The 115343-nt window shown below is 45.3% G+C and carries 93 protein-coding genes and 2 tRNA genes (2 of these 95 cut by a window edge); 61 read left to right on the top strand and 34 right to left on the bottom strand.

What is annotated here, in order from left to right:
- From R2S67_RS10720 to R2S67_RS10705, 4 genes are all read left to right on the top strand, one after another.
- Nucleotides 1-1328, top strand: partial view of a SulP family inorganic anion transporter gene (locus tag R2S67_RS10720; RefSeq protein WP_317343801.1) — the 3' portion only. Its footprint begins 343 nt before the window's first position; only the last 1328 of its 1671 coding nucleotides appear in the window; its start codon lies off the left edge, out of view; it ends in the stop codon at nucleotides 1326-1328.
- Nucleotides 1329-1580: 252 nt separating this feature from the next.
- The gene (locus R2S67_RS10715) at nucleotides 1581-2498 is read left to right on the top strand and encodes an ABC transporter ATP-binding protein (RefSeq protein WP_005396713.1); all 918 of its coding nucleotides are present in this window, start codon (nucleotides 1581-1583) and stop codon (nucleotides 2496-2498) included.
- The gene (locus R2S67_RS10710; RefSeq protein ID WP_005396714.1) at nucleotides 2499-3269 is read left to right on the top strand and encodes an ABC transporter permease; all 771 of its coding nucleotides are present in this window, start codon (nucleotides 2499-2501) and stop codon (nucleotides 3267-3269) included. It abuts the gene before it with no gap.
- Nucleotides 3270-3396: 127 nt separating this feature from the next.
- Nucleotides 3397-4326 (top strand): Kdo(2)-lipid IV(A) acyltransferase, encoded by a 930-nt coding sequence (locus R2S67_RS10705; protein ID WP_139060508.1) that lies wholly within the window; start codon nucleotides 3397-3399, stop codon nucleotides 4324-4326.
- A 55-nt stretch (nucleotides 4327-4381) separates the two neighbouring features.
- Here the strand turns inward: R2S67_RS10705 and panC are convergent, their stop codons facing one another.
- The 7 genes from panC to sfsA form a co-directional block, all read right to left on the bottom strand.
- Entirely contained in the window at nucleotides 4382-5287 is a 906-nt protein-coding gene (gene panC, locus R2S67_RS10700; protein ID WP_317343795.1) for a pantoate--beta-alanine ligase, read from the bottom strand.
- An 11-nt stretch (nucleotides 5288-5298) separates the two neighbouring features.
- A complete protein-coding gene (panB, locus tag R2S67_RS10695; RefSeq protein ID WP_005396718.1) occupies nucleotides 5299-6093 on the bottom strand; it encodes a 3-methyl-2-oxobutanoate hydroxymethyltransferase in 795 nt (264 codons plus the stop codon).
- 24 nt (nucleotides 6094-6117) lie between these two features.
- Complete coding sequence (gene folK / locus R2S67_RS10690) at nucleotides 6118-6603, bottom strand: 2-amino-4-hydroxy-6-hydroxymethyldihydropteridine diphosphokinase (RefSeq protein WP_317343792.1); 486 nt, start codon at nucleotides 6601-6603, stop codon at nucleotides 6118-6120.
- Nucleotides 6600-7967, bottom strand: coding sequence for a polynucleotide adenylyltransferase PcnB (pcnB, locus tag R2S67_RS10685; RefSeq protein ID WP_046875073.1), 1368 nt, complete (start codon nucleotides 7965-7967; stop codon nucleotides 6600-6602). The genes folK and pcnB overlap by 4 nt, the downstream gene beginning before the upstream one ends.
- Nucleotides 7968-8068: 101 nt before the next feature.
- Nucleotides 8069-8932, bottom strand: a complete 864-nt coding sequence (gluQRS, locus tag R2S67_RS10680; protein ID WP_053809212.1) for a tRNA glutamyl-Q(34) synthetase GluQRS — start codon at nucleotides 8930-8932, stop codon at nucleotides 8069-8071.
- A gap of 96 nt (nucleotides 8933-9028) precedes the next feature.
- On the bottom strand, nucleotides 9029-9475 hold the full coding sequence (gene dksA / locus R2S67_RS10675; protein WP_005386584.1) for an RNA polymerase-binding protein DksA: 447 nt from the start codon (nucleotides 9473-9475) through the stop codon (nucleotides 9029-9031).
- Between the two features lie 136 nt (nucleotides 9476-9611).
- Nucleotides 9612-10328, bottom strand: coding sequence for a DNA/RNA nuclease SfsA (sfsA, locus tag R2S67_RS10670; RefSeq protein ID WP_005396723.1), 717 nt, complete (start codon nucleotides 10326-10328; stop codon nucleotides 9612-9614).
- Between the two features lie 66 nt (nucleotides 10329-10394).
- On the opposite strand from sfsA, the gene hrpB reads away from it, so the two are divergent.
- The 10 genes from hrpB to R2S67_RS10620 all read left to right on the top strand — a co-directional run bounded on the left by hrpB (nucleotide 10395) and on the right by R2S67_RS10620 (nucleotide 26721).
- Nucleotides 10395-12863, top strand: a complete 2469-nt coding sequence (hrpB, locus tag R2S67_RS10665; RefSeq protein ID WP_317343782.1) for an ATP-dependent helicase HrpB — start codon at nucleotides 10395-10397, stop codon at nucleotides 12861-12863.
- Nucleotides 12856-15228 (top strand): penicillin-binding protein 1B, encoded by a 2373-nt coding sequence (mrcB, locus tag R2S67_RS10660; protein WP_046875069.1) that lies wholly within the window; start codon nucleotides 12856-12858, stop codon nucleotides 15226-15228. The genes hrpB and mrcB overlap by 8 nt, the downstream gene beginning before the upstream one ends.
- 122 nt (nucleotides 15229-15350) lie before the next feature.
- The gene (locus R2S67_RS10655) at nucleotides 15351-17681 is read left to right on the top strand and encodes a patatin-like phospholipase family protein (RefSeq protein WP_104970931.1); all 2331 of its coding nucleotides are present in this window, start codon (nucleotides 15351-15353) and stop codon (nucleotides 17679-17681) included.
- A 268-nt stretch (nucleotides 17682-17949) separates the two neighbouring features.
- Complete coding sequence (acnB, locus tag R2S67_RS10650; protein WP_012841427.1) at nucleotides 17950-20547, top strand: bifunctional aconitate hydratase 2/2-methylisocitrate dehydratase; 2598 nt, start codon at nucleotides 17950-17952, stop codon at nucleotides 20545-20547.
- Nucleotides 20548-20646: 99 nt separating this feature from the next.
- A complete protein-coding gene (locus R2S67_RS10645; protein ID WP_282149722.1) occupies nucleotides 20647-21015 on the top strand; it encodes a YacL family protein in 369 nt (122 codons plus the stop codon).
- Nucleotides 21016-21203: 188 nt separating this feature from the next.
- Nucleotides 21204-21542: a P-II family nitrogen regulator gene (locus tag R2S67_RS10640; RefSeq protein WP_005396729.1), complete on the top strand. Its 339-nt coding sequence runs from the start codon at nucleotides 21204-21206 to the stop codon at nucleotides 21540-21542.
- A 27-nt stretch (nucleotides 21543-21569) separates the two neighbouring features.
- The gene (locus R2S67_RS10635; RefSeq protein WP_046875065.1) at nucleotides 21570-22799 is read left to right on the top strand and encodes an ammonium transporter; all 1230 of its coding nucleotides are present in this window, start codon (nucleotides 21570-21572) and stop codon (nucleotides 22797-22799) included.
- 152 nt (nucleotides 22800-22951) lie between these two features.
- The gene (locus tag R2S67_RS10630) at nucleotides 22952-23965 is read left to right on the top strand and encodes a Fe(3+) ABC transporter substrate-binding protein (RefSeq protein ID WP_005386566.1); all 1014 of its coding nucleotides are present in this window, start codon (nucleotides 22952-22954) and stop codon (nucleotides 23963-23965) included.
- A gap of 99 nt (nucleotides 23966-24064) precedes the next feature.
- Nucleotides 24065-25690 (top strand): ABC transporter permease, encoded by a 1626-nt coding sequence (locus R2S67_RS10625; protein WP_005396731.1) that lies wholly within the window; start codon nucleotides 24065-24067, stop codon nucleotides 25688-25690.
- Nucleotides 25690-26721: an ABC transporter ATP-binding protein gene (locus tag R2S67_RS10620; RefSeq protein WP_005396732.1), complete on the top strand. Its 1032-nt coding sequence runs from the start codon at nucleotides 25690-25692 to the stop codon at nucleotides 26719-26721. Before R2S67_RS10625 ends, R2S67_RS10620 begins: the two co-directional genes overlap by 1 nt.
- A gap of 150 nt (nucleotides 26722-26871) precedes the next feature.
- Here the strand turns inward: R2S67_RS10620 and R2S67_RS10615 are convergent, their stop codons facing one another.
- The 14 genes from R2S67_RS10615 to hemL all read right to left on the bottom strand — a co-directional run bounded on the left by R2S67_RS10615 (nucleotide 26872) and on the right by hemL (nucleotide 49643).
- A complete protein-coding gene (locus R2S67_RS10615; protein WP_005396733.1) occupies nucleotides 26872-28284 on the bottom strand; it encodes a phosphoglucomutase/phosphomannomutase family protein in 1413 nt (470 codons plus the stop codon).
- Nucleotides 28285-28408: 124 nt separating this feature from the next.
- Nucleotides 28409-30817: a GH36-type glycosyl hydrolase domain-containing protein gene (locus R2S67_RS10610; protein WP_317343774.1), complete on the bottom strand. Its 2409-nt coding sequence runs from the start codon at nucleotides 30815-30817 to the stop codon at nucleotides 28409-28411.
- 84 nt (nucleotides 30818-30901) lie between these two features.
- Nucleotides 30902-32821 (bottom strand): beta-N-acetylhexosaminidase, encoded by a 1920-nt coding sequence (locus R2S67_RS10605; RefSeq protein ID WP_317343773.1) that lies wholly within the window; start codon nucleotides 32819-32821, stop codon nucleotides 30902-30904.
- Between the two features lie 8 nt (nucleotides 32822-32829).
- Nucleotides 32830-33720 carry an N-acetylglucosamine kinase gene (locus R2S67_RS10600; RefSeq protein WP_203346940.1) on the bottom strand — a complete coding sequence of 297 codons (891 nt, stop codon included), beginning with the start codon at nucleotides 33718-33720 and terminating at the stop codon, nucleotides 32830-32832.
- 2 nt (nucleotides 33721-33722) lie between these two features.
- Nucleotides 33723-35462 carry a glycoside hydrolase family 9 protein gene (locus R2S67_RS10595; RefSeq protein ID WP_317343770.1) on the bottom strand — a complete coding sequence of 580 codons (1740 nt, stop codon included), beginning with the start codon at nucleotides 35460-35462 and terminating at the stop codon, nucleotides 33723-33725.
- Nucleotides 35463-35524: 62 nt separating this feature from the next.
- Entirely contained in the window at nucleotides 35525-36520 is a 996-nt protein-coding gene (locus tag R2S67_RS10590; RefSeq protein WP_005394711.1) for an ABC transporter ATP-binding protein, read from the bottom strand.
- 48 nt (nucleotides 36521-36568) lie between these two features.
- A complete protein-coding gene (locus tag R2S67_RS10585) occupies nucleotides 36569-37552 on the bottom strand; it encodes an ABC transporter ATP-binding protein (protein ID WP_005394709.1) in 984 nt (327 codons plus the stop codon).
- Nucleotides 37553-37554: 2 nt separating this feature from the next.
- Nucleotides 37555-38580, bottom strand: a complete 1026-nt coding sequence (locus R2S67_RS10580; RefSeq protein WP_005394707.1) for an ABC transporter permease — start codon at nucleotides 38578-38580, stop codon at nucleotides 37555-37557.
- 2 nt (nucleotides 38581-38582) lie between these two features.
- Nucleotides 38583-39569 carry an ABC transporter permease gene (locus tag R2S67_RS10575; protein WP_005394705.1) on the bottom strand — a complete coding sequence of 329 codons (987 nt, stop codon included), beginning with the start codon at nucleotides 39567-39569 and terminating at the stop codon, nucleotides 38583-38585.
- Nucleotides 39570-39739: 170 nt separating this feature from the next.
- The gene (locus tag R2S67_RS10570) at nucleotides 39740-41422 is read right to left on the bottom strand and encodes an ABC transporter substrate-binding protein (RefSeq protein ID WP_005394703.1); all 1683 of its coding nucleotides are present in this window, start codon (nucleotides 41420-41422) and stop codon (nucleotides 39740-39742) included.
- 778 nt (nucleotides 41423-42200) lie between these two features.
- Nucleotides 42201-45587, bottom strand: coding sequence for a response regulator (locus R2S67_RS10565; protein WP_048625952.1), 3387 nt, complete (start codon nucleotides 45585-45587; stop codon nucleotides 42201-42203).
- Between the two features lie 226 nt (nucleotides 45588-45813).
- Nucleotides 45814-46839 carry a 16S rRNA (guanine(1207)-N(2))-methyltransferase RsmC gene (gene rsmC, locus R2S67_RS10560; protein ID WP_317343766.1) on the bottom strand — a complete coding sequence of 342 codons (1026 nt, stop codon included), beginning with the start codon at nucleotides 46837-46839 and terminating at the stop codon, nucleotides 45814-45816.
- 75 nt (nucleotides 46840-46914) lie between these two features.
- A complete protein-coding gene (locus R2S67_RS10555; protein WP_256950996.1) occupies nucleotides 46915-48000 on the bottom strand; it encodes an AI-2E family transporter in 1086 nt (361 codons plus the stop codon).
- A gap of 347 nt (nucleotides 48001-48347) precedes the next feature.
- Entirely contained in the window at nucleotides 48348-49643 is a 1296-nt protein-coding gene (hemL, locus tag R2S67_RS10550; protein ID WP_012841437.1) for a glutamate-1-semialdehyde 2,1-aminomutase, read from the bottom strand.
- A 246-nt stretch (nucleotides 49644-49889) separates the two neighbouring features.
- On the opposite strand from hemL, the gene erpA reads away from it, so the two are divergent.
- From erpA to vmeK, 3 genes are all read left to right on the top strand, one after another.
- Nucleotides 49890-50231 carry an iron-sulfur cluster insertion protein ErpA gene (gene erpA, locus R2S67_RS10545; protein WP_005380031.1) on the top strand — a complete coding sequence of 114 codons (342 nt, stop codon included), beginning with the start codon at nucleotides 49890-49892 and terminating at the stop codon, nucleotides 50229-50231.
- A 105-nt stretch (nucleotides 50232-50336) separates the two neighbouring features.
- A complete protein-coding gene (locus R2S67_RS10540) occupies nucleotides 50337-51455 on the top strand; it encodes an efflux RND transporter periplasmic adaptor subunit (RefSeq protein ID WP_145473514.1) in 1119 nt (372 codons plus the stop codon).
- Nucleotides 51456-51464: 9 nt separating this feature from the next.
- Nucleotides 51465-54569 carry a multidrug efflux RND transporter permease subunit VmeK gene (gene vmeK / locus R2S67_RS10535; protein WP_317343761.1) on the top strand — a complete coding sequence of 1035 codons (3105 nt, stop codon included), beginning with the start codon at nucleotides 51465-51467 and terminating at the stop codon, nucleotides 54567-54569.
- Between the two features lie 63 nt (nucleotides 54570-54632).
- On the opposite strand, the gene R2S67_RS10530 is transcribed toward vmeK, so the two are convergent.
- Nucleotides 54633-55925, bottom strand: a complete 1293-nt coding sequence (locus tag R2S67_RS10530; RefSeq protein ID WP_150919375.1) for a peptidoglycan DD-metalloendopeptidase family protein — start codon at nucleotides 55923-55925, stop codon at nucleotides 54633-54635.
- A gap of 130 nt (nucleotides 55926-56055) precedes the next feature.
- Here R2S67_RS10530 and tyrS point away from each other — a divergent pair, with 130 nt between their 5' ends.
- A complete protein-coding gene (gene tyrS / locus R2S67_RS10525; protein WP_012841441.1) occupies nucleotides 56056-57243 on the top strand; it encodes a tyrosine--tRNA ligase in 1188 nt (395 codons plus the stop codon).
- A gap of 418 nt (nucleotides 57244-57661) precedes the next feature.
- Nucleotides 57662-58507, top strand: coding sequence for a magnesium transporter (locus R2S67_RS10520; protein WP_164666320.1), 846 nt, complete (start codon nucleotides 57662-57664; stop codon nucleotides 58505-58507).
- On the opposite strand, the gene dacB is transcribed toward R2S67_RS10520, so the two are convergent.
- Complete coding sequence (dacB, locus tag R2S67_RS10515) at nucleotides 58486-59907, bottom strand: serine-type D-Ala-D-Ala carboxypeptidase (RefSeq protein ID WP_164666319.1); 1422 nt, start codon at nucleotides 59905-59907, stop codon at nucleotides 58486-58488. The genes R2S67_RS10520 and dacB overlap by 22 nt on opposite strands.
- A 186-nt stretch (nucleotides 59908-60093) precedes the next feature.
- On the bottom strand, nucleotides 60094-61116 hold the full coding sequence (locus R2S67_RS10510; RefSeq protein WP_046875051.1) for a porin: 1023 nt from the start codon (nucleotides 61114-61116) through the stop codon (nucleotides 60094-60096).
- A 545-nt stretch (nucleotides 61117-61661) separates the two neighbouring features.
- Between R2S67_RS10510 and greA the strand changes: the two genes are divergently transcribed.
- Nucleotides 61662-62135, top strand: a complete 474-nt coding sequence (gene greA / locus R2S67_RS10505; protein WP_005380065.1) for a transcription elongation factor GreA — start codon at nucleotides 61662-61664, stop codon at nucleotides 62133-62135.
- 85 nt (nucleotides 62136-62220) lie between these two features.
- On the opposite strand, the gene yhbY is transcribed toward greA, so the two are convergent.
- Nucleotides 62221-62517, bottom strand: coding sequence for a ribosome assembly RNA-binding protein YhbY (gene yhbY, locus R2S67_RS10500; protein WP_005380066.1), 297 nt, complete (start codon nucleotides 62515-62517; stop codon nucleotides 62221-62223).
- A 138-nt stretch (nucleotides 62518-62655) separates the two neighbouring features.
- Between yhbY and rlmE the strand changes: the two genes are divergently transcribed.
- The 17 genes from rlmE to R2S67_RS10415 all read left to right on the top strand — a co-directional run bounded on the left by rlmE (nucleotide 62656) and on the right by R2S67_RS10415 (nucleotide 80734).
- Nucleotides 62656-63285, top strand: a complete 630-nt coding sequence (rlmE, locus tag R2S67_RS10495) for a 23S rRNA (uridine(2552)-2'-O)-methyltransferase RlmE (protein WP_005388985.1) — start codon at nucleotides 62656-62658, stop codon at nucleotides 63283-63285.
- Nucleotides 63286-63393: 108 nt separating this feature from the next.
- Nucleotides 63394-65367 carry an ATP-dependent zinc metalloprotease FtsH gene (ftsH, locus tag R2S67_RS10490; protein ID WP_053809231.1) on the top strand — a complete coding sequence of 658 codons (1974 nt, stop codon included), beginning with the start codon at nucleotides 63394-63396 and terminating at the stop codon, nucleotides 65365-65367.
- 52 nt (nucleotides 65368-65419) lie between these two features.
- Nucleotides 65420-66250 (top strand): dihydropteroate synthase, encoded by an 831-nt coding sequence (gene folP, locus R2S67_RS10485; protein ID WP_317344171.1) that lies wholly within the window; start codon nucleotides 65420-65422, stop codon nucleotides 66248-66250.
- 19 nt (nucleotides 66251-66269) lie between these two features.
- A complete protein-coding gene (glmM, locus tag R2S67_RS10480; RefSeq protein WP_005394663.1) occupies nucleotides 66270-67610 on the top strand; it encodes a phosphoglucosamine mutase in 1341 nt (446 codons plus the stop codon).
- Between the two features lie 221 nt (nucleotides 67611-67831).
- Nucleotides 67832-68170 (top strand): preprotein translocase subunit SecG, encoded by a 339-nt coding sequence (secG, locus tag R2S67_RS10475; RefSeq protein WP_005380080.1) that lies wholly within the window; start codon nucleotides 67832-67834, stop codon nucleotides 68168-68170.
- 16 nt (nucleotides 68171-68186) lie between these two features.
- Nucleotides 68187-68270, top strand: a tRNA-Leu gene (locus R2S67_RS10470).
- 56 nt (nucleotides 68271-68326) lie between these two features.
- A tRNA-Met gene (locus tag R2S67_RS10465) sits at nucleotides 68327-68403 on the top strand.
- A gap of 225 nt (nucleotides 68404-68628) precedes the next feature.
- A complete protein-coding gene (gene rimP / locus R2S67_RS10460) occupies nucleotides 68629-69084 on the top strand; it encodes a ribosome maturation factor RimP (protein WP_005394659.1) in 456 nt (151 codons plus the stop codon).
- A gap of 36 nt (nucleotides 69085-69120) precedes the next feature.
- Nucleotides 69121-70608 (top strand): transcription termination factor NusA, encoded by a 1488-nt coding sequence (gene nusA / locus R2S67_RS10455; RefSeq protein ID WP_005380084.1) that lies wholly within the window; start codon nucleotides 69121-69123, stop codon nucleotides 70606-70608.
- A gap of 22 nt (nucleotides 70609-70630) precedes the next feature.
- Nucleotides 70631-73339, top strand: a complete 2709-nt coding sequence (gene infB, locus R2S67_RS10450) for a translation initiation factor IF-2 (protein WP_012841448.1) — start codon at nucleotides 70631-70633, stop codon at nucleotides 73337-73339.
- A 114-nt stretch (nucleotides 73340-73453) separates the two neighbouring features.
- Nucleotides 73454-73849, top strand: a complete 396-nt coding sequence (gene rbfA, locus R2S67_RS10445) for a 30S ribosome-binding factor RbfA (protein ID WP_005394657.1) — start codon at nucleotides 73454-73456, stop codon at nucleotides 73847-73849.
- The gene (truB, locus tag R2S67_RS10440; protein WP_317343716.1) at nucleotides 73849-74802 is read left to right on the top strand and encodes a tRNA pseudouridine(55) synthase TruB; all 954 of its coding nucleotides are present in this window, start codon (nucleotides 73849-73851) and stop codon (nucleotides 74800-74802) included. Before rbfA ends, truB begins: the two co-directional genes overlap by 1 nt.
- 141 nt (nucleotides 74803-74943) lie before the next feature.
- Nucleotides 74944-75213 (top strand): 30S ribosomal protein S15, encoded by a 270-nt coding sequence (gene rpsO / locus R2S67_RS10435; protein WP_005380094.1) that lies wholly within the window; start codon nucleotides 74944-74946, stop codon nucleotides 75211-75213.
- Between the two features lie 292 nt (nucleotides 75214-75505).
- Complete coding sequence (gene pnp, locus R2S67_RS10430; RefSeq protein ID WP_005394655.1) at nucleotides 75506-77641, top strand: polyribonucleotide nucleotidyltransferase; 2136 nt, start codon at nucleotides 75506-75508, stop codon at nucleotides 77639-77641.
- A 179-nt stretch (nucleotides 77642-77820) separates the two neighbouring features.
- Complete coding sequence (gene nlpI / locus R2S67_RS10425) at nucleotides 77821-78741, top strand: lipoprotein NlpI (RefSeq protein WP_012841449.1); 921 nt, start codon at nucleotides 77821-77823, stop codon at nucleotides 78739-78741.
- Between the two features lie 99 nt (nucleotides 78742-78840).
- Complete coding sequence (locus R2S67_RS10420) at nucleotides 78841-79263, top strand: MarR family winged helix-turn-helix transcriptional regulator (RefSeq protein ID WP_005394653.1); 423 nt, start codon at nucleotides 78841-78843, stop codon at nucleotides 79261-79263.
- Nucleotides 79264-79387: 124 nt separating this feature from the next.
- Entirely contained in the window at nucleotides 79388-80734 is a 1347-nt protein-coding gene (locus R2S67_RS10415; protein WP_161443023.1) for an MATE family efflux transporter, read from the top strand.
- A gap of 53 nt (nucleotides 80735-80787) precedes the next feature.
- Here the strand turns inward: R2S67_RS10415 and R2S67_RS10410 are convergent, their stop codons facing one another.
- The 3 genes from R2S67_RS10410 to R2S67_RS10400 all read right to left on the bottom strand — a co-directional run bounded on the left by R2S67_RS10410 (nucleotide 80788) and on the right by R2S67_RS10400 (nucleotide 84873).
- Entirely contained in the window at nucleotides 80788-81666 is an 879-nt protein-coding gene (locus tag R2S67_RS10410) for a U32 family peptidase (RefSeq protein WP_053809267.1), read from the bottom strand.
- 20 nt (nucleotides 81667-81686) lie between these two features.
- Nucleotides 81687-82700: a peptidase U32 family protein gene (locus R2S67_RS10405; RefSeq protein ID WP_048625944.1), complete on the bottom strand. Its 1014-nt coding sequence runs from the start codon at nucleotides 82698-82700 to the stop codon at nucleotides 81687-81689.
- 133 nt (nucleotides 82701-82833) lie between these two features.
- Entirely contained in the window at nucleotides 82834-84873 is a 2040-nt protein-coding gene (locus R2S67_RS10400) for an EAL domain-containing protein (RefSeq protein ID WP_317343701.1), read from the bottom strand.
- A 362-nt stretch (nucleotides 84874-85235) separates the two neighbouring features.
- Between R2S67_RS10400 and R2S67_RS10395 the strand changes: the two genes are divergently transcribed.
- Together R2S67_RS10395 and R2S67_RS10390 are read left to right on the top strand one after the other, a co-directional pair.
- Nucleotides 85236-85763, top strand: a complete 528-nt coding sequence (locus R2S67_RS10395; RefSeq protein ID WP_317344169.1) for an SCP2 domain-containing protein — start codon at nucleotides 85236-85238, stop codon at nucleotides 85761-85763.
- Complete coding sequence (locus R2S67_RS10390) at nucleotides 85747-86250, top strand: GNAT family N-acetyltransferase (protein WP_012841450.1); 504 nt, start codon at nucleotides 85747-85749, stop codon at nucleotides 86248-86250. Before R2S67_RS10395 ends, R2S67_RS10390 begins: the two co-directional genes overlap by 17 nt.
- A 64-nt stretch (nucleotides 86251-86314) precedes the next feature.
- Here the strand turns inward: R2S67_RS10390 and R2S67_RS10385 are convergent, their stop codons facing one another.
- On the bottom strand, nucleotides 86315-86761 hold the full coding sequence (locus R2S67_RS10385; RefSeq protein WP_012841451.1) for a hypothetical protein: 447 nt from the start codon (nucleotides 86759-86761) through the stop codon (nucleotides 86315-86317).
- Nucleotides 86762-86911: 150 nt separating this feature from the next.
- On the opposite strand from R2S67_RS10385, the gene R2S67_RS10380 reads away from it, so the two are divergent.
- From R2S67_RS10380 to deoD, 10 genes are all read left to right on the top strand, one after another.
- Complete coding sequence (locus R2S67_RS10380) at nucleotides 86912-87322, top strand: DNA polymerase III subunit psi (protein ID WP_046875043.1); 411 nt, start codon at nucleotides 86912-86914, stop codon at nucleotides 87320-87322.
- A 55-nt stretch (nucleotides 87323-87377) separates the two neighbouring features.
- Nucleotides 87378-87833, top strand: coding sequence for a ribosomal protein S18-alanine N-acetyltransferase (rimI, locus tag R2S67_RS10375; protein ID WP_005394641.1), 456 nt, complete (start codon nucleotides 87378-87380; stop codon nucleotides 87831-87833).
- 146 nt (nucleotides 87834-87979) lie between these two features.
- On the top strand, nucleotides 87980-89569 hold the full coding sequence (gene prfC / locus R2S67_RS10370; RefSeq protein ID WP_012841453.1) for a peptide chain release factor 3: 1590 nt from the start codon (nucleotides 87980-87982) through the stop codon (nucleotides 89567-89569).
- A 95-nt stretch (nucleotides 89570-89664) separates the two neighbouring features.
- A complete protein-coding gene (locus R2S67_RS10365) occupies nucleotides 89665-89862 on the top strand; it encodes a DUF5363 family protein (protein ID WP_104974844.1) in 198 nt (65 codons plus the stop codon).
- Nucleotides 89849-90622, top strand: coding sequence for a TatD family hydrolase (locus R2S67_RS10360; protein WP_256951002.1), 774 nt, complete (start codon nucleotides 89849-89851; stop codon nucleotides 90620-90622). The genes R2S67_RS10365 and R2S67_RS10360 overlap by 14 nt, the downstream gene beginning before the upstream one ends.
- A gap of 204 nt (nucleotides 90623-90826) precedes the next feature.
- Nucleotides 90827-92110 carry a NupC/NupG family nucleoside CNT transporter gene (locus R2S67_RS10355; protein WP_006742377.1) on the top strand — a complete coding sequence of 428 codons (1284 nt, stop codon included), beginning with the start codon at nucleotides 90827-90829 and terminating at the stop codon, nucleotides 92108-92110.
- A gap of 581 nt (nucleotides 92111-92691) precedes the next feature.
- Nucleotides 92692-93468: a deoxyribose-phosphate aldolase gene (gene deoC, locus R2S67_RS10350; protein ID WP_317343691.1), complete on the top strand. Its 777-nt coding sequence runs from the start codon at nucleotides 92692-92694 to the stop codon at nucleotides 93466-93468.
- A 97-nt stretch (nucleotides 93469-93565) separates the two neighbouring features.
- Complete coding sequence (gene deoA / locus R2S67_RS10345) at nucleotides 93566-94894, top strand: thymidine phosphorylase (RefSeq protein WP_317343690.1); 1329 nt, start codon at nucleotides 93566-93568, stop codon at nucleotides 94892-94894.
- Nucleotides 94895-94962: 68 nt separating this feature from the next.
- Nucleotides 94963-96183: a phosphopentomutase gene (locus tag R2S67_RS10340; RefSeq protein WP_025501113.1), complete on the top strand. Its 1221-nt coding sequence runs from the start codon at nucleotides 94963-94965 to the stop codon at nucleotides 96181-96183.
- A gap of 139 nt (nucleotides 96184-96322) precedes the next feature.
- Nucleotides 96323-97042 carry a purine-nucleoside phosphorylase gene (gene deoD, locus R2S67_RS10335; protein ID WP_006742381.1) on the top strand — a complete coding sequence of 240 codons (720 nt, stop codon included), beginning with the start codon at nucleotides 96323-96325 and terminating at the stop codon, nucleotides 97040-97042.
- Between the two features lie 97 nt (nucleotides 97043-97139).
- Here the strand turns inward: deoD and R2S67_RS10330 are convergent, their stop codons facing one another.
- Entirely contained in the window at nucleotides 97140-97745 is a 606-nt protein-coding gene (locus R2S67_RS10330; protein WP_041852892.1) for a YtjB family periplasmic protein, read from the bottom strand.
- 91 nt (nucleotides 97746-97836) lie between these two features.
- Between R2S67_RS10330 and serB the strand changes: the two genes are divergently transcribed.
- Entirely contained in the window at nucleotides 97837-98817 is a 981-nt protein-coding gene (serB, locus tag R2S67_RS10325; RefSeq protein WP_006742382.1) for a phosphoserine phosphatase, read from the top strand.
- Nucleotides 98818-98881: 64 nt separating this feature from the next.
- Here the strand turns inward: serB and R2S67_RS10320 are convergent, their stop codons facing one another.
- Nucleotides 98882-101230 (bottom strand): PilZ domain-containing protein, encoded by a 2349-nt coding sequence (locus R2S67_RS10320; protein WP_317343685.1) that lies wholly within the window; start codon nucleotides 101228-101230, stop codon nucleotides 98882-98884.
- A gap of 136 nt (nucleotides 101231-101366) precedes the next feature.
- Here R2S67_RS10320 and radA point away from each other — a divergent pair, with 136 nt between their 5' ends.
- Nucleotides 101367-102746, top strand: coding sequence for a DNA repair protein RadA (radA, locus tag R2S67_RS10315; protein WP_046875036.1), 1380 nt, complete (start codon nucleotides 101367-101369; stop codon nucleotides 102744-102746).
- Between the two features lie 215 nt (nucleotides 102747-102961).
- On the top strand, nucleotides 102962-105052 hold the full coding sequence (gene fusA, locus R2S67_RS10310; protein ID WP_012841459.1) for an elongation factor G: 2091 nt from the start codon (nucleotides 102962-102964) through the stop codon (nucleotides 105050-105052).
- Between the two features lie 118 nt (nucleotides 105053-105170).
- On the opposite strand, the gene R2S67_RS10305 is transcribed toward fusA, so the two are convergent.
- Nucleotides 105171-106121, bottom strand: coding sequence for a LysR substrate-binding domain-containing protein (locus R2S67_RS10305; protein WP_065645470.1), 951 nt, complete (start codon nucleotides 106119-106121; stop codon nucleotides 105171-105173).
- A gap of 98 nt (nucleotides 106122-106219) precedes the next feature.
- On the opposite strand from R2S67_RS10305, the gene R2S67_RS10300 reads away from it, so the two are divergent.
- On the top strand, nucleotides 106220-106429 hold the full coding sequence (locus R2S67_RS10300) for a DUF1127 domain-containing protein (RefSeq protein WP_041852893.1): 210 nt from the start codon (nucleotides 106220-106222) through the stop codon (nucleotides 106427-106429).
- A 68-nt stretch (nucleotides 106430-106497) separates the two neighbouring features.
- Here the strand turns inward: R2S67_RS10300 and R2S67_RS10295 are convergent, their stop codons facing one another.
- Nucleotides 106498-108189 carry an AMP-binding protein gene (locus R2S67_RS10295; protein ID WP_048625935.1) on the bottom strand — a complete coding sequence of 564 codons (1692 nt, stop codon included), beginning with the start codon at nucleotides 108187-108189 and terminating at the stop codon, nucleotides 106498-106500.
- A gap of 148 nt (nucleotides 108190-108337) precedes the next feature.
- Entirely contained in the window at nucleotides 108338-109063 is a 726-nt protein-coding gene (locus R2S67_RS10290) for a helix-turn-helix domain-containing protein (protein ID WP_182036650.1), read from the bottom strand.
- Nucleotides 109064-109393: 330 nt separating this feature from the next.
- On the opposite strand from R2S67_RS10290, the gene R2S67_RS10285 reads away from it, so the two are divergent.
- The 8 genes from R2S67_RS10285 to R2S67_RS10250 form a co-directional block, all read left to right on the top strand.
- Nucleotides 109394-109567, top strand: a complete 174-nt coding sequence (locus R2S67_RS10285; protein WP_031781043.1) for a Flp family type IVb pilin — start codon at nucleotides 109394-109396, stop codon at nucleotides 109565-109567.
- Complete coding sequence (locus tag R2S67_RS10280; protein ID WP_041852894.1) at nucleotides 109567-110055, top strand: prepilin peptidase; 489 nt, start codon at nucleotides 109567-109569, stop codon at nucleotides 110053-110055. Before R2S67_RS10285 ends, R2S67_RS10280 begins: the two co-directional genes overlap by 1 nt.
- A 61-nt stretch (nucleotides 110056-110116) precedes the next feature.
- Nucleotides 110117-111430, top strand: a complete 1314-nt coding sequence (locus R2S67_RS10275; protein ID WP_006742388.1) for a hypothetical protein — start codon at nucleotides 110117-110119, stop codon at nucleotides 111428-111430.
- Between the two features lie 13 nt (nucleotides 111431-111443).
- Nucleotides 111444-112199 (top strand): Flp pilus assembly protein CpaB, encoded by a 756-nt coding sequence (cpaB, locus tag R2S67_RS10270; protein WP_006742389.1) that lies wholly within the window; start codon nucleotides 111444-111446, stop codon nucleotides 112197-112199.
- 7 nt (nucleotides 112200-112206) lie between these two features.
- On the top strand, nucleotides 112207-113670 hold the full coding sequence (locus R2S67_RS10265) for a type II and III secretion system protein family protein (RefSeq protein ID WP_006742390.1): 1464 nt from the start codon (nucleotides 112207-112209) through the stop codon (nucleotides 113668-113670).
- Between the two features lie 13 nt (nucleotides 113671-113683).
- On the top strand, nucleotides 113684-113908 hold the full coding sequence (locus tag R2S67_RS10260) for a hypothetical protein (protein WP_012841463.1): 225 nt from the start codon (nucleotides 113684-113686) through the stop codon (nucleotides 113906-113908).
- 25 nt (nucleotides 113909-113933) lie between these two features.
- Nucleotides 113934-115202 (top strand): pilus assembly protein TadG-related protein, encoded by a 1269-nt coding sequence (locus R2S67_RS10255; RefSeq protein ID WP_256951007.1) that lies wholly within the window; start codon nucleotides 113934-113936, stop codon nucleotides 115200-115202.
- 1 nt (nucleotide 115203) lies between these two features.
- A protein-coding gene (locus R2S67_RS10250; RefSeq protein ID WP_012841464.1) for a TadE/TadG family type IV pilus assembly protein crosses the window boundary here: on the top strand, nucleotides 115204-115343 show its 5' end (the start). Its footprint extends 325 nt past the window's final position; the window shows 140 of its 465 coding nt (coding positions 1-140); the start codon lies at nucleotides 115204-115206; its stop codon lies off the right edge, out of view.

Genomic DNA, 115343 nt, shown 5'->3' with positions numbered 1-115343 from the left:
AATACGTTACCTTGATGCCTTATAGCGTGATTTCGGGCTTTATGTCAGGGATTGGCGTGATTCTTATCATTTTGCAGCTATCACCTTTGATGGGGCATGCTGCTCCTTCTGGAGGAGTGCTCGGAACATTATCTGCTTTGCCGGAGACCATTTCTAACCTTAAGTTCAGTGAACTGTTTTTAGGTCTACTAACTTTGGGTATTCTCTTTTTCTTCCCTAAGCAGTATCGAAAATATGTACCAGCGCAACTCGTGGCGTTGGTTGCGGTGACTTTGTTGTCTGTGATGCTCTTCGATACGGAAGATATTCGTCGTATCGGTGAAATCCCGGCAGGATTGCCTTCTCTCGTTGCGCCTCATATTGATCCAGATATGTTTGTTGAGATGGTTATTGATGCGTTGGTGCTCGGCACCTTAGGTTGTATCGATACTTTGTTGACGGCGGTTATCGGTGACTCCTTGACTCGTAAAGAGCACGACTCAGACAAAGAACTGCGAGGCCAAGGTCTTGCCAACATGATCTCAGGCTTGTTCGGTGCACTACCTGGCGCGGGCGCAACGATGGGCACGGTGACTAACATTCAAGTTGGGGCTCGTTCGCCATTGTCCGGTGTGATTCGTGCACTTATGCTTGCATTGGTCGTATTGGTTGCTGGTGGATTAACGGAGCCGATCCCAATGGCTGTGTTGGCTGGCATTGCAGTATATGTCGGCTTTAACATTTTGGATTGGAGTTTTATTCAACGAGCACACAAGGTTAGCTTTTCCGGAATGGCGGTAATGTATGGCGTTATGTTGCTCACAGTGTTTGTTGATCTTATCGTTGCCGTGGGCTTGGGCGTCTTTATTTCCAACATTATTATCATTGAGCGTCTGAGCCGAGAACAGGCGAGGCAAGTGAAAGCGATCAGTGACGCGGATGAAGACGATGTGCCGCTAACTGACAGCGAGCGTGGCTTGCTTGATCGCGCCAATGGCAAAGTACTGTTCTTTTATCTTTCGGGTCCAATGATCTTCAGTGTTTCTAAGGCAATTTCACGCCAGCACTCCAGTATTTCGGATTATGATGTGATGATTCTCGATCTTACCGATGTACCTATGATTGATGTTACTGTCGGTTTAGCGTTAGAAAACGCGATTAAAGATGCGCTCGATGCTAATTGTGCCGTGTATTTGTTGTGTCCAAATGAGCGCACGCGAGAACAGCTAGAAAAGTTCCACGTTATTGATCTTGTCCCGAATGACAATATGTACCAATTCCGTTATGAAGCATTAAATGCGGCGGTAGCTCATGTCGAGGCGGACCTGTATCAGCGTATAACGGCGTAATCACTCTGATCGTTAAAAACGCAACAGCGCKCTGTTGCGTTTTTTATTCCCTAACTTTTCCTTACTTGTAGATAACCTTTACGTTGATAGGGACTATATTTCCAATATTATCGAAAGGTTTAATTGTAATCATCGTTATTCAACGATAAACTGATGGACCTCCAGTACAATACCCAAGGCGATTTCGTAGTAAACCGCTGATAAACATCGAGTCGGTATTAGTAATCACAAACAAACGGCAATCACGACCTTATGTACGCATTAGAAATTGAACAGTTGCGCAAGACGTATGCAGGTGGCTTTGAGGCGTTAAAAGGTATTAGTCTCCAAGTGAAAAAGGGTGACTTCTACGCGCTTCTAGGTCCCAATGGTGCAGGAAAATCGACCACGATCGGCATCATCTCTTCCTTAGTGAACAAAACTTCTGGGACGACGAAAGTTTTCGGTTATGACATTGATACCGACCTTGAGTTGGCCAAACAGAATTTAGGCTTGGTGCCACAAGAGTTCAACTTCAATCAGTTTGAAACTGTTGAACAAATCGTGATGCAGCAAGCGGGCTATTACGGTGTGTCTAAAGTATTAGCCAAAGAACGAGCTGAAAAGTACCTGAAAAAACTCGATTTATGGGAAAAACGTAAAGAGCGTGCCCGTAATTTATCTGGCGGGATGAAGCGCCGTTTGATGATCGCCCGAGCTTTGATGCACGAGCCGCAGTTGCTCATTTTGGATGAGCCAACGGCTGGGGTGGACATTGAACTACGCCGCTCAATGTGGGAATTTCTGAAAGAGATCAACCAAGAGCAAGGGATTACGATTATTTTGACGACGCACTATCTAGAAGAAGCGGAGATGCTGTGTCGAAATATCGGCATTATTAACCGAGGTGAGTTGATCGAAAACACCACCATGAAGGCGTTGCTAGGTAAGTTAAGCGTCGAGACATTTATCCTAGACATTGAATCTGAAGGCGAGGTGCCTGAGCTTGAAGGCGTCAATCGACAAAGTATTGTTGATGGCTCTTTAGAGATAGAGCTAGATAAAAGCCAAGGATTGAATTCAGTGTTCAGTCAGTTAACAGAGCATGGTATTAAAGTTCTTTCAATGCGTAACAAAGCCAACCGACTGGAAGAGTTGTTTGTCAGCATTGTAAGAGAAGGGAGTAAGTAAATGTACGGTTTATATTGGACGGCATTTCGTAGCTTGCTGAGCAAAGAGATCACCCGTTTTACGCGTATTTGGGTGCAAACTTTAGTTCCGCCTGCAATCACAATGACACTGTATTTCATCATTTTCGGTAATCTTATTGGCTCTCGAATCGGTGAGATGAGCGGCTTTAGCTACATGGAGTACATAGTTCCAGGTTTGATCATGATGTCGGTGATCACCAATTCATACTCGAATGTGGCGTCTTCGTTCTTTAGTGCAAAACTACAGAAGAACATTGAAGAGCTGCTGGTGGCACCAGTGCCAAATTACGTGATCATTGCTGGATACGTAATGGGCGGTGTGACTCGAGGTTTGTTAGTAGGCGCTATTGTTACCTGTGTGTCTCTATTGTTTGTGGATCTGCAGGTTGAACACTGGGGCATTATTGTTGCGACCGTCTTCATGACATCCGTTGTATTTGCTCTAGGCGGGTTGATCAATGCGGTCTATGCAAAAACGTTTGATGATATTTCGATCATTCCTACATTTGTGTTGACCCCGTTAACCTACTTGGGTGGTGTTTTTTATTCCATCAGCTTACTGCCTGAATTTTGGCAAGGTGTCTCTAAGATTAACCCAATCGTCTACATGGTGAATGCGTTCCGTTATGGTTTTTTAGGCGTATCGGATGTGGGTATTGTCACCTCATTCAGTGTGCTTGCGGTGTTTGTGATAGCGCTGTATGCCGTTGCTCATTACTTAGTAACGAAAGGTATTGGGCTAAGAAGCTAAGACTCTCCCACACAACAAAGAGCAGCGAATCATGCTGCTCTTTGGCATGCATAACAATACATACCCATACAATTTTTCAGTTTTTATCATGATAGGTTTCAATCATTTGTAATAAATGAGTAATCCTATGAATATTGTCCCGCCGCCGCCTTTCTCCTATCAGTTACTTAAGCCCAAATATTGGTCTGTATGGCTGGCATTTGGATCTTTAGCGATTCTTGTTAATGTACTGCCATACATAGTATTGCGAATCTTAGGTAGAAGCATCGGCTGTGTTGCGATGCATGTAATGAAGCGTCGACACAAGATCGCTCTGCGTAATCTCCAGCTGTGTTTCCCTGATTTTACGGATTGGCAATGTAAGGACGTAGTACGAAAAAACTTTCAATATACGGGAATGGCGATCATCGAAACGGGGATCGCCTGGTTTTGGCCAGATTGGCGGATACGTCGGATAACCTCTATTGTTGGGAAAGATCGTTTACTCGCTGAGGAAAAGAATGGGCGTGGTGTGTTGGTGGTGTGCAGTCACCATTTAAACTTGGAGATAACCGCTCGTATTTTTAGCCAGTTTGCCAAAGGTTATGGCGTTTATCGCCCAAATTCGAATCCTGCTTATGAGTTTATTCAACATCGAGGTCGAACTCGTTTTGGGCATCAAATGATTGATCGAAAAGACGTGAAATCAATGCTCAAAGTACTGAAAAATGGTCATCGACTGTGGTATTTGCCCGACCATGATTATGGCGTCAGCCATTCTGTTTTTGCGCCGTTCTTTGCTGTTGAACAAGCCGCGAGTATCGTGGGCTCTAGTGTGCTTATAGACGCAACAAAGTGTGCGGTCATATCTGGCGTCACAGTGAGCAAGAATCACCATTACACGTTGTATATTGGAAAAGATATCAGTGAGCGTTTCGAGAGGCGTAATGCGATTAAAGCGGCAAGTATCTTGAATCAAGAACTCGAGAAAATGATAAAACGTGATATTCCAGCGTGGATGTGGCTGCACAAGCGGTTTAAAACACGTCCTGAAGGATTAGATTGCGTCTATACGTAGAAAATAAAAAAGGTCGACTAAGAGTCGACCTTTTTACGTCTTGATGGCTCAGAGCTTACTCTGCGCTCTCTGAGTTTATATTACTAGACTCTGCTTCTTCCTTCGCTTCGACAACCATATCTACCGTTTGGTTATCGATAAGACGCGCTTTGCCTAAGAACGCAGACATCAGAATGACGGCTTGTGTCGTTTCTGGCGTGATCACTTGTAAAGTACGAGCATCACGAATGAAGATCTCATCAGGGTGCAAACCTGCAGCTCGAAGTTGGTCGCTCGCATCTTCGATGATCGATGCGTAGTCATCACGGCCACCGCGAATGGCACTGCTGATCCAACGCATTGTACGAGCAAGCACTGGCGCACGTTGACGTTCGTCCAGCGTAAGCAAGCCATTGCGTGAGCTCATTGCTAAACCGTCCATTTCACGTACGGTCGGCACACCAATGATTTCAATGTCCATCGCAAGATCGACAACCATCTTGCGGATAACAGCAAGTTGTTGAAAATCTTTCTCACCAAAACAGGCCACATCTGGCTGAACGATGTTAAATAGCTTGTTTACGATGGTTGTGACGCCACGGAAATGACCAGGGCGTGAAGCCCCTTCTAAAATAGTCGATAGACCCGGAACATCAACAAACGTTTGTTTATCAAGCCCTTCAGGATAGATAACTTCTGGTGTCGGCGTAAATACCACATCGACCCCTTCAGAGGTTAACTTGCTTAAGTCTTCCTCTAGCGTACGCGGGTAATTATTTAAATCGTCTGCACGATCAAACTGCATCGGATTAACAAAGATGCTTACGACAACGATATCAGCGTATTCGCGTGCTTTACGCACTAAAGTTAAGTGACCTTCGTGAAGGTTGCCCATGGTTGGGACAAACGCAATTTTACGACCTTCACGTTTAAAGGTTTTAAGGTGTTCACGAACTGCTGAGATTTCCGCAAAAGTTTGCATGCATTTATCCTCTAGGCAATGGTATGAGCGTCGTCTGGGAATACACCGTTGGCTACATCTTCAATGTATTTAGCAACGGCTTTGCGCATATCACCTGTTTCAGCAAGAAAGTTTTTGGAGAATTTCGGCATGTAGTTGGCAGAGATACCGAACATATCATGCATCACGAGAATTTGACCATCTGTCACGTTACCAGCTCCAATACCGATAACAGGCACGTCGAGCACTTGCGTAATACGCTCAGCAAGCTCAGCAGGCACGCACTCTAGTAAGACGATTTGAGCGCCTGCTTCTTGCAGTGCTAACGCATCTTTCACCATGCGGTCCGCTTTTTCTTGATCGCGACCTTGAACTTTGTAACCACCAAAAATATTCACGGCTTGAGGAGTTAAACCAAGGTGAGCACATACTGGAACCGAGCGTTCAGTGAGCATTTTTACAGTGTCGACTAGCCAGTCACCACCTTCAATTTTCACCATATTGGCACCCGCACGCATCAGTGTAGCCGCATTTTCGCAAGCTTGCTCTGGCGTGGTGTAGCTCATGAATGGCATGTCAGCCATCAACAAACAATTTGGGCTACCTGCGCGTACGCAACGAGTATGGTAAGCGATATCATCGACCGTTACTGGCAGAGTATCGTTGTGACCTTGCAAAACCATACCTAGAGAATCACCAACAAGAAGTACTGGCATTTCTTGGCTTTCAAACAGTTGGGCAAAGCTCGCATCATAAGCGGTTGAAGTAGCAAATTTACGACCTTCTTGCTTCCACTTGATTAGGTCGTTGATGGTCATTTTTTTCATGGTTTTATCCTTACTAGGAGTTGGCTATGACTGCCAGATACTGAGGCCGTTTCTATCTACTTGTTCCAGTAGTTTAGAGACCTCGGTCCCATCGGGGAGTTGTAAATTTGGTGCAATTTCCGCAAGAGGGTAGAGTACGAATTCACGCTCTTTCATTCCATAATGAGGAACGATCAGCCTCTCGGAATTAATCACCTCATTGCCATAAAGAACAATGTCGAGGTCCAAGGTTCTTGGTCCCCAACGTTCGTCTTTACGGACACGCCCTTGTTCTTGCTCAATGGCTTGTGTGCAATCGAGCAATTCAAGAGGCGTCAAACTGGTGTTAATCGACACAACCGCATTAATGTAATCCGGTTGGTTTTGTGGTCCCATTGGCGTGCTGCTGTATAGCGAAGAAGCCTGAACAAATTCTGATTTAGGCAGCGTTTTTAACGCTTCAATCGCTTGCTTCGCTTGGCTGACAGGATCAGCCAAGTTACTGCCTACCGCAATGTACGCTGTGATCATGACTTAGGCTTACTCTTTTTCTTGCGATAGGTTTTACGGCGGCGCTGACCACTCTTCGGTGATTGACCGTCTAGGTCGGCAGCCATTGCTTGACGCATTTCTCGGCCTGCATTTTGAAAAGTTTCCCACCACTTGGCAAGCTTCTGAGTGTCACCACCTTCAATTTCACCGCGCATTTCAAGAAAATCAAAGCCAGCTCTAAATTTATTGAGCTCCATAAGACGGAATGCACGTTTACCGTTGCGTCGTGGAAGACGAAGCTGTAACTGCCAAATCTCGCGAATGGTTGCGGTGTGGCGTCTTGGAATGGCAATTGTACGAACTTGTTCATCAAGAATGATGTTACTCGCTTCCATAATGGCGTCGTAATGGCCTAAGTTGCGCTCTTCCATCAGTTCATCGGCTTTCGCACACAGTGGGTACCACAGCATTGCAGCAAACATAAATGCTGGATTGATGCGTTTCCCATCTTCGATGCGCATGTCGGTAGAATCTAGGACAAGATCCAACATCTGCTCAGTGTGAGAGGAGTAATCTTCTGTAAAGTGCGCTGCAATCGTCGGGAAGAGTTGCTGGAATAGGTTGTACTCACGCAGTAGGTGGTAGGTTTCTAAGCCATGACCGGATTGCAATAATTTGAGTGACTCTTCAAAAAGACGCGCTGACGGAATGTCACCGAGTAACGGTGCCATGTGTTCGATTGGTGCCGCGGTGTCTTCTTCAATATCAAAGTCCAGTTTTACTGCGAAGCGAACTGCACGCAACATACGTACTGGATCTTCACGGTAGCGTGTTTCTGGATCGCCAATCAGCCGAATGAGGCGATCTTCTAAATCCTCAATACCACGTGCGTAGTCGTGAATCGAGTAATCCGCGATGTTGTAGTACATCGAGTTAATCGTGAAATCACGGCGCTCAGCATCTTCATCGATGGTGCCGTAGACATTGTCACGCAGCAGCATTCCTTCTTTCGATTGCTGAGAGATGCTCTTATTCTTTTGCTCTTGGTGGTGACCGCGGAATGTCGCTACTTCAATGATATCTCGGCCAAACATAATATGAGCCAAGCGGAAGCGGCGACCAATCAAACGGCAGTTACGAAATAGCTGTTTGATCTGTTCCGGCGTTGCGTTGGTCGCAATGTCAAAATCTTTTGGTTTCTGTCCAAGCAGTAAGTCTCGAACCCCGCCACCCACAAGAAAAGCATCGAAACCAGCACCATTTAGGCGGTACAGTACCTTCAGTGCATTATCACTGATCTGCTTACGCGAAATGTTGTGCTCTTCACGAGTTATTACATTGAGAGCGAGCTCTGGAATAGTGGCAGGTTCGCTTGGTGTATAGTCGTTTGTATTCATGTGCATCTGGCAATAACTGGGTTTAGTCCAATCTTGCTTTGGTTAGTTTTTGCGCCTCTAGGGCCTAATTTGCGGCTAATGATAGCCTACACAATGCCATTTGAGAATCACGGTGTGATCTCGATCTCTGTTGGAAGCTGTTCCAAACGCCAGTTTTCGCAGCCCCAACGAAGAATCTCTTCTATGTTGGCCGCTTTTATGGCTTCAGGTATCTCGAAGCCCAAAAATGTCATGGCGCGTAATAGAGTAGGCTTTGGTGTCTCTATATCAATAGCCGTCGCGTGATTTTGTTTCGACAGTTTATTGCCGTTGTTGTCCATCGCCAATGGTAAATGCAAGTAGCTGACTTCAGGCTGCCTAAGTATCTGGTACAGACTGATTTGACGCCCTGTTGGCTCGATTAAGTCTGCACCACGCACGACTTCTGTGACGCCTTGGTCGATGTCGTCCAATACTACCGCAAGATTATAAGCAAATAATCCATCTCGACGTTTAATAATGAAATCTTCATTAACGAGTTGCTCTGGAATCTTAATTGTTCCACGCTTCTGATCGAAGAAATGAGCGACAGGCTTGGTCATTTTTAGGCGAATCGCGCCGTCTTTCAAGTTTTTATCGCGGCAAGTGCCAGGATAAAACCCGCCATGCTCTTTAATTTGCTTTCGAGTACATTGGCAATAATAGGCCTCACCATTTTCGAGCCATGTGTTTATTTGGGCTTGGTAAAGGTCATGACGTTCACTCTGGTATACCACCTCTCCATCCCAATGCAGCTGGTAGGCTTTGAGCGCATCTAGGATAAGTTGCGCCGCACCTGGCATTTCTCTTGGTGGGTCCAAGTCCTCAATACGTACTAACCAGGTTCCGTTGTGTGCTTTCGCTTGAAAATAGCTGCCAAGAGCGGCAATCAGTGAACCAAAATGTAAAGGACCAGAAGGAGATGGGGCGAATCGACCTACATAGCGTGTCATGCGTGTATCTCGAATTTAGTAAACAAATGGGATGCAAAGGTAGTCAAAACAAAAAGGGAGCCTGAGCTCCCTTCAATAATCATAATGCTTGGTTGATTAACCTTGCATTTGCTTCTCTTTGATTTCTGCAAGTGTTTTACAGTCAATACATAGGTCAGCGGTTGGACGTGCTTCAAGACGGCGAACGCCAATCTCTACGCCACAAGACTCACAGAAGCCAAAATCGTCTTCTTTGATTTTATCCAAAGTCTTTTCAATCTTCTTGATCAAACGGCGTTCGCGGTCGCGGTTACGCAGTTCTAGGCTGAACTCTTCCTCTTGAGAGGCGCGGTCAACTGGATCTGGGAAGTTTGCTGCTTCGTCCTGCATGTGGTGAACGGTACGATCCACTTCAGCTCTCAGCTGGTCGCGCCAAGCTGTTAAGATTTTCGTAAAGTGTTCAACCTGCTCTGGTGACATGTACTCTTCACCAGGTTTTTCCTGATATGGCTCCACGCCGGCAATGGCTAGGATGCCTATCGTTTTCTTCTTTGATTCTGGCATACAGCATCTCCTACTTACACCTAGTCAACTGCTACGCAGTCAATTTAAGGCGGGTATCTATAGCAAAAAGAGGCGGTGCAAGCAAATACTGAATCGCAAAGTTATCGTCAATGTGAAGACGACATCATTTTTTCTCTTAATTGATAAAATCAATAGCGGAAATCAGCTTCATTCCAGTATCGCTCAGTTCAGCTTTGTAGCAGAGAACTTCCACTCCAGCGTCTTGTGCTTGTTTGAGTAATAGTGAATATTTCGCGTCTATATGGTGCGCCGCGGATACTTTTTCAATACCTGAATGTAAAACAGTGAATAAAAGTATGGCTCTACTTCCATTTTGTGCCATTTCTGTGAGCTCTCTCAGGTGCTTTTGTCCCCGAGTCGTGACCGCATCTGGGAAGTATCCTTGTCCAGTAGAGTCGGTCTCATCAAGAAGAGTGACGCTTTTCACTTCTATATAGCACTTTGGCTTGTTGTCTGCGCTGAGCAAGATATCAATTCGGCTATTTTCATTACCGTATTTCACCTCAGTTTGAAGTGTGTCATAACCACAAAGCTCTGAAATGACATTATTTTCAATAGCCTCAACGGCTAATTGGTTGGCGCGCGCGGTATTGATACAAATACGGTGGCCTTGTTCTGTTTCACTCAACTCCCAACTATTGGGGTATTTTCGTTTCGGGTTGTCGGAAGTGGAAAACCAAACTTTGTTTCCCGGTGTCGCACAACCTGTCATAGCGCCAGTGTTTGCGCAGTGGATAGTACGAATTTCACCGGTATCGAGTTCGATATCGGCAAGAAAGCGTTTATAGCGTTTGAGTAGAGTGGCGGACTCTAAAGCGGGTGTGAAATGCATTTGCTTATTTAGACAAAAATTTTTTTATGTACAATGTTGCCACCATTACACCATAAGGTATTTCCTTTGTCACAATTGCCGATTGAAGCCGTGATGCCTGAGTTGCTGACGGCGGTCAAAAATCAACATCAAGTGATCTTAAAAGCGGCGCCTGGTGCCGGTAAGTCGACCTACTTCCCTTTACAGCTCCTCTTAAACCATTCGGTTGTTGGAAAAATCATCATGCTCGAACCAAGACGACTCGCGGCGCGTAACATTGCCCGTTATCTTGCTGAGCAATTAGGAGAGCAAGTAGGTCAACGCGTGGGTTATCGAGTTCGTGGCGAGGCAAAGGTAAGTTCTGCAACGCAGTTGGAGATCGTGACCGAAGGGATCATGACTCGGATGATTCAAACTGACCCTGAACTGGATGGTGTTGATCTGCTGATCTTTGATGAGTTTCATGAACGCAGCATTCATGCCGATACCGCTTTGGCATTCAGTTTAGAAGTTCAAGAGGCATTGCGAGACGATCTCAAGCTGGTGGTAATGTCGGCAACGCTTGATCAACAAGCCTTACAGTCGTTGTTGCCGGAAGCCAGTTACATTGAATCAGAAGGACGCAGTTTCGACGTAGACATGCGTTACCAACCGTTAGGTGTGAATGATCATTTACCTACGAGTATGGCAAAAACAATAGAAAGTCTTATGAACAAAGAGTCCGGCTCTTTGTTGGCTTTCCTACCGGGCGTTGGGGCCATTAAACAAGTCGAAGAACGTTTATCTCATTTGGCGGATGATATTGAAGTGTGTCCGCTTTATGGGCAACTGAGCTTTACTGAGCAACAAAAAGCCATCACGCCGGCAGAACACGGCAAGCGTAAAGTCGTACTCGCGACCAACATCGCAGAAACTTCACTGACGATTGAAGGCATTCGCCTTGTGGTTGATTCTGGGTTAGAGCGTATTGCCCGGTTTGATTTGAAAAACGGTTTAACACGCTTAGAGCAAACACGCATTGCACAGTCTTCAGCGATTCAGCGTGCAGGACGAGCGGGACGAATAGAAGAGGGCATTTGCGTTCGCCTCTATTCTGAAAGTCAGTTCAAGCAGCAACCTCTGGTTCCCCAGCCCGAAATTTTGCATTCCGATTTGGCTAGTTTAGTTATGGAGCTCGCATTTTGGGGAGCGAGTGATATCCACGATCTCAAGTGGCTTGATGTTCCCGCTAATGCGTCATTGGAACAAGCGAAGCAGCTATTGGTGTCATTGGGACTACTGACGGAAAAAGGGCAATTAACGTCCGAAGGAAAACAGGCGCATGAACTAGGCGTTGAGCCTCGTGCGGCTGCGATGCTAATTAAAGCGCAATCTTACAGTGATAAGATGTTAAATGCTGCTTTGGCGGCGGTCGCACTGATTGAAGGGCCAGAAAGAAACGTCACCAATATCGCTCATAGTTTGCATCGTTGGCTTGTTGGTACTCATCCAAAAAAGTCGATGTTGTTCAAGCGTGCTCAATCTCTGGCGTACAAATTAGATACGGTATTTGACCTGAAAGGCGTGGATGAAGAGGCATTACCGCTGGTGTTAAGTTTGGCATTTCCAGATCGCATTGCGCAGCAGCGCACAAATCAATTTGGGCGATTTACTTTGGCTAATGGTCATGGTGCAGAATGTCGTCAGGAAGACATGCTAGGTGGCTGTGAGTATTTGGTTGCCGTTGACTTAATGCGTTCTCATTCTAACTCCAGTCAAATTCATTCGGCATGTGAATTGGATGTCAATATATTGCGAGCGACCTTTGAAGCGCTATTTTCGTCTGAAGAAGTTGTAGACTGGGATGAAAAAAGAGGGCGTCTAATGGCTGAGCGACAAACAAAACTCGGTCAGCTGGTGGTTGAACGCGAGCCTTTGCCAAGCCCTGGCAAAGAAAAAATGACACAAGCTTTACTCACGTATGTCCGCCGCCAGGGCTTACAGAGTCTAAACTGGACACCGGCAGCGGAGAGCTTGTTGGCTCGGATTCGTTGTGCGGTGGAATGGTTACCCGAGCAATCATGGCCAATGTTTGATGAAGCCAGTTTGTTGGATTCATTAGAAGAGTGGTTAGAGCCGTACATGACGTCCGTCAGTTCGGTTAACGATTTGAGCAAGATAAACTTGGTCGAAGCGCTGAACGCTCGATTAGGATGGCCACTCAATCAACAACTGGATGAATGGTTACCAGAGCATTACCAACTGCCGACAGGTTCGAAGAAGCGTATCCGTTACCAGTATGGCCATGAGCCGAAATTATCGGTGCGTATGCAAGAGGTATTTGGTGAGAGTGGCTCTCCTACGGTAGCACTTGGTCGTAAGCGTTTGGTGCTTGAACTGCTTTCGCCGGCACAACGTCCGCTGCAAGTGACGTCTGACTTGGCGGCTTTCTGGAACGGAAGCTATAAAGACGTTCAAAAAGAGATGAAAGGGCGCTACCCAAAACACGTTTGGCCAGATGATCCTGCCAATCATGTAGCAACTACGAAAACAAAAAGACAATTGAATAATGACTAACAGCAAGAAGCCTAGCGCGAAAAAAGCGCCAGCGAAGAAAAGTACAACCAATAAAGGAACGACAAAACCGACTCGACGCACACCGAGTAAGAAGCCGGCTAACGAGAAACGTTCGTGGCTGAAAGTTTTGTGGTCATTTAGCTGGAAAGCCGGTGTTGCGCTTGCCGCTGTTTTGCTGTTTGTTGGGATTTACTTAGATAGTGTCGTGAAAGAGCGCTTTGAAGGTCAGCTGTTTGAACTGCCAACGGTGGTTTATGCTCGCATCTTGAACTTAAATCCGGGTGAAAATATCACCATTCAAGAACTGCGCAACGAGCTGGATGTACTGAATTACCGTAAGGTAAGTCAGCCTCGCTATCCTGGTGAGTACTCTTCTTCTTCCACTCGGATTGAATTGATTCGCCGTCCATTCGAATTTGCCGATGGTCCTGAACCGGATCGTCACGTGATGCTCCATTTTTCAGATTCTGGCTTGCAGCGTATTCAGTCTTTAGAGTCCCGAGGTGATCTTGGTTACTTACGCTTAGAACCGAAGATGTTGGGGATGCTGGAGAAAGATCAAGATGAGCAGCGTCTGTTCTTGCGTCGTGATCAGTTCCCAGAAATTTTAGTTGATGCACTGCTTGCGACCGAAGACCGGGATTTTTATCAACACGATGGGGTGTCTCCACTCGCGATTGCACGAGCAATGGTTGCAAACATTAAAGCGGGTCGTACTGTTCAAGGTGGTAGTACGCTAACTCAGCAGTTGGCGAAAAACCTGTTTTTGACCCGTGATAAGACGCTGTGGCGCAAAGTTAGAGAAGCGTATATCGCGTTAATTTTGGATTACCGTTACAGCAAAGATCGTATTTTGGAAGCCTACCTTAACGAAGTGTACTTGGGGCAAAGTGGTGGTGAAGCGATCCACGGGTTTGGCTTGGCATCGCGTTATTACTTTGGACAACCGATCCAAGAGCTGCGAATCGATCAACTGGCGATGTTAGTTGGGATGGTAAAAGGACCGTCTTACTACAACCCAATTCGTTACCCCGAGCGCACGAAAGAGCGCCGCGATCTTGTATTACGTTTGTTGATGCAGCAAAACATGCTGACTTCAGAGCAGTATGAGCAAGCCGTCAGTCGTTCGCTTGATACGCAGAGCAAACCACGTATTGCGAGCCGTCAGCCCGCTTATTTCCAACAATTGAGCATTGAATTGAAAGAAAAAGTGGGGGAGCGATTTAAAGCGGAAACCGGGCTGCGCGTGTTTACGTCTCTGGATCCGGTATCGCAAAGTAAAATGGAGCAAGCCATCGCGAAAAAGATCCCGGAGCTAGCTAAACGAGGCGGTAAAGAATTAGAAGCCGCTGCAGTTGCGGTTGATCGTCATAGTGGTGAAATCCGTGCCATGGTTGGCGGTAAACGTGTTGGTTATGAAGGTTTTAACCGCGCGCTCAATGCCAGTCGTCCAATTGGTTCTCTAGTTAAACCAGCGATTTACTTGACGGCTCTAGAACAGCCGGAAAAATATAACCTAGGCACGACGCTGCACGACACGCCGCTAAGCCTGAAAAGCAGTAAAGGTAATGTATGGACACCGCGTAACTACGACCGAAAATACCGTGGTGATGTGCCACTTTATATTGCTTTAGCGAAGTCGCTCAACGTGCCAACTGTGCGCTTAGGCATGGCGCTTGGTATCCCAGAAGTATCCAATACTTTAGAACGTTTGGGCGTCAACAAAGACGAAATCCGCCCAGTGCCTTCGATGTTTTTGGGCTCGTTTTCTTTGACGCCGTTTGAAGTCGCGCAGATGTATCAGACACTGACGAACTCAGGCAAACGTGCGAAACTGACCGCTCTGCGTTCAGTGATGGATATGGAAGGTAATGTGCTGTATCAATCCTTGCCTCGTTCATCAAGAGCCGTGGATGAGCAAGCAGCATGGCTAACGACCTACGCGATGAAACAGGGGGTTGCTCAAGGTACAGGCCGCTTCTTACAAAGCCAGTTTGGTTGGGCTGCACTGGCAGGAAAAACGGGTACCAGTAACGATAACCGCGATAGCTGGTTTGTCGGTGTTGATGGCCGTGAAGTGACGACAATTTGGCTAGGCCGCGACGATAACAAACCGGTTCATCTAACGGGATCGAGCGGTGCATTACGAGTGTACGCAGAGTATTTGAAGCAACGCATTCCTGAGCGTTTAGAGCTTCCATGGCCAAGAGAGATCACCACGTTAGGATTTAAGCCGACATCAGATGGTGGTTTAGAAATGAACTGTCGTAGTGATTACAAACTGCCAGTTTGGGATAAAACGGGTCAAATAAAGCAGCAGTGTGAGAAGAAATCAAACTGGCTTAACAGCTTATTTGATTGGTAGCATCGCCAAATCAACAACATTAGCTTGTCTCTCTGGTCAATTCTTAGTACATATTAGGGCGTGTTAGTGCAGTGCTGCTAGCACGCCCTACTTGATAAGAAATTCAATAAAGGAAGAAGTGAATGTTCAAAAAGCTGTTATCAAGCCCGTCGACTCGCCATTTCGCGCTTTGGGTTAGTGCCTTTTTGATCACCACTCCTTCTGTTTCCCTCGCAAACTCTCTAGCAAAAACGGATGACTTGGAGCCTCGCCCAAAGGTGGCGGTTGTGCTCGCCGGTGGCGGCGCAAAAGGCGCTGCGCATATCGGCGTCCTTAAAGCGTTAGAAGAGATGCAGATCCCGGTCGATATCGTAACGGGCACCAGTATGGGCGCTTATGTTGGTGGTCTCTATGCAACGGGGATGAGCGCTGATGAAATTGAAAGTTTTATCTACACCGTCGATTGGAGCAGTGGTTATCGAGATCGTGTCGACCGTAGTCAACGCCGAGTTCGTGATAAAGAGTATGAAGACCGCTATCAAATTAACACTGACCTCGGCTTAAGATTTGGTGAGGTTCGTGCCCCAACGGGTGTCGTGCAAGGCCAGAACATGTTGCGCGTATTGCGTGAGACTACAGGGAACTTAGGGCGATTCGATTCTTTTGATGATCTTGCCATTCCTTATCGCTCTGTGGCGACAGATATTCTTGCGCTAGAGGAAGTGGTTCTTGGCAATGGCTACCTTGTGGACGCCATGATGGCTAGCATGTCTGTACCAGGAGCGCTTCCTCCCTATAAGCTCAATGGCCATATGCTTGTCGATGGCGGCGTGGTCAATAACATGCCTGTCGATGTGGCTCGCGCCATGGGGGCTGATGTTGTTATTGCTGTCGATATTAGCACCGACTACAAAACCGAAGATGAGTTTACCGGGCTGTTTACTGTAGCGGATCAACTTTCTAATTACCTAGTTCGTCGCAGTACGCAACAGCAAGTGGACGAGCTTGAACCACAAGATATTTATATTCGTCCCAATGTGGGCACCATGGAAACGGTCGAGTTCGACAAAATGCCTTGGGCTTTTCAAGCGGGCTACGATATTACCAAGCAGCTTGAAGATAAGCTGCAAGGTCTAAGTTTATCGAACGCAGAATACCAAAAGTACATTGATCACAAGCAAGAGGTACGTAAGACGCTGGTTTACGGTGATAAACGCATTGTTGATGACATTGTGATAGTGAATAACACCCACTACAGTGATGTATTACTTACCAACCGTATCCAATTGAAAACAGGTCGTCGTATTCCAACGGCTGAAATAGAAAAAGCCGTTGAAAATCTCTATGCGTTGGATCGTTTTGAGTTAATCACTTACCACTTTGAAGATGTTGATGGTAAGACATTGTTGGTTTTTGATGTTAACGAAAAGTCGTGGGGGCCGAATTACGTTAACTTTCGATTTTTCCTTGAAGATGACTTCGATACGGATAGCCAATACGGCATCGGTATGTCGACCAATTTTACTAATTTAAACTCGCATGGTGCAGAGTTGGCGTTCAACGTAGAAATGGGCACGGATAAGCTGATAGAAGCTGAGTTGTATTCGCCTGTTTTATCTAGCCAAACGCTTTTTGTTGCTGGCCGTGTTGGATACAGCAGTGAAGATAGAAACTTACCTTTTAGCGAATTTGAAAATCCGGACCTCAGCTCAGTTAACGACTTCTTACCCGTTTCCTATAATGACTTTGCTTCTGAACTGGCTATTGGCATTCAACCTACGTTATGGCAAGAGTTGCGCCTTGGTGCTCGTTACTCTACAGGAGATATTGAGCTGTCTACCTTGGCCTCGGCAGGGCAGCTAGACTTCGAGCGCAAAGGTATATTTGCGAGCTATCGACTCGATACGCTTGATGATTTTGCATTTCCTACTCGCGGACTGCTGGTCGATCTTGAATATTTCGTATCTCATGACAAGAGTCCGGAAGGCATCACTCTGCTCGACACGGAAAAGATGATTGAAGATACTGTGTATGAAATCTCCGCGCGATTCAAAGGTGCGGTCAGTCATCAGCGTCATACTTTAGTCGGACATGCAGAATATAGTTTTGTAGAAAGTAAAAATTCATCGGTTCCACTTGATCCGAGAGAGTTAGGCGGCTTTTTAAACCTATCTGGCATCCCAAGAAATAGCTTGATTGGACAGAACCTGTTTTTTAGTAGCTTGGTGTACCGATACAAATGGTTCGACAATGACTTTGGACTATTTGAAGCGCCAGTCTACCTGGGCGCATCAGTGGAATACGGTGGAGTGTGGTCAGATAATGATCTGAAGCTGAATGAAGCGCCGCTTTACAATGCTGGCTCTATTTTCTTTGGTGTTGACTCACCAATCGGGCCAATTATGTTGGCTTATGGTCGTACTGAGCAGGATATGGATGCTGTGTATTTGATCGTAGGAACGTCGTTTAATTAACCGGGTATAAGAAAGCAAAAACTTGGCATATTTGGTCAAAATTAGCAGAACTTTAGTCGTAAGTTGCTATGTTGGTCAAAATGATAAGATTTTAATTTAAGGTTAAATTTGCTATTATTTTGCCCACAGTTTGGCCTCTACGGCGCTGTTTCTCAATCATAATTGAATGAAAACAAGGGCAATGGAGAGCCAAGTTTCCAAGGATGTTCACTCCTTTACTTTAACAATAGTAATAATAGAGGAGGAACCGCAATGAGAGGAAAAAGTCGTGCTTGAAGCCTACCGTAAACACGTCGAAGAGCGTGCTGCTGAAGGAGTTGTTCCTAAACCGCTAGACGCAGAACAAGTTGCTGGACTTGTAGAACTTCTGAAAAATCCCCCGCAAGGTGAAGAAGAGTTCATTCTTGACCTACTTGAAAACCGCATCCCACCAGGTGTAGATGAAGCCGCTTATGTTAAAGCGGGTTTCCTAACAGCAGTAGCAAAAGGTGAAGTTAAATCACCATTAGTGAGTCGTGAAAAAGCGGCTGAACTGCTAGGCACTATGCAAGGTGGTTACAACATCGAGCCGCTAGTTGAGCTACTTGATGACGAAGCACTGGCAGAGATTGCTGTAGAAGCATTGTCTCATACACTTCTGATGTTTGATGCTTTCTATGATGTAGAAGAGAAAGCAAAAGCAGGCAATGCGCATGCACAGAAAGTACTTCAGTCATGGGCTGATGCTGAGTGGTTCCTTTCTAAGCCTAAGCTTGAAGAAAAAGTCACTCTAACTGTATTTAAAGTAACAGGTGAAACGAACACGGATGACCTTTCACCTGCACCTGATGCTTGGTCTCGTCCTGATATCCCAGTGCACGCACTTGCGATGCTGAAGAACGAGCGTGAAGGCATCAATCCTGATCAACCGGGCAATATTGGTCCGATCAAGCAAATTGAAGAATTGAAAGAAAAAGGTCACCAATTGGTTTACGTTGGTGATGTTGTTGGTACTGGTTCTTCACGTAAATCTGCAACCAACTCAGTACTTTGGTTCATGGGAGATGATATCCCTTACGTTCCAAACAAACGTGCTGGTGGTTATGTGCTTGGTGGTAAAATTGCACCTATCTTCTTCAACACAATGGAAGATGCGGGCGCACTACCAATTGAAGTCGACGTGACTAAGCTCAACATGGGCGATGTTATCGATGTTTACCCATATGAAGGTAAAGTTTGTAATCACGAAACAGGTGAAGTTTTAGCTGAGTTCTCGCTGAAAACGGAAGTACTGATTGATGAAGTTCGTGCTGGCGGTCGTATCCCATTGATCATCGGTCGTGGTTTGACAGACAAAGCGCGTCAATCGCTAGGTCTTGAGCCTTCGGATGTATTCCGTAAACCTGGTGAAATTGCAGATTCTGGCAAGGGTTACACGCTTGCACAGAAAATGGTTGGTAAAGCGTGTGGCGTAGAAGGCATTCGCCCTGGTACCTACTGTGAGCCGAAGATGACGACAGTAGGCTCGCAAGATACTACCGGCCCTATGACTCGTGATGAACTTAAAGACTTGGCGTGTTTGGGCTTCTCTGCTGACCTTGTCATGCAGTCTTTCTGTCACACCTCTGCGTACCCAAAACCAGTAGACGTAAACACGCACCACACACTTCCGGACTTTATCATGAACCGCGGTGGCGTATCTCTTCGCCCGGGTGACGGTATTATCCACTCATGGCTAAACCGTATGCTACTGCCGGATACTGTCGGTACTGGTGGTGACTCGCATACTCGTTTCCCTCTAGGTATTTCATTCCCAGCAGGTTCGGGTTTGGTTGCCTTTGCTGCTGCGACAGGCGTTATGCCACTAGATATGCCTGAGTCAATCTTGGTTCGCTTTAAAGGTGAAATGCAACCGGGTATCACACTGCGTGACCTTGTTCATGCCATCCCTTACTACGCGATTCAGCAAGGTCTACTAACAGTAGAGAAAGCGGGCAAGATCAACGAATTCTCTGGCCGTATCCTTGAGATTGAAGGCCTAGAAACGCTAACGGTTGAGCAAGCATTTGAGCTATCTGATGCTTCTGCTGAGCGTTCGGCGGCAGGTTGTACTGTGAAACTGTCTCAAGAGTCGATCGAAGAGTACCTAAACTCTAACATCGTAATGCTGAAGTGGATGATCTCTGAAGGTTACGGTGACCGCCGTACTATCGAACGTCGTATTACAGCGATGGAAGAGTGGCTAGCAAATCCTGAGCTGATGCAAGCGGATAAAGACGCTGAATATGCACATGTGATTGAAATCGATATGGCTGAAATCAATGAGCCAGTACTATGTGCCCCGAATGATCCGGATGACGCTCGCTTGTTGTCTGAAGTACAAGGCACAGCGATTGATGAAGTGTTCATCGGTTCTTGTATGACGAACATCGGTCACTTCCGCGCTGCTGGTAAGCTGCTAGATAAGTTCAACGGACAGCTTGCAACTCGTCTATGGATCGCTCCGCCAACGAAGATGGACAAGGATCAGCTAACGGAAGAGGGTTATTACGGTATCTTTGGTCGTGCTGGGGTTCGAATCGAAACACCAGGATGTTCACTGTGTATGGGTAACCAAGCGCGTGTTGCAGACAAATCAACAGTGATGTCGACCTCAACGCGTAACTTCCCGAACCGTCTAGGTACTGGTGCGAATGTTTACCTGTCGTCTGCGGAACTAGCTGCAGTAGGTGCAATCCTTGGTAAGATTCCAACCAAAGAAGAGTACTTGGAGTATGCGAAGCAAATTGATGCAACCGCTACAGATACTTACCGCTACTTGAACTTCCATAAAATGGATCAGTACACCAAGAAAGCGGATGAAGTGATCTTCCAAGAGCCTGCATAAGTTTAACTGCACAATTAAAAAGCACCTCAAACGAGGTGCTTTTTTTATGGGCGCAATTCGCTATACTCCGCACCAAATTGATACGAAAAGGCAATCTCGATGGAATTTGAATTCATCCGTAACACGTTGATGGGCGAGTACTACGTAAAATGCAGCATGGGGCATGAGATTGTTGGGCGCTGGCTACAAGAAGAAATTGGCAAAGATCCTATGAAGATTGCTCAGGTTGAAAAGCTAATTGAGCAGTCATTTTCAGCGCCTTCTCAAGAGCATAACCTAACAGGTACAGAAATTAGCTTGATGATTCAGGGCGATGAAGTCCTAGTGCAAGAAAACGCACTGGCCCATGACCATGATGTTGAGATGGAAAGTGAATTCGATTTCTACAATGCAGAAAGTACAGCAAGCTGTGGAATAGAGGACTTCATGATTCTTATCAAGCGATGGAAAGACTTTTTGAACATTTAGTGCACAGTTTTGGGTAACTTTCCTTCTGTTGCTTTAAATTTGTGAAAAGGGCGCACCGATATGGTGCGCCCTTTTTGTTTATAGATATGTAAATTGACGTTAGTTTTTATTATTCAATGACTTAAAAACTTGGCACGTAGATTGGATTATTAGAAGTGTTTCAGGATGAAAGCTTCGGAGAGAATTGAATGAAAATAATCAATGCCATTATTAAGCCGTTTAAATTAGACGATGTGCGAGAAGCATTGGCTAACGTCGGTATCGAAGGGATGACGGTATCAGAAGTTAAAGGGTTTGGTCGTCAAAAAGGTCACACGGAACTGTATCGCGGCGCTGAGTATCAGGTCGATTTCCTACCAAAAGTGAAAATTGAAATCGCTACTCACGCGGATAATGTTGAGCGAGTGGTTGAAGCGATTACAAAAGCTGCGCAAACAGGAAAGATTGGTGACGGTAAAATTTTTGTCTACGACCTGAACCAAGCGGTGCGTATCCGAACAGGCGAAATGGACGCAGAAGCACTTTAAGAATTCAAGGGATTGGAGAAACTTATTATGGAATTAACAACAACAGTAACCGAGTTACGTTACGCACTTGACACCTTTTTCTTCCTCATTTCCGGTGCGTTGGTAATGTGGATGGCAGCTGGTTTTGCGATGCTAGAAGCTGGTCTTGTGCGATCTAAGAACACAACAGAAATTCTTACGAAGAACATCTGTTTGTACGCAATTGCATGTACGATGTTTCTGATCGTTGGTTACAACATCATGTATGTCGACAACGGGGAAGGAGGCTGGTTACCTTCATTTGGTGCGTTGATTGGTACCCAAGGAGAAGGGGCTGATCACTCTCTAGAATCTGACTTCTTCTTCCAAGTCGTCTTCGTTGCAACGGCAATGTCCGTCGTTTCTGGTGCGGTGGCTGAACGTATGAAGCTTTGGTCTTTCTTGGTTTTCTCTGCAATTTTGACCGCATTTATCTACCCAATGGAAGGTTATTGGACATGGGGCGGTGGCTTCCTAGCAGAAGCTGGATTTAGCGACTTTGCAGGTTCAGGTATCGTACATATGGCTGGTGCTTCTGCAGCTCTTGCTGGTGTATTGCTTCTTGGTGCTCGCAAAGGTAAATATGGCAAAAACGGTGAAATCTACCCGATTCCAGGTTCAAACATGCCTTTGGCAACACTAGGTACTTTCATCCTTTGGTTTGGTTGGTTTGGGTTTAACGGTGGTTCTCAGTTGATGGTTTCAGACTTTGAGAACGCAACAGCGGTAGGTCAGATCTTCCTAAACACCAACGCAGCTGCTGCTGCAGGTGCTATTGCGGCGCTATTTGTATGTAAAACAACTTGGGGCAAAGCGGACTTAACGATGATTCTCAATGGTGCGCTAGCTGGCTTGGTTGCCATCACTGCAGATCCTCTATCACCATCGCCATTATATGCGGTTGCTATCGGTGCAGTATCTGGCGCGCTAGTCGTATTCAGCATCATTGGCCTAGATAAACTGAAAATTGATGACCCAGTCGGTGCGATTTCAGTGCACGGTGTTTGTGGCTTCTTTGGTTTGATGGTCGTACCACTAAGTAACGGCGATGCTACATTCGGTGCACAGCTTTTAGGTGCTGTCGTTATCTTTGCTTGGGTATTTGGTGCTAGCCTAGTGGTGTGGGCTATCTTGAAAGCAACCGTTGGAATTCGCGTCACGGAAGATGAAGAAATGGAAGGTATGGACATGCATGATTGTGGCGTCGGTGCGTACCCAGAATTTGTCACTGTGAAGTAATCAATAGCCTGTAATAAATAGTTACACTCTCAACATTAAAAAACCTGCTCCGATGAGCAGGTTTTTTAATATTTGTCATTGTCTTCTTATTGAACATACATATAATAACGCAACTGATAAACGTTATCATTAGCATGGTAAAGGATTAAACAATGAAAAAACTGCTAACTCTTTCAGCATTAACTTGCGCAACCTTAGCTCCAACAGCAATGGCTGCTGAAGAAGTGAACGTCTACTCTTACCGTCAACCTTTCCTAGTTGAACCTATGTTCAACGAGTTCACTAAAGAAACTGGCATCAAAGTAAACGTAAAATTTGCTAAAAAAGGCTTAGCAGAAAAGCTAGCTCAAGAAGGCGAGTACAGCCCAGCTGACGTTATCCTTACGACAGACATCAGTCGTCTAGCTGAACTGACAAACAAAGGTTTAGTTCAGAAAGTAGATAGCAAAATCATTGAAGAAAACGTACCAGCTCAATACCAAGATAAAGAGAATGAGTGGTTTGCCCTAACTCTACGCTCTCGTAGTGTTTACTCTTCACGTGATCGCGTAGGTAAACTAGGCGCAGATTTCAACTATGCAGATCTAGCTAAGCCAGAGTTCAAAGGTAAAATTTGTACTCGTAGCGGTAAGCACCCGTACAACGTTTCTCTAGTTTCAGCAATGATTGCTCACAATGGCGAAGCAGAAACCAAAGAGTGGTTGGAAGGCGTGAAAGCAAACCTTGCTCGCAAACCACAAGGCAACGATCGTGCACAAGTTAAAGCGATCAAAGAAGGTCTATGTGATGTTTCTCTAGGTAACAGCTACTACCTAGGTAAAATGGTTAATGACAAAGAGCAAAAAGCTTGGGCAGATGCAGTTTACATCAACTTCCCTAACCAAGAGACTACAGGTACTCACGTAAACATCTCTGGTATGGCGATGGCGAAGTACTCTCCAAACAAAGACAATGCTGTGAAGCTAATGGAATTCCTAACGGGTGACAAAGCGCAGCAGATGTACGCAGAAGTTAACTACGAGTACCCTGTTAAAGAAGGCGTGAAGCGTTCTGAACTTGTGGAATCTTGGGGTGACTTTAAAGCAGACAAGCTTTCTCTAGACGATATTGCAGCCAACCACGAAGCAGCAATTAAGCTATTAGACGAAGTGAAATTTGACCTTTAATTCCTTGTGGGGGTATAACAGTACCCCCATTTGATTAAAGGATATGAGATGTATTTGCAACAGCATTTGTATTTCATACAGCCTTGCAGTAATTAGGCGATGAAAGATAAACACTCTTTATGGAAAACCAGTAGTGGGGTAATAACTCTGTTACTGGTTTTGCCGATCTTAGCGATCTTCTACACCGCAATTGGTGAAACGGATGATTTGTTTGCCCATTTAATGGCGACAGTCATGCCGACTTATATTTTTAACACGGTTGCGCTCACTATTGGCGTAATGGTGTTGTCCTTAATTCTTGGTATACCAAGCGCTTGGATAATGGCCATGTGTAAACTGCCGACCGAAAAATGGTTGCAGTGGGCATTGGTGCTACCTCTTGCGATGCCAGGTTATATCATTGGTTATATTTTTACTGATTGGTTTGATTTTGCAGGACCGATTCAGATCTTTTTGCGTGATGTAACCGGATGGGGACCTGGCGAATATTGGTTCCCTGATATTCGCACCTTGCCTGGCGCGACCTTTGTGTTGGCTTTAGTGCTGTACCCTTATGTGTATTTGCTGTGTCGAGCTGCATTTATGGAGCAAAATGTCTCTTTGTTGCAAAGCGCGCGTTTGCTCAAATGCTCTCCATGGGAAAGCTTTTGGCGTATCTCGATGCCATTAGTGCGACCTTCTATCGCGGTGGGTTTGTCGCTGGTCGCAATGGAGACTATCGGTGACTTTGGTACTGTAAGTTACTTCGCTGTGAATACGTTAACCACAGCGGTCTACGATACTTGGTTGGGGTACTCTAATCTTAATGCAGCAGCCAAAATTTCTGCCATGATGCTCGTCATCGTAGTATTGCTTCTCAGTGCCGAACGTTACAGTCGTCGTAAACAAAAGCTTTTTCAAAGCCAATTTAACAGTCACGAAGATTTTCGTTATGAGTTAACGGGCTGGAAAAAGTGGACCGCGCTGGTTTGGTGTTGGGGCTTGGTTTCGGTCGCGTTTATTTTGCCATTACTACAGCTTATTGATTATGCGATAACTTACTTTGCGCAGAGTTGGACCCCCGAGTTTCGTGAATACGCATGGAATAGTTTGGTCGTGTCGGTTATTGCCGCCATTATTGGTGTTGCTGTCGCACTGATCGTTAACTTTACCCATCGCGTCAATGGCAAGCGCGAAAGCTTGGCATTTATGCGTCTTTCTTCGATGGGGTATGCAGTGCCAGGAACCGTATTAGCGATTGGTGTGATGGTCGCAGTACTGTTTATGGATCACCGCGTCAACGACCTTGCTAAAGCCATGGAGTGGGGCAGACCGGGACTTATTTTTTCTGGCTCCATGTTCGCCCTGGTTTTTGCCATGGTTGTGCGCTTTTCAGCGGTGGCGATTGGTAGTATCGAAAGTAACTTAAATAAAATTTCGCCTTCGTTAGATATGGCGTCTCGCACCATGGGTTGTAAGCCTAATGCCATGCTGTGGCGTGTGCACTTTCCGCTGGTTAAACGTGGTGCACTGATTGCGGCTCTGTTAGTGTTTATCGAGTCGATGAAAGAGCTCAATGCGGCCCTATTACTTCGTCCGTTTAACTTTGAAACACTAGCCACATACGTTTATAACTTCGCCTCGGATGAGCATTTGGAATTGGCCGCTTTGCCTGCGGTTTTGTTGGTTCTTGTTGGGTTGATCCCGCTTGTTGTTGTTAACCGTTCACTGGAGCAAAATCACTGATGAGCTGCGCATTATCAATTAAAAACCTAACTTGCCAATATGATGATCAAACCGTACTCGAATCATTGTCTCTTGAGGTGGAACAAGGGCAAATTGTCTGTTTACTAGGTGCAAGTGGTTGCGGAAAAACAACACTATTAAAAGCCGTTGCAGGGCTATTGCCATTAACGTCAGGCGAAATGAGCTTAAATTGCGTCACGATTGATGATGGGGAGAACTGGTTGCCACCAGAACAGCGTAATATCGGGATGATTTTCCAAGATTATGCGCTTTTTCCTCACCTGACGGTGGAGCAAAATATTGCCTTTGGCTTAAAGCATTACTCGACAAAAGAGAAAAATGGCAAAGTTCAAGAGATGCTCGAGCTCGTGCATTTGCAAGGCTATGGCGATCGTTATCCACATCAGTTGTCTGGTGGACAGCAGCAGCGTGTTGCGATTGCTCGCTCATTAGCTTACAGCCCAGACTTATTGTTGCTAGATGAGCCGTTCTCTAATATTGATACGCAAGTTCGCCATGAGCTGATAAGTGAGATCCGTAAGATTTTTAAGGCGCAAGGCGTGACTGCCATTTTTGTTACGCATAGCCGTGAAGAGGCTTTTGCCTTCGCGGATAAAATGGCAGTGATGAACAATGGTGTTATCGAGCAGTATGGTACGGCATCTGAGCTTTACTACCAGCCTTCAAGTAAGTTTGTTGCGGATTTCTTAGGTGGTGGTAGCTATCTGGCCGCTAAACGAGTTTCGGATTCAGAATATGAAACCCACTTGGGTGTGGTTGAAGCCACAGCCCAACAAGAGATCCCAGTGCAGTCTGAATGCTCTTTGTTGCTAAGGCCGCAACATGTGCAAATTCAATCCGATGAAGAGAGCTCAGTAACGGTGCTGGAGCAGCACTTTATGGGCGACCATTGCCGCTACGTGATTGATGCGAATGGCGACCGTTTGTTGGCTACAGCATCGCAGGCATTAAATATTGGTGAGTCTGTTGCTGTGAAAATTGAAACGCAGGGCGTGCTGGCATTCGCATAACGTTACTGGGTACCTTTACTATTCTCTTATGCCTGCCTACACACAATAAAAAAGCCCGGCAGTGATGCCGGGCAAGTATTCTTCCCCTTAGCGACAGCTTGAATTACATGACAAGCGTAGCCGAAGTGCTCGAAGCGGGCACAAGGTCAGTTATAAAGATAAGAAGTCTTTAAACTGTTGAAGAACACGTTCCGCAGTGTCCTTATCTTGCATTTCTGCAAAAATACGCAGTAGTGGCTCAGTACCAGAGAAGCGGGCGATGATCCAACCGCCATTCTTGAAGTAGACTTTCGCACCATCTTCGTAGCTGACTTTTTCGATCTCAAACTCAAACTCAGGCAGTTGTTTTTCAACATATATCTTGTTGAACAGGACTTCTTTTTGCGCTGGTTTGAATTTGCAATCACCTTCTGCCATGTACGCGTAGCCGTACTTACCGTAGATTTCATCTAGCAACTCAGACAGCTTCTTGCCGGTTACTGAGATCATTTCTACCAATAGGCTTGATGCGAATACGCCGTCTTTACCTTTGATGTGGCCACGAATGGTTAGGCCGCCAGAGCTTTCCCCACCAATCAGTGAGTCATCCGCTTCCATTTGAGAACTGATGTGCTTAAAGCCTACTGGTACCTCAAAACATTTTTCACCGTGGTCTTCAGCAATTTTATCGAGAAGATGAGTCGTCGCGATGTTACGTACCACGGAACCTGTCCAACCTTTGTACTCCAATAAGTAATAATAAAGTAGAATCAGGACTTCATTCGGATGAATGAAGTTACCTTTTTCGTCAATAATACCAAGACGGTCCGCATCGCCATCGGTACCGATGCCAATATCGTAACCTTGCTCTTTTACTAGGTGCATCAAACGGTAGAGTGTTGCAGCACTTGGCGAAGGCATTAACCCACCGAAGTCTGGGTTTTTTCCATCGTTAATCACATCAACGTCACAGCGGCCGTTGATTAATACGGTTTGCAGTGCATTTTTTGCGACACCGAACATCGGGTCAATCAAAACGCGTAGGTTGGCTTTTTTGATCGACTCGATATCAATAAAGTTAATTATCGAATCTACGAATTCGTTCATCGGGTTGATAATTTGAATCAGCTTATCTTCAACCGCTTGTTCAAAATCGACACTTTTTACATCTTGTGCAGTGAGCGTATTGATTTGTGATTCGATTTTCTGGGTGATGATTTCATCTGCATCACGACCGCCTTCAATGAAGACTTTAATGCCGTTGTAATCGGCCGGGTTGTGCGATGCCGTAATACATGCCGAGTAAGCGCAGCCCATTTCCTTCGCTTTAAACATTACGATAGGCGTTGGAACAAACTTATCGATAAAGCTAACGACGATGCCGTTTGCTGCTAAAACTTCGGCAAACCAACGGCCAGCTTTGTCAGACAGAAAGCGACGGTCATAGCCAATCACAAAGCCGCGATCAGCAACCGATTCGTTATTCGTGATGTTTGCAACTGCTTGAGCGACCAAACGTACATTATCTTTAGTGAACTCCTCACCGATAAATGCACGCCAACCGCCTGTACCAAATTTGATCATGATTCGATCCTCGATAAGAGCGGCATCCCACCGCCTCTTAAATCTTTGCTAGCGAACCGATGCACTCATCAAACTCAGTGCATCGGATAAATCAAAAGGGGAGAAGAACTCCCCTAAAAGATGATTAACCTAGAGTAACGATAACTTCGTTTACTGAACCTTCCGCTTGAACTGGTACAGATGCACCACTTACAGCTTCACCGTTTACGGTAATCGACTTAACGCCTTTGCTCACTGAATCAGGGTTAACCACTTTGATGTTGTACGTTGCACCTAGCCATTGACGAGTCACTTCGAAACCAGGCCAGTTAGTTGGGATACATGGGTCGATAGTTAGACCATCGAAGCCTGTACGTACACCAAGGATAAAGTTGGTAACAGCGAAGTAAGCCCAGCCAGATGTACCTGTTAACCATGGGTGGTTTGCACGACCGTGGTCTTGGTGGTCACGACCCATGATGAACTGCACGTATGAGTATGGTTCTGCAATACGTTTTTCGATGATGTCGTTCTGGTTGTATGGGTTTAGTGCATCGTAGAATTTCATTGCACGGTCACCACGACCCAGTTTCGCTTCAGCTACCCAAGCCCATGGGTTTGGATGCGAGAAGATTGCACCGTTCTCTTTTACGCCTTGGTAAACGCGAGTTACGAAGCCGATGTCATCATTTGGTGTTGCAAAAGATGGTGAGTTTAGGTGAAGGCCGTATTCAGAGAACAGGTTCTCGTCGACCGCGTCCATCGCTTTTTCGCCGCGCTCTTGAGATACCGCACCAGAAAGTACTGCAAGCGTGTTTGACTCTAGGTGCACTCGGCCTTCTGCTTGTTGCGCTGTACCGATCTTGTCGCCATTTTTCGTCAGACCACGGATGTACCAACCGCCTTCATCATCCCAAAGGTGTGTTTCACACGCTTCACGAACGTTTGCTGCCATTTCCGTGTATTTTTCAACGTCGGCTGCTTTACCTAGGTATTTCGCTAGGTCGATGAACTCTTGCAGTGCCCAGAAGTGTAGGAACGACACCATTGAAGATTCACCACCACCTAGGTTTAGACAGTCGTTCCAGTCTGCACGCAGACCTTTACAGATACCGGTTTGACCTACGTACTCCGCAGAGAAGTCTAGCGCTGCTTTCATGTGGTCATAAACGCTTGCATTACCGCCATCTGCGTAAGGGATCACTTCATCAAAGAAACTGTGCTCACCGGTTTCCATCACGTACTTACAGATGGTTGGTACTAGCCATAGGTGATCATCAGAGCAAGTGTCTTCAATACCGTGGATCTTATCTTCATCGGACGGAGTAGGAACAACTGTTGGAGACTTAGATGGTTTAACATCTGCTTTTTCAGGATCGAACCAATCAGGATCGAATAGGTGTAGACCGTAACCCGCTTTCACTTGGCCGCGCAGTAGGTCAACGATACGTTTACGCGTCATTGCTGGGTTAGCGTGAGGAACTGAGATTGCATCTTGCGCCGTATCGCGGTAACCAAGACCAGTACGACCACCCACCTCAATGAATGAAGCAAAACGAGACCACACCACACAAGTTTCCGCTTGGTATAACGTCCAAGCGTTGATCATGGTGTCTAGACCTTCGTTTGGTGATTTCACTTGGAACTTGCCACAACGCTCATCCCAGTGTGCTTTGATGCCAGCAAATGCATTGTCGACTTCTGCAAGGTCTTGGTACTTAGCACGTAGACGCTCACCGTTGCCTTTACCGATACCTAAAATGTAAGCAAAGCGAACTTCTTCTCCTGGTTGGATAGTAAATTGCTTGTGCAGAGAGCCACAGTGGTTGTAACACGTTTGTGCGGTGTTAAAACACTTACCTTGTTCTACTGCTAGTGGGTTTGCTTCGTCGCGGTATAGACCTAGGAAGCTATCACGTTGACCGTCGTATGAATCTGGATCAAACGTTGATGCTAGGTAGTAGAAGCCTTCGAAATCGTTAGTGTTGTAGTACAGGTCGTATTCAATCACACCTTCGTTGTATGACGTACCAGCAGAGTAGAGAGACATCTGGTGGTTTTGGTTATCAGATTGAATGTGGCTGAATGAGAACTCAACAAATGAGAATGCACTGATCGTACGCGGTTTGTCAGAGGTGTTCTTGATGACCACATCCCAAATTTCTGCATCTTCGCCTTTTGGTACAAAGAGCGTTTTGGTTGCGCTAATGCCGCTGTATTTACACTTGAATTTAGAGTACGACAAACCATGACGAACTTCGTAGTTCGCTTCGTCTAGGCTTTTCGCAACTGGTTGCCAAGAGATTGACCAGTAATCTCCCGTCTCATCATCACGTAGGTAAACGTAGTGTCCTGGACGATCGAATGTCGCATTTGGACGGAACTTAGTAACACGGTTGTATTCTGGAGAGTTGTAGAACGAGTAGCCACCCGCGTTGTGCGAGATAACGGTACAGAATTTTTCTGTACCTAGGTAGTTGGTCCAAGGAGCAGGTACATCAGGGCGAGTAATGACGTATTCACGATTCTCGTTATCGAAATAGCCGTATTTCATTTGTGTCTTTCCTTTTTACGAAGCTGCGTCTGCAGCCAAAATTTAAAAACTCTTCAAGCGTGATGCTTCTACATCAGCTCTGTATTACTTCCACGGTTTACGGTAATTCACTCCCTGCAAATCAAGCAGAGGTAGATGGCCTTTCAAACGTGATAAATAGTCGGTCCAGTCTCGGTGTTGTTTGTCTGTCCAACATGCTTCTGCCATTGCGGTTAAGCGCGGGAAGACCATGTAGTCCATACGAGACTGGTTGTTGATGATTTCGCACCACAATGCGGTTTGAATGCCCCAAATGCGTTTACGTATTGGATCGTCGGCTGGCACTTCAGCGAGTGGTTCATAGTTGTAAGCTTTTTCTAGCGGCAACGGGTTAGCCCAATCCACGCCCGGTTCTTCTGGTGCGTAGTCTTGGGTCATATCTAGGTAGGTGGTTTGCGCTGGTTGTAGCACCACATCGAAACCTTGGCGCGCGCAGTTCAACGCCGCTTCTTCGCTTAACCACGAATAGATCACTGTGTCTTTGCTGACTTTGTCGCCATGCTGTGCTTCTTCCCAACCCAGCATGCGCTTGCCAAGTTTGCGCAGTTTGTCTTCGGCATGACGCAAGAAGTGCCCTTGCAACTCTTTGTAGTCGCTGTAACCCAGTTGTTCCATTAGTGCTTGGCACGCTGGGCTTTTTGACCATACGCCGTTAGGTACTTCATCCGCACCGATATGAACATAAGGGGCAGGGAACAACGCGGAGACTTCTTCCAACACTTTGTCGATAAACTCATAGCTCCCCGGCAGAGCTGGGTTAATGACATTGTCGTTGTAATGCTGAATGCTGCGGTATTCAGTGGTATCTTCTGCTTCTACCAATAGGTGTGGTAACGACTTGATGGCAGCTCGGCAGTGGCCTGGTACATCGATTTCAGGGATAACAGTGATGCCTCGTTTCGAAGCAAAGGCAACCACGTCTTTGATGTCTTCTTGAGTGTAAAAACCGCCGTAACGCTCAGCAAGGTGCGTGTACTGTGGCTCATTGGTTTCATCCAACCCACGCCATGCGCCAATATCGGTTAGTTGAGGCAATGATTTGATCTCAATTCGCCAACCTTCATCATCGGTAAGGTGCCAATGGAATGTATTGAACTTGTAGTGAGCCAACTGGTTGATCAAACGTTTGACTTGCTCAACAGAGTGAAAATGGCGAGCACAATCTAGCATCATACCGCGGTAACGAAAACGTGGTCGGTCTTTGATCGAACAGCAAACCACTTCCATGGAATTCGGTTGATCGCCAACTTTGATCAGTTGCAATAACGTTGCACAAGCATGGGTAAAACCAGACGAAGAGCCTGCTTCAATTTTGATCGACTCTTCTGCTACCTTCAGCTTGTAAGCGCMTTCATCCAAGGTTGGGTTGCCTTTGAAGATGATCTGACTGCCATTGTCTGATGCGAACTCAAATTGATGAATGCGCTTAAGCTCTTCAAGTAACCACTCTTTAGCTGAATTGGCTAGGTTTGAATAAACCGCAACGCCAGCGTGATGATTAAAGCTAAAGCAGTGATCGCTGACTTCTATATGGTTTGGTTTTGGCAATAAAGGCTGCGCATGCGTCAAGCTGGAAGGGATCTCACTACGTTCACGGTACGGTGAAGCCAATACGATCGGCGTGACATCGACTTGAGCTCGCTGAAGGTTGCCGTTGACTTCAAAGTTGACCAAGGCTTCATTGAATCCATCAGAATAGTAACGGAATGGGTTCGAACCAATACTGAACTCGCAGTAAAAATGATGGTTAGCTGCCAGCACCAACCCTTCTGGTTTGAGAGTGCAATAGCTGCCAATTTGCTTGAGCTGACCATTCGAAACACTATCGGGCAGAATGTAGCGATCAAAAGCAAAAATCAGGCTCCAATTGTGGAGATCTTGATCGCTTAAATTATGAAACGTCAGTCCAAAACGGCAGTTTTGCTTTTGCTCTGATAGGACGACGAGATCAACACGATATTCCATATCTACTCCTACGCCGCATTGAGCGAGTAAAGGTTGTGTTCAGGCTTACCTGCAAACATAATTGCGCCTTCAATCGCGTCAAACTGTGGTTCAACAACCCATTGCTGAATGGGTGGCGAAAGCCAACGTAAAATACGTTCAGCAATGCTGCCCATTAAACAAATACGCGTTGCGCCGCGCTTGTTTAATGCCACGAGAAACATTTCTATATCAGCTGCAGTTTGCTTCAGCATCTCAATTGCCAGTGCATCACCTTGTTCTGCATGTTGGAAAATTGCAGGAGAAAACTGCCCATAATCACGAGGAAGCGCTTTTTTAGACCAAGCCACCACGTTATCAACGTCATTTTCGAAATGTGCCATGACGTGTTGTGCCAGAGGCGTTTTCTCTCTGATGCCATCTTCAGCTAACAACACTTGTTGAACTAGGCGAAGCCCCATCACTGCGCCGCCACCTTGATCCGAAATAGGGAACTCACGACCACCGACAACGTGTTGCTCCAATCCTTTAAGATAGATGCCACAAGAGCCTGTTCCTGCGATCATGATTGCGCCATCTTCGCCATTGTGTGCACCAACGCACGCGCCGTAAGCATCAGTATTAAGAGTCATGCTGGCAAACGGATGAGGAAGAGACATGAAGGCTTGCCAAGATGCTTTGTGCTCAGCACCTGCAAGGGCTAAGCCGACGTGCATCGATGCAAAATCTTGTTGTGTCAGGCTGCCTTGCTCGGCAGCCGAAGTGATGGATTCAAGAATCGAAGCCATTGCAATTTCAGCGCCTAGCATGATGTTGGCGCTGCCGCTTTTGGCCTCGCCAAGAAAATTACCTTGTGAATCTTTAATCCTGGCTCGACATGACGTGCCGCCACCATCAATACCAACAAAATACATCCCCATGATTATTGTTCCTTAATATTTTTAGAGGTTGCCAACTGAGAAATATGCTGAGCTTGACTCATTATCGCGAGTAAGTACCAAGCGCCATGCGGGATCCATTGTTCGCCCCAGCGCCAGTTTTGTAACATGTCGTCTTTTTGTGCTGGTGGGTTAAATGCGATGTCTTCCTCGTCTTCAAAGCCGCCAGTGATTCCGTTACACACACCGCCTTTAGCGTTGAAGAAACCATGTTGAGGAAGGTAATCAGGGTTGTTACGACCATGGCCATCAAGCATGCACATGTCGTATGGGTTTAAGCCTACAATCCAGTTCAATGCATCTTGAGCAAATACGGAAAGTTGTTGCTGTATTTCTTGCGACGCTATATGCGGTTGAGCAAGATACGCCATGGTCGCGAGTGAGCCCAATCGAGCATTCTCGCCTTGCCACCAATAGCCGGATTCATTGTTGTGTGCGACAAAAAATGCATCGCGTTTTGACTCATTTACGCCTTTAACATACTGGCGAGGGTAACCGAATGGGTTGGTCACTTTATTGGATATTTTGATCTCAAACTCACACGCTCGGTTAACGATGCGTTTTACAGATTCTGTCTGTACGGAGTCGTCTTCAATTGATAGATATTCGCACAAGGCAATAACGGGTAGGCCAGCTTCAGCTGCGTGAAAGTATGGACGACTGCCGTCTTGGTTTGCAGACCAAAAGTGTTGAATCTGCTCGTCGCTCATTTGGCGGGCAACTAAGCGTTGTGCCCACCAACGGCTCTCTTCCAAGTAGCGAGTTTCTTTGGTGGCTTTAAACAGTTCTACACTGGCTAGTAGCGCACAGTATTCGTCGATAATGTTTTCTTCACCATCATTGAGGTACTGCGTATTGTGCTCTTTTAAGTGCCAGTAACCATTTTCAGCAGCGTTGCGGTATTTTTGTTGATCGTATTCGCCGTGAACACCTAAACGCGACGCCGCGGCCAGCGCTGCGATGGTTACACCGCCGCCTTGTCGAAAGCCTGCTTGGTAGTCGTCAAATTTGTGACCAAGTTGCGTTTCGTAGGCACAGATTTCTCGTTGCGCAGTATCTTTGCTCCACTTATCAAAGACCGTCATGTAGAAGAAGCCTTTTTCGTTTTGCATACGAACAAGGAAGTCTGCACCGAACAGGGCTTCTTCAATAAGACGTGTACGTGTGAAGGCTGCAATGTCTTCGCTTCCTTCAAACAATGAAAGCCCTTTTAGGATGTTCCAAACCACCATTGGGGTTTGTTGAGGGTTCAAATAATTAGCGTATGAAAGATGACTTAAATATTTACTAACGTCTCCAGATGCGTCGTACCAGCCACCGTGAACATCAACTGTTTGGTTGGCGTTGAGCACTGGCACTTGTCGATCTTGTTGATCGAAAACCCCACCGCAACGTTGTGATTTGAAGTAGTGGAGCACATCTGACAGGGTTTGATTCAACAGAATATGTTCGCCAACAGTGAAATAAGAAGAACGCGAATCTTCCACTTGCAGGAAATAGTCGCCTGAATCTGTGAAAGATGAAAAGTCGATGAGGTAGAAATAGCCCTGATGCCAGTTCGCCACTTTACCTTGTTCTTCAACCGCAAAAGTTGCCACGGTTTGCTCGGTAGTGGCACAAATCAATTGGGCAGTGTAAGAAGACAAGTGTGGTTGTTCGGTCTGGACAATGGCTTTCTTTGGGCCCAGATGTTCATAACCAATGTGGTTAGTCAGTAGCAGCATTCAATGTCTCCGGGAAACGATAAAACAGGAATGGGTCAGGCTGAACCTGACCCTCGTTATAATTAATCTTCAAATAAGTAACAGCGAACAAAGTGGTTCTCAGAAAGCTGAGTGACGCCCGGTAGTCGTTCGCGACATTTATCGGTTGCGTGTACGCAGCGTCCTGCAAATGGGCAGCCGACTGAATCCGGTGTCCAAAGTGGGATTTCCCCTTTGTTGCCTTTCAGCTTCTCGTGGATAGACTTCGATGGATCAGGCACAGCAGATACCAACAGTTGCGTATATGGGTGTTGAGGATCGTGAATGATTTCTTCAGTATCGCCCCATTCAACCATGTGACCTACGTACATAACCGCGAGATCTTCAGCAATGTAACGCGCCGTTGCGATGTCGTGAGTGATGTAAAGCAGAGACATTTGTTTCTCGAACTTCATCTCTTCCATCAAGTTAAGAACACCAGCACGAATTGACACGTCCAGCATTGATGTTGGCTCATCTGCCAATACCACTTCTGCACCTACAGCGATGTTACGAGCTAGGTTTACACGTTGACGCTGACCACCAGATAGCTGGTGCGGGAACTTTTGCGCCGTTTCTTTTGGTGGAATAAGACCAACTTGTTCAAGTAGGTCGTACACACGTTCTTCCAGTTCCTTTTTGTTGCCTGGTGCAATCTTTTTATGGATCAGCAACGGGCGAGCAATGTGGTGAAAGATATTGTGTGTAGGGTTTAGTGAGCCAAATGGGTCCTGCCATACCATTTGTACGCCTTCACGGTATGTCATCAAGTCATGTCGAGAGGTAATATCTTGGATATCACGACCTCTGTATTCGATCACCCCCTCTGTAGGGGCGTACATTTTAGCTATCATTTTAGCGGTAGTAGATTTACCAGAGCCTGATTCACCTACTACTGACAAACCGCGGCTCTTGTACATCTTGAATGACACGTCGTTGATCGCGCGCATTTTTGACTGCTTGATTGAGTTACTATTTAAAGGGAAGTCCTTAACGACATGTTTACCCTCAATCAGCAGTTCGCCGAGTTGTTTGCTCATAATTCTCTCCAGTGTAATTTTGTTCTTAGCTAGCGTTATTTTTTGTTGTTAAACCTTAGCTTGAGCAATCGTGTCGCCGTATAAGTGGCAATTTGAAAAACGACCAGGTTCAATTTGACGCAGCTGAGTTGGTACTCGTGTGCAAGCTTCGTGGACGCGGTCGCAGCGAGCTTGGAAGCGGCAGCCTTGAGGAATCTCTAATAGGTTCAAAGGGTTGCCTGGAATACCAGTTAATTTGGTTTTAGGACCAGTTAGTGGAGGGAAAGAGCTACCCAAACCTTTGGTGTAAGGGTGGTAAGGACTTTCCAGAATTTGCTTAGAAGGGGCGACTTCAATCAACTCACCGGAGTACATAATGCCGATTCGATCCGAGAACTCGACCATGAGTGACAAGTCGTGGGTAATGAAAAGGATCGAGAAGCCGAACTCTTCTTTCAGTGCATAGATTTTTTGTAAGATCTCACGCTGAACCACAACATCGAGTGCCGTCGTTGGCTCATCCATGATGATCATCTTTGGGTTGAGAGCCAGAGCAATCGCAATGACTAAGCGCTGGCGCATACCACCAGAAAATTGGTGTGGGTAGTCATTCAAGCGGCTTGGATGAATATCAACGATTTCCAACAATCCTTCGGCGCGCTTTTTCGCTTGTTCACGTGTCATATTGGTGTGGCGCATGATGACATCGCAAAACTGCTCTTCCATCGTAAGCACCGGATTTAATGCGTTCATTGCACTTTGGAACACCATCGACATCTCGCTCCAGCGGAATGATTGCATACGTTCATCGCTGTACTTAATGATGTCTTCACCGTTGAAGATGACCTCACCACCAGTGATGAATGCTGGCGGCTTATGAAGACGCATTAGCGAGAAAGCAACTGTGGATTTACCACAGCCAGATTCACCTGCCAGGCCAAAGACTTCACCTGGCGCAATGTCAAAGCTAACGTTATTACAGGCGCGGACATCGCCCGCATCTGTGATGTAATCTACGCATAGGTTACGGATAGAAATTAGTGGTGCAGTCATGATTATTTATCTCCGCTCCATAGTGCATTTTGTGGTGCCATTTCAGGCGCGCGCTCTTTCTTGTCTTTCTCTGCCAGTTTCTTCCAGCGTTTCATGCCTTTGTGAGAACGAAGCTGTGGGTTAGCAATTTCATCAACGGCAAAGTTAAGTAGAGCAAGACCAGTCACCAAAAGAGTTAAGGCGATACAAGGTGCTAATACTTCCCACCATGCGCCAATCAACATTGCTGATGAGGTTTGCACGTTGTAAAGCATGATGCCCCAACTGATGGTGTTGGCATCGCCTAGGCCCAAGAACGAGATTACAGCCTCAGTATTGATAGCGAGCATTACTGAGCCGATGAAGCTTGCACCGACAATCGGGATTAGGTTTGGTAAAATTTCAACGAAGATGATGCGGAATGAAGACTCGCCCAATACTTCAGCGGCTTTCACAAACTCTTTCTCGCGTAGAGCCATGGTTTGAGAACGGACAACACGTGCGCCCCACGCCCAAGAGGTACCAGCGATAATCAAGGCAATGGTGAGTGGACCTGCTTCGCCAATAAAGGCTGCCAGTACAAAGAGCAATGGGTATTGAGGGATTACCAGCATGATGTTCATCGCTGCACTCAATATGTCATCCACTTTGCCGCCGAAGTAACCTGCCGAGATACCAATGACCGTCGCTAGGAAACATACGATGATGCCAGCACCAAAGCCGACACCTAGCGATACGCGAGCACCGTAAGCCACTTGTGACCAAATATCACGACCCATACGTGAAGTTCCCAGAACGTGATCAGCCTTTTTCGACATAATCAGCGTACGACGATCATCTGCTAGATTTTTAGCTACCCAGCCATCAGGATTATTTTGCGCTTGTTTTACGACAAAGCTAGGGTATTCGTGTGGATTACCGGTTCGCTTGTCTGGCGCATGTTTCGTAAGTAAAGGAGCTGCGATCGCAACGAATACGAATACGGTAACAATACCAAGACCGATTCGAGCGAATGAGTTACCTAAAATAAGTTTGAATAGTTCTTTCATGATTATTTGCCTCCCGTACGTAGGCGAGGGTCTAGAATCATGTACAGCATGTCAGCCATTAAGTTGAAGCACAGCATGAACATCGTCATGATAATTAACTGACCTTGAAGTACTTGGTAGTCACGAGCGTGAATTGCGTTAAGTAGCACGGTGCCTAAACCTGGGTAGTTGAAAATCATCTCGATGATCAATTGACCACCAATGGCCATACCCAAAGACATAGATAGCGCGGTTACACTTGGAAGTAGCGCGTTACGTGCGGCGTAATTGAAGACGACACGGTTCTCGCTCAGCCCTTTGCCTTTCGCCATCGTGATGTAGTCTTCGGCGAGAAGGTTGATCATGTTGTTACGCATATTGACGAGGAAGCCACCGATCTGAACGATGGTTGCACAGAATAGAGGGAGCACTGCGTGGTAACCCACGTTTTTGATGAACTCCCAGCTTGACCAATCAGGGATAGTACCTGGCGTGTAAGCATAGCCAGATGGGAACCATTTTAGGCCAATCGCAAAGGTAAACAGTGCTAACATTGCGATAACCATCTGTGGGATAGCTTGAATGATCAATGTACCAGGCGTTACGAATGCATCGTACTTACTACCACGCTTCCATGCGGCAAAAATACCGAGTACAGAAGCGATTGAGAAAGAAAGTACAACCGCAGTACCAGCTAGGAAGAGAGACCAGCCAAATGCACTACCTAGTAAAGAGTTAACTGAAAGAGGGTAGAACTGGATTGATGTACCTAGCTCCCAACTTAGAATGTTTTTAATGTACGAAAAGTACTGAATGTAAATCGGCCCATCAACGAAACCGAGCAGTTCTTTCATTGCTGCGATTCGTTCTGGCGTCACCTGTACAGAAGCGTTAGCAAACATCATGGTAACTGGGTCACCAGGCATTGCTCGCGGAATAATAAAGTTTAACGTCGCTGCAACTAAGAGCGCGACAAGATAGAACGACAAACGTCTTAAAAAATAACCCATAACTCACACCTTACTCACCCAGATTTTTTCCCTGTTTCTGGTTTCAGGTCGCTCCTAGCGAAATTTAGAGCGAAAAATCCCCTGACGACGAGCGCCACATATTGGTTTCGTTAACAAGGGATTTTTATAGGCGGCACACGGGATGTATGCCGCTTGAAATGAACTTCTACTTATTTAACTGGTTTTAGGTCCAGCACGTGAAGTAGACGCTCTGGGATACCAGCCCAAATGTTTGGACGGCCCTTAGGATTTTCTTCGTTCCACCAACCAGTGAAGCGAGTTGTGTTGTATTGATACATGTACGCGCCAGATAGCACAGGAATGGTTACTTGGTCCTGAGCAATGATCTTCTGGATACCATGAGCGATTTCTAGCTGTTCTTGCTTATCAGCGGTTTTGTAGAAGCTGTTAAGAAGACCGTCTAACTTATCGTTCTTGTAGAAGTGCATTGCAAAGCGAGGCATACCGTCACCAGACTGTAGCTTCGAGTTGTAGCCGCTGTCCCAGTACAAGTGTGGATCCGCACCGTGGAAGTAGTTGGTGTAAGCAACGTCGTATGTACCTTCTAGCATTGCTTGGTTGTATACCGAGAAATCTGGAGTACGAGCACGTGCTTTAATGCCTACTTCTGCTAGTTGCTCAACAGCTAGTTGTACAGTGTTGTTAAAGTCAGTCCAACCGTTTGGCGATTGAATGAGAAGCTCGAAAGACTTGCCAGATGGTGTATCTACAAAGCCATCTTTGTTTACATCTTTGAAGCCTGCTTTAGCAAGAAGCTTTTTCGCACCTTCGGCGTTGTATGTGTTGTAACCTTTGTACTTGTTGTGCGTCTCTTCGTCAGACCAAGCTTCGAATGCGTAGCCTAGACCTGAAGCGAAGTCATTTACTGTACCGCCACCGTAGAATGCAATGTCGATAATCGTTTGACGGTCTAGCGCCATAGAGAACGCACGACGGAAGTCAACGTTAGTAAGTGCTTCGTTTTTCGCCGCGTCTGGGTTTTTAAAGTTCACTACAAACGCTTGAGTACCCGCTGGTGGGTACCAGTAGTGGTGATTCGGACTTGCTGCAGCGTAAGTGCGGTCGATGTCTGGTACGAATGAAGACGTCCAGTCCATTTCGCCGTTAACGATTTTGCCCAAGAATTGGTCGTTGTTCGCGATTTGTGGCACTCGTAGACAGTCTACATCTAGGTTATCAGCATCCCAGTAATTCGGGTTCTCACACTGAATGTATAGTTGCGGTGTAAAAGTGTCGATTTCGGTAAATGGACCACTACCTACAGGATTTTCGTTTGTGAATGTTGCTGGATCTTTCACTTTGCTCCATACGTGCTTAGGTACAACTGGTACTTTCGCAATTTCGTAAGGAACGTTTGAGTTTGCTTCGCTTAGACGGAATTTAACTTTGTAGTCGTTAACTTTCTCTACGCCAGTAACCCAAGAGTTGATACCAGATTGGTCTAGCTCTGGTTTCTCTTTAACTAGGTTGAAAGAATAAACTACGTCATCAGCGGTAAACGCTTTGCCGTCAGACCATTTTACGCCCTTACGAATATCGAAGGTCACGCTCATTAGGTCATCAGCCATGGTAAAGTTTTCTGCTAGACGAAATACTGGCGTGTTACCGTGCATTTCGTTAAAAACAACGAGCGGCTCGTAAATAAAGTCGGTTGTTGTGTGCAGGTTAGTTGCACCCAAGAAAGGGTTAAAGTTACGAACGAAAGTTGTAAACTCTTTAGGGTGGATAGTCAGTTCACTGCGTTCAGCCGCAGTAGCTACCGATGCAAAACCTGTAGTAGCCGTTGCAATAATTGCTGTTGCTAGTGCTGTTTTTTTAATATTGGCAAGCATAGCTGTTCCTTACTATTTGCTTTCATTTCACTAAATGGAATTGAATGTCATCAATTGATAAACACTCTCCAAGACCTACCTCTTGTTTATGCATTACTCATTACAACATTGAGTTTCGCCAAGAGTGGCCTGTAGGCCTTAGGCAGGAGTAAGAAAACACCTTATCCATAAAATAATCAAACTCGATTCTCGTTAAAAACGTTAAAATATCGTCACTCTCCGTTATAAACGTTATTTTGGCTGATTTTGACTAGAGATAGACCAAAAAGTAAACGTTGATATGCGTCGCAGTTTATATCCTTGTTAATAGTGAGTGTTAGTGGTTGCTAACCTATAATCTATTTAAAATAAAAGCCTTCTGGTTCTCTTCCTGGTTCGGAGATCTCGCTCACATGCAGAAAATGTGTTAATTAATTAGCTAAAAATTAATCTGCCGTTCTGTTGTGATTGAGTTCGCAATCTCTGTCAATTGTTGGTTAAAAACCGTTTGTTATCTGAAAAATAGTCTCTTTTATCGACAGTTTTCTCTCATTTATTGCTCTTTTTTTATTGTAAAAATGAAGTGTTTTATTCGCTCGACTCAACCTGGTTTGGGTCGGTTATATCGATAGAAGCGTATGTTTGGAGTGCCTACCATGGACAACTTTGTCCAGAGGCTTATTCGGCATTTTAATGTGGTAACGGTAGAGAGTCGCTGTATTGTTCGTTTTTAGAGAAAGGGAAGGCTTGGATAATAAAAAGCCCAGCGTATGCGCTGGGCTAGTTTTTTTGATAGGTATTAGCTGGTCAACAGTCGCTGTAGTTTATCTCGTTGAGCTTCGATGTACGCACGCTCAGGACTCTGTTCTTTACAGTGTTCAAGGATGAATTCTATTGAGCTCAACACAGTTCTCCAACGTGGCGTTTTCGGCAGAGTTTCTATACGCATGTATTTATCCAAAGTGCGTGTTTGCAGAGTGCTACGGTCAAGATAAACGCGCCATAAGCCACTTTGTTCGGCAAATGCGAATTTACTTTCACCAGTGACTGACTCCCAATACTCTAAGGCGTGTGTCATTGCGTCGACCAGAATTTCTCGCATTAGCTCTTGTTTGTCTTTTTTGTTACCAAGCGCTTTGTCTGCAAGCCGTGTAAACTCTCCACCGAGTTCTTTCAGCTTCTGCAGCTGGTCTTTATCGCCATCAAAAGCATAACTTGAAAGCACCTCTACTGCGGTTTCTAGGTTGTGTATGCGAGCGGCATTGGCTCCTCCGCCAACATTAAAGATATACATGACATCTAAGCCTGAGCCTTCAGGTAGTTTAAGAATGTCTGCTTCGATGTTTTGACGAATATCTTCAATATAGATATCAATCTTGCCACAGTAATGAGGTTGTTTGACGGTCAGATACTTAGGTGCAATCAACTCATCGGCAGATGAACGTTTTAATTGTTCTAAGTTACGCTTGAATAGCTTGCAAGCAGCTTCATTAGCAAACCGAATACGCTTATCTTCACGCAAACAGATAATCGCTTCAGGAGCCGATTCCAGTTGTTCCAACAATCGCCCTTGAGTTTCTAATAAGCTTGCCTCTACAGCCGCTCGTTGGCGAAGTTCAGATTCAAGTATCTTATTCTCCATGTGGCGCATTTCAGCTTGGCTTGCCGTTAAGTGCGCTTGGATGCGCGCAGCTAGCTCTTGTTTATTGAATGGCTTAGATAAATAGTCGTTGGCTCCTGCTTCAAAGCCTCGTACACGATCTTCTGTTTGACTAAGCGCGGTGAGCATAATGATAGGTAGCTCGGCATGGTCATAAGTTTCACGTAATTCACTGCAGACTTGATAGCCGCTCATGCCTGGCATCATGATATCCAATAACAGGAGTTCCGGTTTTTCCTGCTCAACGAGTGCTAATGTTTCTGGGCCATCAGAGACGGTACGTACGCGATAGCCCTCTAAACGTAAGAAGCTCTCAAGCACACGCAGGTTTACTGGCTCATCGTCAGCGACATACAGTAACGGGCCGTCTGGATTCTCTGGCAGCGATAAGTCTTCATTGTTCTCTACATCGATTTCAGGAATCTGGAAGTGTCCGTGCGCAGCAAGGGTTTGAGTTGTTTGGATCTCTTCTTCACTGGCAAGTGGTAACGTGAAACTGAAGGTGGTGCCGACCATAGGCTGGCTGCTGACGTATAACGAGCCACCCATCAACTCAATCAATTGACGGCTAATCGAAAGCCCGAGCCCCGCACCTTGACGATAGCGACTTGCGTCTTGTCCTGCTTGGATAAGTGGCTCGAAAATATGTTCAAGATGTTCTGCGGGAATACCTTGCCCAGTATCCACAACTTGCACACGAACATGATCATCAACCACATTGGCGGAGATAACGATTTTACCTTCTGAGGTGTACTTAATCGCATTACCGATCAGGTTATATAACACTTGTTCAAGGCGTTGAGGATCTGCAGACACCGCTTTCAAATCCGCTGGTACTTGGTTGATGATACGGATGGTTTTATTTCCGAGTAAATGGCTGGAAAGCTCTAGTACCAGTCGCGTTGCACTGGCTAAACTCACCGCTGACTTCTGGATATCCATGCTTCCGTAACGCATTTTATGATAATCCAATAAGTCATCAACAAGGTTTGCGAGACGTTGCCCACTTTTAATGATGATATCAAGCTGATATTTTTGGCTAGCAGGGATAGCACCGTTAGCGCCGGACGCTAAAGTCTCAGCGATTCCGACCATGCCGTGCAATGGTGTGCGAAGTTCATGAGAAGTGGTGGCTAAGAACTCATCTTTAAGTTTGTCGGCCAATTGCAATTCATCATTTTGTTTTTGAATGATCTGGATGTTGCTCTCGAGCTCTTCATTTTGCTTCTTAATGGTTTGAATTTTCTCTCGAATAGAGCGTTGCATTCGTTCAAAACTCAGCGCAAGACGGCCAATTTCATCTTTGCGAACCGTATTAAAGGTGGTGTCATCAAGATCTCCGGCAGACACTTTTTCGGCAGCCCAAGTTAACTTCAGCAACGGAGAAGTAATAAAGTTTGATAAATAATGGGAAGCGATTACCACTAGAATGATGGCGATCAGCATGGCGATAACAAACAGTTTTTCTAGTTGATGAATACGAGCGAAAGCTTCGTTTTCTGGTAATTGCACGACGAGTGCCCAAATAACACCACGCGTTTCAATCGGTGCATAAGCAGCGATGATCTCTTCACCTAAACCGTTCGTGTAAGTGCCGACGCCAAATGCACCAGAGAGTGCTTTATCGATCACTTCTAAGCTGTTCTTAATGTCATCTTGCTTGGTGTTAATTGTGCGAGGTTGGTGATCATTTCCAACCAGTAAGGTGTTAATGGATGACTCTCGGTTGGCGTCAGCGGCTAACTTCGTGATGCCATTATTTGGTAAGCGGAACATAGCATAGCTGTGTAGGTAGCCTTGCTGAACAATTGGAGCACCTAACCAAGCGACTTGTTTACCACCTTCCAGTTCGAAATCAGACACAATCACAGGGGTGTAGTCTTCATTCACCTTACGGCGTTCAGTGACGTCATCAGCTAGACGCTTGAAGGTTTTGCCAAGTGCTGAGTCTTTGTAGGGGCCTGATAATAAGTTTGTTCCGTAGTTATCGTCTTTGTTGATCGAGTAGGTGACATTACCGTTGATATCGACCAGCAAAATATCATTAAAATCAGAGCGCTTGAGGAGCTCCAAGTAGGCCCAGTGGTAACGTTTATGTAAGAGTCGGTAACGTTCACTTCCGACATAGTTGGAAGACTCGGGTAACGTTGACGTTTTGATTTGATCTCCGCTGCCTTCAATGTAGCGCTGTTGGGCATTTTTACGAGATTCTTCAATGTCATTACCTAAACGACTAAAAGCATTGACGAGACCGTAGAATCGACCACCACTGGCGTAAGCCAGTTCAGAGCGCACAAAGCCCATGACTTCGGTTTCCCGCGCCTCAAAGTAGTCGATAATTTGCTGTTGTTTTGTATCTCGAACAGACAACAAGTGTGAGGTGCTTTGTTCTTGCAGATCTTTACTGTGGGACTGTAGGAAAAAGATCGCAGTAATAGTAAGAGGTGTGATACTGAGCACCAGAAATGCGGTCATCAGTGTACTCTGAAGGCGCTTAAATTTCTGTTTTTTGTAGAATTTAAACATGGATAAGATTACAACTCATAAAGGGCAGTTCTAAAATGTACTTCGCTGCCGAGGTTCTCGTTAAAAACGGATAAGAAGTTCAACTAGATAGAATTAACAAAATTAACGAGTTTTTTTTCTTTGACAAGAAAGTTAGTTGTAAAGCGTGCAGGGTGACGCAGTTTTTCTTATGAGTGTTGAGTTTTTGAGAAAAAATCGCGCAGGTTTGTACCTGCGCGAGGGAAGATTATGACTTTTTCGCGTAGTAGATAGAAAACTTATTGGTCTTATTTAGCGTCTCGCAATTATTAAACGCTCGCTCAATAATTGGTGGATATTTTAAGAAGCTATTCGCGACAATGATCATTTCACCATGGCTATCGAGATACTTTGGAGCCAGACCCAATAGTGTTTCTGCTGCGTTGTAGTTCGTATCCAAACCACTGTGGAAAGGTGGGTTACTGATGATAAAACGATAATCGTCGGCAGTGTCTGAGTAAATATCAGAGGCGAATACATGGCCGGTTAATCCATTGGCTTTTAGTGTGGCTTGACTCGATGTGATGGCATACGCGTTAATGTCACACATCTCAATCGCAATTTCTGGATTGGCTTTTGCCATGAAAGCACCTAATACCCCAGCACCACATCCAAAGTCGAGGACTTTACCTGATAGAGTAGGTAAGGTTTCGAGTAATAGGCGGCTACCTAAGTCGAATTCGCCATGGCTGAATACTCCAGGCAAACTCTTAACAGTCAGTGATTGCTCACCAAGTGTGACCGTATAGGTTTTAAACCAGTCAGCTTGATTGAACGGCTTTGGTTCATTGAGGCAAGTGCCCCAGTAAAATGAACAGCGACGAGCGGAATCGTATTTATTGACCGGGCCATACTCTTTGAACATCTTCTCGATGCTTTTAACACCTGAGCGGTTTTCGCCAACCACTACAATTTCAGTGTTCACGCCTAGTTTCGCCATCAACATCGCCAGAAGGTATTCGGCTTCGGCTTTGGCTTTAGGCCAGTACAAAAGCACCATGTCTGCTTGTGTCTCAGTATTAAACTCAGAACCAAAATGGCTTTTAACCTTGTTATGAGTGCGAATTTGACGGTAGAAGCTGTAGTTTGAAGTGAAGATTTCCACAGATTCACAGTGTTTGGTCAGTTCAAGTGGAAAGAGATCTTCGACTTCACCTGCAACTAAAACATGTTTTCCGTTGAAGTACTCGAGCTGACGCTGAGCTATTTGGCTAGGAGCGATATAAGCAGACATAAATTGGGTTCATCAGAAATAATTGGGGCAGATTTTCGCACAATCTGCCCCAAGCTTGAAGTGATTAAGCTGTGACTAGCTGTTGTCTTGCTGGTTGAGGAAGTCTTTGAATTCTTCTTCGTAGATATTAAACAGTACCATTGTCACGGCAAAAATCAGTGGACCGTAAATCAGGCCGATCAATCCAAATAGATGCAGACCACCCAGTAACGAGAAGAAAATCATTAGGGTATTCATGCCTGCGCTGCCTTGCATTAGCAGCGGACGCAATAGGTTATCAATAGAACCAACGACGACCACACTCCACACCGTCAAGAAGATAGCCCAAGTCATATCGCCTGTTAAGAACAAGTACGCCGCTGCAGGAATCCAGATTAGTGCGGTTCCGACAACTGGAATGAATGATGCAAAGCCCATCATCGTTCCCCAAAATAACCCAGGGAAGCCGGCGAGCCACATACCGATACCGCCAGCCAGACCTTGAGCAATCGCTGTCATGAATGAGCCCATCACGGCTGATTTAGAAACTTGCTCTATCTCTGTCAATATGCGGTCTTCTTGGCTACGTGAGAGTGGCAGAATATGACGAATCGCAGAGATAATTTTGTCGTGATCACGAAGTAGAAAAAACAGCACAAACAGCATCAGGAAGAAGTTCATTAGGAAGTTGGTGGCGTCTCCTAAAATCTTGGCGCTGATAGCAACTAAGTTAGAGCCAAACGATGTAGCAAATTGACCAATTTTCTCAGCAATGGCTTTTGGCTCGATTTTATCGAAAGGTAAGTACTCATTAATTATAGCTAAACCTTTGATAACAAAAGGATGTTGGAATATATCTTGGATTCCGCCATTAGTGACCCAGTTGTACGTATTTTGTGAAAAAACAGAGCCTTGTTGAACAATGGCTGCAAACACAAATAGCAGTGGGATAACGATAATAAACGTCAAGACGACACATGACAGCAGTGCGGCCATATTGGGGTGCTTGGGAATTTTTCGCTCAAACCATTCGTGTACCGGAAACATGAGCAAAGAAATGATAAAAGCCATCACAATGGAATTGATGTATGGCTCAACCAATAAGTAGCAAGCAAAAGCAGCGGCGAGTAAAGCGACCATTAGTACTCGGTGACTCGACGTTATTTTTACATTATTTGGCATGAGATTAGTCCAACTTACAGGTGACGTTTACGGTTTGCGCCTTCAAAGATGGCGTTGAACCTTTATTACTTTGCACTCTTAACTCTTTCAAGCTTATGACAATGCCGAATTAGAGCAGAGCAATATACCTTGTTATAATGACCACAAATCAGTCGGTTATCAATCAAGAGATGAACTATGGGTTGTTGCAACGGTGATAAAAAGTGTCAAACCGAGAAAAAAGCCAAACGAATACCGTGGTTTGGCATTGTTATTGGTGTTTTAGCAGTATTGGTTATATTGAATTGGCAATAAAAAAGGACCGTGATGGTCCTTTTTTTAAATTAGTTATCGCAGCTTTTAAGCGATTACTTTGCTTCTTCTGCAAGAGTTGCAAAACAGCGGTCAGCCGCTTCTAGCGTGGCATCGATTTCTTTTGAACCGTGAGCAAGGGAAGTAAAGCTCGCTTCGAACGCTGAAGGCGCTAGGTAGACACCGTGTTTGAGCATTAAGTGGAAGAAGCGCTTGAAGCGTTCCACATCGCACTTCGTTACGTCTTCGTAGCAAGTCACTTTTTCTTGGTCAGTGAAGAAGAAGCCGAACATGCCGCCCACTTGGTTCACAACCAGAGGAATACCGTGTTTCTCTGCTAGAGACTTAAAGCCATCTGCTAGTTGTTTGGTTTTTGAAGCTAGGCGCTTTTCGTTGCCTTCTTCTTTTAGAAGGTTCAAACATGCATAGCCTGCAGCCATTGCGACAGGGTTGCCAGAAAGCGTACCCGCTTGGTAAACCGGACCCGTTGGCGCAACGTATTGCATTACTTCTTTACGACCACCGAAAGCACCGACTGGCATACCACCACCGATCACTTTACCTAGTGTCGTTAGGTCTGGCTTGATGTTGTAGTGCGCTTGTGCGCCACCAAGTGCCACACGGAAGCCTGTCATAACTTCATCAAAAATTAGTAGCGCGCCTTCTTGATCACAGATTTCACGTAGACCTTCGTGGAAGCCTTCCACTGGTGGAATACAGTTCATGTTGCCTGCAACTGGCTCAACGATGATACAAGCGATTTCGCCTTTGTTAGCAGCGAATAGCTCGCGTACAGAATCTAGGTCGTTGAATGTTGCTGTTAGTGTGTGCTTAGCAAAGTCTGCAGGAACGCCAGGAGAGCTTGGTTGACCAAGGGTCAATGCGCCAGAGCCCGCTTTGACTAGCAAGCTGTCAGCGTGGCCGTGGTAACAACCTTCAAATTTCATGATCTTGTCGCGACCAGTGAAGCCACGTGCAAGGCGAATCGCGCTCATAGTCGCTTCTGTACCAGAACTTACCATGCGGATTTGCTCCATTGATGGAACAAGTTCAGAAACTAACTCTGCCATCGCGATTTCAAGTTCTGTTGGCGCACCGAAGCTGAGGCCACGTTGCGCTGCGTCAATGACGGCTTCGCGGATAACCGCGTGGTTGTGGCCAAGAATCATTGGACCCCAAGAGCCAACGTAATCAATGTACGCTTTACCATCGGCATCAAAAATCAGTGGACCGTCTGCTCGTTCGATAAATAGCGGAGAGCCGCCAACGCCGTTGAATGCACGAACTGGTGAATTGACACCGCCAGGGATGGTTTGCTGAGCTTTTTGATACAGCTCTGATGATTTGGTCATGGGGTTATCCTCTTTTGATTGCTCGGACCAAGTGGAGCGCATTGTACCTAGCTATAATCAAGTTAGAAACGTTTTGCTTAATTTATGTGTTGTTTCGCAGTGTAATCTTATATATCCGCATCTGTTATAAAGAATCGGCGGTGAATACTTGAACGAGTTTGTCAGGTATTGGATAATCGTCTCAATTAGCACAAATTTGACGTCTTGCTTCAGGCTTGACGCATTACACGAGTGAGAGAGGTCTTCGTGAGCGAAGTAAACGTACCATTATCTTTTTCTGACGCAGCAGCATCTCGCGTTAAAGCATTGATTGCTGAAGAAGAAAACCCAGCATTGAAACTGCGCGTATACATTACTGGTGGCGGCTGTAGCGGCTTCCAATACGGCTTTACTTTTGATGAAAATGTAAACGAAGGCGATACGACAATCGTAAACAGTGGTGTAACACTGGTTGTAGACCCTATGAGTCTGCAATATCTCGTTGGCGGCATTGTTGACTACACAGAAGGGTTAGAAGGAGCGCGCTTCTTTGTAAACAACCCAAATGCAACGACAACATGTGGTTGTGGTGCATCGTTTAGTGTGTAATTAACACCAATCAGGCAGCCAGTGGCTGCCTGAGCTTTACGTAGAAGGATGTCACGTAAAGTCGCTCTCGCAGAATATGCAGAGAAATAATAAAAAGGACTTTATATGTCTGGATCGTCTTTCGGACGTCGCATTGTCGAGCGCCCGTGGCTAGTATCTCTTATCCTCATATTGCTTCTTGTTGCATGGCTGGCAATCGGTCAACTGAAAGCACAAGATGATAATCTCAATTCTTCATCCTCTTCAACTAACACCACGCCACTTGCAAAGGTGATGTTCGACACCTTTATTGCTGAACCCACAAGTAAAACCATCGAACTGTATGGGCGGACTGCACCCAATCGTCAAGCGCGCCTTGGCGCTGAAGTCGCCGGTAAAATAGTCAGCCTCAGTATAGAAAAAGGTCAAACAGTCAAGCAGGGGCAAGTGATCGCAAGCATCGACAAGCGCGATCTTGGTATTCAGCTCAAGCGGGCTCAGGCGATGCTGTTGGTTAAAGAGAAAGAGTTTAATGCAGCTAAATCGCTAAAAAGTCGCGGACTACAGGGCGAAGTTGCGTTTGCGACAGCACAAGCGGCATTGGTGGATGCTCGAGCGAATTTGAGCAACGTGCAAACGGCATTAAGAAATACCGAGGTGAAAGCACCATTCGATGGCATTGTTGATCACCACTTTGTTGAGTTAGGCGACTTTGTAGGGATTGGCGATCCTATTGCGACGGTCATTGATTTGGACACTTTGGTGATTGAAGCCGATGTCAGTGAGCGGCATATACAATACCTTAAGGAAGGCCTACAAGCCGATGTAAGAACCATTAACCAACAGCATTATCAAGGTCGGGTACGCTACATTGGGCGTGTTTCTTCTGCTTCTACTAACACCTTTCCAATTGAAATCGAAATTGATAACCAAGATGCAAGAATTCCGGCCGGTATGAGCGCTGAAGTACAGCTGCCGTTGAGTGAAGTGTTAGCGGTAAAGATTACGGCTGCAATGCTAGCACTCGATGAAGAAGGTAATTTAGGTGTTAAAACACTGCGTAATGAGCATGTTGAATTTGTTCCGATTCAGCTCGTTAAGGCCGAAGATGATGGCGTTTGGCTCTCTGGGTTAGGAGAACGAGCCGATATTATCGTGCTGGGGCAAGGGTTTGTACGCGATGGCGATCAGGTGCTGGCCAATAAAGTTGATGACGTAGTTGTTGAAGCGGCTAGTGAGCAGTAAGGAGCACTTATGTACACTCTGATTGATGCTGCGTTATCCCGCGCTCGCACCATGCTGACATTATTAGTGATGATTTTAATTGCCGGTGTCATTACTTACGTCACAATCCCCAAGGAATCGAGCCCTGATATTACCATTCCTATTATCTACGTTTCTGTTGGGCATCAAGGCATTTCTCCCGTCGATGCCGAGCGTTTATTAGTTCGCCCAATAGAGCAAGAGTTGCGCTCTATTGAAGGCGTAAAAGAGATGACCTCTGTGGCATCAGAAGGTCATGCTTCGGTGACGCTGGAATTTAGTGTTGGAGTGGATCTTGATAAAGCGATGGCAGATGTCCGAGACGCCGTTGACCTTGCGAAGCCAAAATTACCAGAGGACAGTGATGAGCCAACGGTAAATGAAGTCACGTTTGCATCTGAAGAGCCTGTTTTGACTGTTGTTCTATATGGCACCGTACCAGAGCGGACCATTGTACAGATTGCCAGAACGCTACGTGATCGTTTGGAGAGTTTCCGTCAGGTTCTTGAGGTTGAAATCGCAGGGGATCGCGAAGACATCGTGGAAATAGTTGTCGATCCGCTATTGATGGAAAGCTACGGTCTCGATCAAGCGGATATTTATAATTTAATCGCCTTGAATAACCGAGTGGTTGCAGCGGGATTTGTCGATACTGGGTATGGACGCTTTTCGGTAAAAGTCCCATCGGTGTTTGATTCACTGAAAGATGTGCTTGAACTGCCAATCAAAGTGAATGGCAAAGAGGTGATCACCTTTGGCGATGTGGCGACAGTACGACGTGCATTTCGCGATCCTGAAAGTTTTGCTCGTTTAGATGGTGAATCTGCCATCGTTTTGGACGTAAAAAAACGGGCAGGGGAAAACATCATTGAAACGGTCGAGCTGGTAAAAGAAGTACTGGCTCAGGGACAACAACGAGCCGAGTGGCCCGACAATTTGCAAGTCAAATACACTTGGGATCAATCCGACGATGTCAAATTGATGCTCAGTGATCTACAAAACAATATCTTATCCGCAATTATCCTCGTAGTGATCGTCATTATTGCCATATTGGGGGTTAGGACCGCGCTTCTCGTAGGGATTTCTATTCCGGGATCGTTCTTGACTGGGTTGTTGGTGTTATCGGTATTTGGGCTTACGGTCAATATCGTCGTACTGTTTGCTTTAATTATGGCGGTGGGCATGTTGGTGGATGGTGCCATTGTGGTGACAGAGTTTGCGGATAGGCGCATGCAAGAGGGTACACCTCGTAAAGAAGCCTATCGAGATGCAGCAAAGCGAATGGCCTGGCCTATTACCGCATCCACAGCAACCACATTGGCTGCGTTTGCTCCGTTACTTTTCTGGCCAGACATTACTGGTGAGTTCATGAAGTACTTACCACTTACTTTAATTGCTACTTTGGCCGCTTCGCTGATGATGGCTTTACTGTTCGTTCCTGTCATCGGTGGGATCATTGGCAAGCCTCAAGTAGTCAATCAGAAAGCTCAGCGAGAAATGGTTGAGCTGCATAACGGCAACTTTGAAAAAGCGACAGGCATTACCAAACTTTATTACCAGACTCTGTCGGTAGCGATTCGTCATCCATGGAAAGTATTACTCAGCGCGATACTGCTAGCGGCAGGTGTCGGCTTCACTTACAACAAGGCTGGCTTGGGTGCAGAGTTTTTCCCTGAAGTGGACCCAGCCTTTTTTACCGTTAAAGTTCGTTCTTATGGTGACCTGTCTATTCACGAAAAAGATGTGGTTATGCGCGAAATCGAGAAGGTGATGCTCGGTCATGACGAGTTTGAAAGTGTCTACACGCGTACAGGCTCAAGTGATAATGGGGATGAAATCGGCCAGATTCAGATAACACCTGTGGATTGGCAGTATCGACGCAAAGTGAAAACCATTATTGAGGAACTAAAAGAGACGACAGACCGCTTTTATGGTGTTGAACTTGAATATAAATTCCCGGACGCAGGACCGCCTGTCGAGCATGATCTCGTGATTGAAGTGTCATCACGAAATTTGAGTGTTAGTGCGTTAGATGAAGCAGCCAAAAAAGTACGACATTGGGCTGATGGTAATCCTGCACTGACCAACTTGAGTGATACCACTAATAAGGAAGGGATTGATTGGCAAATTGATATCCAGCGAGATGACGCCTCTCGCTTTGCAGCGGATGCGACCTTAGTCGGGAATACTGTTCAGTTTGTTACAAACGGTTTGAAAATAGGCGATTATTTGCCCGATGATGCGGATGAAGAAGTCGATATTTTGGTACGCTATCCACAAGATAAGCGCGATATTGGTCGATTTGACCAACTGAGAGTGAAAACGGCAGCTGGTCTGGTACCGATTACGAATTTTGCTCAAATCAAACCAGATCATAAGCAAGACACCATTCGTCGGGTCGACGGTCATCGAGTTATCAATATTAAAGCGGATATGGTGGAAGGTTACAATTTGGCTCTTGAGCTACCGAAGATTGCCGCTGGAATGGAACAGCTCGACTTACCGGAAGGCATTGAATATAAGATTCGGGGTCAAAATGAAGAGCAGGAAAACTCATCAGCATTCTTACAAAATGCTTTTATTGTCGCGCTTGGTGTGATGGCTCTGATTTTAATTACGCAGTTTAATAGCTTTTATCAAGCTTTCTTAATCCTCAGTGCTGTGTTGTTTTCTACCGTTGGGGTCTTTGCTGGATTGCTTATTTTCCAAAAGCCATTTGGCATCATCATGTCGGGAATAGGGGTGATTGCGCTTGCAGGTATTGTTGTGAATAACAACATCGTATTAATCGATACTTATAATCAAATGCGTAAACGTGGCTTAGAGAAATCTGAGGCGATCTTGCGCACAGGTGTGCAGCGTTTAAGACCCGTTTTACTCACGACGGTGACCACCATACTAGGCTTATTGCCAATGGTGCTAGAAATGAACATCGACTTAGTTAATCAGAAAGTGGAGTTTGGCGCACCAAGCACTCAATGGTGGTCTCAGCTTGCGACTGCTGTCGCGGGTGGTTTGGCGTTTGCGACTTTGCTAACGTTAGTTCTGACACCGTGTTTGCTGATGCTCGGGAGAGAGCATCACTCCGAACAGTAAGCTTTATCGTGATGATATCGACAAAACAAAAAGGCAGCTTCGCTGCCCTTTTCAATACCTGGCTTACTTCATTGCTAGCAGTTTGCTGTAGCGTTCAAGCTTGTCCATGCTAATTTTCGCGTTTGCCATGAAAGTTTGTCTCGCTTTGCCTGTCAGGGATTTAGATTGTGGCAAATTCACCGTGCGCGGGTTTTTATGGACACCATTCACAAGGAACTCATAGTGCAGGTGAGGGCCAGTTACACGGCCAGTTCCGCCAAGCGTACCAATGGTTTGGCCTTGCTTAACGCGTTGACCTGCTCGTACAGTACGTTTGGTTAAGTGCAGGTACTTGGTAATGTAAGTATTACTATGTTTAATGAAAACGTAGTTACCATTAAATTTGTTGTAAGACGATTTTTGAACGACACCATCACCAGCCGCCCAAATCGGGGTGCCCACTGGTGCTGCATAGTCCGTGCCTCTATGAGGACGAACGCGTCCCGTCACTGGATGTAAGCGGCGTGGGTTGAAATTAGACGAAACTCGACGGAAATCCAACGGCGCGCGTAAGAATGCTTTTTTCATTGCTCGTCCATTTTCGTCGTAATACTTGCCACTTTTCTGATCCAGTATTGCGGTGAAGGTATCGCCTTGGTTTTTAAAGATCGCAGCAATGATTTTTCCACGACCGATTACTTCACCTTCTACCACTTCCTCTTGGTAAAGCACTCGGAAGCTGTCGTTTTTACGAATATCTAAAGCAAAGTCGATGTCCCAACCAAATATGCCAGCCAGTTCCATGATTTGGTTACCATTTAATCCAGAAGATATTCCCGCATTCCAAAAGTTTGATTTGATGGTGGCTTCAGCGTAGTTGTACTGGAAGTCGACTTCTTTTTTATCGACTTCTGAGACGTATTTGCCGTCTTTTAACGTGATACGAAAAGTTTCGAATGCGCTTAATGTTCTTCTTAACTGTACTAAGTCGTTGTTTTCATCAAAACCGAATTGCAATCGATCGCCAGGTCGAAGTCGGGTTAATTGCTTTTCCACTTCTTTGTCTGATGAGACAAGCTCATGCAATAGACGGGCAGAAAGCCCCACGCGACTAAACAAGATGGCGGCACTCTCACCATTTTTCACTTTGTACGTTTCCCAACGCAGTACAGCGGCGGACGCTGGAGACGAACTGTTTAGTGCACTGAGTTCTAGGGAAACTGGCACAGGATAATGTTGACCAACTTTTAATCGGCTCTGCTGCGGGTCTAGGTCTTGCGGATCAGGTAAAAAGAAGAGCGCGAAGATAATCAGCGCACTAAAAAAACCGATCAATACTTTGTGCAAGAGTGGAAGTCGGACAAAAATCGAATGCATGAGGTACTTGATTGCTAAATTAAACGGAAAAATTGACAACTACCTAGTCTAACGTGTTTCAAAATGCATCGCTATTCAAGTAATATGTTCAGCTATTATATTTTTGCCAAATCTGTGGGAGTGAACAAGAATGGCGAGCATTGAAGCTGCACTAGCCGAGATTAAGCGCGGTGTTGAAGAGCTGATTCCAGAAGAAGAGCTTATCGCAAAACTAAAAGAAGACCGTCCTCTACGTATTAAATTGGGTGCGGATCCTACGGCTCCAGATATTCACCTAGGTCATACGGTTATTTTCAATAAGCTTCGCTTGTTCCAAGAGCTAGGTCATGAGGTGACGTTCCTAATTGGTGACTTCACTGCAATGGTTGGTGACCCAACAGGTAAAAACACAACACGTCCACCGCTAAGCCGCGAAGACGTATTGCGTAATGCAGAAACTTACAAAGAGCAGGTATTCAAAATTCTAGACCCTGCAAAAACTAAGATTCAGTTCAACTCTGAGTGGTTATCTGAGCTTGGTGCAGAAGGTATGATTCGTCTTGCTGCAAACCAAACTGTTGCTCGTATGCTAGAACGTGATGACTTTAAAAAGCGTTACGCGGGTGGTCAGCCAATTGCTATTCATGAATTCATGTACCCACTTCTACAAGGTTGGGACTCAGTAGCAATGGAAACTGACGTTGAGCTTGGTGGTACTGACCAGAAGTTCAACCTGCTAATGGGTCGTGAACTGCAAAAGTCTCACGGTCAAAAACCACAGGTTGTTCTGATGATGCCTCTTCTAGTGGGCCTTGATGGCGAGAAGAAGATGTCTAAGTCAGCAAACAACTACATCGGTATCAGCGAAGCGCCAAGCGAAATGTTTGGTAAAATCATGTCTATTTCTGATGACCTAATGTGGAGCTACTACGAGCTGCTATCTTTCCGTCCTCTGGAAGAGATTGCTCAATTCAAAGCTGATGTAGAAGCGGGCAAAAACCCTCGTGACATCAAAGTATTGCTAGCAAAAGAAATTATTGCTCGTTTCCACAGCGAAGCTGATGCAGATGCGGCAGAGCAAGAGTTCGTAAACCGTTTTGCGAAGAACCAAATTCCTGATGAAATGCCAGAATTTGATTTTGATGCAGGTCGCCCAGTGAGCAATCTGTTGAAAGAAGCGGGCTTATGCCCATCATCGTCAGATGCGATGCGTATGGTTAAGCAGGGCGCTGTGAAGATGGATGGTGAAAAAATTGCGGACAGCAAATTTGCTCCAGAAGCGGGTACTTACGTGTTCCAAGTAGGCAAACGTAAATTTGCACGTATTACTATTCAGTAATCAATAATCGCTGCAAATGAAAGCGCCTGATGGGCGCTTTTTTTGTATAAAAATTTAGCGAAAAAGACAAAGTAAAACTTCCAAACATGTTGAACTTTGCTACTATACTCACGCTGCCAATAATGGCAGCGTTATCGGAGATTTACATGAACAATACCGACCATCCTCCCAGTCGTTGGGTGAGTAAGAGCAAGGGAGCGAAATAACCCGCTTCGGTATTGGCGATCTCCGCCTTACCTAAGTGGTGAGGCATCTTTTCTAATTTTCTTCTCGTTATTTCCTTCATACATTCTGAATAGACAGTGCATCCGCATTGGTTTTCTCTGTGCATCTTAATTGTTGTGTGACTTTAAGTATGCAAGATTGACTTTGCGTGCCTTGTCGATGGTCGTTACCAATGCCAATCGGGAGATTCGCCATGACGGTAATGAACAACACTTTTATTGAAACAACACCAAACTTTTCTGAAGTAGAAATTGGTGCAGCTCGCAATGCATTTTTGCAGTATGAGCAAGAGCAACAAATCCATTTGCTTACGATCATGCCGATTGATGAGGCGGTAGGTATTTTGCAGCATTGCTCTGTCGGTTATGTGAATAGTCTTATTGCTCAACTTGAGCAAGCAGGCCATGACAAACGCGCACGTCATTATGCTCACCAATTGGGTTTGCATATGTCTGAAGTTGATACACCTGATGGTTATTTATCGACTAGTGTTTTGGGGCACGTGAAGCAGCGTATTGGGTGGATCATTGCACTGGCCCTTTTAGGGATTGTGTCGGGTTTGATCATTGCTCAGTATGAGGACACCCTTAGCCAGCTCGTTTTGCTTGCGGTGTACATGCCTGTGATCGCTGCGGCTGGTGGTAATACAGGAACACAAGCTGCAACTTTGGTGATTCGTGCTCTTGCAACTGGAGAGCTAAAAAAACGCCAATGGTTAGAAGTTTTGTGGAAAGAGAGCCGCGTTGCTCTATTTATTGCGTTAGCTATCGCTATCGTGATGATTGGACGCATTATGTTATTTAGTGTCGGTCAATCAACAGGGGGCTTTGAACTTACCGATATCGCACTGGCAATAGCAGTTGCGCTGTTCATTCAAGTCACCATTTCTACAACATTGGGCGGGCTGTTGCCAATTATTGCACGAGCTTGCAAGTTGGACCCAGCCGTATTGGTGAGTCCAGTTCTTGCGTCTATCGTCGATATTTCAGGAATGTGGATTTACTTTAACGTGGTGAACTATTTCTTAGGTATTGCCTGACTAAAGTTCACAATATCATTGTAAAAAAGCTGCTCAAAATGTGTAATAGGGGCGATGACAGGTTTGTTATCGTCCCTTTTTTCTGGGAAGTAGTCTGAAACAAACTGAACAAAAACGGTATTAGGTTGACCATTTTTATCCAAGCCATATCCGGCCATGTTGTAAGTTCCGTAGAGGGAGCCGCTTTTGGCGATCAATTGTCCTTTAATTGGCAACTTTCGCATACTTTGTCGGTACTTTAGTGTGCCTGACTCACCTGACTTCGGCATGATGGCGATCAGTTTAAGCTCGTCTTCGTGCTTCCAAATATAACGAAGAATTTCCGCCATTTTGGTGGCGGAAATACGGTTGTTTCGCGAAAGTCCTGAGCCGTCTTCCAGGCGCGCATTACGAATATCAATACCAGTGTTGGCGAAAATGATCTGCTTGATCGCCTCTGTACCGTTGGCAAAGCTACCTGACTGAACAAAAAACTTAGCGCCAAGTGTTTTGGTTAATGTATCTGCAATCAAGTTATCAGAGTTTTTAAGCATCTCTTCCAGAATGTCTGGTAATGCCTCTGATTGATGCATGGCGATTAGCTTGCGCTGTTTTTCCGGAGCCGAACCGATCCTAATCTTTCCTGATAACTCAATATTGAGCTGCTTAAGCAAAGCTGCCAATCTATGGCTGGTATAAAGTTCGGGATCTTGAACGGCAAATTTAAGTGGCAATGGTTTCTCCCTCTCAACTAAGCATCCAGTTAGTTTGTAGTTGTTATCAGGGTTTGCGACTAAGCCTAAATCGCAATGACGACTTTTCTTAATCGTTTTAGAAACGGTCTCGACAGTACTTGTTACACGAATAGGTTGATGCTCAGGTACGTAGACTCGAGTCCCACCGTCTTTTTGCGTATAGATAGAAGCCTGCACGCAGTTGTTATTGAGTGTGATGGTCGATGCCGGAGCGCTGTAGCAAACTCCCAAGATATCCCACGGCCAGCCCACTGCACGGTTGTAACCAGTGAATGCGCTGTTATCGAGCCATAAGTCACCGTCAATACGTTTTAAGCCATTTTTCTTGGCTAGGGTAAGAAGTGATTTTAAATCGTTGGTTTGGAGCGTTGGATCGCCGACAAAGTAAATCACTGCGTCTGAGCTCGAAGCTTCTAGCTTGGTTCGAAAGCGGAAGTTATCACCCAGCTCTAACTTTGCCGCTAATGCTGTGACGATTTTTAATGTACTGGCTGGTGGGAACAGTTGTTCGGTAGGATGAACACCGTCAAGTTCAGCATTCTCACTGAGTTTTTCCGCGACTAAACTGATGCGAGAGCCTTCCGGCAACACTTCTTGATGAGGGTACGCTTGTGAAAAAGCAGAAAGTAATGAAGAGAATATGAGCAAGGGCCAACGTAAACGCATAATGATACTTTCTAAGGTGAGTTATGTGATTGAGTATACGCAAGTCCTTTCAATATGCTAGGTAACTAAAGAAATGCTTTATATGTCATCAGGAATGAGACATGAGAGAAAGGCGCGCGGCTTAAAATGGAGTATAAAAAATGCCCGCTTGTAGCGGGCATTCGATATTCTAGTCAAAGACCGGAATTAGAAGTCGTAACGTAGACCTAGAGCTAGCTCGTCTTCAGCATCGATCTTAGTTGCAACTGTTTTGTTCGTGTCAGTTGAACCAAACTTGTCACCTGCGTCAATCAGGTTGAAGTTGTAAGAAATGTAACCACGGAAGTTAGGCTTGAAGTAGTAAGAAGCATCAACAGCGAAGTTGTTTGCAGAAGTTTCGTTGTTAGTTTCTGCATTGTTGTACGTTGTTGTAAATACCGTTTGGCCTAGAGTGTAAGCACCCGCTAGCTCGTAACCAGTGTAATCAACTGTGTTACGGTTGTTTGAGTCTTCCATTTTCTCGCCGTCAGTGAATACACCAGCGAAGTAAAGATCAGACATTGTGTAAGATGCAGCTAGCATGTACTCGTTAGCTTCGTCTTGATCTGCGTAACCAGCACCTAGCTCAAGACCAGTGTCAGCTAGAGCGTAGATTGCAGATAGAGAGTAACCGTCTTGTTTGTTGTCGTAGTACTCACCAGTGTTTTTGTTTTCCATACGATCAGCGAAGCGGTAGCTTGCTTTAACACTTAGGTTTTCGAATTGACCTTTGTAAGCCATCATGTTGTCTGTACGGTCTGCTACAGCTAGTTTGTCTGCTGCAGAGTTACCGTGGTAAGCCATGATATCTGTGAAGTCAGTGATAACGCCTAGTGCACCTTCAGTTTTACCGTATGCGAACTCACCGTAAGCACCGCCAAGACCAGCGTAAGCAAGACGAGTTTCTAGATCGCTCTTGTCGTCGCCGTCTACAGTACCGTTTTGAGCAGTCTCAAATTCACCTTCCCAGAAACCAACACCGTATAGGTTGTCATTGATCTCTTGTTTACCAAGGAAGTTTAGACGGATGCGAGATTTGTCTTGAGCGTCGCCATCTTTCATAGATAGACGTGCTTCAGCACGGCCGCCCATTTCTAGAGAAGTGCCGTCTTGGTTGTAAAGTTCAGCTGCGTTTACGCCAGTTGCCATAGCTGCTGCAGATACAGAAAGAGCAATTAGAGTCTTTTTCATCTTATTTGTCCTAGTTAGCTGTCCATAATCATTGTTGTATGGGGGAGAGGTAATCTCTCACAAGTTGTTGGTCTATAATCGGCCAATGAGCGGTATAATTCGCCCTTGTAAGCCTTTGATCTAACAACTCGCTGGACATGTTTTACTGCTAAAGTTTCCGTATGAGTTAGTAAAATGATATAAATCGCATCGATGAACACTGTTCGATTGGTCTGGTTTTTGATTTAACTTTTTGTTTTAAATGGGATTTTGTGGCTATAACATTCGTCTGACATTGATTAGTTTTTATCTTTTTTGATGTTTTTGGTGTAATGAACAGTGTTGTTTTTCAACAAATTGCGACAGTGATGCACTCTACAATCGTTCTAAAAGTGACTTATATCATTATGCCGAAAGGGCATAGTCTTACAGCGTTTCGAATTAAGATGATTTCGTCCGGGAGTTTGTTTACACTAAATGAAATACATCTTTAAGCGCACTACCCAGCCCTATGGCAGGGTGGGCTTTTTTTTGTCCAAAGACCCATTTGGGCTTGAGGTTATAAAATGGAAAAAGTTCCAATGACACTACGTGGCGAGCAAAAGCTACGTGCAGAACTCGATCGTCTACTTAAACTACGTCCTCAAATTTCAGAGGCAATCGCTGAAGCTCGTGAGTTAGGTGATTTAAAAGAGAACGCAGAATATCACGCCGCTCGAGAAGAGCAGGGTATCTGTGAAGCACAAATCCGTGACATTGAATACAAACTGTCAGTTGCTCAAGTAATTGATGTAACGAAGATGGAGAACACGGGTAAAGTTATTTTTGGTTCAACCGTAACCTTGATTGACATCGACACCGAAGAAGAAAAAACATACCAAATTGTTGGTGATGACGAAGCAGACATTAAAGCTGGCCGTATTTCAGTAAGCTCACCAATTGCTCGTGGCTTGATCGGTAAGATGGAAGGCGATGAGGTTGCTATTCAAACTCCGGGTGGCGCGAAAGACTTCGAAATCGACCGAGTAGAATACATCTAAGTTGTTGAGAGTAGTCTTGTTACTCCAATAAAACGCAAAAAGGTCGCCAATGGCGACCTTTTTTTCTTCAGCAACGTAAGTAGAATTACTTACGAGGGATTTCGATTTTACGCTCTTCAGACTGGCGGTATAGCACAAGCACTTTACCAATAGTCTGAACTTTTTCTGCGCCCGTCTCACGTACGATAGCGTCGATGATTAGCTGTTTTGTTTCACGATCTTCTGAAGCAACTTTTACTTTGATCAGTTCGTGATGGTTAAGAGCGATTTCAATTTCTGCTAGCACGGCTTCTGTAAGTCCATTTGCGCCCATTAGCACGACAGGTTTTAAACTGTGAGCTAGGCCTTTAAGGTGCTGCTTTTGTTTGGTGCTTAGGTTCATTACGCGGCCAATTTTCTTTAAAATAAGGGTTGAAAAAAGCTATTTTAACGCCATCTATTGCTGAAGACTATAATTTATTGAGTAATAGGTAGCGCCTATTAAAACAATAGCTCCAATTTGCGCCTTGTTGGGATTAAAATGAGTAAACAAAAACATTCGGCTAGTTCTGGTCGTTGGTTGAAAGAACACTTTGATGATAAATACGCGAATGAGGCTCGTAAAAAAGGCTATCGCTCACGTGCTTATTTCAAGATCGATGAGATTCAAACGAAAGATAAATTGTTAAAGCCTGGGATGACAGTCGTCGATTTGGGTGCGGCACCGGGCGGGTGGTCTCAATATGCTGCTAAGATAGTAGGAGACAGTGGTCAGATCATTGCGTGTGATTTGCTTCCTATGGACCCGATTGCGGGTGTCAGCTTTTTACAAGGCGACTTTCGCGATGATGCTGTATTGGAAGCTTTGCTAGAAAGAATCCAACCTTCAATGGTAGACGTAGTAATGTCTGACATGGCACCTAATATTGCGGGAAATAACTCTGTTGACCAACCTCGTGCTATGTATTTAGTTGAATTGGCTTTAGATATGTGTCGACAAGTTCTAGCGCCTAATGGTAGCTTTGTCGTAAAGGTTTTCCAGGGGGAAGGCTTCGATCAGTATGTGAAAGAAGTCCGAGACATGTTTAAAGCCGTAAAAATTAGAAAACCAGACTCATCGCGAGCTCGCTCTCGAGAAGTCTTTGTTGTAGCCACTGGTTACAAAGGTTAACCATTTTGCTCTCTTGAGAGCGTGTTAACACTATAGCTACAGTGAATGAACTGTAGTACCCTACCTTTAATTACAATTAGTTATCGAGAGGCTTACACCTTGAGTGACATGGCAAAAAATTTAATTCTGTGGCTTGTTATCGCCGTCGTATTGATGTCGGTATTCCAGAGCTTTGGCCCTGGAGAAAGCAATGGCAGAACCGTGGATTACACCACGTTTGTACAGGAAGTTGGCCAAGGCCAGATTCAAGAAGCAACTTTTAAAGACGGTGAAATTAGCTTTGTTCGTCGTGGCGGCGGTGCCAAAATGGTCACTTACATGCCAGTGTATGACCAAAAGCTTCTAGATGACCTAATTAACCAAAACGTGAAAGTACAGGGCACGCCTCCAGAAGAGCAAAGCTTGCTTGGTACTATTTTCATTTCTTGGTTCCCAATGATCTTACTGATTGGTGTATGGATTTTCTTCATGCGTCAAATGCAAGGCGGCGGCGGTAAAGGCGCTATGTCTTTTGGTAAGAGCAAAGCTCGAATGATGAGCGAAGAACAAATCAAGACAACTTTTGCTGACGTTGCTGGTTGTGACGAAGCAAAAGAAGACGTGAAAGAGCTGGTGGACTACTTGCGTGATCCAAGCCGCTTCCAAAAACTGGGCGGTAAGATTCCTACTGGTGTGTTAATGGTTGGTCCTCCTGGTACTGGTAAAACGCTTCTAGCGAAAGCCATTGCTGGTGAAGCAAAAGTACCGTTTTTTACCATCTCGGGTTCAGATTTTGTAGAAATGTTTGTGGGTGTCGGTGCATCTCGTGTACGTGACATGTTCGAACAAGCTAAGAAAGCAGCGCCTTGTATTATCTTCATCGATGAAATCGATGCGGTAGGTCGTCAGCGTGGTGCTGGTGTTGGTGGTGGTCACGATGAACGTGAGCAAACACTAAACCAAATGCTAGTAGAGATGGATGGTTTCGAAGGTAACGAAGGTATCATCGTAATCGCTGCAACTAACCGTCCAGACGTTCTTGACCCAGCGTTGCTACGTCCTGGTCGTTTTGACCGCCAAGTAGTGGTTGGATTGCCAGATGTACGTGGTCGTGAGCAGATTCTAAAAGTACACATGCGTAAAGTCCCTCTAGCAGGTGACGTAGAGCCTTCTCTAATCGCTCGTGGTACACCAGGCTTTTCTGGTGCTGATTTAGCAAACCTAGTCAACGAAGCGGCGCTATTTGCTGCGCGTGGTAACAAGCGTAACGTTTCTATGGTTGAATTCGAATTAGCGAAAGACAAAATCATGATGGGTGCCGAGCGCCGTTCAATGGTGATGTCTGAAGAGACAAAAGAGTCAACGGCTTATCACGAAGCGGGTCACGCAATTGTTGGTCGTTTAGTACCTGAGCACGATCCAGTGTACAAGGTGTCGATCATTCCACGCGGCCGCGCGTTGGGTGTTACTATGTACCTACCAGAGCAAGACCGTGTCAGCATGTCTCGCCAGCACCTAGAGTCTATGATCTCTAGCTTGTATGGTGGTCGTCTAGCGGAAGAACTCATCTACGGTGCTGATAAAGTCTCAACAGGCGCGTCAAACGATATTGAACGTGCAACTGATATTGCTCGTAAGATGGTGACTCAATGGGGTTTCTCTGAAAAGCTTGGTCCTCTACTGTATGCAGAAGATGAAGGTGAGGTGTTCCTTGGTCGTAGCGTGACTCAGACTAAGCATGTATCTGACGATACGGCGAAGCTGATTGATGATGAAGTTCGTCAGATCATTGACCGCAACTATGACCGTGCGAAGAAGATTCTTCAAGAAAACATGGATATCATGCATGCGATGAAAGATGCGCTGATGAAGTATGAAACCATTGATGCTCGTCAAATTGATGATTTAATGGAGCGCAAAGCTGAAATTCGTGAGCCTGCGGGTTGGAGTGATAACTCAACTGGCAAGTCTGAAGACAGCGAGAAGCCTCAAGCAAAGCCAGAAGTTAAAGAAGAAGCAACGGACGCTGCGAAAGATGCAGAAAAGTCTAGCTCTTCAGAAGCGACTTCTAGCGAAGCGCCCGAAAAGAAAGACTCTGAATAAAGAGTGTTGATAATAATAAACCCCGAGTTATCTCGGGGTTTTTGTGTTTATGATGATGATTACAGCAAATAACAAATCTTTAGATCTTTCCCGTCCACATGTTATGGCCATTCTAAATGTGACTCCGGATTCCTTTTCGGATGGTGGTAAATACAACTCGATTGAACTCGCCCTTGCTCAAGTTGATAAAATGATAAAGGCTGGTGTAAGCATTGTTGATGTCGGTGGGGAGTCGACAAGGCCTGGCGCGCCAGATGTGTCTTTAGAAGAAGAACTTCGACGTGTTGTCCCAGTAATCAAGGCCATTCGTGAAAAGTACGATGTGTGGATTTCGGTCGATACCAGTAAAGCGGAAGTTATGCGCCAAGCTATTGATGCTGGTGCAGATTTGATCAATGACATTCGATCTTTGCAAGAACCTGGTGCTCTCGAAATCGCAGCAGAAGCAAAGCTTCCAATTTGTCTGATGCATATGAAAGGTCAACCTAGAACCATGCAAGTTGCACCTCATTATGATGATGTGATGAGCGACGTATCTGCCTTTCTAGAAGAACGTATCGCGGCATGTGAAGCAGCAGGGATTGATAAATCTCAACTGATTCTCGATCCTGGGTTTGGCTTTGGCAAAACGATAGAACACAATTATCATATGCTCGCTCATCTTGAAAAGTTTCATGAATTCGGCCTGCCAATTTTGGCTGGCATGTCTCGTAAATCAATGATTTTTAAATTGTTGGATAAGCCAGCGGCTGAATGTACAAATGCGAGTGTCGTTTGCGCTACGATTGCAGCAATGAAAGGCGCGCAGATCATTCGTGTGCATGACTTTGAAGAGACAATCGAAGCAATGAAAGTTGTTGAGATGACGAAAAACAATATTTAAAAATAATAAAGGAAAGTTTATGTCGAATAAAAGACGTTACTTTGGTACTGACGGTGTGCGCGGTAAAGTAGGACAATACCCAATCACTCCGGACTTCGTACTTAAGCTTGGCTGGGCTGCTGGTCGTGTACTAGCAAAACAAGGCACAAAGAAAGTTATTATAGGTAAAGATACGCGTATCTCCGGTTATATGCTTGAATCTGCATTAGAAGCAGGCCTTGCGGCAGCGGGACTTAAAGCAACATTTACTGGTCCAATGCCAACTCCAGCAGTGGCATATTTAACTCAAACTTTCCGCGCAGAGGCGGGGATTGTGATTTCTGCATCGCATAACCCATATTACGACAACGGCATTAAATTCTTTTCTTCTGAAGGTACTAAGCTACCTGACGATATAGAGTTGGCGATTGAAGCTGAACTGGATAAAGACATTGAATGTGTTGAGTCTGCAGAACTTGGTAAAGCCACTCGTCTAAATGACGCTGCTGGCCGTTACATCGAATTCTGTAAGAGTACTTTCCCATCTGAATTGAGTCTTGCAAACTTTAAAATCGTGGTAGATTGTGCGCACGGTGCAACGTACCACATTGCTCCAAATGTCTTCAAAGAGCTTGGCGCAGAAGTTATTGCAATGGGCGTAGAGCCTAACGGCATCAACATCAATGAAGAAGTGGGTGCAACAGATGTTCGTGCGCTTCAAAAGCGTGTCGTTGAAGAGCAAGCGCACCTTGGCCTCGCATTTGATGGTGATGGTGACCGTATCATTATGGTTGACCACCTTGGCAACAAAGTCGATGGCGACCAAATTGCTTACATTATTGCTCGTGATGCTCTTCGTCGTGGTGAGTTAAAGGGGGGGGTAGTTGGTACGTTGATGACTAACTTGGGCATGGAAAATGGTTTAAAGCAGCTAGGCATTCCATTCGTACGTGCCGCTGTTGGTGACCGTTATGTCATGGAACAGCTGCTAGAAAAAGGCTGGAAAATTGGTGCTGAAAACTCAGGCCATGTGATCTTATTAGATAAAGTCACCACGGGCGATGCGATTGTTGCAGCACTGCAAGTGCTTGCTTCTGTAGTTGGCAGTGATATGTCTTTGCATGAGCTATCGCAAGGCATGACTTTGTATCCTCAGGTTCTAGAAAATGTCCGCTTTGCAGGGGAAAGTAATCCTCTTGAAGCTCAAGCAGTACTAAACGCCGTTGCCGAAGTAGAAGCGACGCTGGGTGATAAAGGACGTGTATTGCTGCGTAAATCTGGCACAGAGCCTTTGATTCGCGTTATGGTGGAAGGTGAGGATGGCGAGCTAGTTCAAAGCTCTGCACTGAAAATTGCCGAAGCTGTAAAAGCAAGTTGTTAATCATTGCGTTAAAGTGTGCGGTGAATGAAAAGGGCATCTTTTGCCCTTTTTTTGAGCGCTTAGCGCATTGGCATTGATTTTTTACTAATTTTCCCTTGTCAGCGTTACCGGCTTTCGCTAGTATTGCTCCGCCTCCCGTTAGGAGGTCGCTAGCCTTGTTCAATTATGATTTATTCTCTTGAACGGCGCTGGCTCAACAATTTGGAACATAGGTGGAAAAAATGTTTTCAGTTCTACTTGTGATTTACCTGTTGGCAGCGCTTGGTGTGATTGGCCTTGTGTTGATTCAACAAGGTAAAGGCGCAGATATGGGAGCCTCGTTCGGTGCTGGTGCTTCAAACACAGTGTTTGGTGCTGGCGGCTCAGGTAATTTCTTAACCCGAACAACTGCTATTTTAGCAACCGTATTCTTTATCGTTAGCTTGTTGCTTGGTCGTATGTCTACGCACCAGACTGAATCACAATGGGTAGACCCAACATTAGGTCAACCAGTTGTTGAACAAGTTAAGGATGCAGCGAGTGAAGTTCCAGCCCCTGCGGGTGATGAAATTCCTCAATAAGCTGTAAGGTTTTGATGCCGAGATGGTGAAATTGGTAGACACGCTAGCATGAGGTGCTAGTGCCTTAGGTGTGAGGGTTCGAGTCCCTCTCTCGGCACCATGTATTTACAAACTTGTAAATCACTTGTTTGCGAGTATAATGCTCAGCAAGTCGGACGCGGGGTGGAGCAGCTTGGTAGCTCGTCGGGCTCATAACCCGAAGGTCGTCGGTTCAAATCCGGCCCCCGCAACCAATCTCTTTCTTTAAGAAGAAATCGTAGATTGGCAAGTTTGCGTAGTGCTAACCACACTACGAGTTAAGAGAAGCATTTGTTGGCTATTCTTAACGTATCAGGGTCCAGCAGCATAAAACCCCGACTATCGGGGTTTTTTGTTATCTGAGCTTTTTGAAATAGCTCAGAGACTGCTTGGTTTTTTGATTGGGCTCTGAGCCCTTTTTTTGTTTCTGGAGTGGTTAAATGACTGGTTTAGAAAGACAACTTACTGAAATGCTTGAAGCACCAGTAGAGGCATCAGGCTATGAGTTGGTTGGATTAGAATTCATTCGTGCAGGCGCGCACTCAACGTTACGCATCTACATTGACCATGAAAATGGTATTAACGTGGACGACTGTGCAGAAGTTAGCCACCAAGTTAGTGCGGTTTTAGACGTTGAAGATCCAATTTCTGTTGCTTACAGCCTAGAAGTGTCTTCTCCAGGTTTAGAAAGACCACTTTTTAAAGCAGCACATTACGAGCAATTTATTGGTCACGAGGTCAGCATCGTATTGAAAATGGCTGTAGCAAACCGTCGTAAGTGGAAAGGTATTATCCACGGCGTTGATGGCGAAACAGTGACAATTACTGTAGACGGTCAGCAAGAAGAGTTTGCTCTAAGTAACATTTCCAAAGCTAACCTGATCCCTAAATTTTAGTTCCCTAAAAAAGTTTAAGCTTAGAGGCTAAATACAATGAGTAAAGAAATTTTAGCGGTAGCAGAAGCGGTATCGAACGAAAAAGCGGTACCTCGTGAGCGTATCTTTGAGGCTCTTGAGATTGCTCTAGCAACTTCTACAAAGAAAAAATACGAAATCGAAATCGACGTACGTGTTGCCATTGACCGTAAAACTGGTGAGTTTGTGACTTACCGTCGTTGGTTAGTTGTTGATGATGTTGAGAACCCTACAAAAGAGATCTCACTAGAAGCAGCACAGTACGAAGATGACTCAATCGAGCTTGGCGACTACGTAGAAGACGAAATCGAATCAGTAACGTTTGACCGTATTACGACTCAAACGGCTAAGCAAGTTATCGTACAAAAAGTTCGTGAAGCTGAACGTGCACAAATCGTTGAGCAGTTCATCGACAATGAAGGCGATCTAATCACTGGCGTTGTGAAAAAAGTAAACCGTGACACAATCGTACTTGACCTTGGTAACAACGCTGAAGCGGTAATCCTACGTGATGACCAACTTCCTCGTGAAAACTTCCGTCCAGGCGACCGCGTTCGTGGTCTTCTTTACAAAGTCGCGCCAGAAGCACGTGGTTTCCAACTGTTCATCACTCGTTCTAAGCCTGAAATGCTAGCAGAACTATTCCGTGTTGAAGTGCCTGAAATCGCTGAAGATATTATCGAGTTGAAAGGCGCAGCACGTGATCCTGGTTCTCGCGCTAAGATCGCTGTCAAAACAAATGACAAACGTATCGACCCTGTAGGTGCGTGTGTTGGTATGCGTGGTGCACGTGTACAAGCTGTTTCTGGCGAACTTGGTGGTGAGCGTATCGATATTGTGCTTTGGGATGATAACCCAGCTCAATTCGTTATCAACGCAATGGCGCCAGCTGATGTTGCTTCTATCATCGTTGATGAGGATGCACACTCAATGGACATCGCAGTTGAAGCTGACAACCTAGCGCAAGCTATCGGTCGTAACGGTCAAAACGTGCGTCTAGCATCTCAACTAACAGGTTGGGAACTGAATGTTATGACAGTTGCTGATCTTCAGAAGAAACACGCTGAAGAATCACAAGCATCTATTGAAAACTTCATGAAGTACCTAGATATTGAAGAAGACTTCGCTCAACTTCTTGTTGAAGAAGGTTTCTCAACGCTAGAAGAAATCGCATACGTGCCAGTTAACGAGCTACTAGAAATCGATGGTTTGAATGAAGAACTAATCGAAGAGCTTCGTGGACGTGCAAAAGATGCACTAACGACGATCGCACTAGCACAAGAAGAGTCTTTTGAAGGTCTAGAACCGGCTGAAGATCTGCTTGCACTTGAAGGTCTTGAGCGTGAGATGGCATTTAAATTGGCAGCGAAAGGTGTAGCGACACTGGAAGATCTTGCTGACCAAGGTATTGACGATTTAGAAGGTATCGAAGGCCTGACCGAAGAACGTGCAGGTGAGCTAATTATGGCCGCACGTAACATCTGTTGGTTCGGCGAAGAAGCATAATTTTCGGCAAGGAGGAAGCGGCATGACACAATTAACAGTTAAAGCACTGAGTGATGAGATTGGTACGCCAGTCGACCGCTTGATTGAACAACTTGCTGACGCTGGCATTAAAAAGGCGAGCTCTGACAATGTTACTGATGAAGAGAAGCAGAAGCTTCTCTCTCATTTAAAGAAAGAACACGGTGATAAATCAGGTGATTCAGAGCCGACTCGCCTTACGCTTCAGCGTAAAACTCGTAGTACACTTAGTGTGAACGCGGGTGGTGGCAAGAGTAAGAATGTTCAGGTTGAGGTGCGCAAAAAACGTACATACGTGAAGCGCAGCACAATTGAAGATGAAGCGAAACGTGAAGCTGAAGAAGCAGCACAACGTGAAGCAGAAGAAGCAGCAAAACGTGCAGCAGAAGAAGCTGCAAAACGTGAAGCTGAAGAAGCTGCAAAACGTGAAGCTGAAGAAGCTGCAAAACGTGAAGCGGAAGAAAAAGCGAAACGTGAAGCTGAAGAAAAAGCGAAGCGAGACGTAGATACGAATGCACAACGCAATGCTGAAGAAAAAGCAAAGCGTGATGCTGAAGAGAAAATTAAGCAAGAAGCAGCGCGAAAAGAGGCCGACGAGCTTAAACGTCGTCAGGAAGAAGAAGCTAAGCGTAAGGCTGAAGAGGAAAGTCAGCGCAAGCTTGAAGAAGCTCGCGAATTGGCTGAAAAGAATAAAGAGCGTTGGTCTGCTGCAGAAGAGAAAAAGGGTGATATGGAAGATACAGATTACCATGTAACGACTTCACAATACGCACGTGAAGCCGAAGATGAAGCAGATCGCAAAGTAGAGAGCGGTCGTCGTAAGAAGAAAAAAGCTTCAGGTAAAGACGACCAAGCTCGCGGTGGCCGTAACAACCAACGTGGCGGTAGAGGTCGTAAAGGCAAACTTGCTAAACCGACTTCAATGCAGCATGGCTTTGATAAGTCAGCAACGGTTGCTAAGCAAGACGTTGTAATTGGCGAAACGATCGTTCTATCAGAACTTGCTAACAAGATGTCGGTTAAAGCGACAGAAGTTATCAAAGTAATGATGAAGATGGGCGCTATGGCGACTATCAACCAAGTGATCGACCAAGAAACAGCACAACTTGTTGCTGAAGAAATGGGCCATAAAGTAGTTCTTCGTAAAGAGAACGAACTGGAAGAAGCGGTACTATCTGACCGTGACACTAACGCGGAAGCAGTTCCACGTGCTCCAGTTGTTACTATCATGGGTCACGTTGACCACGGTAAAACGTCAACACTTGACTACATCCGTCGCACACACGTTGCTTCTGGCGAAGCGGGTGGTATTACTCAGCACATTGGTGCGTACCACGTTGAAACAGACAACGGCATGATCACGTTCCTTGATACTCCTGGACACGCAGCGTTTACTGCAATGCGTGCTCGTGGTGCTCAAGCGACAGATATCGTTGTTCTTGTAGTTGCAGCAGACGATGGCGTAATGCCACAAACAGTAGAAGCGATTCAGCACGCGAAAGCGGCAGGCGTTCCTCTAATTGTTGCTGTGAACAAGATCGATAAAGAAGACGCGAACCCAGATAACGTTAAGAACGAGCTTGCTCAATACGACGTTATTCCTGAAGAGTGGGGCGGTGAGAACATGTTCGTTCACATCTCTGCTAAACAGGGTACAAACATCGATGGTCTTCTAGAAGCAATCCTTCTTCAGTCTGAAGTTCTTGAACTTACAGCTGTAGCTGAAGGCATGGCATCTGGTGTTGTTGTTGAATCTCGCCTAGATAAAGGTCGTGGTCCAGTTGCAACAGTACTTGTTCAATCAGGTACACTAAACAAAGGCGACATCGTTCTTTGTGGTCAAGAATACGGCCGTGTTCGTGCAATGCGTGATGAGCTAGGTAAAGAAATTACTTCGGCTGGCCCATCTATCCCTGTAGAGATCCTAGGTCTTTCAGGTGTACCATCTTCAGGTGATGAAGCAACAGTAGTTCGTGACGAGCGTAAAGCGCGTGAAGTAGCTAACTACCGTGCTGGTAAGTTCCGTGAAGTGAAACTTGCTCGTCAGCAGAAATCTAAACTAGAGAACATGTTCTCTAACATGACTGCTGGTGAAGTTGCTGAACTTAACGTTGTACTGAAAGCAGACGTTCAAGGTTCTGTAGAAGCAATCGCAGACTCACTAGTTAAGCTATCTACTGACGAAGTTAAAGTGAACATCGTTGGTTCTGGTGTTGGTGGTATTACGGAAACTGACGTAGTACTAGCGGAAGCTTCAAACGCTATCATCCTTGGCTTTAACGTTCGTGCAGATGCTTCTGCTCGCCGTGCTGTTGAAGCCGCAGCTGTTGACTTACGTTACTACTCAATCATTTACCAATTGATTGACGAAGTGAAACAAGCAATGGGTGGTATGCTTGCTCCAGAATTCAAGCAAGAGATCATTGGTCTTGCTGAAGTTCGTGACGTGTTTAAGTCACCGAAACTGGGCGCTATCGCTGGTTGTATGGTTACAGAAGGTGTGATCAAGCGTAACAACCCAATCCGTGTATTACGTGATAACGTTGTTATTTACGAAGGTGAACTAGAGTCACTACGTCGTTTCAAAGATGACGTTCAAGAAGTTAAGAATGGCTACGAATGTGGTATCGGCGTTAAGAACTACAATGATGTTCGCGTTGGTGACCAAATCGAAGTCTTCGAAATCGTTGAAATTAAACGTACTCTAGACTAATTGACTAAAATTACTAATATTGTCTTTGAAAGATAAGTAGTAATTGGTTGTTGAATACACCATGGGGGGCTGGCTTTGACCAACCCCCCATTCTTTCTATATAAGAGTAAAGATATGTCAAAAGAATTTAGCCGCACGCAGCGCGTTGCACAGCAGCTGCAAAAAGAACTAGCGATGATCCTTCAACGTGAAGTTCGTGACTCTCGCCTTGGCATGGTGACGATCTCAGACGTAGAAGTTTCTCGTGACCTTGCTTACGCAAAAGTATTTGTAACCTTCCTATGTGTGGGTGAGCAAACACCAGAATCATGTCTAGCTGCACTACGCGAGCACGAAGTGCACATTCGCATGATGTTAGGTAAGCGCATTCGCCTACGTCTAACTCCAGAAATCCGCTTCCATTATGACAATACGCTTGTTGAAGGTATGCGTATGTCTAACCTAGTGTCTGAAGTGGTAAGCTCAGACAAGAAAAAGCAAAAAGATTCTGGTCGTGAGGACGAAGAATAATGGCTCGTCGTCGTAAAGGTCGTCCAATTAATGGCGTTATACTGTTGGATAAACCAACAGGTATCTCTTCCAATGATGCACTGCAAAAAGTAAAGCGAATCTACTTTGCTGAGAAAGCAGGCCACACTGGTGCCTTGGACCCATTAGCGACAGGCATGCTGCCAATTTGCTTGGGTGAAGCGACGAAGTTTTCTCAGTTTCTTCTAGATTCTGATAAACGCTACCGTGTGATCGCAAAGCTTGGTGAACGTACCAACACGTCTGACTCGGATGGTGAAGTCGTAGAGACACGTCCAATCGATGTTACGTTAGACAAGCTAGAAGCGTGCATTGAGAAGTTCCGTGGCGAATCAGATCAAGTACCTTCCATGTTTTCAGCGTTGAAATATCAAGGGAAACCCTTGTATGAATACGCTCGCAAAGGCATCGAAGTTCCGCGTGAATCTCGTAAGATCACGGTATACGAGATTGTTCTTCACCGTTTTGAAGGCGATGAAGTCGAGATGGAAGTTCATTGCTCAAAAGGCACCTACATTCGTACCATCGTGGATGACCTAGGCGAAATGTTAGGTTGTGGTGCGCACGTAACTATGCTTCGACGCACTGGTGTTGCGAAATACCCTTACGAGAAGATGGTGACACTTGAGCAACTGAATGAGTTACTAGAGCAAGCACACCGTGAAGAACGCGCTCCTCGAGAACTACTGTATCCATTGCTGTTACCAATGGATACAGCGGTAGAAGACTTACCAGAAGTCAACTTAGTGCCTGAACTGGCGGATATGGTTCAGCATGGGCAACCTGTTCAAGTATTTGGTGCGCCTACCGAAGGCTCACTTCGCCTTACCATGGGTGAAGAGCGTTTGTTTATTGGCGTAGGCGAAATGAACGAGGATGGCAAAATTGCTCCTAAGCGATTGGTCGTGTTCCGAGATGACGTCGCATCCAAGTAAATGATTGAAAATACCGACCTGAGTGTCGGTATTTTTATATTGCACGAGATAGGAAATTTCCCTATAATCCGCGCTTCGCGTAGCGGCTGAATCAGAGATTGGCTGCTACAACTTTAAACCTACTCTTATTAGGAGAGAATTATGTCTCTGAATGCAGAAACTAAAGCAGCAATCGTTGCAGAATACGCACAAGGCGAAGGCGACACTGGTTCACCAGAAGTTCAAGTAGCTCTACTTACAGCTTCTATCAACCACCTACAAGGTCACTTCAAAGCGCACAAAGGCGATCACCACAGCCGTCGTGGTCTTCTACGCATGGTTTCTCGTCGTCGTAAGCTTCTAGATTACCTAAAAGGTAAAAACCTAGCTCGCTACCAAGACCTAATCAAACGTCTAGGCCTACGTCGCTAATCAGCGACTGCATAGCAGTTTGTCTAAAAAGGGGCTTTATGCCCCTTTTTTGTTGCCTAAATTTAGCCAAATTAGACTTATGCCGTTATAATACTGGCGGCTAAACCTCGTAAGAGGTTTTCTCAAAAGCTCATAGCATTACAGTCAACCACGTCGACCAAAAGGTCGCGACTATTCAAAAGGAATTTCCGAGTTTCTTTTTACTAGTCGCGATTCGTAATGCCTTGAGTGTCAATTAACACATCTAAGATTTCTTTAAGCACTAAAGGAAGATTAGAAACAAGGAATAACAATGTTCGAAAAACCAGTTGTTAAAACGTTCCAGTACGGTAACCACACAGTTACTTTAGAAACTGGCGTTATTGCACGTCAAGCTACAGCAGCAGTTATGGTCACAATGGATGATACGTCTGTATTCGTATCTGTTGTAGGTAAAAAAGAAGCCGTTGCAGGTCAAGACTTCTTCCCACTAACGGTTAACTACCAAGAGCGTACTTACGCTGCAGGTAAAATCCCAGGCGGCTTCTTCAAGCGTGAAGGTCGTCCTTCTGAAGGCGAAACGCTAACAGCTCGTCTAATCGACCGTCCAATCCGTCCGCTATTCCCAGACGCGTTTAAAAACGAAGTTCAGGTTATCGCGACAGTAATGTCTGTAAACCCAGATGTTCAGCCAGATATCGTTACAATGATCGGTACTTCTGCTGCTCTTGCTATCTCTGGCATTCCATTCAACGGCCCTATCGGTGCGGCGCGTGTTGGTCATATCGATGGTCAGCTTGTACTTAACCCTAGCCAAACTGAACTAGAAACTTCTAAGCTTGATCTTGTTGTTGCTGGTACAGAGTCAGCCGTACTGATGGTTGAATCAGAAGCGGACAACCTAACTGAAGAAGAAATGCTAGCAGCGGTTGTTTACGGTCATGATCAACAACAAGTTGCTATCAAAGCTATCAACGAATTCAAAGCAGAAGTGGCAACTCCTGCTTGGGATTGGGTTGCTCCTGAAGAAAACACAGCACTTAAAGATAAGATTGCTGAGCTAGCAGAAGCGAAGCTTGTTGAGGCTTACAAAATCACTGAGAAGATGGCTCGTTACGACCGTATCAATGAGATCGCTGCGGAAGTAAATGAAGTTCTTCTTGCTGAAGATCCTGAAGCGGATACAAAAGAAATCCACACTATCTTCCATGATCTAGAGAAAACAGTTGTACGTCGTAGCATCATCGCGGGTAACCCTCGTATTGATGGCCGTGAAAAAGACATGGTTCGTGCACTAGATGTACGCACTGGTGTTCTTCCTCGCACACACGGTAGCGCGCTATTCACTCGTGGTGAAACTCAGGCTATCGTGACGGCAACTCTAGGTACTCAGCGTGATGCTCAAATCATTGATGAGCTAACAGGCGAGCGTAAAGATCACTTCCTACTGCACTACAACTTCCCTCCATACTGTGTAGGTGAGACTGGTTTTGTAGGTTCTCCTAAGCGTCGTGAAATCGGCCACGGTAAACTGGCTAAACGTGGTATCGCAGCAGTAATGCCATCAGTAGATGAGTTCCCATACACAGTACGTGTTGTATCGGAAATCACTGAATCTAACGGTTCTTCTTCAATGGCTTCTGTATGTGGTACTTCTCTTGCTCTTATGGATGCAGGTGTGCCAATCAAGTCTTCTGTTGCGGGTATCGCAATGGGTCTTGTTAAAGAAGGCGACGACTTCGTTGTTCTTTCTGACATCCTTGGTGACGAAGACCACCTAGGTGACATGGACTTTAAAGTAGCGGGTACTAACACTGGTATCACAGCACTTCAAATGGACATCAAGATCGAAGGTATCACTAAAGAGATCATGCAAATTGCGCTTAACCAAGCTCAAGGTGCACGTAAGCACATCCTATCTGTAATGGATGAAGCTATCTCTGGTGCTCGTGAAGACATCTCTGAATTTGCTCCTCGTATTCACACAATGAAGATCAGCGCAGAGAAGATCAAAGACGTTATCGGTAAAGGTGGTGCAGTTATCCGTGCTCTAACTGAAGAGACTGGTACAACTATCGAAATCGAAGACGACGGTACTATCAAGATTGCTGCAACTGAAGGCACTGCTGCGAAAGAAGCTATCCGCCGTATCGAAGAGATCACTGCTGAAGTTGAAGTTGGCCGTATCTACACGGGTAAAGTTGCACGTCTAGCTGACTTCGGTGCATTTGTAACGGTTCTTCCAGGCAAAGATGGTCTTGTACACATTTCTCAAATCGCAGAAAAACGTGTTGAGAAAGTGTCTGACTACCTAGCTGAAGGCCAAGAAGTTCAAGTTAAAGTTCTTGAAATCGACCGCCAAGGCCGTGTACGTCTAAGCATGAAAGAAGCGGTAGAAAAGCCAGCTGAAGAAGCTGCTGCTGAAGCACCAGCTGCGAAAGACGAGTAAGACAAAATGAGACTTTCAGCCTTTTATTAGATTAAGGGCCTGAAAGCATGTTATAAAAGGGGAGCATTTTCGCTCCCCTTTTTTTGGTTTATTTCGACGCATTAACCTCAAACGAGGTTATCGCCTATATTGCATTAAGAGAAATAAATTTTGAGCGGTCCAAACAGGAGTATCAATTAGTGAAATGGTTTCAAACCGCAAGTTTATGTGTTGCTATCGCGCTGACCGGTTGTGCAAATACTTCTCAGCAATCAGCACAAAAGTGGCTATATCCACCGATGGCGGTGCCACTTCAGCCTAGCGTTCAACAAGAAGTACAAATCGCGCGTTTATCGCAGTTGCTACAACGTCCTGATCTCAGTGATGAAGTACGCGCTAAAATGCATTATGAGCGCGGTAGCTACTACGATAGCGTTGGTTTGCGTGATCTTGCCCGTTTGGACTTTAACCAGTCTTTGCAGTTGAATCCTGCTCAACCGGATATCTTCAATCTTTTGGGGGTGTATTTCACCCAAGTAGGGGAGTTTGACGCGGCTTATGAAGCGTTTGATTCGACCATAGAGTTGGCTCCGGATAATACCTATGCTGAGCGCAACCGTGCGATTGCGCTGTATTATGGTGGCCGAATCGATCTCGCTTTAGAAGATATGACCAAGCACTATCAAGAAATGCCAACGGATCCTTTTCGTTCATTATGGCTGTACATCATCGAAGCTGAGCAAAATCCAGAGCAAGCAAAAGCCAATCTTCAACAGCGTTATTTACGAGATCGTAGTGAAGAGTGGGGATGGGTTCTTGTTGCTATCATGCTACGAGACGTCTCGGACGAAGACGCTCTTAAAGCAATTATGGATGGAACGAGAGAGAACTATCGCCTAGCTGAACGATTGACGGAAACGTATTTCTACCTTGGAAAGCGTAATCAGCTTGAAGGTGATATCGCAAGTGCCATCTCACTTTATAAGCTCGCGATTTCGTTCAACGTTTACGATTATGTTGAGCATCGCTATTCTTTCTTGGAATTGGCGCAAATCTACGATCAATTACAGCAAGATAGATTGGCCAAGCTAAAGGCTGCTAAGAAGCAGGAAATTGAATGATTTAGAGCCGCTCGATGAGAGCGGCTTTTTTTATGATTGAACTTGATTAGTGACTCATTTAAAATAGTTAGCCTTGCTAACTAAGTGGCGGTGGCTTTTATGGCACTAGAAGAAAGCTTGATTGATTTAGAGCGTTTTTGCGCCAAAGCTTGGCGTGTTTATGCCAAAGAAGATCCGTTATCACATCTAAGCTTTAATGAGTTCGATTATTTACGTGTGATTCAGGTTTACCCTGAGGGTGTACGAATAACCGATCTTGCAGAAGAGTTGCAAGTGACTAAGCCTTCCGCATCGACAATGGTTGTTCGTTTGGAAAAAAAGGGTTTGGTGAAACGCATCGCATGTAATGAGGATGCCCGTGCTAAGCGTGTATTGCTGACAGAAGAAGTCGCAGAAAAAATGTCTTTGGAGCAGGTGGTTTACAAAGATATCTCTGAACAAATGATGCAACAATTAAATCAGCAAGAAGCTGAGCAGTTACAAGCTTTACTGAATAAAGCATTGAGCAATAAGTCATTTTAAATTAAACCAAAGGCCTCCGCTGTACGCATTAGCCTTTGGTGTTTCATTTTTCTTTTATTTAATTCAACCATTTAGTTAGTCTTGCTAATTAAATGGTTAGCTTTGCTAACTACTGGTGGCAGTCATGCAAAACTCAATTTATAGACAGTTTTGGAAATATACGATTCCAACCGTCGCAGCAATGCTCGTGAACGGTTTATATCAAATAGTTGATGGCATTTTTATTGGCCGTTATGTTGGTGCTGACGGATTAGCAGGGATCAATGTTGCGTGGCCGATCATCGGTTCTATCCTCGGTATAGGGATGATGATTGGGGTGGGGACTGGTGCGCTAACGTCGATTAAGCAAGGAGAAAACGATCATGAGGGCGCGAAGCGTATTTTAACGACCGGATTGGGGTTGTTAGCGATATTGATGCCGGTCGTTGCTACCATATTGTTCTATTTTTCCGATGAATTTATTCGTTGGCAGGGGGCGGAAGGGCGAGTGTTTGAACTCGCGCTACAATATCTGCATATTCTGATTGTCGCGTGCGTATTTACGCTAGGCTCTATCGCGGTTCCATTTCTTTTACGCAATGACGACAGCCCGAACTTAGCAACGATGCTGATGGTCATCGGTGCCGTCATTAATATTGTATTAGACTACGTATTTATTGCTTGGTTGGGGTGGGAGTTAACCGGAGCGGCCATTGCTACAGCGCTGGCACAATTGGTGGTAACCGTGCTTGGTATCGGTTACTTCTTTACTTCAAAAGCGACCTTACGCCTTCGAATCAGTGACTTTAAGGTTCAAGTCGATGTTGCACCAAAGATTATAATGATCGGTACATCTAGCTTCTTTATGTACGCGTACGGTTCTGTGATGGTGGCAATGCACAACGCATTATTTGCTCAGTACGGAAGTGCAATGTTAATAGGGGCGTATGCCATTTTGGGGTACATCGTGACGGTTTACTATCTGATTGCAGAGGGAATCGCGAACGGTATGCAACCTCTAGTGAGTTTCAATCACGGGGCGCGCAACCAGGCGAACGTCAGAAAATTACTGCAAGTCGCAATGGGGACATCTGTGCTTGGTGGTGTAGCGTTTGTGGGTTTGATGAACCTTTTCCCGTACGAGTTGGTCTCGGTGTTTAACAATGCTGATCAACAGTTGATTGATAGCACGGTGATCGGGATTCGTTTACACATGTTTGCGTTGTTCCTAGATGGCTTTTTAGTCGTGGCGGCTGCGTACTACCAATCGGTAAACAAAGGCAGCAAAGCCATGTTTGTGACACTAGGCAACATGTTGGTTCAACTGCCGTTTTTGTTCGTTATGCCGAAACTGTTTGGCGTGACAGGCATTTGGCTGGCTTTCCCATTGTCCAATATTGCGCTGAGTTTAGTTGTGGTCAGTATGTTGTGGCGGGACGTGAAAAAGCTGCTAAACGAAACTTCGGCTGAGCCAACAGTGCAAGCCTGTTAACAATGGCTGATAGAGAAAAGCGAGGTTGGGCCTCGCTTTTCTTTTTTGGAGAGCTAAATGTTTTTTACTTCTAAGCCAGCTAGCTGATGCCAATAGCCATTGCATTGGCGGCTTTCAAGTTTTTCAGGGTTGTCGCCGTGCTCGTTTGAGCGAAAATGCTCTAACTCAGAAAGTGTACTCACACCGAGAGGGCTTAAGCGGACCACATCAACCAGCCCTTGCATGCTTGGTAAGTCATTGATCAGGTTATAACAATACCCTGATTGCGTTTGAATGCCGTTAAGGTTGAAGACTTCTTGCCCTTCTTGGCTGCTGACCTGGATACCCGTAGGGTATTTGATACAGCAGGTTTCGCAATCGTCTTTCGCTCGGTTTTCAGCTCGGGCTGTGAAACAGCGAGCGGAATACGCTAAAGGCAAATAACCGTGGCTAAATACCTCAACTTCAAACTTGTTACGAATACCCAGCTCGTCACACTGAACTAAAGTATCGTTTAACCATTCGCGAGAGAGCTCGACAGGCATGCACCAACGCATCATACCTTGCTTCAAAAATAAGTTGAGCGTGTGTGCGTTATAAGTATTGATTGCAGGACCAACGACGAAAGGCACTTTATGCTCTGATGCTAATTGAACCGCCGATACGTCATTAGCCTCAATGGCGAAGTCACCGTTATTGATGTACTTCTTCATGATGTTTACTTCACTCGGTGCTTCCAGTAGCGCCATCGTAGAGATAACGACTTGCTTGCCAGAGGCAGATAAGTCTTTAGCTATTTCCAACCAGTGGGCTGATTTCATTTCTCTGCGTTTAGAGCAAACCGATTCACCCAGGTAAATAATGTCTGCAGAGCTTTGTTTTGCTTGTTGGTAGAAGGCTTCTACATCTTGTTTTGGCCAAAAATAGAGTAGTGGGCCAAGTGCGTATTTCATTGAGTTATCCATCTTAACCTCTACTGCCATTTACGGTGGTAAGCACCTAGGGTGGTTTGCGTTCCTTCCGACACATTTGCGAGCGTCGCATCCCATGCGGCTTCAACTTGGTAAGCTTCTGGGTTGGCTTGGTAGCGATCAATCGCGGCTCGCCATGTTCGAGTGACTTGCTCTACGTAAGCTGGGCTGCGTTGGCGCCCTTCAATTTTTACAGACGCGACATTAGCGGCAAATAGTTCTGGCAGCATCGAAAGGGTGTTCAAACTGGTTGGCTCTTCCAGAGCATGATAGCGTTTTTTCTCACCATCAATTTCTGTTTCAAAACGACCTTTACAGAGCGTAGGGTAGCCTGCGTTTTCTCCTGCGCAGTAGCGGTCAATTAGGATATTATTTAGACGAGACTCAAGACCTTGTTCAGTTTCTTGCCAACGAACGTATTTGGCAGGAGAACAGGCACCCACAGTGTTTGGGGACTCACCCGTCATGTATGATGACAAATAACAACGGCCTTCGGACATAATACAAAGGCTACCAAAAGCAAAGACTTCTAGCTCGACATCGCTAGTGATGTTGCGCGAAAGCTGCTTCACCTGATGAATCGATAAGACGCGAGGCAGCACCACACGTTTTACGTTGAAGTTCTGTTTATAAAAATCAATGGCTGCGATGTTGGTCGCTGATGCTTGCACTGAAAGATGTAGTTCCAGATCGGGATATTTGCGAGCTGCATACTCCAGAACTGCAATGTCTGCAACAATCAGCGCGTCCACACCCAATGCCGCTGCATTGTCTACCGCGTTCGTCCAGCGCTCAAAGCCATTGGGATGAGCGAAGGTATTCAACGCGACATGAATTTTTTTGTCGCGGTCGTGAACGTATTGCACCGCTTTTTCTAACTTTTTGCCGTTAAAGTTGAGGCCAGCAAAGTGACGGGCGTTGGTATCATCTTTGAAGCCAATGTAGACGGCATCGGCACCGCAATCAATCGCAGTTTTTAACGCAGGCAGGTTACCCGCGGGACACAAGAGTTCCATATGCTCACAATCATTGAGAATAAAAAGGTGTCCGCATTTTATGAAGAATTATGAATAGCGAAATTGACCTAAGTTAGGTTTAGCTCAATAAAGTCGATATTTACCTCTTGAGAGTAAGGGTATCGAGTCGGGGTTAGTTCTTGTGACGACGATTCTGTACAAACAGCTCTTCAATTTCATGTTTTGGCTGTGGGCGATAAAAATGGAATCCTTGAATCGCATTACATTGAAGGTTAGAGAGCAAAGTAGCTTGCTGGTGGGTTTCCACCCCCTCGGCAACGACCGTCAAGTCGAGTGACTTACCCAGATTAATGATGTTTTCAATCACAGTGACCTGTTTGGGTAGCGTGTCGATATCGTTAATAAACGCGCGGTCGATTTTCAGCTCGTCGATAGGGAAGCGCGCTAAGTAGGAAAGGGAAGAGTAACCGGTACCAAAGTCATCGATAGAGAGGGCGAAGCCCAGTTTCTTAATCGCATTCAGCATTTGCAGTGTATGTTCGCTATCACTCATCACGGCACTTTCGGTTAGCTCGAAGGTAATGCAGCTTGGGTCAAGCTCGGTAGTGCGAAGCAACTTTTCCATAAAGTCGATCAGCTGTGGATTACCAAATTGCTCGGGAGAGAGGTTGATAGCGACACGACCTGGCAGTATGCCTTGTTGTTTCCAACGTTTTACCGTATTGAAAACATCACGCATCACGACGCGTCCAAGGTGTTCGATTAACCCTGCACGCTCGGCGACAGGAATGAATGAACCTGGGCTAATGTAACCTTCGACAGGGTGTTTCCAACGAACGAGCGCTTCGGCACCGTTAATGCTGAAGTCACGCGCGTTAACCTTTGGTTGATACCACACTTCTAAACCGTTCTGCTGCAATGCTTTTTGCAGTTCGATTTCAAGCCACAAACGCATGCGCGCTTCTTTGTTCATCTGGTCGTTAAATTTGATCAGGCGATTTCGGCCACGATCTTTGGCTTCATACATCGCCGTATCAGCATTTTGTAGCAGGATTCTCGCATCTTGCCCGTCTTCAGGGTAACGAACGCTACCAATTGAGCACGCAAGGCGTTTACTGAAGTGGTGCAAGTCGAAAGGCTGGTTGATCAACGAGATAATGCGATCTGACAAAATTTCAGCCATGCGGGTATTTTCTGGTTCTGGCAGAATGACGCCAAACTCATCGCCACCCAAATGACCAATAATCGCTTGATTTGGCAGTAATCGTTTAAGACGGGCCGATACCTCTTGAATCACTTTATCGCCAATGTGGTGACCAAGTGAATCATTAATGTTTTTGAAGTTATCGATATCCAAATAGAACACCAGAAGCGGCGTTTGCTTTTTGATCAGCTGTTCCAAACGTTTGGTAAAACCAAAGCGGTTGTACAGTTTGGTGAGCGAATCAATATGTATGTCTTCATTCGATGCAGAAGACAAATTCTTAGGTGTATCGTCAGCGTCTTGGATCAAGATGATTTGAGACTCGCTACCTAATATCGCCGTGGAATCAGCGTGTAACTGAACTTTTCGTTCAAAGCCACATCTCGCGCTGGTTAAGCAAACAAAAGGCTTGTCAGAAATTAATGTACTCAAACGATGACTAAACACTTTCTTGCTGTTTTCATCGATGAATAAACGGCTGAGCTCCTCGCCTAGCAATTCATGGGGAGAGTTCAGTCCCAGGAGGCGTGCTGATGCAGGGTTGGCAGAAATGATAATGTCATCTTCGATAAGCAGCAGACCGTCAGGCAGTAGTTGTGTTAATTTCGCAAACTTACTTTCTGACTCCTCTAAGGAGCGTACGAGGATCTGCTTTTCTGAAGTATCCACGGCGTGAAAAACGACAAAGCGAATTTCGTTACCTTCAAAAACCGGTGACAGACTAAAGTGCAGGCTGGTTTCAAGGTCGGTTTCATCAAGGGTGATTTCGGCTTCGACATGCGTTCCTTTGAATGCACGCTGATAGTAAGGGGCCAGCTTTTTATAAAACTGCTCACCAAGTACCTGGCAATCGTTTAAGCCGATGATTTCCTCATGACTTAAACCTGCGATATCGCAGTAACAGTCACTTACCATTCGATAATTGTGTCTTTTATCAAGAATGGCAAAGAAGAAAGGGCTATTTGAGGTTAGCGTGGCAAACCAATGTTTTAATTGCTGGGAAGGCATTAGGGTATTACCGATCTCCAATGAGCCAGATTATTCGTCCGTGTATAAAAAGCGACACCCTGATAAGCCTGCGGCGGTCTACTATTAAGTCCAGTATCGCTTGCCATTAAAGGGCTCGCGGTTTTAACTTTACAGTCGACAATCACATGGATACGCTCAGATAACTATAACTTTGAAAATACGGTTGTAAAAGTGTTTATCCACCTGTTCGCATCAATAATACACGTAACTTCAAAAAAAGAAGCGTTAGTGAACAATAATCCACCAATCTAAAATAAGCACTTTATTGATACATAACAGTAATCTCATTGCCACGATTGCTTAATATGGGCAACCTAATGACAAAGTAACGGATAATGAACGTGTTAAACAAGATTCGCAGTCAACTAGTAAAGAACGCAGCTAACATTTTGCGTTCTCCAGTCCAGTTATTACCACAGCCAATTCAGCAAAAAGCATTGCTGGAAGGGCTAAAAATGGTGTTTAAAGAAGCCTTGGAAGATGGTGACTTTGAGTTCCTTGAAGACAAGTGGTTAAAAGTTGCGATTAAAGACTTGAACTTAGCATGGTACATCAGCTATCAAGACGAAGAATTAGTGGTAGCTGAAAAACCAGTTCAGGAAGATGTGAGTTTTAGTGGTAATCTAAACGACCTAGTACTGATTGCTGGTCGTAAAGAAGACCCTGACACACTGTTCTTCCAACGTCGCCTTTCAATTGAAGGCGATACTGAGCTTGGCTTAGAAGTGAAAAACTTAATGGACAGTGTCGACTTAGAGCAGTTACCGAAAGCAATGCAAGTCGCTTTGAATCAATTGGCTGATTTTGTTCAGAAAGGAGTTCAAGCGCCTGCACAACCAACCGGAGTAGCGAATGCTTATTCGAACTGAAGCCCCTGCGGACATTCTTACCATTGACCGCTTATTGAAACACGCCTTCCCGACGGAAGCTGAAGCTAAGCTTGTGATGCGTTTGCGCGAAAACAGCAAATTCACACTTTCCTTAGTCGCGTGTACAGATGAGGGGGAGGTGATAGGCCATGCTTTATTTAGCCCAGTGACCTTAAATGGTGAAGATTTGTCGTGGCAAGGGCTGGCGCCATTGGCTGTTCATGAAGATTACCGTCGCCAAGGCATCGCTGCAGAGTTGATCAAAGAAGGTTTTGATTCACTGCGTGATTTTGGCTATCCAGTGTGTGTGGTGTTGGGTGATCCTGATTATTACGCGCGCCAGGGTTTTCAATCATGCGACGAGATGGGATTCGAATGCGCTTGGGATGTTCCTAAAGGTGCATTTCGTATCGCAGAGTTGGTCGAAGGTCAATGTGCCGGACGCTCCGGACGCATAGATTACGCGCCAGAGTTCTCTGAACTGTAAATGAAAGAAGCCCACTAACTCAGTGGGCTTCTTTCTTAGTTCATTGAAAACTGAGATAGGGAGATTAAGACGACTGGTCACTTTTCTTCTTACCCCAAACCTCTATTTTTGCTTTCTTACTTAGCCCTAAAACATTGAGTTTTCTGCTGCCCCAACTGCTGTAAGTCATTTCAATCTGTTTTAGCTTCGCTTCTTTTGAGCCAGGAAGGCTCCATGCACGAGTCGATAATCCACTTGTTAGCACACCCATAGAGGTTAGCTTTTTCTCACTACCGTCCGTCATCACGACTTTTAAGTCGTTAATGTCTACCGTGCCCTGCACACATTTCAGTTTAATTTTACTGAAGCTGCGATTTCGGAATAGGCTATTTGGTGTCACGGTATCCGTTTCTGTTTGGAATTTGACGGTTTTCGTTGCAATCAGCTCCCACTCATCGCTGCTATTAGCAAAAACACTCATGCTTGTGGTGGCTACCAGTGCGCAAAGCAGCAGTGTAGGTAAGAATTTCATAATGTACCTCATATGTTATACCTACGGTGTGGCCATTGTCATAGGCAGAACAGTTCAATCATTCCAATGTATTGAGGTGTTCCTTGAAGTCCTTTAGGTATAATCACGATTATTTGTTAGGATTGCCCTCGTTCAAATAGGTGACGGAAAATGTCAATTAACGAGAAACAGTATTTACACGAAATGGGCATCAGCACATGGGAGCTGGTACACCCAGATAGATTGGCAGGTTACCAATCGCCAAAAATCGATTTGCAAAGTTCTTGCAAACTCCTGTTGATCTCTCCGGTATGTCCAGAGAATGAGACGGCAGTTTTGTTTGAAAACATCCTAAAGAGTATGAAGTTAACGGTTGACCAAGCGTTACATATTGAGCCAGAGCGATTTCCATTACTTGGCCAGCACGAGCTTGAGTGGGTTTGGTTTGCAGGGTGTGAAGCCGAAGTATTGCCTGACACTAAACCGCTGACATCGCCATTGTTGCAAGATGTGGATGGGAATACCCAACAAAAACGTGCACTTTGGCAACAGATTTGTTCTTACAACAATTCGAGCAAATAAGCATTAATCCCCGTTTTACTGCAATTGGTATTGCACATGAACCCCTAGGTAAATAATGACAACTAAAATCTTACCAATGTGCGCTGAGCACTTAGATCAAGTTTGGCAAATTGAGCAGCAAGCACACTCGCATCCGTGGGCAGAGTCTTTGGTACGTGATTTATCCAGCCGTGGAGCATGTCATCATGTGATGCTCGATGGCGAGATGGTGATTGGCTACTTTTATGCGCAGAATATTGTCGGTGAAGTTACGTTGCTGAATATTGCTATCGCGCCGCATCTTCAGGGTAAAGGCTATGGTCAAAAACTGTTGGATGCGTTCTTAGAACATTGTGAGCAATCAAAAGCGGAGAGTGCTTGGCTTGAGGTGCGAGAGAGTAATAAGCCTGCTATTTATATTTATGAACAAGCTGGATTCAATGAAGTTGATCGACGCCATAACTATTACCCTGCGAAAACTGGCACGGGAAAAGAAGATGCGATCATCATGAGTTATCTCTTCTTTCACTAACGTTAACGCATCCCATAAGGGAAGTCGCCCCTAAAGCGATCAGTTGCCCCTGAGGCAATAATAAGCGAGAATACCGCGCAATATTGAATCTAAAAAGCGTGTTTGCTTTTCGAGCAAGCATTCAGACATCAAAGAAGACCAGTTTCATGTCAAATACACCTTTTCTAAGCGAAGTGTCTAAACGTAGAACGTTCGCTATTATTTCTCACCCGGATGCGGGTAAAACCACCATTACTGAAAAAGTCCTTTTATTCGGAAACGCGATTCAAAAAGCAGGTACGGTTAAAGGTCGTGGTAATGCACAGCACGCAAAATCAGACTGGATGGAAATGGAAAAGGAACGTGGTATCTCGGTAACCACGTCTGTGATGCAGTTCCCTTACAATGATTGCCTGGTAAACCTACTTGATACTCCTGGACACGAAGACTTCTCGGAAGATACATATCGTACTCTAACGGCAGTCGACTCGTGTTTGATGGTTATCGATGCAGCGAAAGGTGTCGAGGATCGTACTCGTAAGCTGATGGAAGTAACCCGTCTACGCGATACGCCAATCGTGACCTTCATGAACAAACTTGACCGTGACGTTCGTGATCCAATGGAAGTATTGGACGAAGTAGAAAACGAATTGGGCATGATGTGTGCGCCTATCACGTGGCCAATCGGCTGTGGTAAAGAATTTAAAGGTGTGTACCACATTCACCGTGATGAAACGATTTTATACGAATCTGGTCACGGTCATGAGATTCAAGAAGTTCGAATCATCAAAGGTCTAGATAACCCAGAGCTTGATGAAAAAGTCGGTGCAGGCCTTGCGGAAAGTGTTCGAGAAGAGCTTGAGCTTGTTATGGGTGCTTGCCCTGAGTTTGATTTGGAAATGTTCTTAACAGGTGACCTGACGCCAGTTTACTTCGGTACCGCATTAGGTAACTTCGGTGTAGACCACATGCTAGACGGTCTAACAGAGTGGGCACCAGCACCGAAAACGCGTCAAGCGGTTGAGCGTGAAGTTGAAGCGACAGAAGAGAAGTTCTCTGGTTTCGTATTCAAGATCCAAGCAAACATGGACCCGAAACACCGTGACCGTATCGCATTCATGCGTATTGTATCGGGTACTTACACGCAGGGTATGAAGATGAACCACGTTCGTCTTGGCAAGCAGGTGAGTATCTCTGATGCAGTAACCTTTATGGCTGGTGACCGTTCACGTGCAGAACACGCTTACGCGGGTGACATCATTGGTCTGCATAACCACGGCACTATTCAAATTGGTGATACTTTCACGCAAGGTGAGTCACTGAAGTTCTCTGGTATTCCAAACTTTGCGCCTGAATTGTTCCGTCGTATTCGTTTGAAAGATCCACTAAAGCAGAAACAGCTACTAAAAGGCTTGGTGCAACTATCAGAAGAAGGTGCGGTACAGGTATTCCGTCCTCTACAGAACAACGATCTGATCGTTGGTGCCGTTGGTGTACTTCAGTTCGATGTTGTTGTGGCTCGTTTGAAGTCTGAATATAACGTTGAAGCGATTTATGAAGGCATTAACGTTGCAACTGCTCGTTGGGTTGAGTGTGATGATGCGAAGAAACTGGATGAGTTCCAACGTAAGAACCAAGCAAATTTAGCATTGGATGGTGGTGATAACCTAACGTATATTGCACCAACAATGGTTAACTTAAACTTGGCGAAAGAGCGTTTCCCTGATATTGATTTCCGTGCGACGCGTGAGCACTAATCAAAAAGCGGTTTGGGTAAGCTTTAACGCAAACTAGATTTTAAAACGCCCTTGGCTATAAACTTAGCCAAGGGCGTTTTTTATAAGGATGAGATATGAACTGGTTTAAACGAGGATTGAAGCGTTACGACGACTGGTGCAAGGAGATGGGGCTAACCCCCGATCAAAAACGCAGCTGCGTTCCGTATCGAAAAGATCCTGCCCATCAAAATGAAGAGAACAGTGAATCTCTGCTATTTTCTGATTCTCAGTTTGTCGGTACAGATAAAAAGTCTCAAGATGAAGCTCTTTGATACCCATTGTCACTTTGACTTTGATGTATTCCAAGGTGACTTTGCACATCAACTTCAGCTAGCTCAAACGCAAGGCGTGACAAGAATTCTGATTCCTTCAGTGGGACCTCAAAACTGGGCTCGTATTCAAACCTTGGCAGATCAACATGCCAATTTGTATTATGCCCTTGGGTTTCATCCGTATTTTCTTGAAGATAACGTCGAGCAGCACTTTGCTGAATTGGAACATTATCTAAAACAAAATGCTCCCCAGTGCGTGGCCATAGGAGAGTGTGGGCTAGATTTTGCCATTGATGTTGACCCACAGTTGCAAGAAAAGACACTTGAAGTTCAATTTGAACTGGCTAGACGCTTCGAACTCCCAGTTATTTTACATAGCCGAAAAGCGCACAATCGCCTTATTCAAATGGTGAAAGCGGCGAAGCTCCCTCGGGGCGGTGTGCTACATGCTTTCTCTGGGAGTTATCAGCAAGCAATGGAGTGGGTCAAATTAGGTTTTTTTATCGGTGTAGGAGGAAGCATCACCTACCCAAGAGCGAAGAAAACGCGCGACGCAATTCAAAAATTACCACTCAAACATCTCGTGATCGAAACAGATGCACCGGATATGCCTATACTTGGGTATCAAGGGGAGTCGAATCACCCAGCCAAACTCATTCACGTCTTTAATGAGCTCGTAGAGTTGCATAACGGCCCAAAGCAATCGATTGCCTCTCAGTTATGGAAAAATAGCAATTTTGCTTTCTCGATATGTGAATAAAATCTAAAGATGTGGTTTGAAATAGAAAACGTTTTCCTGCTTATTGTGAATTAACTCACAAAGCTGGCTGAATCAATCATGAATCTTATAGGAAAGTGTGAGGCTGGCATTACTTTAATTGATTCTGCATGAGTATAATTGCTCCCGCTTTATAGCTCCATTTTGTAACACGCCAATAAATAACTTATAAGGAAGTCATAAACTATGAGCCTGTTTATGAGCCTAATCGGTATGGTAGTGCTTCTTGCGATTGCAGTGGCATTTTCTAATAACCGAAAAGCTATCAATCTAAGAACTGTGGGTGGCGCATTCGCTATCCAATTCGCATTAGGTGCATTTGTTCTGTATGTACCTTGGGGCCGTGATCTACTAAACGGTTTCTCTTCAGGTGTTTCTAACGTTATCAACTACGGTAACGATGGTTCATCATTCCTGTTCGGTGGTCTTGTTTCTGACAAGATGTTCGAAGTATTCGGCGGCGGCGGTTTCATCTTCGCATTCCGTGTTCTTCCTACACTGATCTTCTTCTCTGCACTGATTTCAGTTCTTTACTACATTGGCGTTATGCAATGGGTTATCAAGATTCTTGGTGGCGCACTACAAAAAGCGCTGGGCACTTCACGTGCGGAATCAATGTCAGCAGCAGCAAACATTTTCGTAGGTCAAACAGAAGCACCTCTAGTTGTTCGTCCATTCGTTCCAAAAATGACTCAATCAGAGCTATTCGCGGTAATGTGTGGTGGTCTAGCTTCTGTTGCTGGTGGTGTACTAGCCGGCTACGCTTCAATGGGTGTTCCACTAGAGTACCTAGTAGCAGCATCATTTATGGCGGCACCAGGTGGTCTACTATTCGCTAAAATCCTTCACCCAGAGACTGACCAGCCTCACGAAAGTATCGAAGAAGCGATGGACGGCGGCGACGACAAACCAGTAAACGTAATCGACGCAGCAGCAGGCGGTGCGGCTTCTGGTCTACAACTTGCGCTTAACGTAGGTGCGATGCTAATCGCATTCGTTGGTCTAATCGCGCTGATCAACGGTATGCTAGGTGGCATCGGTGGTTGGTTCGGCATGCCAGAACTAACGCTAGAGCTAATCCTAGGTTACGCATTCTCTCCACTAGCATTCCTAATCGGTGTTCCATGGGCTGAAGCAGTAACTGCTGGTTCATTCATCGGTCAGAAAATCGTAGTGAACGAATTCGTTGCTTACTTGAACTTCACACCATACCTAGGTGAAAACGCTCAAGTAATCGCGGCAACTGGTGAAGTAATGTCTGAGAAGACAACAGCTATCATCTCATTCGCACTATGTGGTTTCGCGAACCTTTCTTCTATCGCGATTCTACTTGGTGGTCTAGGTAGCCTTGCACCAAACCGTCGTAGTGACATCGCTCGCATGGGTGTTAAAGCTGTGCTTGCAGGTACGTTGTCTAACCTTATGGCAGCGACAATTGCAGGCTTCTGCTTAAGCCTTGCAGCACTATAATTAGAATCGGTTCTTAATATATAGACGCCGTTTTACATCATGCCCTGTAGCAAGAGATTGCTGCGGGGCATTTTTCGTTTTTCGGGCTCTAAAATCTCACCGGGTGCCGGACTCAGTCTATGAGTTACGCAGCCGATGGAATAGGGGCTAGGAAATTTTGAGATACAAACCGTTTGCGCTCTATTTGGTGCTACAGTTTTGCGGTGAAACTCTATAATGTATTAATCACAGGATAGTGGTTAAGGTTGATACTTAATCACGTAATGAATATTACATAATCGATGGGCAAATGACTTGCCCAGCAATATCAGATCTAATAGGCGTTTTGCTGTGTGATGTGATATTAAAGACACCGCAATCATAGATTGTTGTGCCATAGGCCAAACTGGTACTGTGCGGTGACAAGGATAGCAATTGGCATATGAAATTTTCGCTGTATATGCCGAGTCTTCAGGGAACCAAGTCCGTTCATTAATAGACTGTTTAGCCATTTACTCACATTGTCTCGACTTGTTGATTATAGTTAGAGACGTGATGTAAGGCTGAGTAGTGAATTTTTTGAATATTGATCGGAGATAGAAATGAGCGATTTAAAAGCAGCAGCGCTACGTGCACTTAAACTTATGGACCTAACTACGTTGAATGACGATGACACTGATGCAAAAGTGATTTCATTATGTCATGACGCGAAAACAGCAGTAGGCAACACAGCTGCAATCTGTATTTACCCTCGCTTTATTCCTATTGCTAAGAAGACACTTCGTGAGCAAGGTACGCCAGGAGTTCGCATTGCAACAGTAACGAACTTCCCACACGGTAACGACGATATCGACATCGCTGTTGCTGAAACAAAAGCGGCTGTTGCTTACGGTGCAGACGAAGTTGACGTAGTTTTCCCATACCGCGCGCTAATGGCGGGTGATGAGAAAGTAGGCTTCGAACTAGTTAAGCAATGTAAAGAAGCTTGTGGTGACATTCTTCTTAAAGTGATCATCGAAACTGGTGAACTAAAAGAAGAAGCACTAATCAAGAAAGCATCTCAAATCTGTATTGAAGCAGGTGCTGACTTCATTAAAACTTCAACTGGTAAAGTGCCAGTAAACGCAACACCAGAATACGCTCGCATGATGCTTGAAGTTATTCGCGACATGGGTGTTGCAGAAACTGTTGGTTTCAAACCAGCAGGTGGTGTGCGCACTGCTGAAGACGCAGCGGCATACCTAGCAATGGCTGACGAAATCCTAGGTGACAACTGGGTTGATGCTCGTCACTACCGTTTTGGTGCGTCTAGCCTGCTAACCAACCTACTAAATACATTAGAAGTGTCGGACGACGTCGCTGATCCAACAGCGTACTAATTCCAATAATACGTCTGAACGGTAGCACCTAAACGGGTGCTACCAAACCTCTTCTATCCTACTACAACCATGGCTCAAAAGAGCTTGGGAGGCACTAATGTATTTACCACAAGAAATCATTCGTAAAAAACGTGACGGCGAAGTCCTAACTGCCGACGAAATCAACTTCTTTATTCAAGGCGTAGCGAACAACACGGTATCTGAAGGTCAGATTGCGGCGTTTGCTATGACGATTTTCTTTAATGAAATGACCATGGATGAGCGCATCGCCCTAACGTGTGCAATGCGTGACTCAGGCATGGTAATCGACTGGAGCCACATGAACTTCGGTGGTCCAATTGTCGACAAACACTCAACCGGTGGTGTGGGTGACGTAACTTCTCTGATGCTTGGCCCTATGGTGGCAGCATGTGGCGGTTTCGTACCTATGATCTCTGGTCGTGGCCTTGGCCACACAGGCGGCACGCTAGATAAACTTGAAGCGATTCCTGGCTACAACATCACACCAACGAACGAAGTTTTTGGTCAAGTAACCAAAGATGCGGGTGTGGCGATCATCGGTCAAACGGGTGATCTTGCTCCGGCAGATAAGCGCGTGTACGCGACTCGTGATATCACGGCTACCGTAGACAACATCTCACTGATCACGGCATCGATCCTGTCTAAGAAATTGGCAGCGGGTCTGGAATCTCTAGTGATGGATGTAAAAGTCGGTTCTGGCGCATTTATGCCAACTTACGAAGCGTCTGAAGAGCTAGCAAAATCTATCGTTGCAGTAGCAAATGGTGCAGGCACGAAGACTACCGCAATCCTTACGGACATGAACCAAGTACTGGCTTCTTCTGCTGGTAATGCGGTGGAAGTTCGTGAAGCGGTTCGTTTCCTAACAGGTGAATACCGCAACCCGCGTCTACTTGAAGTGACGATGGCATCATGTGCTGAAATGCTCGTGCTTGCCAAACTTGCTGAGAACACAGATGACGCACGCGCGAAACTGATGGAAGTGCTAGACAACGGTAAAGCAGCAGCTTGCTTCGGCAAAATGGTTGCGGGTCTTGGCGGTCCAGCAGACTTCGTAGAAAACTACGATAACTACCTAGAAAAAGCGGAAATCATCAAGCCTGTTTACGCGACGGAAACGGGCATTGTTTCAGCAATGGACACGCGTGCGATTGGCATGGCTGTCGTTGCTATGGGTGGTGGTCGCCGTGTTGCTACTGATGAAATCGACTATGCCGTAGGTTTCGACGAGTTCATCCGCTTGGGTGAAGTTGCAGATAGCGATAAACCTCTTGCCGTTATCCACGCTCGCAGTGAAGAGCAGTGGGAAGAATCGGCAAAAGCACTGCGCAGTGCAATCAAAGTAGGTGGTGAGTACACACCAACTCCAGAGGTTTACCGCCAAATTCGTGCAGAAGATATTTAATAGAACAAGTAATTACACAAGGCCTACTCAACCATAATAAAAAGCCGAGTGGGCCTAAGGAAAGAGCAATGAAAAGAGCATTTATTTTAGTACTAGACTCATTCGGTATCGGTGCAACTGCTGATGCAAAAGAATTTGGTGATGTAGGTTCAGACACTCTAGGTCATATCGCTGACCAGTGTGAAAAAGGCTTAGCAGATAACGACAAACGTCAAGGCGCACTTCGCCTTCCAAACCTATCTAAGCTTGGTTTGGCTATGGCACACAAAGAATCAACAGGTCGCTTTGCACCTGGCCTAGACGCTGAGGCAGAAATCATCGGTGCTTACGGTCACGCTGCTGAGCTTTCTTCTGGTAAAGACACTCCGTCTGGTCACTGGGAAATTGCTGGCGTACCAGTTCTGTTTGACTGGGGCTACTTCACAGATAAAGCAAACAGCTTCCCTAAAGAGCTGACTGACCGCATTCTTGAGCGTGCAGGTCTAGATGGCTTCCTAGGTAACTGCCACGCATCTGGTACTCAAGTTCTTGATGACCTTGGTGAAGAACATATGAAGACTGGCCAACCAATCTTCTACACCTCTGCGGACTCAGTATTCCAAATCGCATGTCACGAAGAGACATTCGGTCTAGATCGTCTACTAGAGCTTTGCCAAATTGCTCGTGAAGAACTAGAAGATTACAACATCGGCCGTGTAATCGCGCGTCCATTCATCGGTCCTGGTAAAGGTCAATTTGAGCGTACGGGTAACCGTCGTGACCTATCTGTAGAGCCACCATCAGCAACGGTTCTACAAAAGTTAGTCGAAGAGAAACAAGGCAATGTGGTTTCTATCGGTAAGATTGCAGACATCTACGCAAACTGCGGTATCACCAAGAAAGTGAAAGCGACAGGTATTCCTGCATTGTTCGAAGCAACGCTAGAGCAAATCAAAGAAGCGGGTGATAACACCATCGTATTCACTAACTTTGTTGATTTCGACTCCGCTTACGGCCACCGCCGTGATGTAGCGGGTTACGCTGCGGCGCTTGAGTACTTTGATGGTCGCATCAACGAAGTGCTCGAACTGATGGGTGAAGATGACGTGCTAATCCTAACGGCTGACCACGGTTGTGACCCAACATGGCCAGGTACTGACCATACTCGTGAGCACATTCCAGTATTGGTTTACGGTCAAAAAGTGCCAGCTGGCTCTCTTGGCCGTCGCGAAACATTCGCAGATATCGGCCAAACATTGGCGAGCTACTTCGGTACTTCTCCAATGGATTACGGTAAGAATTTCCTATAATTAGGATATTAAAAACTAGGAGCTGAGTGCTCCTAGTTTTATGTTTGCAGTATGCAAGTACTGCTTGTCGGAAATGAGAATACTCTGGCTTACATCGCCTTAAGCGCGGAGCGCTAGAGAAAGGTTAAGGAAAAGAAAAATGGCAACTCCACATATCAATGCTGAAATGGGTGCATTCGCAGACGTAGTACTGATGCCAGGTGACCCGCTACGTGCAAAATACATCGCAGAAACCTTCCTTGAAGATGTTGTTCAAGTGTGTGATGTGCGCAATATGTTCGGTTACACAGGCACTTACAAAGGCCGTAAAATCTCTGTGATGGGCCACGGTATGGGTATCCCATCATGTTCGATTTACGCGACTGAGCTAATCAAAGACTTCGGTGTGAAGAAAATCATCCGTGTCGGTAGCTGTGGTGCGGTGAATGAAGACATCAAAGTGCGTGATGTTGTGATCGGCATGGGCGCGTGTACGGATTCTAAAGTGAACCGTATCCGTTTTAAAGGTCATGACTTTGCTGCAATCGCAGACTACAAAATGGTTCGCGCGGCAGAAGACGCAGCAAAAGCACGTGGCATTGATGTGAAAGTCGGTAACCTATTTTCAGCGGAGCTTTTCTACACGCCAGATCCAGAAATGTTCGACGTAATGGACAAGTACGGCATTGTTGGTGTTGAAATGGAAGCGGCGGGTATTTACGGCGTAGCGGCAGAATACGGTGCAAAAGCTCTGACAATCTGTACGGTTTCAGATCACATCAAAACAGGTGAGCAAACAACTTCTGATGAGCGTCAAACAACATTCAACGACATGATGCTAATCGCACTAGATTCAGTATTGCTAGGCGACGAAGAATAAGCGACAAAGAGTCATCTTAGTTTCTTGACATTAAGAACTAAAAGAACAGCCCGCACAATGCGGGCTGTTTTTGTATTAGATGTTGATTACCGACTGACTATTTGGTTAGCAGTAGGTTTTGCGCTTTTTTACGGCGGATAGGCTGTCTACGTAAAATCATAATGAATAACATGCCGCACACAAAACTCATTAGCACCATCATGTACATGTAGCGATCACTCTTACGATAGTGGTGGTCAGAAATCGCGGTTACACGACCTGTCTCAAAGGTAACGCGAACAAAACCGATGAGTGCTTCATCGGCAAATACTGGTTCAACCAACTGCTGGCGGCCAATGGAAGCTGTTGCCAAGGGCGTGTCTAAGCCTAAAACTTCGCGTACCGATAGCGCATCTTCACTAGACGCTAAACGTACGCCTTGTGCATCATATATTGTCGCATCAAACACCAAACGGTCTTGTGCTAGCTGGTTTGTCAGCTTAAGTAAGCGTTCTTGATCTTTGGTCAAAATCATTTCACTGGCAGAAAGAGACGCCTGTGAAATCAAAACTTTGGTGAGTGTCTCAAGCTGCTGTGCTTGAATTTTCTCGTTGCCCTTACTGATCACAACACTGTTTTTGATCGTGATAAACAACATCACACACAGTAGGATTAGTGCCAGAATTCTTAGGGCATTCCTTACTGAGAACAAGGATTCACTCATGCTCTTTACTCATCCATTTAAAATAAAACAAAGACTTGCCTTTTTAGTTTGTTGAGGTAACGTTTTAGCAAAGTCATAAGGGATTATATACATGGACGCGTCAAAAAGCTTGCCTATCAGAAAACATACGACACTTTTAAAACGATTACCCGAGACTCGATTTGCCTCCCAACTAGATAAAGCAAAAGCAAACTGGATAGTGTTTGCAGAATACCTTTCGCCACGTCATTTTGAAGACATTGATTTCTTCACAGGTGTCTACAACCCCGTGTTAGAAACGTGGAAAGTTGGCCAATATGAAGTCGCCTTGATGGCAGGAGAGTTGACCCCTCAACACGAAACGATCTTACAAAGCCTCAACTTGGATTACGCCTCGCTTAATGAAGTGCCAGATCTCTCAACCCAAGGTTTGATTGTATTTGACATGGACTCAACGGCAATCCAGATAGAGTGTATTGATGAAATCGCAAAATTGGCCGGAGTCGGGGATGAGGTGGCAGAAGTTACTGAACGTGCGATGCAAGGAGAACTGGATTTTGAGCAAAGTTTGCGTCAACGCGTAGGCAAGCTCAAAGGTGCTGATGAATCAATTCTTGAACAAGTTCGTTCCCAATTGCCATTTATGCCGGACTTTGAAGCGTTAATCGCAACGTTAAAAGCACTAGGCTGGAAAACAGCGATTGCTTCCGGTGGTTTTACTTACTTCTCGGACTATATCAAAGATAAAGTCGATTTAGATTTTGCTCGCTCTAATCAGTTGGAAATCATTAATGGTAAGCTCACGGGGAACGTACTTGGCGATGTGGTTACCGCGCAGATGAAGTCAGATATCCTGGTGGAGTTGGCGGATGAATACGAAATTGAGCAGCACAACACGGTTGCTGTCGGTGATGGCGCTAACGATCTTGTGATGATGTCGGTGGCGGGCTTAGGTATCGCGTACCACGCAAAACCTAAAGTGGAAGCTCAAGCGCAATCTGCGATTCGCTTTGCAGGCTTAGGCGGTGTGCTCTGTATTTTATCTGGTGCACTGGTGAAGCAGCAAAAGGTCAGCTGGAAAGCAAAACCTTAATTTATACATTCAAAAACACCGCTCTTCTGGCGGTGTTTTTCGTTGACTTGGTATGGCTCTAAATTTACTCGGTTAACTCCAATCTAATTACAACCTCTTCCGTAATGTCTTCAAACTCACTGTAACCGACCAAAGCGGTCAGCTCCTTTTCTAATTTGCTCGCTTGATGTACGCCAAATTGGGTTAAGTCACTTAAGTCTTGTTGCAGCAACGATGTCATCGGATCGAAAATTGGGGCTGTAGATAAGCGAATCACGTAGAAGTCACCCATCATTCGCGCTTTCTTTATAAATTGAATCCGTTCTTTTACGCTATTGAACTCTTGATGAAGCTTAGACTCAATGCCTGTAATTTTATTGCCGACTTTGGCTGCGCTAATGTAGATATCCTGATGCCTTGCTTGAGCTCCCTCTACACGCTTTATCGGCTCTGCGATTAATGTGCTTGTTCGACCTTTAAAGATAGGTTCAAGTGACAACAATTGATCGTGCCCAAGGCGTGCAAAAAGCTCAATGTGCTTAGGTAGCGGCAAATTCACTCCAATAACGGGGGTTTTGATTGAAGAGGACGCTGTTTTACTGATAAAAATGGGTGTGCTCAGAGTTCGAGAGAGCAACATGCTGTGCAGTCTTTCAAGTAACGCATTACTCGGTAGCATCTCTTTTTGCGGGATCAACTTATCTTGATTGTGCTCGATAATGCTGTTGAAAAAGGCGATCACTTTAATGGTGTGGCTGCTTTCATCAATAACTAACTGTACGCTACAGCCATCTGGGCTAACACGAATTACGCGGTATGGCACCGACGTTAAAGGCAGCTTTTTGTCGTAGAGCTGTAACTCTCGGAAGTTTATCTGAACCTCTTGCCCAGAGCGCAACATGGTAGGTTCGTCCAGTTTAATGCCGAGCCCTCGCTTTGAAATATCGACGGTGCTGCCGATCGCTGTGACGGGCCCAGAACGCAGTTCTATTGGGGTCTTAAATCGGTAACGTGGCTCTTTACGACGAGACTTGGCATCAAAATAAATGCCTTTCGGGTTGCCTATAATCCTTCTCGGATGGCGAAATGCATTTAACGTATTTGCGGGTAAGCGCGGCTTTTCAGTGAGCAGATAATCCTGCCCTGATTTTTCGTCAGCAATTTCTTGCAAGATGCCAATGTGAGTCAATGATTGGGACGTTTCAGCTAACTGCGGAGAGAAAGCGGCTAAGTCTTCCTGTTCTTGCTCTGACAGTTCAAATATCGAAATTCTAAACGCGCGCCAACTTTCACGTTTAGCACCTAAATGCCAAAATAGCTGGCGTTGTTCACGAGTGGCCTCAGGACGAAGCATCGAATAGAAATAGGTTCGGTTTTCGTGCTCGTGAGTAAATGAATAAAGGACGTTTGTGGTGCCTTTAACGCCAGGTTTAATGAGTGACGCGACTCGCTTCTCATTAAATAAGGATCCAAACATTTGCTGGTTCCTTTCATCATGCCAGTACTGCCAAAGCTTTTGATTGTTTGGCGTCAACATAGCGAGTTTCAGCTCACTGCCATCAAAGAATAGAGGTAAGCTGCTGGTGTGCTTAAGCGCGATGTGCTCATAACCACGAGTTCGAGCTCGAATGATCTTATCTTGATTATCGTGACGAGCTCTTTTCGCTGCGCTGTTGAGCGCTTCATCGATCACTCGAGTAACGACATTGGTTTCAGTTAAACGTATGGTTCTGAGGTATCGAACTGAGTCATTCTCGTAACAGTCATCAACCGCAAGTATGCGGTACGCCAGCGGTTTCTCTATTCCGGCAACCTGAGATTTGCTGGCAAATTCAGTAAACGTGACCTGAATAATCTCCCCAAGGTTATATTTAAACGCACTTGGGACTTTGAACTTTGCGCCAGAGCAGGATAAGTCAATGCTTAACCCATGCAGAAGTTGCCCTTTAGAGCGGCAAATCTCGACTTGAGATTGGACTTTCAAGCGCTTTTCTTGGCGCTTTAAGTCATAGCCGAGGTGAACAGGCTCCGCTAAGAAAGGGCTTTTAGGATCCGTTAACGATTGCGTTTTTTGTTGAGTAAGACGTTTGCTCATTACGCGAAAGTTATTCCGCGTGTTGACCAAAGCTTCCCACATTCCCTCAGTGTAGCCGCCAAACTTTTTGATGTTTTTATGGTAAGCGTTGAAAGCAACGTCATCTAACCAATGTGGAATACCATCCAAAATATACTCGCGACATTCACCTTGGACGCGACCGCGCAGATCGATGCTTTTTTTGCACGGAGCCATCAAGCGGTTAAGTTCCATTTTCACTAAGATTTTGGCCGAAGGCGGCTCTTCCTCGGTCAATTGGCCAAGGACAAAGTCAAAGTCATCCGAACCGTAAACGGGAATGAGTCGTTCTGCGATCGAGAGAATTTCAGATTGCTGCATTATTTCTGTTAGAGTATGTCGTTACTTTAAATTGTATCGGCTAAGCGAAGTAAAACTTAAGTATATCAATAGTTCATTTCAGTTAAGGTCTGACTTGGCTGTGCTTAGTCACATTTGTAGAAAAAATCGAGGCATCATGGCGAAAGCAAAACGAGCGTATGTTTGTAATGATTGTGGCGCGGACTTTCCCCGTTGGCAGGGGCAGTGTAACGCATGTGGTTCGTGGAATACGATAACAGAAGTCCGTATCGCTGCATCGCCAACGGTTGCTCGTAATGAACGTTTATCCGGCTACGCGGGTTCCGCAACAGAAGCAACAGTTCAAACGTTATCTGAAATTGATCTGCAGGAAGTGCCACGCTTCACCAGTGGGTTTAAAGAACTTGACCGCGTATTAGGTGGGGGCGTTGTACCCGGCGCTGCTATTTTGATTGGTGGTAACCCTGGCGCGGGTAAATCCACCTTGCTGCTGCAAACCATGTGTAGTTTGTCTGCGCAAATGCCAACGCTCTATGTAACCGGTGAAGAATCGTTGCAGCAGGTAGCAATGCGAGCTTCTCGACTGGGCTTGCCGAAAGAGCACTTAAAGATGTTATCGGAAACAAACGTCGACAAAATTTGCCAAATTGCCGAAAAAGAGCAACCTCGCATTATGGTGATTGACTCGATTCAGGTAATGCACGTTTCAGATGTTCAATCGTCACCGGGCAGTGTTGCTCAAGTACGTGAATCTGCGACTGCTCTGACACGATACGCAAAACAGAATAACGTCGCGGTATTTATTGTTGGTCACGTAACAAAAGATGGTACCCTTGCGGGCCCTAAAGTTCTTGAGCACATTATAGACTGTTCAGTGCTGCTTGATGGTGGTACTGATAGCCGCTTTCGCACATTGCGTAGTCATAAAAACCGCTTTGGCGCTGTGAATGAGCTCGGTGTTTTTGCAATGACAGGCCAAGGGTTGAAAGAAGTGAGTAACCCATCCGCGATTTTCCTTTCTCGTGGTGAAGAAGAAACATCAGGTTCTTCTGTTATGGTCGTGTGGGAAGGTACGCGTCCTCTATTAGTAGAGATTCAAGCGTTGGTGGATTACTCGCAATTGGCAAACCCTCGCCGTGTTGCGGTCGGTTTGGAGCAGAACCGCTTATCACTTTTGCTCGCTGTGTTGCATAAGCATGGTGGCTTACAAATGGCAGACCAAGATGTCTTTGTTAATGTGGTTGGCGGTGTTAAGGTGACGGAGACGAGTGCCGATCTTGCGTTAGTTATGGCGCTTTTATCGAGTTTTCGTGACCGTCCACTACCCAAAGATGTGGTTATTTTTGGTGAGGTCGGGCTTGCAGGCGAAATCCGTCCTGTGCCAAGTGGGCAAGAACGTTTGAATGAAGCGTTCAAACATGGTTTCAAGAAAGCCATTGTGCCTGCAGCCAACATGCCGAAAGGCGGCATTCCTGGCATGCAAATTCACGGCGTTAAGAAATTGTCGGAAGCCATAGAGGCTTTTGACGAGCTGTAATGCTCATAAGAATGGTATTTGTGGAATCACAAACTGTTCTATCCGTCCTCAATAAAATGCGAATAAAGTACATAAATTGCTGTGTTTGACTATGCTTTGGGGACGGAAATTTCACGTTAAAATTTTTTTTCTTCCATCCGCACGCAAGGGTATCAGTATTGACAGAATGTGATATACTCTGCGCGCACTTTATACCTTATTAACAGAGTAAGACAATGACTGATTTATCAAAATACAGAAACATTGGTATTTTTGCTCACGTAGACGCGGGTAAAACTACCTCTACAGAGCGTATCCTAAAGCTAACTGGTAAGATCCATAAGATCGGTGATACACACGACGGTTCAACTACAACTGACTTCATGGAGCAGGAAGCTGAACGTGGTATCACAATCCAGTCTGCAGCAACAACTTGTTTCTGGAACGATCACCGTCTAAACATCATCGATACTCCTGGACACGTTGACTTCACTATCGAAGTTTACCGTTCTCTAAAAGTACTTGACGGTGGTATCGGTGTATTCTGTGGTTCTGGTGGTGTTGAGCCTCAGTCAGAAACTAACTGGCGTTACGCTGACGAATCACACGTATCACGTCTGATCTTCGTTAACAAACTAGACCGTATGGGCGCAGATTTCTACAAAGTTGTAGATCAAGTACAAAACGTACTAGGTGCTACACCTCTAGTTATGACTCTACCTATCGGTATCGAAGAAGATTTCGTAGGTGTTGTAGACGTACTAAGCCAACAAGCTTACGTATGGGATGAGTCTGGCCAGCCAGAGAACTACGAAGTTCAAGATATTCCAGCAGACATGGTAGAAAAAGCTGCTGAATACCGCGAAATGCTAATCGAAACTGCTCTAGAGCAAGACGAAGATCTAATGATGGCTTACCTAGAAGAAGGCGAAGAGCCATCTCTAGAAGACATCAAACGTTGTATCCGTAAAGGTACTCGTGATCTAGCATTCTTCCCAACTTACTGTGGTTCAGCGTACAAGAACAAAGGTATCCAACTTATTCTTGACGCGGTAATTGATTACCTACCATCTCCAACAGAAGTTGATCCACAGCCTCTAACTGATTCAGAGACTGGTGAGCCAACTGGTGAAGTTGCGACTGTATCTGCAGACGAGCCACTACGTGCGCTTGCATTTAAGATCATGGACGACCGTTTTGGTGCTCTAACCTTTATCCGCATCTACTCTGGTAAGATGAAGAAAGGTGACACAGTACTTAACTCTGCAACTGGTAAAACAGAGCGTATCGGCCGTATGGTTGAGATGCACGCAGACGAGCGTAACGAGATCGATTCAGCACAAGCTGGTGACATCATCGCTGTAGTTGGTATGAAGAACGTTCAAACTGGTCACACTCTATGTGATCCTAAGCACGAATGTACTCTTGAGCCAATGATCTTCCCAGATCCAGTAATTTCTATCGCAGTTAAGCCTAAAGATAAAGGCGGTTCTGAGAAGATGGGTATCGCGATCGGTAAAATGGTTGCAGAAGATCCATCATTCCAAGTTGAGACTGATGAAGATTCAGGCGAAACTATCCTGAAAGGTATGGGTGAACTTCACCTAGACATCAAGGTAGATATCCTTAAGCGTACTTACGGCGTTGAGCTAGAAGTTGGTGCTCCACAGGTTGCTTACCGTGAAACTATCACTCAAGCAATCGAAGACAGCTACACGCACAAGAAACAGTCTGGTGGTTCTGGTCAGTTCGGTAAGATCGATTACCGCATCAAACCAGGTGAGCCAAACTCTGGCTTCACGTTCAAGTCAACAGTTGTTGGTGGTAACGTACCTAAAGAATTCTGGCCTGCAGTTGAGAAAGGCTTTGCGTCAATGATGGAGCACGGTGTTCTAGCTGGCTTCCCAACTCTAGACGTTGAAGTTGAACTATTCGACGGTGGTTTCCACGCAGTTGACTCTTCAGCAATCGCTTACGAAATCGCTGCTAAAGGCGCATTCCGTCAGTCTATGCCTAAAGCTGGCGCGCAACTTCTTGAGCCAATCATGAAAGTTGACGTGTTCACTCCAGAAGATCACGTTGGTGACGTAATCGGTGACCTTAACCGTCGTCGTGGTATGATCAAAGACCAACAAGCTGCGTCTACTGGCGTACGTATCAAGGGTGATGTACCTCTATCAGAAATGTTTGGTTACATCGGTACTCTACGTACAATGACTTCTGGTCGTGGTCAGTTCTCTATGGAGTTCTCACACTACGCACCATGTCCAGCAAACGTTGCTGAGCAAGTAATTGCTGACGTTAAAGAGCGTAACGCTAAGAAGTAATTCTTAAGTTAACTCTATAACTTGAAAGCCCCGCCTAGTGCGGGGCTTTTTGTATCTAACCGCTTATACACAGCGCGTTTTTGTTTCGCTGATATACGTCTTTGGTGTTGTTTACCGACTATTCTGAAGCTGAGCCAGTATTACTAACATTGAGGTCGATGGTTTTAAAATCTGGTATCACTGACTTTTCAAATGTTTCTATTTCTTCTCTCAACCATTGTGCAAACAATTGGGCTTTAGGTCGCTTTAAGTAGCCTTTTGGAGCGCACAGGTAATACGCAAATTTGGGTTTAATGGCTATATCACCAATTCGGACCAGTTTGCCTGAACGGAAATATTGATGAGCTAAACTGTGTTTGACGAGCGCTACGCCTTGTAGTGATAACGCAGCTTCTAACACTAAGTGTGAGCCACTGTATTTTAAAGCAGGCTTTGCCGCTGAATGACCAAGTCTCGCTAACCACATGTTCCAGTCCAGATCTGGCCAAACGTCTTCGATGAGCTCTGCTTTGCTTAAATCTTCAATGCGATAGATGCCGTGCTCTTTCTGATATACAGGGTGACAGGCAGGGTAAAAAGCTTCATCCATTAGCCATTGTGATTCTAAATTAGGGTATTTTCCTAAACCGTAACGGACACACAAATCGATCTGACTATCTTGAAAAGACACCAAATCATTGGTTGGTTCTAATAGTAAGGCGATATCAGGGTGACGCTGACGAAAAGCCGTAATTTTCGGGACTAACCAATGGTGAGCGAAAGAGGGGAGTGTTGATATCGAAAGGTGGTTAGGATTAGGATCTTGATTAACCAATCTAACCCCTTGCTGCAAATGAGCAAACCCTCTTTCAGCCTGAGTAAACAGCAGCTCTCCCTCAGGTGTGAGCACGATTTTTCTGTGCTGGCGAACAAATAAGTCCGTTCCTAAAAACTCTTCAAGATGACGAATTTGCTGACTAATGGCAGCTGGCGTAACAAACAATTCTTTTGCCGCTGTTTTAAAGCTTCCTTCCTTTGCTGCAACGAAGAAGTAATACAAGCCCTGTAAGGGAGGCATTCGATCTTTCACATTAGTTTTCCTTAACTCAATGGCAGATTCTATCGTTTGAGGATATCAGCGTAGTCGCTGATTATTAAGTGGTCAACATTGTTATAGGAGTTGGTTACATGGAAAACATGACACACACTTGTGAGCGCACTTTACCAGCTGACCATCAGACCGGATTACAGTTAATTTATTCTAAACTTGCTAGTTGGAGAAGAAACTACAAGACACGTCGTCACTTGAGAGAGTTACCAGAGCATCTTTGGGATGATATAGGATTAGATGAAAAGGAGATTAATAGTGAAGTGAGGAAGCCTTTTTGGAGAGAGTAGTTTATGAGTTTGATTCAAGCTCAGAATTAAACTGCACTCCCCAATGGTATTGAGGAGTGCAGACAAGGCTATAAGTCTTCTTCCCACACGACCAATTCACCTTTCGGCCAGTTGTGACCAATTTCATGATACTTTTGCTCAAGCACATGACGTTTAATTTTGAGTGTTGGCGTCAATACGCCATTTTCAATGCTCCAAGGCTCTTTAATCATTAATACGCCTTTGATTTGCTCATGAGAGGCAAGTTCTTGATTCATTTTTGCAATGACTTTGCGGGTGGTTCGTGCGTACCGCTCCCGATCAAAGTTAGGAAAATCATGTGGCACAACCAAAAGAATCGGGGCTGGTAGCCCTAAACCGATGAGGCACATCATCTCTACGCGACTGTATTCGAAAAGTTTTTTCTCGATAGGAACTGGAGAGACAAACTTACCTTTGGCGGTTTTAAAGTTATCTTTTTTACGGCCTTGAATGGTTAGGTAACCATCTGAGTCGATAGAGCCTATATCGCCTGTGTGTAGCCAGCCCTCTGAATCAAAAGACTCTTGGGTGGCAATGTCATTTTTGTAGTAGCCAGAAAATAGCCCTTTGCCACGTACCATGATTTCATCATCGTCAGCGATTTTTAACTCAATACCTGGTCCAGCATTACCGACACTACCAATTTTGTCAGCTCTAAATGGGTAGTTGAGCGTGCTATAGGCAAATGATTCTGTCATGCCCCAAGCTTCAGTAATATTGAGTCCTACAGAGTGGTACCACTCCAGCAGTGCTGGTGATACCGGGGCAGAGCCACAGCCTAATACTCGAGCCTGATCCAACCCCAATCCTTCTGCGAGCTTTTTCTTGATCAGAGAATTGACGAATGGGATTTTCAATAGAATGTTGAGCTTCTTCTGTGGAAGTTTGTCTTGAATACGTTGTTGGAATAGCGTCCATAATCGCGGGACTGAGATAAACAGAGTCGGGCGGTGCATTTTTACATCTTCGATAAAGGTATCCAATGATTCTGGAAATGCTGTTGGTACACCACCCATGATGGATGAGCCAAAAATGTAGACGCGCTCTGTAATATGAGCCAAAGGTAAGTAAGAAAATAGGCGATCATTTTCTTGAATACCGATATGGTTTATCAGTTGTTGTACTGACCAGTTAAACGCTCCGTAGGTCAGCATCGCACCTTTCGGTAATCCTGACGTACCAGAGGTATACACCAAAGACATTAGCTTATCGTCGTAGTGCTGTGGACGCTCTTCACTTGGCATTGCATCGGCAATGAGTGCTTGGTATTCGTACTGACATTTTGGTGCAGTATCGTAGGGGAGCGAGATACTAATGAGCTCCGGCATTGCATCAATGACTTGCTGGGTTGCTTTAGGATCATCGAGTTTTCCGCCAATGAGCGCTTTACTTTCACTATGAGTCACACAGTATTCGATGGTGTCCGCGCCGGCGGTAGGAAAGATTGGCACACTGACATAATCGCCAAGCATCATCGCAAGATCGCAAATAAACCACTCTGCACAGTTTTTAGATACTAATGCTACTTTGTCACCAGGCTGTACTCCGAGGTTGCGTAGTGCACTGACGAGTTTTAAGGCTTGATCGGCAACATCAGCGAACGTGTATTCAACAAATTGTCGATTAATAATTTGTTTTAGATAGACCTCATTTGGACGCTCTTGAGCCCATTTGAGAATCATTTCATTTGGTGGTGGGAGAGCGCAACCAGCAGCGCTGTTTAGATTCGGCTGATTCATTTTTAGTGACTCCATGTCTTCTCGTTGTATTTATAATTGTTAACGCATTGTTAACTTTAGCATGTTAAATAACGACACGGGAATGCATTTTGATGAAATATGTGGGGAGGATAGCGTTAGTTACCCCTAAAGTCGGTACTAATAGCGCCTAAAACTGTTGCCGATAATTCGCTGGGGACAGGCCTGTTTTTTTCTTAAAAATTCGAGAAAAGTAAGAGACATCTCGGTATCCACACTGATAAGCGATGTAGGCAATTTTCATGGATTCATTTTCAACGAGCATTTTCTTTGCTAATGAAATGCGTTTCGCAGTGACATAATCACGAAAGCACATACCAACTTTGCGATGGAATACTTTGGAAAAGTAGTTCGGTGAGTAGTGACAAAGCGCAGCAGCTTCCTCTTCTCTTAGGTCTTTATGGACGTTATTGGCGATGTAATGAACCACGTCAGAAAAATTCGACTTTCCGCTTCGAGAAAAGAGTTTATCGACCGAAATTTGTTCTTCGTCGACCTTGCTGTGCAAAAAGTATTTCAATTTTATCTGTGATAGCCAAATCGGGAGGGTGATTTCATTCAACGTATAATATTCCGCACAAATATGCTTTGGCGGTAAGTGAGGCTCGATACCGGTTGGATGTATAACGATCAGTTTTTTGTCGAGATTTTCACAGAGCGTGATGACGCCTTTCAGGTGCTCTCGATGATCGCAAGTCATGTAGTAGAAGAAATAGCTGTGTTCTTTATCGCTAAGCACAGAGATATCTTTGCTACAGTCCATAATCTCAAAGCTCTTATCAAACTCACAGCGAAGTGATTCCGGCAGCGAGCAAAGAGTCTCTCCAATCCAATAAGCTTTGGTCAGTCTATCCATATGAATCCCGCTCAGTACGTACTACACCAACGTTAGTATGTATTGAGGTCAGTCGAGCCTCATTCCTTGAGCTTCAGACCTCACCCTTTCGTTTATTAAGCTTAGGCTTATATAGTCATACTGCAAGTGTGAAAGGTGTCACATAGTTGGTGGTGATGTGTCTCGTTATTGATACAATTTGATTCTGAAGCGCAGGTAGGCAAGAAAGTACCAACCTTTGGCAAAAAAGTCCTAACCCCCCTAATTCTCGGTGACTAATGTTTAAGCATGATTCAGGTGCACATGAGACCTGTATCATTAATAGCGAGATACGTTAAAGGGGATAATCATATGGATAACTTTCGCAATCTAATCAAGGACTTCATGGAAGATGAAGAGGGGCTAACACTTTTAGAGTACATTCTAGGTGCGGCATTAATTGTTACAGCGTTCTTGACTTCAGGCTTCTGGACGACTTTGTCTAACAAGTTTACTTCAGTAGCTGGTCGTATCAGCAGCTCGTAATGGTTAGCGAGTTAGTTATTTGGTCATTGCTTATTGCGATTGGAGTATCAGACGCTCAGAAACACAGAATACCAAACAAAGCGGTGCTTATGCTTTTGGTTGCTGTTACTGCAAACGTAATTTACAACCCAGCAACAAGTGGCTTGGATCATTTATATGGTGGGTTGGTTGCGTTTGCAGTGTGTTTCGCGCTGTATCTGTTCAAAGTAATGGCTGGAGGAGACGTTAAGTTGCTCGCCGTCATAGGGGCATGGCTGGGTCTGAGTAACCTTGGGGAAGCGTCTACTGGAATAATACTTGCTGGAGGCATCGTGGGCATTTTTTATCTAATGTTACACGTGTCATCGACTAGTGTTGCTCTATCACACCAGATAAAAGGGTATTGCTTAGAAAAAGTAACACCAGGCTTTAGGTCTAATAAGCCGTTAGTCATTCCTTTCGCGCCGATAATCGTAATTGGATTAGCTTATTTCTCCTACACCCATTAAATAATAATAAAAAATGGCATGCAGCATCAGTTGACTAGGCAACTTCAAGAGGGGAAGTGTGATGGGCTCTGTGTATTGGGAAAAACTCGTGCCACAAATAAATCCACCAAAGGTGCCTTCGTCTGTCGAGGGTCTTGGCGTGCCGTCTTCAGTTGTTGAAAACCTAGTGTTGAAACATCTGTCTGCCTATCCCAAATGTGACTTAATCGAATTAACGCAACGGCTTTGTATTGTTTCGAATATTGTCGAGCTTGCTTTGGCGCAGTTAAGAAAGCGAAGTTGGGTAGAAGTTTATCAGCCAGCATCAGACAAGTTGAGTACATCGTATTCCAACGTACGCTACAGTTTAACTGAGCTTGGGCTTGCAGAAGCAGATATTGCGTATAGAAAAGATCCGTATATCGGTCCTGTTCCCGTCTCTTTGGAAGAATATTGGACGGTTGTTGAGGGACAAGATCTTCGCAAGCATCCTATTAATCGCAATGATGTTGAGCGAGCGCTGTCTGACGTGTTTGGTTCGGATCATTTGATACCCGTTTTAGGGCCGGCCATTAACTCGGGTCGTGCTTTGTTGCTGTATGGTCATGCGGGTACCGGTAAAAGTTACGTCGCATCAAGAGTGCTCAATGCAATGAACACTTCGGTATTCATTCCTTATGCCGTATATGCCGATGGCAACATCATCAAAGTGTTCTCAGAGCATCATCACCGTCGTTTAGACAACTCCCATTCTCAGGTTTTCGTTAAGTTGGAAACGCATTACGACAAACGCTGGGTTCTTTGTGAAAGACCAAACATTCAAGTGGGCGGTGAGCTGACATTGGATATGCTTGAGGTAAACCACAGCGAGCATAATCGTGTATGGATTGCGCCACTGCAAATGATGGCTAACAACGGGATCTTGGTGATTGATGACCTTGGTCGTCAGTCAATGCCTGTTGATGCCCTGCTAAACAGATGGATCGTTCCAATGGAGTACTTATTTGACCACTTAGCTTTGCCAAATGGTCAACAAGTCACGGTGCCGTTTATGCTCACTCTGGCATTCTCCTCCAACTTTGCACCAAGCAAAATTGCAGACCCCGCTTTTTTACGTCGTTTGGGTTACAAGATCGAGTTTACACCGCTTGGTTTGACAGATTATCAAGCGCTTTGGGTTTCGCTTGCTAAAGATTACCAAATGACGCTTGTGCCTGAGTTTTTCGATACGTTAAGTCAGTTACATCGCGACAATGATGTCGCCAACTACCCTTGTTTACCAAAAGACTTACTCGGTATTAGCCGCGATATTTTGGTGTTCGAAGGGAAAGAGAAGGTCGTCTCATCAGACATTTTAACCCGTGCCTGGGGACTGTACTTCACAGTGGATGAATAGGGAGATCTAAATTATGAGTCGGACTCAAGTCATCATGTTGCTGTTGCTCTCCATTGTTTTCGGCCTTGCCGCCGTGCTGATCGCTAAACAATGGATGGATGGCAGAAACCAACCAACTGTCGAGTTAGAAGAGGTCGAAAGACACCCAGTTTTAGTTGCCGCCATGGAACTAGAGCCAGGGACCATTCTATCTGAGAAACATTTGTCTACTAAGCTCATGGAAGTGGATTGGATAGACGATGAAACGCTAAAAGTACAAGAACAGGCATTGGGAAGAATTGTTGCCAATACCATTTATGCGGGCGAGCTGGTTAATTCGAATCGTCTTGCATTGCCCGGTGAGGGCGCGACACTTGCTGCTTTAATCCCTGAAAACAAACGAGCAATCACCATTCGTGTTAATGACGTTATCGGTGTGGCTGGGTTCTTGTTACCGGGCAATAAGGTCGATGTATTGAATACCGTGAGTTATGGACAAGGTAAAAACGCCACAACAAAAACGGTGCTTAAAAACATCAACGTTCTTGCGGTCGACCAAACAGCCAAAACCAATGATAACAAACCCGTTATTGTGCGTGCGGTGACTTTAGAAGTAACACCGAAAGAGGCAGAAAAGCTCTTATCGGCGAACAGCAAAGGCGACATTCAACTTGCTCTACGCAACCCTCATGAAGTGGATAAACCTGTTGTAGCAAGAAAATACACGCCACGACCTAGTGTGACCATTATTAAGGGATCTCAGGCATCCAGTGTCCGAGTCAGCAATTAGGTGAATTATGAAAACAATAATATTACTCGTTAGCCAGTTACTTTTTGTCAGCTTGTCTGTTAACGCAGCCACGGTGCAGTCAGGAAAAGTCGTGACCGTTGCGCATCACCAATCAACCCAATTGATGATATCCGGCCAAGCGAAGAAAGTGACGTTAGGGGATCCAGAAGTCTTGGATATTTTAGTGCTCAGATCGAACGAGCTGTTTCTTATTGGTAAGAAGTTAGGTACCACGAATGTGTCGGTGTGGGATCGCCGAGGCCGGTTAATTGAGCAGTTTAACGTGGAAGTCACGCATGATCTAAACACGCTTAAGTCGAAGCTTTATCAGTTCTTGCCGGATGAAAATATCGAAGTGCACAGTGCGCAAGAAAAAGTGGTACTTAGAGGCTTGGTCAGCAGTCAGCAAAACATGGACACTGCGGTCAAAATTGCTGAAACCTTCGCTTTGGGTGAAGCGGCAGATGAAGAAGATGACAGCTCTAAAGATGATGACAGCATGGTGATCAATCTACTTTCTATTGGCGGGGCTCAACAGGTGACGCTAGAAGTGACCGTTGCCGAAGTGCAGCGCACACTGGTAAGACGTTTTGACTCAAACTTCCACTTTTTCCAAAGAAGTGGAGACTTTACCTGGGGTGGTACGACTGCTGGTGGTGGTATTGATGGCATTGGACCGATTTTGAACGTCCCAACAGTCGAAGATTTCGGTTTTCTAGGGTCGTTTATCGATAGCAATACCTTGTTTACCTTCGCGCTTGATGTGGCGAAACAAAATGGCGTGGCGAAAGTGTTGGCAGAGCCTAGCCTTACCGCATTAAGTGGTACGCAAGCCGAGTTTGTCGCTGGTGGTGAATTCCCAATTCCAGTACCAAATGAAGATGGTATTACCATCGATTATAAAGAGTACGGTGTTCAACTCGACTTCGTTCCGTTTATTTTGAGTGATAAGAGAATCAACCTCAAATTGAACGTCAATGTGAGTGAAATCTCCAACTCAGGTGTGCTGACGTTTAATCCAAACGAAGTGAATGCCACGTTCTTTATTCCGCCAATCACCAAACGAAGTGCTGGCACGACGATTGAGCTAGCTGATGGTCAAACCATTGGTATTGCAGGCTTATTGAGTGAAAACGCACGTAATGTCGCGGATGGCATACCTGGAGCGAGTGATTTACCTGTATTGGGACGCTTGTTCAAGAGTGAAGAATTTACCTCAGGGGAAACAGAACTTGTCATTCTGGTCACCCCTCGATTAGCAACCCCAATCGATCGACGTCGAATCACACTGCCAACGGATGGCTTTGTGGCTCCGAACGATGTGGAGTTCTATTTGCTTGGTAAAGGTGCTGAGTTGGATTTTGATAGATACCAGCTAAACGACATCAGCGAAGAAGATACTAACAACAACTTTATTCAATACGGTTCGTCAGAAGGTGGCTCTGAGGGCAAGTTTGGGCACAGTCTATAAGTGGGAGAGCAAGATGAAAAGCATAATGATAATGACCATTTGTTTCACATCATTCGGCTTGTTTGGCTGTGCGAATGACCCCGAGCTTGGTATCTCGGTTAGCCAGTTGCGCGCTGAACAAACTCTTAATCCAGAGGCGTGGTATGAGAATTTGGGTTATTTACCGGAAGGTAGTGGTGAGCGTACACAAGTTAGCTTAGAGGTATATAACAACAACGGGGTAGCCAAAGATGAGTAAGTGATATGTTCACTTAGGAGGGGCTATGCGAAGGAATATGCATATAGCACCAAGGCGAACCCAGAAAGGGATTACCTTAGTGTTGATAAGCTTGGTTTTGTTGATTCTGCTAGGCGTTGCGGCGTTTGGTATTGATTTAAACCACCAAGTTCTTAATAAAACACGTTTACAGAATGCGGTCGATACTGCGGCCCTTGCAGGTGCTGTCGTTGCCGATAAGACAGAGGATGTGAATCAGGCTGAAACAGCAGTGAGAACAACGCTTAGTGGAATATCAACCGAGCCTGGAAATTCTGAGCTGACGTTTAGTGACAGTAATACAGCGGTGACATTCTCGCATGATATGCAGACGTTTGTAACTGCAGCAAGTTTTACACCGCCATTGGGGGAGTACGATATTTATGTCCGCGTAGCGGTCACCGATATTAGCCTAACGCAGTATTTGAGTGGTTTGTTTGGGATTAATAAAGAGGTCTCTGCGAGTGCGGTTGCGGGGCGAAGTGCGGCTATTGCATATACGTGTAATTTAACGCCAATCGCCATGTGTGGTGATCCTGCTGGTGATGTGAGTGATGCATGGGGGTATCGTCCGCCGGGTTACGACCCTAATGTAGATATGGATCCTTCTCTAGTGCATGAGCTGAAAGTCGGGGATCAGAATAACACCGATATGGGACCCGGGAACTTTCAGTTGCTCGATTTTGGGCAAGGAACGGGTAATAGTGGTGCGGCCTTGGTTCGTGATGCATTGTCTGGTGCTTACAACGGTTGCGCTTCAATTGGCGATACCGTTACGACTAAACCAGGTAATAGTGCAGGTCCAGTTGCACAGGGACTGAATGTGAGGCTCAACGACTTTTCGGGACCGATTAAAAATGACGGAACGGTTTTACCAGACAAATACGTGAGAGAGCCCGATGTTTTGGCTGAGACCGATGCGGAGTACGCAGGCGACCTGTATTACGCCAACTATCGTCAGGAGCTAAGCTCTTGTGAAAGCGGTGGTGCTTGTGATGGCAGTAGTTATACAGGTGATGGTGGTCTGAACGGACGCCGTATTTTGCGTATCCCTATCGTAGATTGTACGGCCTCGACAGGTAAGTCTGACTTTGATGTTTTGGGCTTTGGTTGCTTCTTTTTACTACAAAAAGTCAGTAACTCAGGTCAATCATCAGTGTTTGGGCAGTTTCTTTATGATTGTTTAATTAATAATGGTTCGACTGGCACGGATCCGACAGATAAAGGCTTCTACCGCATCCAGCTATACAAAGATCCGTTTAGCGGGGCCTCTTGATATGTTGTATTCAAATAGAAAGCATCAAAGGCCAAATATTTGCAGTCAACAAGGGCTGGCAATCATAGAGTTTATTCTCGCCTTGCCAGTGCTATTGATGCTAACCGTTTTAGTGATCGATGTGAGCCGAGCTTTTATTCA

The sequence above is a fragment of the Vibrio sp. T13N genome (assembly GCF_032970445.1).
GTDB classification, from domain to species: Bacteria; Pseudomonadota; Gammaproteobacteria; order Enterobacterales; family Vibrionaceae; genus Vibrio; species Vibrio diabolicus.
This window is presented reverse-complemented; position numbering and strand designations above follow the sequence as displayed.

Coding starts and splice junctions, on each gene's coding strand:
- R2S67_RS10330 (WP_041852892.1), bottom strand. CDS start 97,745: ATGAGTGAATCCTTGTTCTCAGTAAGGAATGCCCTAAGAATTCTGGCA.
- R2S67_RS10575 (WP_005394705.1), bottom strand. CDS start 39,569: ATGGGTTATTTTTTAAGACGTTTGTCGTTCTATCTTGTCGCGCTCTTA.
- R2S67_RS10615 (WP_005396733.1), bottom strand. CDS start 28,284: ATGATCAAATTTGGTACAGGCGGTTGGCGTGCATTTATCGGTGAGGAG.
- rpsO (WP_005380094.1), top strand. CDS start 74,944: ATGTCTCTGAATGCAGAAACTAAAGCAGCAATCGTTGCAGAATACGCA.
- R2S67_RS10260 (WP_012841463.1), top strand. CDS start 113,684: ATGAAAAGCATAATGATAATGACCATTTGTTTCACATCATTCGGCTTG.
- rsmC (WP_317343766.1), bottom strand. CDS start 46,839: ATGTCTGCTTATATCGCTCCTAGCCAAATAGCTCAGCGTCAGCTCGAG.
- R2S67_RS10555 (WP_256950996.1), bottom strand. CDS start 48,000: ATGCCAAATAATGTAAAAATAACGTCGAGTCACCGAGTACTAATGGTC.
- R2S67_RS10365 (WP_104974844.1), top strand. CDS start 89,665: ATGAACTGGTTTAAACGAGGATTGAAGCGTTACGACGACTGGTGCAAG.
- rbfA (WP_005394657.1), top strand. CDS start 73,454: ATGTCAAAAGAATTTAGCCGCACGCAGCGCGTTGCACAGCAGCTGCAA.
- panC (WP_317343795.1), bottom strand. CDS start 5,287: ATGCAAACTTTTGCGGAAATCTCAGCAGTTCGTGAACACCTTAAAACC.
- R2S67_RS10635 (WP_046875065.1), top strand. CDS start 21,570: ATGGAATTAACAACAACAGTAACCGAGTTACGTTACGCACTTGACACC.
- vmeK (WP_317343761.1), top strand. CDS start 51,465: ATGTACACTCTGATTGATGCTGCGTTATCCCGCGCTCGCACCATGCTG.
- R2S67_RS10390 (WP_012841450.1), top strand. CDS start 85,747: ATGCTTATTCGAACTGAAGCCCCTGCGGACATTCTTACCATTGACCGC.
- R2S67_RS10360 (WP_256951002.1), top strand. CDS start 89,849: ATGAAGCTCTTTGATACCCATTGTCACTTTGACTTTGATGTATTCCAA.
- R2S67_RS10400 (WP_317343701.1), bottom strand. CDS start 84,873: ATGCCTTCCCAGCAATTAAAACATTGGTTTGCCACGCTAACCTCAAAT.
- R2S67_RS10510 (WP_046875051.1), bottom strand. CDS start 61,116: ATGAAAAAGACTCTAATTGCTCTTTCTGTATCTGCAGCAGCTATGGCA.
- R2S67_RS10585 (WP_005394709.1), bottom strand. CDS start 37,552: ATGACTGCACCACTAATTTCTATCCGTAACCTATGCGTAGATTACATC.
- R2S67_RS10285 (WP_031781043.1), top strand. CDS start 109,394: ATGGATAACTTTCGCAATCTAATCAAGGACTTCATGGAAGATGAAGAG.
- radA (WP_046875036.1), top strand. CDS start 101,367: ATGGCGAAAGCAAAACGAGCGTATGTTTGTAATGATTGTGGCGCGGAC.
- glmM (WP_005394663.1), top strand. CDS start 66,270: ATGTCGAATAAAAGACGTTACTTTGGTACTGACGGTGTGCGCGGTAAA.
- R2S67_RS10265 (WP_006742390.1), top strand. CDS start 112,207: ATGAAAACAATAATATTACTCGTTAGCCAGTTACTTTTTGTCAGCTTG.
- R2S67_RS10275 (WP_006742388.1), top strand. CDS start 110,117: ATGGGCTCTGTGTATTGGGAAAAACTCGTGCCACAAATAAATCCACCA.
- R2S67_RS10570 (WP_005394703.1), bottom strand. CDS start 41,422: ATGCTTGCCAATATTAAAAAAACAGCACTAGCAACAGCAATTATTGCA.
- secG (WP_005380080.1), top strand. CDS start 67,832: ATGTTTTCAGTTCTACTTGTGATTTACCTGTTGGCAGCGCTTGGTGTG.
- dacB (WP_164666319.1), bottom strand. CDS start 59,907: ATGCGTTTACGTTGGCCCTTGCTCATATTCTCTTCATTACTTTCTGCT.
- yhbY (WP_005380066.1), bottom strand. CDS start 62,517: ATGAACCTAAGCACCAAACAAAAGCAGCACCTTAAAGGCCTAGCTCAC.
- R2S67_RS10630 (WP_005386566.1), top strand. CDS start 22,952: ATGAAAAAACTGCTAACTCTTTCAGCATTAACTTGCGCAACCTTAGCT.
- R2S67_RS10715 (WP_005396713.1), top strand. CDS start 1,581: ATGTACGCATTAGAAATTGAACAGTTGCGCAAGACGTATGCAGGTGGC.
- tyrS (WP_012841441.1), top strand. CDS start 56,056: ATGGCGAGCATTGAAGCTGCACTAGCCGAGATTAAGCGCGGTGTTGAA.
- R2S67_RS10280 (WP_041852894.1), top strand. CDS start 109,567: ATGGTTAGCGAGTTAGTTATTTGGTCATTGCTTATTGCGATTGGAGTA.
- R2S67_RS10655 (WP_104970931.1), top strand. CDS start 15,351: ATGTTCAAAAAGCTGTTATCAAGCCCGTCGACTCGCCATTTCGCGCTT.
- fusA (WP_012841459.1), top strand. CDS start 102,962: ATGACTGATTTATCAAAATACAGAAACATTGGTATTTTTGCTCACGTA.
- folK (WP_317343792.1), bottom strand. CDS start 6,603: ATGATCACAGCGTACATTGCGGTAGGCAGTAACTTGGCTGATCCTGTC.
- ftsH (WP_053809231.1), top strand. CDS start 63,394: ATGGCAAAAAATTTAATTCTGTGGCTTGTTATCGCCGTCGTATTGATG.
- hemL (WP_012841437.1), bottom strand. CDS start 49,643: ATGACCAAATCATCAGAGCTGTATCAAAAAGCTCAGCAAACCATCCCT.
- cpaB (WP_006742389.1), top strand. CDS start 111,444: ATGAGTCGGACTCAAGTCATCATGTTGCTGTTGCTCTCCATTGTTTTC.
- nusA (WP_005380084.1), top strand. CDS start 69,121: ATGAGTAAAGAAATTTTAGCGGTAGCAGAAGCGGTATCGAACGAAAAA.
- R2S67_RS10405 (WP_048625944.1), bottom strand. CDS start 82,700: ATGGAACTCTTGTGTCCCGCGGGTAACCTGCCTGCGTTAAAAACTGCG.
- deoA (WP_317343690.1), top strand. CDS start 93,566: ATGTATTTACCACAAGAAATCATTCGTAAAAAACGTGACGGCGAAGTC.
- pcnB (WP_046875073.1), bottom strand. CDS start 7,967: ATGCACATGAATACAAACGACTATACACCAAGCGAACCTGCCACTATT.
- R2S67_RS10520 (WP_164666320.1), top strand. CDS start 57,662: ATGACGGTAATGAACAACACTTTTATTGAAACAACACCAAACTTTTCT.
- R2S67_RS10620 (WP_005396732.1), top strand. CDS start 25,690: ATGAGCTGCGCATTATCAATTAAAAACCTAACTTGCCAATATGATGAT.
- rimP (WP_005394659.1), top strand. CDS start 68,629: ATGACTGGTTTAGAAAGACAACTTACTGAAATGCTTGAAGCACCAGTA.
- R2S67_RS10255 (WP_256951007.1), top strand. CDS start 113,934: ATGCGAAGGAATATGCATATAGCACCAAGGCGAACCCAGAAAGGGATT.
- R2S67_RS10355 (WP_006742377.1), top strand. CDS start 90,827: ATGAGCCTGTTTATGAGCCTAATCGGTATGGTAGTGCTTCTTGCGATT.
- R2S67_RS10340 (WP_025501113.1), top strand. CDS start 94,963: ATGAAAAGAGCATTTATTTTAGTACTAGACTCATTCGGTATCGGTGCA.
- folP (WP_317344171.1), top strand. CDS start 65,420: ATGATGATTACAGCAAATAACAAATCTTTAGATCTTTCCCGTCCACAT.
- R2S67_RS10565 (WP_048625952.1), bottom strand. CDS start 45,587: ATGTTTAAATTCTACAAAAAACAGAAATTTAAGCGCCTTCAGAGTACA.
- R2S67_RS10380 (WP_046875043.1), top strand. CDS start 86,912: ATGTCAATTAACGAGAAACAGTATTTACACGAAATGGGCATCAGCACA.
- R2S67_RS10600 (WP_203346940.1), bottom strand. CDS start 33,720: ATGGGGATGTATTTTGTTGGTATTGATGGTGGCGGCACGTCATGTCGA.
- pnp (WP_005394655.1), top strand. CDS start 75,506: ATGTTCGAAAAACCAGTTGTTAAAACGTTCCAGTACGGTAACCACACA.
- R2S67_RS10610 (WP_317343774.1), bottom strand. CDS start 30,817: ATGAAATACGGCTATTTCGATAACGAGAATCGTGAATACGTCATTACT.
- truB (WP_317343716.1), top strand. CDS start 73,849: ATGGCTCGTCGTCGTAAAGGTCGTCCAATTAATGGCGTTATACTGTTG.
- rlmE (WP_005388985.1), top strand. CDS start 62,656: ATGAGTAAACAAAAACATTCGGCTAGTTCTGGTCGTTGGTTGAAAGAA.
- rimI (WP_005394641.1), top strand. CDS start 87,378: ATGACAACTAAAATCTTACCAATGTGCGCTGAGCACTTAGATCAAGTT.
- R2S67_RS10640 (WP_005396729.1), top strand. CDS start 21,204: ATGAAAATAATCAATGCCATTATTAAGCCGTTTAAATTAGACGATGTG.
- R2S67_RS10300 (WP_041852893.1), top strand. CDS start 106,220: ATGGAAAACATGACACACACTTGTGAGCGCACTTTACCAGCTGACCAT.
- prfC (WP_012841453.1), top strand. CDS start 87,980: ATGTCAAATACACCTTTTCTAAGCGAAGTGTCTAAACGTAGAACGTTC.
- R2S67_RS10410 (WP_053809267.1), bottom strand. CDS start 81,666: ATGAAATACGCACTTGGCCCACTACTCTATTTTTGGCCAAAACAAGAT.
- R2S67_RS10385 (WP_012841451.1), bottom strand. CDS start 86,761: ATGAAATTCTTACCTACACTGCTGCTTTGCGCACTGGTAGCCACCACA.
- greA (WP_005380065.1), top strand. CDS start 61,662: ATGGAAAAAGTTCCAATGACACTACGTGGCGAGCAAAAGCTACGTGCA.
- deoC (WP_317343691.1), top strand. CDS start 92,692: ATGAGCGATTTAAAAGCAGCAGCGCTACGTGCACTTAAACTTATGGAC.
- gluQRS (WP_053809212.1), bottom strand. CDS start 8,932: ATGACACGCTATGTAGGTCGATTCGCCCCATCTCCTTCTGGTCCTTTA.
- R2S67_RS10590 (WP_005394711.1), bottom strand. CDS start 36,520: ATGAGCAAACAACTCGGCGAACTGCTGATTGAGGGTAAACATGTCGTT.
- R2S67_RS10705 (WP_139060508.1), top strand. CDS start 3,397: ATGAATATTGTCCCGCCGCCGCCTTTCTCCTATCAGTTACTTAAGCCC.
- mrcB (WP_046875069.1), top strand. CDS start 12,856: ATGACTAACAGCAAGAAGCCTAGCGCGAAAAAAGCGCCAGCGAAGAAA.
- R2S67_RS10530 (WP_150919375.1), bottom strand. CDS start 55,925: ATGCATTCGATTTTTGTCCGACTTCCACTCTTGCACAAAGTATTGATC.
- R2S67_RS10290 (WP_182036650.1), bottom strand. CDS start 109,063: ATGGATAGACTGACCAAAGCTTATTGGATTGGAGAGACTCTTTGCTCG.
- R2S67_RS10420 (WP_005394653.1), top strand. CDS start 78,841: ATGGCACTAGAAGAAAGCTTGATTGATTTAGAGCGTTTTTGCGCCAAA.
- R2S67_RS10415 (WP_161443023.1), top strand. CDS start 79,388: ATGCAAAACTCAATTTATAGACAGTTTTGGAAATATACGATTCCAACC.
- panB (WP_005396718.1), bottom strand. CDS start 6,093: ATGAAAAAAATGACCATCAACGACCTAATCAAGTGGAAGCAAGAAGGT.
- infB (WP_012841448.1), top strand. CDS start 70,631: ATGACACAATTAACAGTTAAAGCACTGAGTGATGAGATTGGTACGCCA.
- R2S67_RS10580 (WP_005394707.1), bottom strand. CDS start 38,580: ATGAAAGAACTATTCAAACTTATTTTAGGTAACTCATTCGCTCGAATC.
- R2S67_RS10625 (WP_005396731.1), top strand. CDS start 24,065: ATGAAAGATAAACACTCTTTATGGAAAACCAGTAGTGGGGTAATAACT.
- R2S67_RS10295 (WP_048625935.1), bottom strand. CDS start 108,189: ATGAATCAGCCGAATCTAAACAGCGCTGCTGGTTGCGCTCTCCCACCA.
- R2S67_RS10595 (WP_317343770.1), bottom strand. CDS start 35,462: ATGCTGCTACTGACTAACCACATTGGTTATGAACATCTGGGCCCAAAG.
- R2S67_RS10710 (WP_005396714.1), top strand. CDS start 2,499: ATGTACGGTTTATATTGGACGGCATTTCGTAGCTTGCTGAGCAAAGAG.
- dksA (WP_005386584.1), bottom strand. CDS start 9,475: ATGCCAGAATCAAAGAAGAAAACGATAGGCATCCTAGCCATTGCCGGC.
- R2S67_RS10320 (WP_317343685.1), bottom strand. CDS start 101,230: ATGCAGCAATCTGAAATTCTCTCGATCGCAGAACGACTCATTCCCGTT.
- R2S67_RS10540 (WP_145473514.1), top strand. CDS start 50,337: ATGTCTGGATCGTCTTTCGGACGTCGCATTGTCGAGCGCCCGTGGCTA.
- R2S67_RS10645 (WP_282149722.1), top strand. CDS start 20,647: ATGGAATTTGAATTCATCCGTAACACGTTGATGGGCGAGTACTACGTA.
- deoD (WP_006742381.1), top strand. CDS start 96,323: ATGGCAACTCCACATATCAATGCTGAAATGGGTGCATTCGCAGACGTA.
- serB (WP_006742382.1), top strand. CDS start 97,837: ATGGACGCGTCAAAAAGCTTGCCTATCAGAAAACATACGACACTTTTA.
- sfsA (WP_005396723.1), bottom strand. CDS start 10,328: ATGCATTTCACACCCGCTTTAGAGTCCGCCACTCTACTCAAACGCTAT.